This window comes from Pseudomonas cichorii, from assembly GCF_019719005.1.
In the GTDB taxonomy this organism is placed as follows: Bacteria; Pseudomonadota; Gammaproteobacteria; order Pseudomonadales; family Pseudomonadaceae; genus Aquipseudomonas; species Aquipseudomonas cichorii_E.
Window position 1 is genome coordinate 1 of the sequence record NZ_JAIGPJ010000006.1, and the last position, 115,343, is coordinate 115,343.

The 115,343-nt window shown below is 60.6% G+C and carries 56 protein-coding genes; 36 read left to right on the forward strand and 20 right to left on the reverse strand.

All coding sequences use genetic code 11. The features are described from left to right. Window positions 1–128: 128 nt before the first annotated feature. Entirely contained in the window at window positions 129–812 is a 684-nt protein-coding gene (locus K5D32_RS07175; RefSeq protein ID WP_409372861.1) for an LLM class flavin-dependent oxidoreductase, read from the forward strand. Then, complete coding sequence (locus K5D32_RS07180; RefSeq protein ID WP_221599599.1) at window positions 805–1,671, forward strand: alpha/beta fold hydrolase; 867 nt, start codon at window positions 805–807, stop codon at window positions 1,669–1,671. Before K5D32_RS07175 ends, K5D32_RS07180 begins: the two co-directional genes overlap by 8 nt. A 145-nt stretch (window positions 1,672–1,816) precedes the next feature. Here the strand turns inward: K5D32_RS07180 and K5D32_RS25905 are convergent, their stop codons facing one another. From K5D32_RS25905 to K5D32_RS07190, 3 genes are all read right to left on the reverse strand, one after another. Continuing rightward, on the reverse strand, window positions 1,817–1,942 hold the full coding sequence (locus tag K5D32_RS25905; RefSeq protein ID WP_260407281.1) for a hypothetical protein: 126 nt from the start codon (window positions 1,940–1,942) through the stop codon (window positions 1,817–1,819). 125 nt (window positions 1,943–2,067) lie between these two features. Beyond that, a complete protein-coding gene (locus tag K5D32_RS07185) occupies window positions 2,068–2,661 on the reverse strand; it encodes a DUF1349 domain-containing protein (protein ID WP_221576258.1) in 594 nt (197 codons plus the stop codon). Window positions 2,662–2,714: 53 nt separating this feature from the next. Further along, the gene (locus K5D32_RS07190) at window positions 2,715–3,626 is read right to left on the reverse strand and encodes an AraC family transcriptional regulator (protein ID WP_221595712.1); all 912 of its coding nucleotides are present in this window, start codon (window positions 3,624–3,626) and stop codon (window positions 2,715–2,717) included. 103 nt (window positions 3,627–3,729) lie between these two features. Here K5D32_RS07190 and K5D32_RS07195 point away from each other — a divergent pair, with 103 nt between their 5' ends. From K5D32_RS07195 to K5D32_RS07215, 5 genes are read left to right on the forward strand one after another with little or no spacing between them, the layout of a single operon-like run. Next, entirely contained in the window at window positions 3,730–4,290 is a 561-nt protein-coding gene (locus tag K5D32_RS07195) for a carboxymuconolactone decarboxylase family protein (protein WP_221599600.1), read from the forward strand. Between the two features lie 22 nt (window positions 4,291–4,312). Continuing rightward, window positions 4,313–5,383, forward strand: a complete 1,071-nt coding sequence (locus tag K5D32_RS07200; RefSeq protein ID WP_221599601.1) for an acyl-CoA dehydrogenase family protein — start codon at window positions 4,313–4,315, stop codon at window positions 5,381–5,383. Next, a complete protein-coding gene (locus tag K5D32_RS07205) occupies window positions 5,380–6,225 on the forward strand; it encodes an ABC transporter ATP-binding protein (protein WP_221576254.1) in 846 nt (281 codons plus the stop codon). Before K5D32_RS07200 ends, K5D32_RS07205 begins: the two co-directional genes overlap by 4 nt. Next, window positions 6,191–7,390, forward strand: coding sequence for an ABC transporter substrate-binding protein (locus tag K5D32_RS07210; protein ID WP_221599602.1), 1,200 nt, complete (start codon window positions 6,191–6,193; stop codon window positions 7,388–7,390). Before K5D32_RS07205 ends, K5D32_RS07210 begins: the two co-directional genes overlap by 35 nt. A 5-nt stretch (window positions 7,391–7,395) precedes the next feature. Beyond that, a complete protein-coding gene (locus K5D32_RS07215) occupies window positions 7,396–8,151 on the forward strand; it encodes an ABC transporter permease (RefSeq protein ID WP_221576365.1) in 756 nt (251 codons plus the stop codon). A gap of 39 nt (window positions 8,152–8,190) precedes the next feature. Here K5D32_RS07215 and K5D32_RS07220 read toward each other — a convergent pair whose 3' ends face one another. Beyond that, window positions 8,191–9,015, reverse strand: coding sequence for a class I SAM-dependent methyltransferase (locus K5D32_RS07220; protein WP_221599603.1), 825 nt, complete (start codon window positions 9,013–9,015; stop codon window positions 8,191–8,193). Between the two features lie 228 nt (window positions 9,016–9,243). Next, the gene (locus K5D32_RS07225; protein ID WP_260407282.1) at window positions 9,244–11,358 is read right to left on the reverse strand and encodes a TonB-dependent receptor domain-containing protein; all 2,115 of its coding nucleotides are present in this window, start codon (window positions 11,356–11,358) and stop codon (window positions 9,244–9,246) included. A gap of 508 nt (window positions 11,359–11,866) precedes the next feature. Between K5D32_RS07225 and K5D32_RS07230 the strand changes: the two genes are divergently transcribed. The 8 genes from K5D32_RS07230 to K5D32_RS07265 all read left to right on the forward strand — a co-directional run bounded on the left by K5D32_RS07230 (window position 11,867) and on the right by K5D32_RS07265 (window position 23,315). Further along, the gene (locus tag K5D32_RS07230) at window positions 11,867–13,978 is read left to right on the forward strand and encodes a TonB-dependent receptor domain-containing protein (protein WP_221599604.1); all 2,112 of its coding nucleotides are present in this window, start codon (window positions 11,867–11,869) and stop codon (window positions 13,976–13,978) included. Between the two features lie 31 nt (window positions 13,979–14,009). Continuing rightward, window positions 14,010–15,275, forward strand: a complete 1,266-nt coding sequence (locus K5D32_RS07235; protein ID WP_221599605.1) for an acyl-CoA dehydrogenase family protein — start codon at window positions 14,010–14,012, stop codon at window positions 15,273–15,275. A gap of 21 nt (window positions 15,276–15,296) precedes the next feature. Then, entirely contained in the window at window positions 15,297–16,709 is a 1,413-nt protein-coding gene (locus K5D32_RS07240) for an LLM class flavin-dependent oxidoreductase (protein ID WP_221593324.1), read from the forward strand. A 226-nt stretch (window positions 16,710–16,935) separates the two neighbouring features. Further along, window positions 16,936–18,534, forward strand: a complete 1,599-nt coding sequence (locus K5D32_RS07245; RefSeq protein WP_260407293.1) for an ABC transporter substrate-binding protein — start codon at window positions 16,936–16,938, stop codon at window positions 18,532–18,534. Continuing rightward, entirely contained in the window at window positions 18,531–19,523 is a 993-nt protein-coding gene (locus K5D32_RS07250) for an ABC transporter permease (protein ID WP_260407283.1), read from the forward strand. Before K5D32_RS07245 ends, K5D32_RS07250 begins: the two co-directional genes overlap by 4 nt. Next, window positions 19,520–20,383 (forward strand): ABC transporter permease, encoded by an 864-nt coding sequence (locus K5D32_RS07255; RefSeq protein WP_221599606.1) that lies wholly within the window; start codon window positions 19,520–19,522, stop codon window positions 20,381–20,383. The genes K5D32_RS07250 and K5D32_RS07255 overlap by 4 nt, the downstream gene beginning before the upstream one ends. After that, entirely contained in the window at window positions 20,380–22,089 is a 1,710-nt protein-coding gene (locus K5D32_RS07260) for an ABC transporter ATP-binding protein (protein WP_221599607.1), read from the forward strand. The genes K5D32_RS07255 and K5D32_RS07260 overlap by 4 nt, the downstream gene beginning before the upstream one ends. A gap of 14 nt (window positions 22,090–22,103) precedes the next feature. Continuing rightward, window positions 22,104–23,315: an acyl-CoA dehydrogenase family protein gene (locus K5D32_RS07265; RefSeq protein WP_221599608.1), complete on the forward strand. Its 1,212-nt coding sequence runs from the start codon at window positions 22,104–22,106 to the stop codon at window positions 23,313–23,315. A gap of 63 nt (window positions 23,316–23,378) precedes the next feature. Here K5D32_RS07265 and K5D32_RS07270 read toward each other — a convergent pair whose 3' ends face one another. The 5 genes from K5D32_RS07270 to K5D32_RS07290 form a co-directional block, all read right to left on the reverse strand. Further along, entirely contained in the window at window positions 23,379–24,119 is a 741-nt protein-coding gene (locus K5D32_RS07270; protein WP_221599609.1) for an ABC transporter ATP-binding protein, read from the reverse strand. Then, window positions 24,116–24,958, reverse strand: a complete 843-nt coding sequence (locus tag K5D32_RS07275) for an ABC transporter permease (protein ID WP_221599610.1) — start codon at window positions 24,956–24,958, stop codon at window positions 24,116–24,118. The genes K5D32_RS07270 and K5D32_RS07275 overlap by 4 nt, the downstream gene beginning before the upstream one ends. Further along, window positions 24,958–25,884, reverse strand: coding sequence for an aliphatic sulfonate ABC transporter substrate-binding protein (locus K5D32_RS07280; protein WP_221576363.1), 927 nt, complete (start codon window positions 25,882–25,884; stop codon window positions 24,958–24,960). The genes K5D32_RS07275 and K5D32_RS07280 overlap by 1 nt, the downstream gene beginning before the upstream one ends. A gap of 261 nt (window positions 25,885–26,145) precedes the next feature. Then, a complete protein-coding gene (locus tag K5D32_RS07285; protein ID WP_311775772.1) occupies window positions 26,146–27,333 on the reverse strand; it encodes an acyl-CoA dehydrogenase family protein in 1,188 nt (395 codons plus the stop codon). 339 nt (window positions 27,334–27,672) lie between these two features. Beyond that, window positions 27,673–28,347 carry a response regulator transcription factor gene (locus tag K5D32_RS07290; RefSeq protein ID WP_221576240.1) on the reverse strand — a complete coding sequence of 225 codons (675 nt, stop codon included), beginning with the start codon at window positions 28,345–28,347 and terminating at the stop codon, window positions 27,673–27,675. 276 nt (window positions 28,348–28,623) lie between these two features. On the opposite strand from K5D32_RS07290, the gene K5D32_RS07295 reads away from it, so the two are divergent. Continuing rightward, window positions 28,624–29,319 carry a histidine phosphatase family protein gene (locus K5D32_RS07295; protein WP_221599611.1) on the forward strand — a complete coding sequence of 232 codons (696 nt, stop codon included), beginning with the start codon at window positions 28,624–28,626 and terminating at the stop codon, window positions 29,317–29,319. 214 nt (window positions 29,320–29,533) lie between these two features. Here K5D32_RS07295 and K5D32_RS07300 read toward each other — a convergent pair whose 3' ends face one another. Beyond that, window positions 29,534–30,190 (reverse strand): HNH endonuclease, encoded by a 657-nt coding sequence (locus K5D32_RS07300; RefSeq protein WP_260407284.1) that lies wholly within the window; start codon window positions 30,188–30,190, stop codon window positions 29,534–29,536. A 94-nt stretch (window positions 30,191–30,284) separates the two neighbouring features. After that, window positions 30,285–31,079, reverse strand: coding sequence for a helix-turn-helix transcriptional regulator (locus K5D32_RS07305; protein ID WP_221576238.1), 795 nt, complete (start codon window positions 31,077–31,079; stop codon window positions 30,285–30,287). A 346-nt stretch (window positions 31,080–31,425) separates the two neighbouring features. Here K5D32_RS07305 and K5D32_RS07310 point away from each other — a divergent pair, with 346 nt between their 5' ends. From K5D32_RS07310 to K5D32_RS07325, 4 genes are all read left to right on the forward strand, one after another. Then, window positions 31,426–40,923, forward strand: coding sequence for a non-ribosomal peptide synthetase (locus K5D32_RS07310; RefSeq protein WP_221599612.1), 9,498 nt, complete (start codon window positions 31,426–31,428; stop codon window positions 40,921–40,923). Then, entirely contained in the window at window positions 40,920–58,658 is a 17,739-nt protein-coding gene (locus K5D32_RS07315) for a non-ribosomal peptide synthetase (protein ID WP_221599613.1), read from the forward strand. The genes K5D32_RS07310 and K5D32_RS07315 overlap by 4 nt, the downstream gene beginning before the upstream one ends. 118 nt (window positions 58,659–58,776) lie before the next feature. Beyond that, window positions 58,777–59,928, forward strand: coding sequence for a macrolide transporter subunit MacA (macA, locus tag K5D32_RS07320; RefSeq protein ID WP_025260214.1), 1,152 nt, complete (start codon window positions 58,777–58,779; stop codon window positions 59,926–59,928). Between the two features lie 2 nt (window positions 59,929–59,930). Beyond that, on the forward strand, window positions 59,931–61,937 hold the full coding sequence (locus tag K5D32_RS07325) for a MacB family efflux pump subunit (protein WP_221535955.1): 2,007 nt from the start codon (window positions 59,931–59,933) through the stop codon (window positions 61,935–61,937). Window positions 61,938–61,966: 29 nt separating this feature from the next. Here K5D32_RS07325 and K5D32_RS07330 read toward each other — a convergent pair whose 3' ends face one another. The 4 genes from K5D32_RS07330 to K5D32_RS07345 all read right to left on the reverse strand — a co-directional run bounded on the left by K5D32_RS07330 (window position 61,967) and on the right by K5D32_RS07345 (window position 66,969). Beyond that, on the reverse strand, window positions 61,967–62,635 hold the full coding sequence (locus tag K5D32_RS07330; RefSeq protein ID WP_221576233.1) for a LuxR C-terminal-related transcriptional regulator: 669 nt from the start codon (window positions 62,633–62,635) through the stop codon (window positions 61,967–61,969). Window positions 62,636–63,021: 386 nt separating this feature from the next. Continuing rightward, window positions 63,022–64,377: a glucarate dehydratase gene (gudD, locus tag K5D32_RS07335; RefSeq protein ID WP_221576232.1), complete on the reverse strand. Its 1,356-nt coding sequence runs from the start codon at window positions 64,375–64,377 to the stop codon at window positions 63,022–63,024. A gap of 26 nt (window positions 64,378–64,403) precedes the next feature. Continuing rightward, window positions 64,404–65,780 (reverse strand): MFS transporter, encoded by a 1,377-nt coding sequence (locus K5D32_RS07340; protein ID WP_221593317.1) that lies wholly within the window; start codon window positions 65,778–65,780, stop codon window positions 64,404–64,406. A 154-nt stretch (window positions 65,781–65,934) separates the two neighbouring features. After that, window positions 65,935–66,969: a LacI family DNA-binding transcriptional regulator gene (locus K5D32_RS07345; RefSeq protein WP_221599614.1), complete on the reverse strand. Its 1,035-nt coding sequence runs from the start codon at window positions 66,967–66,969 to the stop codon at window positions 65,935–65,937. Window positions 66,970–67,165: 196 nt separating this feature from the next. On the opposite strand from K5D32_RS07345, the gene K5D32_RS07350 reads away from it, so the two are divergent. Further along, window positions 67,166–68,344, forward strand: coding sequence for a carboxylesterase (locus tag K5D32_RS07350; protein ID WP_260407286.1), 1,179 nt, complete (start codon window positions 67,166–67,168; stop codon window positions 68,342–68,344). A 60-nt stretch (window positions 68,345–68,404) separates the two neighbouring features. On the opposite strand, the gene K5D32_RS07355 is transcribed toward K5D32_RS07350, so the two are convergent. Beyond that, complete coding sequence (locus K5D32_RS07355; RefSeq protein ID WP_221599615.1) at window positions 68,405–70,624, reverse strand: TonB-dependent siderophore receptor; 2,220 nt, start codon at window positions 70,622–70,624, stop codon at window positions 68,405–68,407. A 279-nt stretch (window positions 70,625–70,903) separates the two neighbouring features. Between K5D32_RS07355 and K5D32_RS07360 the strand changes: the two genes are divergently transcribed. The 10 genes from K5D32_RS07360 to K5D32_RS07405 all read left to right on the forward strand — a co-directional run bounded on the left by K5D32_RS07360 (window position 70,904) and on the right by K5D32_RS07405 (window position 104,657). Then, window positions 70,904–71,707: an ABC transporter ATP-binding protein gene (locus tag K5D32_RS07360; protein ID WP_221599616.1), complete on the forward strand. Its 804-nt coding sequence runs from the start codon at window positions 70,904–70,906 to the stop codon at window positions 71,705–71,707. Then, entirely contained in the window at window positions 71,704–72,687 is a 984-nt protein-coding gene (locus K5D32_RS07365) for an iron ABC transporter permease (protein WP_221599617.1), read from the forward strand. The genes K5D32_RS07360 and K5D32_RS07365 overlap by 4 nt, the downstream gene beginning before the upstream one ends. After that, a complete protein-coding gene (locus K5D32_RS07370) occupies window positions 72,684–73,733 on the forward strand; it encodes an iron ABC transporter permease (RefSeq protein WP_221576226.1) in 1,050 nt (349 codons plus the stop codon). The genes K5D32_RS07365 and K5D32_RS07370 overlap by 4 nt, the downstream gene beginning before the upstream one ends. A gap of 27 nt (window positions 73,734–73,760) precedes the next feature. Then, entirely contained in the window at window positions 73,761–74,699 is a 939-nt protein-coding gene (locus tag K5D32_RS07375; RefSeq protein ID WP_311775773.1) for an ABC transporter substrate-binding protein, read from the forward strand. Window positions 74,700–74,855: 156 nt separating this feature from the next. Further along, complete coding sequence (locus K5D32_RS07380) at window positions 74,856–75,809, forward strand: TauD/TfdA family dioxygenase (RefSeq protein WP_221576225.1); 954 nt, start codon at window positions 74,856–74,858, stop codon at window positions 75,807–75,809. Between the two features lie 66 nt (window positions 75,810–75,875). Further along, on the forward strand, window positions 75,876–80,684 hold the full coding sequence (locus tag K5D32_RS07385; RefSeq protein WP_221599618.1) for a non-ribosomal peptide synthetase: 4,809 nt from the start codon (window positions 75,876–75,878) through the stop codon (window positions 80,682–80,684). A 42-nt stretch (window positions 80,685–80,726) separates the two neighbouring features. Then, complete coding sequence (locus K5D32_RS07390) at window positions 80,727–90,191, forward strand: non-ribosomal peptide synthetase (protein ID WP_221599619.1); 9,465 nt, start codon at window positions 80,727–80,729, stop codon at window positions 90,189–90,191. A gap of 2 nt (window positions 90,192–90,193) precedes the next feature. After that, complete coding sequence (locus K5D32_RS07395) at window positions 90,194–99,223, forward strand: non-ribosomal peptide synthetase (RefSeq protein WP_221599620.1); 9,030 nt, start codon at window positions 90,194–90,196, stop codon at window positions 99,221–99,223. Next, a complete protein-coding gene (locus tag K5D32_RS07400) occupies window positions 99,220–103,017 on the forward strand; it encodes a non-ribosomal peptide synthetase (protein ID WP_221599621.1) in 3,798 nt (1,265 codons plus the stop codon). Before K5D32_RS07395 ends, K5D32_RS07400 begins: the two co-directional genes overlap by 4 nt. Next, on the forward strand, window positions 103,014–104,657 hold the full coding sequence (locus K5D32_RS07405) for a cyclic peptide export ABC transporter (RefSeq protein WP_221599622.1): 1,644 nt from the start codon (window positions 103,014–103,016) through the stop codon (window positions 104,655–104,657). Before K5D32_RS07400 ends, K5D32_RS07405 begins: the two co-directional genes overlap by 4 nt. Here the strand turns inward: K5D32_RS07405 and fhuF are convergent, their stop codons facing one another. Continuing rightward, the gene (fhuF, locus tag K5D32_RS07410) at window positions 104,658–105,386 is read right to left on the reverse strand and encodes a siderophore-iron reductase FhuF (RefSeq protein ID WP_221599623.1); all 729 of its coding nucleotides are present in this window, start codon (window positions 105,384–105,386) and stop codon (window positions 104,658–104,660) included. Window positions 105,387–105,589: 203 nt separating this feature from the next. On the opposite strand from fhuF, the gene K5D32_RS07415 reads away from it, so the two are divergent. Both K5D32_RS07415 and K5D32_RS07420 read left to right on the forward strand, forming a co-directional pair. Further along, entirely contained in the window at window positions 105,590–105,805 is a 216-nt protein-coding gene (locus K5D32_RS07415) for an MbtH family NRPS accessory protein (RefSeq protein WP_221593310.1), read from the forward strand. 37 nt (window positions 105,806–105,842) lie between these two features. After that, window positions 105,843–107,264: a diaminobutyrate--2-oxoglutarate transaminase gene (locus K5D32_RS07420; protein WP_221599624.1), complete on the forward strand. Its 1,422-nt coding sequence runs from the start codon at window positions 105,843–105,845 to the stop codon at window positions 107,262–107,264. A 12-nt stretch (window positions 107,265–107,276) separates the two neighbouring features. Here K5D32_RS07420 and K5D32_RS07425 read toward each other — a convergent pair whose 3' ends face one another. Further along, on the reverse strand, window positions 107,277–108,584 hold the full coding sequence (locus K5D32_RS07425) for an ATP-binding protein (RefSeq protein ID WP_221599627.1): 1,308 nt from the start codon (window positions 108,582–108,584) through the stop codon (window positions 107,277–107,279). 38 nt (window positions 108,585–108,622) lie between these two features. After that, window positions 108,623–109,324, reverse strand: coding sequence for a response regulator (locus tag K5D32_RS07430; protein WP_221576215.1), 702 nt, complete (start codon window positions 109,322–109,324; stop codon window positions 108,623–108,625). Window positions 109,325–109,476: 152 nt separating this feature from the next. On the opposite strand from K5D32_RS07430, the gene K5D32_RS07435 reads away from it, so the two are divergent. From K5D32_RS07435 to K5D32_RS07445, 3 genes are read left to right on the forward strand one after another with little or no spacing between them, the layout of a single operon-like run. Next, a complete protein-coding gene (locus K5D32_RS07435) occupies window positions 109,477–110,631 on the forward strand; it encodes an efflux RND transporter periplasmic adaptor subunit (protein WP_221599629.1) in 1,155 nt (384 codons plus the stop codon). Next, window positions 110,631–113,741 carry an efflux RND transporter permease subunit gene (locus K5D32_RS07440; RefSeq protein ID WP_221599631.1) on the forward strand — a complete coding sequence of 1,037 codons (3,111 nt, stop codon included), beginning with the start codon at window positions 110,631–110,633 and terminating at the stop codon, window positions 113,739–113,741. The genes K5D32_RS07435 and K5D32_RS07440 overlap by 1 nt, the downstream gene beginning before the upstream one ends. Window positions 113,742–113,791: 50 nt before the next feature. Then, window positions 113,792–115,288, forward strand: a complete 1,497-nt coding sequence (locus K5D32_RS07445) for an MFS transporter (protein WP_311775774.1) — start codon at window positions 113,792–113,794, stop codon at window positions 115,286–115,288. Window positions 115,289–115,343: the final 55 nt, after the last annotated feature.

Consider the following 115,343-nt stretch of genomic DNA (forward strand, 5'->3'; position numbering starts at 1 on the left):
ATACAAAACGCCCGATGCGGTGCATCGAGCGTTAGGGTGAAATAGGTGTAAACCTATTTCAGGACTAGACAGCGGCGCAGTTCCTTGAGGCGGTTCACAGCCAATGGCAGCAACAGGGCATTGCCCCGGTGCAGGTGCTGGCCGGCGCGTCCGAGGTGGGCCGCGAATTTGCGGCGGCCCATGCCGAAGTGGTATTTACCGCCCAACCGGATTTGCAATCCGCGCAAGGCTTCTATGCCGATATCAAGCGCCGCATGAGCAGGCTGGGGCGTCAGCCTGAGAGCCTGAAAGTCATGCCCGGAATCCTGCCGGTGATTGGCTCCAGTCAGGCGGAGGCCGAGGAGCGTTATCAGCAGTTACAAGCGCTGGTAGAGCCGGAAGTAGGTTTGTCGCTGCTTTCGGATATCGCGGGTGGCTCTGACCTGTCCGGCCTGCCGCTGGACGGGCCGCTGCCGGAACTGCCGCCGACCAACTCCGGGGTCAGCCGTCAGCACCTGCTGCGCGATGTGGCGCAAAAGGAAGGGCTGAGCATTCGCCAGCTTTACTTGCGCATGGCCGGGGCGCGGGGGCATAGGGTCCTGATCGGCACGGCGGCCTCCATCGCCGATGAGCTTGAATACTGGTTTGTCGAGCGCGGGGCGGATGGTTTCAACATCATGCCGGCGTTTCTGCCCGGCGGGCTGGAGGATTTCGTCGATGGCGTGATTCCCGAATTGCAGCGCCGGGGATTGTTTCGCCGCCAGTACAGCGGTCACGGCTTGCGTGATCATCTCAATTTGCGCCATCCCAGGGGAGAGAAAAACCATGCCTGAAGCTGCCAGAAATGTCGTTCAACCCACGGTGGTCGGTGAACGAATTGAAATCCGTCCGGGACGCTTCATCAATATTGCCCGGCACACCGGAGCGCCGGAGGAAAAGCGCGTCTTGTTTTTCTGCCACGGCAGCGGCGGCAACAAGGACCAGTGGCGTGAGCAATGGCAAGTGCTGGCCGCCCAGGGCTTCCATCTGGTGGCCTGGGACATGCTCGGCCATGGCGTCAGCGACAAGCCAAAGCAAGCCGAGGCCTATGCCTGGAACGAACTGGTGGACGATTACCTTGAAGTACTGCGTCGCTATCAGGGCGCACGCAATACGCTCATTGCTCACTCGTTCGGCACCGGCCTGACCCTCAGCGCATTGGCAAAACTTCAGCAGACCGGCAGCACCGCAAACATTGAAAGCGTATTGCTGCTCGGCTCGCTGCTGAGCCGTCCGCAAGGCAGAAACCCGATCCTGTCCTTGCCCGCCTGGCTGCTGGAACGACTACGTCCCTGGCTGGCAAAAGGCTTCAAGGACCGCGCCTGGCACCCGACAGCCGATCCGGCACTGATTGCCTACGAACAGCAACTCACCGAGCGCAATCCGCTGTATGTGTTCAAGTCCCTGATGACCCAGGCAAGCTGGCCGACCTTGAGCGAGCTGGACAGCATCACGATCAGAACCCACGTCATGGCCGGAGAAACCGACGGCCTGACTCCGGCCGCCAGCGGCGAGGCACTGGCGCAGAGATTGCCGAATGCCAGTTTTGAGCTGCTGGAGGCGTGTGGGCATCAGTTGATGCTTGAGAAGCCGCAGGCGGTGCTGTTGGCGTTGGGGCGGCTATTGGAGGGGGCGGTGCGTCCAGTGGGGTGACTGGATGCGATGAAAACGGTACAGGCTGTGTGAAAACTACTGCGCTCGGTCATTCTGCGTTGAAAACAGGCTCGTGCGCGAGTCTGATCGGAATGCTCATTTACAGCCAGTAAAGTCGAGCGCGAATCCGACCGTTCCTCGCCAGTTATTGAACGTCCCATGTCAGAAATTCCTCCAGTTCTTCGTCAAGGCTGTCTGCAACGTAGTCGCCAAGGATACCGCCCGCAATACTGCCAGCGACATCGTCTTTGAAATAAACTCGGTCTTGCATTGGCGCATTCTGACCCTGAGTATATTTTTGTTCGGTGAGTCATCAAGTTTACACGCCAGTGCAAACTTAATGAGGGTAGCAACCTGTGCGCAGCGAGAATGACTGGTACCTCGGCGGAATAAAATTTACGTAAGATCGTGTAAATCCTTTCCAAGGGGTGGGCCGATTTGCCAGTCTGAAAAGAGCACCTTTAATCCTCCTCTTTTTGGGCTGCACGCCATAGGACCAACGAGATAGCTTGATGAGGCGGGGAACGGGCATAGTCTGACCAGAGGCCAATAGGCACCATCAGAAGAAACCTGAAGACGCAGAACATTATCAATTAGCGTAGCCCGCATCCAAAAGTCGGTTGGATCTGCTGAATATTTCCCTGTCGCCCAATCTGACTTTCCATCCGTGAGAACGCTGCCTAGCATGGGGTGGCCATCGCTTAACTCTATGCCGGCTTTTATCCATTGGCGTTCGTTTACTCTGATCATGATGCCTGCTTGATCATAAAGTGTTTCAAACTCACCCCGAATACGCATCTGGCAAGTGAAACTGGACGGTGCTCTGATCCCAAGAAAATGCCCGTTGTCGTGAATGAAGCCGTAGTGGGTCTCACGCCAAAAGTCTGTATTGTCATCAGTCAGAATTTCTAAAGAGCCGTCAGAGCGACCGTTGTAGATTTTTGGCGCGTTAAGCCAACTGCCTTTGAGCAGCTCATTACCTGTGTCCATACTGCATTTCCTCAGCTGAATTTTTCTCTAAAACCCGTTTTGGAGCTGCTCCCTCAACCCCCTTCATGCTGCCTGCGATAAGCCCCCGGCTGCACCCCGATCGCCTTATTGAACGCCCGGGTAAACGCCGCAGTCGATTGATACCCCACGGCAGTCGCCACTTGCTCAACCGTCCTGTTTGCCTTGAGAAACTGGCAGGCGTGGCGCATGCGCAGGGCGAGCAGGACCTGACCCGGTGACTGGCCGGCCAGTTCGTTGAAGCGTTTGAAAAAGGCCGAGCGTGAGAGGCCGGTGCAGGCGGCCATGCTTTCCAGGCCCCAGGGTTGTTCCGGGTGTTCGATCATTTTTGCCAGCAGGCCTGCAAACGCCGGGTTTCTGGCCAGGGCAACCATGCCGCCCAGTGCCGGGTTGTCGGCAACGTGCTGGCGCAGTACGTACAGAAACAACAGGTGGCTGAGGCGTTCGAGGATTGACGAGGAGGGTGCCGGTAGCCGCTGGCATTCCTGCAGGATCAACTGGAACAGGCTGCGAGCGGCATCGGAGGAAGGTTCGTCGGCGCGCAGTATCAGCCAGTCGGGCAGGGCTTCGATCAGCAGTGACGACAGGCCTGACTGGAAATGGAAAAAACCACAGACCAGCCCGACGCCATCGGTGGCGCTGCTGTTCAGTGCCTGCATCTCGATGCGTGGCTGGCTGCGGGCGTCTTCGGGTTGTGCCTCGTTCGACAGCCGATAATCCAGGTCGCGCAGCAGGAATACCGCATCGCCGGTATCGAGCCGTTTCGGTTGGTCATGCCCTTCGATATGCAGCCAGCAATTGCCCTGAACCACCAGATGGAAACTGGCCCGCGCCAGGCCATGGGTGCTGGCGTGCCAGCCGCCACAGTAGCGGCCCACGTGGAACAGGTTGGCATCCAGCTCTAGGCTTTCTAATAACCAATCGATAACAGGACTTGACGAAATCATCTAAGGGAAACACTCAGGAGCAAGTAATTGCGACTTTAGAATATGGATCGAAATTCTTATAACCAACAGACTGGGACCCATCTTGTATCAAGGAGTCCACTCCATGTCTCGTGTCACTGTTCACTCCGTGCAAAGCGCTCCCGAAGCGGCAAGGCCCTTTCTGGAAAAGGCTCAGGCGACTTCAGGGTTCATCCCCAACCTGCTGGGCGTGCTGGCCAATGCCCCAGCGGCGCTGGAAACCTACCTCACCGTTTCGGGGCTCAACGCCAAGGCTGAGCTAAGTCTGGCCGAAAGGGAAGTCGTACAACTGATTGCCGCCACTACCCATGAATGCAGTTTCTGTGTGGCAGGTCATACCGCGGTGGCCCTCAACAAGGCTAAATTGCCGAAGGAAGTCGTCGATGCCTTGCGTGAGCGCGGCGAGTTGCCCGAGGAAAAGCTCGAAACACTGGCTGATTTTACCCGCGCCGTCATCGCGACTCGCGGTAATGTCAGCGACAGCACTTATGAAGCGTTCCTGGCCGCCGGTTACAGCCAGGGCCATGCGCTGGAAGTGATTCTGGGTGTCAGCCTGGCGACCTTGTGCAATTTTGCCAATGTCTTTGCCAGAACACCGCTCAACCCTGAACTGGCCCAGTACCAGTGGCAAGGTCCTGAACATTAATACGTGGCACGGGAGAAACATCATGCTCGACTCCGAATCAGGCCGATGGCTGGACACACATGCCAATGCGCTTGACCTTGGCAGCCAGGACCCTGAGCAGGTGCTTGCGCAACTGGTAGCGGGGGATGTGCTGGGTGTGGGGATCGACGCGGCCCAGGGCGGCAGCGGCGGTGATCTGAGCGATGCCGTGGAAGCGGTTGCAGAAGTCGCCGGTCATTCCTTGGCCGCAGCTTTCGTGTTGTGGGGCCAGCGGGCTTTTATCGAGTATCTGCTGCACAGCCCCAATGCGGCATTGCGTCAACGTCTGCTGCCGGATTTGCTCAGTGGTGATCTTGCGGGAGCAACCGGCCTTTCCAATGCCATGAAGTTTCTGTCGGGCATCGAGACGCTGCAGGTCAGCGCCCGTGAGCAGGAAGGCCACTGGCAACTGAACGGCCGCCTGCACTGGGTCACCAACCTGCGCAAAAGCGGTTTCGTGGTAGCGGCTGCCATCGAGCATGAACAGGGCGGCAAGCCCTTTATCCTGGCGATTCCGCAATCGGTCAGCGGTTTGCAACGCACGGACGATCTGCAATTGATGGGGCTGCAATCCACCAATACGGCGGCTCTGGATTTCCAGGATGTCCAGTTGAGCAACGACTGGCTGCTGCATGACGATGCCCGGCAATTTCTGCCCGCGGTGCGTCCGGCGTTTCTGGGATTGCAATGCGGGATGTCCATTGGTCTGGCTCGACGAGCCTTGAAGGAAGTCGACAGTCACTTGCAAGGTTCACGTTCGGTGCTGCGTGGCGAGCTGGATGAATACCGGCTCCAACTGGAAAACGCCGTGAGTGATCTCAAGCGTGGTCTGCTCGACGGGCGTTTCCTGACGCAACCCGCGGCACTGTTTCGTTTGCGCATTGCCCTGGCCGAATCGGCTGCCAGTGCCGTGCAACTGGAGCTTCAGGCCAGCGGCGGCAAGGCCTTTCTGTGTGAGTACGGCAGCGCTTTTGCGCGGCGTTGGCGCGAGTCGGCCTTTTTGCCGATCGTTACGCCGAGCCTGGTGCAACTGCGTGCCGAGCTGCGCCGACACGCCGGGGAAAACGCCGCATGAGCCGACTCCTGTTGCAGGCATCGTCCATCGTCCTGGGGTACGAGCGGGACAATGGCTGGGAAAACGTGCTGGAGAACTTCGACCTGCAACTGGCCAAGGGCGAAGTCGTGTCCATTCTTGGCCCGAGCGGTGTGGGCAAATCGAGTCTGCTGCGCGTACTGGCCGGTTTGCAGACGCCTCGCGAAGGCACGGTGAGCCTGCTGGGCGAGCCGCTGCAAGGTCCTCATCCGCGAGTGGCGGTGGCTTTTCAGGACCCAAGCCTGTTGCCGTGGCTGACCCTGGAAAAGAACGTCGCCTTCGGTCTGGACTTTGCCCGTCAGCCGCAACTGAGCGACGTCGAGCGCCAGGGACGTATCGATCAGGCCATTGGTGAAGTCGGCCTGGAGCACGCCCGCAGCTATTACCCGGCGCAGCTTTCCGGTGGCATGGCGCAACGTACCGCACTGGCCCGCTGCCTGGCCCGTCAGCCGCAAGTGTTGCTGCTGGACGAGCCGTTCGGTGCGCTGGATGAAGTCACCCGTGCCGACATGCAACACCTGTTGCTCAAGGTCATCGCCCGGCATGGCACCGCGGCGTTGCTGATTACCCATGACATAGATGAAGCGCTGCTGCTTTCCGACCGTATCCTGCTACTGGGCAACACCCCGGCGCGGGTGCTCGGCGAGTGGCGTATCCAGTTGCCTCAGCCTCGTGCCGAGCTGGTGGATGAACTGGGCGCACTGCGTATCGAGATCCTTAAAACCCTTCGGCGGGCGAGCCGCAATCCGCAACGTAACCCTCAATCGCTGGATCTGCCGGAGAATGGCCATGTGCCTGGACGATTTCACTCACACACGTCGTGACTTTCTGAAACTCAGCGCCATGCTTACCGCAGCCGGTGCCTTGCCGTTGCTCAACAGCCTGGAGGCGAGGGCGGCTGCCGAGCCGGATGCGCCTGTGCGAATCGGCTACCTGCCGATTACCGACGCCACGCCGCTGCTGGTGGCGCACAACAACGGCCTGTTCGAGGCCCAGGGCATCAAGGCCGAACGTCCCGTGCTGCTGCGCAGTTGGGCGCAGGTCATCGAGGCCTTCATTTCCGGGCAGGTCAACGTCATTCACCTGTTATCACCGATGACCGTCTGGGCGCGTTATGGCAGCAAGGTCCCGGCCAAGGTGGTTGCCTGGAACCATGTGGGCGGTTCGGGCCTGACCGTCGCGCCGCAGATCAACGAAGTCCGGCAACTGGGCGGGCAGACCGTGGCCATTCCGTTCTGGTACTCGGTGCATAACGTGGTGTTGCAGAACCTGCTGCGCGACAACGGCCTGGTGCCGGTGAGCAAAGCGGCCACTGCCACACTCGCAGCCAACGAAGTGAACCTGATCGTGCTGCCGCCTTCCGATATGCCGCCAGCCCTGGCGAGCAAGCGGATTGCCGGTTACATCGTCGCCGAACCGTTCAATGCTCTGGCCGAAGACCTCAAGGTCGGACGTATCCAGAGGTTTACCGGCGACCTGTGGCGCAATCACGCCTGTTGCGTGGTGTTCATGCACGAGCATGATTTGAACAACCGCCCCGAGTGGTCGCAGAAAGTGGTCAACGCCATCGTTCAGGCTCAGGCCTGGACCCGAGATAATCGTGCCGAAGCAGCAAAACTGCTTTCCAAGGACGGCACCAACCGTTACACGCCCCATGCGCAATCGGTGCTGGATCGGGTGCTGTCGCCACAGGCCAGCGAGCGGCAAGGTTATCTGGCCAGCGGTGCCATTCAGCACAGCCAATGGGACGAGCATCGCATCGACTTCCAGCCTTATCCGTTCCCCAGCTACACGGAAGAGCTGGTGCGCCGCCTCAAGGACACCCTGATCGAAGGCGACAAGGGCTTTCTCGCCAATCTCGATCCAGAGTTTGCAGCGCGGGACCTGGTGGACGACCGCTTTGTGCGCAACAGCATTCAAGCCAGTGGTGGCCTGAAAACCTTCGGGCTTGCGGATAACTTCGAGCGTACCGAGGAGTTCGGCTTTTGAGCGAGGTGAAACGTTCAACTACCGGGCACGCACTTTTGGGCGTGGCCGGCCTGTTATGCCTGCTCGCCCTCTGGTGGCTGGGCGTCAGCTTTTTTGGCGAAACGGGCGGCCTGTCGGAGCGCTTTTCGCCGGAGTCGACCTTTGCCAGCCTGTGGGAGCTGCTCGGACGGCCTGAGCTGTACGAGCACATAGGCGTGAGCCTCAAACGGATTTTCGTCGGCCTGCTGCTGGCGCTGTTGATCGGTGTCCCGCTGGGCTTGCTGATCGGCGGCTCCCGGACGCTGGAGGCGGCAACCAATCCGGCCTTTCAACTGCTGCGCATGATTTCGCCGCTGTCGTGGATGCCAGTGGTGGTGATGCTCATGGGAGTTGGTGACCAGCCGATCTACTTCCTGCTGACCTTTGCCGCCGTCTGGCCGATCCTGCTCAATACCGTGGCAGGTGTACGCCAGCTTGATCCACGCTGGCTGCAACTGAGCCGCAGCCTGAGCGCCACGCGATGGGAAACCCTGCGCAGGATCATCATTCCGGGCATCCTCGGCCACGTGCTGACCGGCACCCGACTGTCCATCGGCATCCTGTGGATCGTGCTCGTGCCTTGCGAAATGCTCGGTGTCAGCGCCGGGCTGGGTTACTTCATCCTCGATACCCGTGATCGACTGGCCTACTCGGAGCTGATGGCCATGGTGCTGGTGATCGGCGTGCTGGGGTTCATGCTGGATGCGGCGGCGCGTGGGCTGCATCGGCGGTGGGCGCATTGAGGGGCAGCCCACCTCGTAGGAGGGGGCTTGCCCGCGACGCTATTTTTCCGGCTTCACAAACCGCAACGTAAACCTGTCCGACTCGCCAATTGCCACATACTTGGCCTTGTCCTGCTCACCCAGTTTCAGCGCCGGTGGCAGTGTCCAGACGCCCGCCGGGTAATCCTTGGTGTCTTTCGGGTTGGCGTTGACCTCGCTTTGCGCTTCCAGTTTGAAGCCTGCATCGGTGGCCAGTTTCACCACGTAATCGGTGGGCAGGTAGCCGCTTTTCTTGATGCTTTCCAGATCGGTGCCGTCTTTGGCGCGGTGGTCGACCACACCCAGCACTCCGCCCGGTTTCAGCACCTTGAAGAAGGCTGCGAATGTTTGCGGCGCATCATCGGCAAGTACCCAGTTATGCACGTTGCGGAATGTCAGGACCCGGTCGGCCGAGGCGGGTTTGCCGAAGACGGGTGTCTTTGGATCGAATTCGATGAGTTCAGCCTTGCCGTAGCGCTCCGGATCGGCCTTGAATTTCTGCTTCAGACCATCGGCGGCTTTCTTGTAGTAGTCGCCTGAGGAGGGCGCTTGCAGAGCTGCTATGTAATGCCCGTGATCCTTGAGCAAGGGCGCAAGAATCTCGCTGTACCAACCGCCACCGGGCGTGATCTCGATGACTGTCTGGTTGCTCTGCAAACCGAAGAACTTCAAGGTTTCCTGCGGATGGCGATAGTTGTCGCGCACGCTGTTTTCCTTGGCTCGCCATGAGCCCTCCAGCACGTTCTTGTACTGCGCATCGCTGATCGAGGTAACGGGTGCAGCCGCCTGGCTGAAGGATGAAGCGAGAAGGGTGGAAAAGCCTAAAGCAAGAATCCTGGCGTTCATGATCGTCCTTAGAATGTGTCTAGTACCGGTATTGACTGTACTGGCAGATCGGTCTGGCAAATTAGACTTTGTGGCGCTAAGGATAGAACCGGGCAGGTTGTACGACTGTGGTTTACACAGTGCTGTAGGACCGGATTCATCCGGGAAGACATTCTTCCTGATCCATTAGATGCAGTGGATATACAGGCCTCTTCCCGGATAAATCCGGTCCTGCAGGTGCTATCAGTCTTAATACCTCACTTCAACCCCCACATAAGCCCCGATCCCGTCTCCCGGATACAACGACGCCGTATCCGCCCCCGCCGCGTTGTACTGCGGCGTGACTGCCGAGACATACGCCTTGTTCGCCAGGTTCTTGAGGTCCAGTGAAACCTTCCAGTCGCCCTTGGGGGCTTCGTAGCCGATGTTGGCTCCCCAGATGGTGTACGACGGCGCATAGAAAGTGTTGGCGTAATCCACGGCGGTTCGGGATGCCGATTGCACGTTGATGCCGGTGTAGACGCCGCCGTGATGCCGGTATTGCAACTCGCCCTGATAGACGTGGCTGGGAATACCGGGTAACTGGTTGTCGCCGAACGTTTCGTCGTTGCGGTAGTGGAAGTCGTTCCAGGTGTACACCTGACGCCAGCGTAACTGGTCGCCCTGCGGATTTTCCCAGAGGCGGGTGGTCAGGCCGGCTTCCACGCCCTGGTGAATGGTGGGCGAGGCATTGAAGGCACCGGTCACGGCTGCGGAGGTCGAGGTCGCGGCAATGAACTGCACGTTAAGCAGTTCGTCATGAATCCATGAGCGATACAACGCCAGGCTGCCGTCGAAGATCCCGGACGAGCCCTTGATGCCCACCTCGAAGGTATTGGCTTTCTGTTCTACCAACGGGCGGATGTAGGGCGTGGTAGGGCCGGAGCCTGAGTATTCCCAGGACGCGGGTGGATCGATGGAGCGGCTGAAGTTGGCGAACACTTGCAGTTGCGGGTTGAGTTCATAGCGCAGGCCGATACGCGGGGCGATGCTCCAGTTGTCGTAGTCCTCGTGAGTGGCGAAAGTCGTGGTGTTGGGGTTGACCGCCTGATCGATATTGATCTTGCGCTGCACATTGATGAACGACACGCCGCTGGTGAGCCATAGCCGGTCTATCAGGTTGAAGTCATTGCCCAGCGAGATGACCCGGTCGGCGGAGTTCTTGTAGTTGACCTGCTTGAGCGGGACCTTTGAGGCCGTCGCTGAATTGACCTCGCCACGCAGGTGCTGGGTGGAGGTGAAGGCAATGGAGCTGCGGCTTTCATGGCCAAACCAGTTATCGATGCGCTCGTAGCCCGCGAGCAGGTTCAGGTCATGCCAGTCCCAGTAACTGGGGTTACTCGGGCTGTCGGGATTATTGTTGTGGGCATAGTCGTGATAGGCGAAGCCCAGGGTCAGGCGTGCATCGTCATCGAAGGTGTAGATGGTTTTGCTGCCCAGCCACAGGCTGCCGGGTCGACGGCTGCCCGCACCACTGGACTCGGCCGTGGCGCTGGCGCGTCGGGGATTGTTTTTGATTGCACCCAAAGTGGTTGCGCTGGGGTCGTCATGAAACTCGTCGCGGTAGCGCAGCATCAGGCGGGTTTCCAGTTTGGGGCTGAAGCGGTAACCCAGGTTAGCGACCACGCCAGAGCTCTTGGACAGGCTGTAGTCGCGATAACCTTCGTTGCGGTAATTGTCGACGTTCAGGTAGTAGTCCAGCGGGCCTTCCACACCCCCGACACTCAACGCCTGCTTCTGGTAGCCGTAGCTACCGGCCTCGGCGCGCAAGCGCAGGCCCGGCGCGGTATAGCCACTGTGGTTGACGAAGTTCACCGCGCCACCCAGGGTCAATGCGCCGTACTGAAAAGCGTTGGCACCGCGCAATATCTCGGTGTAATTCACGCCCGAGGCATTGAGGAATTCATAGGGCGTGCCGCCGGGCCCGGTGATCGGCAGGCCGTCGAACAGGAACTTGATGCCTTCGCGAAAGTAGCCGGGCGAAGTGTTGGCGCCTGAGCCTCGAATGGAAATTTTTGCCGCATCGTTGCCGCCCGTGGACTGCACGAAAACGCCGGGCTGATAGCCAAGGGTGTCCTGCAGGTTGGCGGTGCGGCCTCTTGCTACTTCTTCGCTGTCGACCACGCTGGTGCCGCCGGGTACTTCGGCCAGCTGGCTCCTGGCGTTTTCAGCTTCAGACTGGCGGGTTCCCTGGACAGTGACGGTGCTCAGCGTTGAGTCTGCGGCACAAGTCATGGTCGGAATCAGCAAGGCGCATCCCAGCCCCATCGTGAAAGAGGCATGGCGGATGGCCAGGCGCAATCGGTCCTGTTGTATGGCGTGCAATGTATGTCTCCCAAGTTCGTCGTTAAAAGGTATCGGCGTTCTATGGGCATAGTCAGGCCAGTCTTGGACCTTGAGCAGGTTTTGTGCCAGATGTTAGATGCCCGGAAAGTGGCTGTTCGGGCGTAGGTCTTGCTAAAGAAGTGATTGAAAATCGTAAAGTTTGTCGGTGGGCTGTTGCAGGGTAAACAGTAGTGGTTATATGCATATTACGGATTGGTAGTGTGTATGAATTGCATCTGTTTACAGCGAAAACCCCGCTATATCTTTTGATCCAGAGCCTTTGCAGGGTTTTTCATGCTTCAGGGTCGATCAACTGTTTGCAGCGCAACATCAATTGGTCAGTTTGTACGATTGTTCAACTTGTTAAAGGTATCTATATAGAGAAAAACCACTAATAAATCGCTGGCACGACATCTGCACTGTGAACTTTCATAACTGTTGGCGCTGTTCAAGATCGGTCAAGTAGTGGCCATTTGAATATCGGCCTGTCAATTAAGGAGTACTTGCCGTGCAGGCGATAAAACGACAAAGCGGACGTTATTTACCCCATCTGAGCAGTGCCGCCAGCGTGCCGATTCTGCTGGCCTTGCTCGGCCCGTTTGCCCAGGCGGCCGATGAGTCGGGTAGTACGACGCTGGGCAAGGTGACGGTTACCGGCACCGCTGCAAGCGAAGCGCAGAAGGACCGCAAGCGTTTGCAGAAGGTGGCGGGCAATACCGCAGTGGTGGACAACCGTCAGGTCGAGCAGGGCAAGGCGTCCAGTGCCGAAGATGTGCTTGCCCTGCAACCGGGGGTATTTGCCCAGGCCACAAGCGGCAGTGGTGCCAACAAGATTTCCATCCGCGGCTCAGGCCTGAACACCTTCTATCAAGGCTATGTGCTGGGGACAAAGTTTCTCTTCGACGGCCTGCCGATCACCGGCCCTGGTGGAACCCAGGAAGACTTCCTGGACATGCAGGCCGTGGATCACACCGAAGTGCTGTATGGCGCCAACGCCTCGGAATATGCGGCCCTGTCGCTGGGCGGTGCTATCAATTTCGTCAGCAAGACCGGCCGTACCGATCCGGGCAATTACGCCCGTTTCGAGGTCGGCAGCTACGGTTATCGCAAGCAGCAGTTGAGCACTGGCGGCGTGGTCGGTGACAGCGATTACTACATCAATATCCAGCACAACGAGCGTGACGGCTATCAGGATCATGCCTCCAACGAGGCCCGTGGTCTGGCGGCCAACTTCGGGCATGTGTTCAGCCCGAAACTGGAGACGCGCTTTTTCCTCAAGTACCGGGAAGAAGACCTAATCAACGGCAATACCCTGACTCGCCAGCAACTCAAACACGACCCGCGCAGCAACCTTGTGCCTACCGGACGCCGCAAGGATGGCACCACGTTCCTGGCCAACAAGACCACTTACACCTTCGATGATGGCGGCAAGCTTGAAGTGGGTGCCGCTTACAACAACTATCCATTGCTCAATGGCTGGCGCTACGCCGTTGCGCCGCAGGACTGGCGCTCCAAGGATATAAACCTGACCCTGCGCTACTTCCGCACCGGCGACAGCTTTTTCGGCCTGCCCAGCGACAGCAGCATCATCTTCAGCAACACCCGGGCCTATCTGGCCGACGTCAAATCCCACAGCGCCAGCACTGGCGCCAAATTGCAGGAAACCAACTACACCGGCTCCCGTGACACGGTGCTGAGTTTTGGCAACGAGCTGCAACTGACGGACCGGCTATGGCTGTCTTCGGGGCTTTCGTTCATCAATATCAAACGCAAGGCCGAGATCGAGTACACCACCGGCACCAATACCAGCGACTTTCCCGACAGCGTCGCCTACACCGAGAACGACATCGCGCCGCGCATCGGCCTGCGCTATCAGTTGACGCCGGATTTCCAGGTGTTCAGCAATGTCAGCCGCAGCATCGATCCGCCGGTGACCTGGCAACTGGGCAGCACCGGCAACCCTTATCTGTTCGATGCCAGGCCACAGAAGGCGACCACCTTCGAGGTGGGTATTCGTGGCAGCAAGGGGATTTTCGATGGCAGCCTGACGCTCTATCGATCCTGGGTTCAGAAAGAGCTGCTGACTGTGGTGGTACAGCAAGCCACCGCGACTCAGGATCAGATCACCGCCACGTCCAATGCCAGCCCGACCATTCACCAGGGCATCGAGGCCGGTCTTAGCGCGCTCCTGTGGTCAGGTGACAATGGCGACACCCTGGACCTGCGTCAGGCCTACACCCTCAACGATTTCCACTACCGCCACGACGACACCTTTGGCGACAACGAACTGCCCAGTCTGCCACGTCATGTCTATCAGGCCGAACTTGCCTATCGCCAGCAAAGCGGTTTTTACGCCTCGCTCAACCTGCGCGCGGCGTCGAGTTACTACATCGATTACGCCAACAGTTGGCAGGCACCGTCCTACGTGCTCTGGGGAGCCAAGGTCGGCTATCAGGCACCGAGCAAGAAGTGGGAGGTCTTCGCCGACTTGCGCAACCTCACTGACGAGAGCTACGCCACAGCCGCCAATACGGCCTACAACGCCAATGGCCAGGACTCGGCGAATTTCTATCCGGGTGACGCCTTTTCGGTGACCACCGGTGTGGCGTTCAGGTTTTGAGCGCCGCTATCCACGCATACAAGGAGTTGCCATGAGTCACGAGTTTGAACAACCTGTTACTGATGCCGAGCTTGAGTCGCGTTTCGCGCCGATCATTGCGCGGATTGCCGCAGGTGCCGTAGAGCGCGAGCAGCAACGCCAGTTGGCCCACGAGCCGGTTGCCTGGCTGAAGGAAGCCGGTTTTGGTGCCTTGCGGGTCCCGCGTCACTATGGCGGGCTGGGCGCGAGCTTGCCACAACTGTTGCACTGGCTGGTGCGTCTGGGGGAAGCCGACTCCAACCTGCCGCAAATCCTGCGTGCGCATCTGGGGTTTGTCGAAGGACGGCTTGCATCCCGTGACACAGCCTCCCAGGCCTACTGGTTCGCCAGGGTCGCCGCAGGCGAGCTATGGGGCGCGGCGATGGCGGAACGCAGCGACAGCTCCAGCAACACCGTGGCCTTGACGGCGCGGGTTCCCGGAGATGCCAGCGCCGGTTACCGACTGGACGGGCAAAAGTACTACTGCACCGGCACGCTCTATGCCAACTGGGTGGCCGCCATCGCCAATGACGGCGACGACTTTGTCAGCCTGTCGGTGCCGACCCGTGCAAAGGGTGTTGACGTGCTGGATGACTGGGACGGTTTCGGCCAGCGCCTGACCGGCAGCGGCACCACGCGATTCACGGCTGTTGAGGTGCCGGCAGAGCATATTCTGCGCCGCTTCAAGAAAGGCGAACTGCGCGCCGAGTCCTACCTGACGGCCTTTTATCAGGCTGTGCATCTGGCAACCCTGGCAGGTATCGCCCGTGGGGTATTGGCCGATGCCGTGGATTTCGTTCAGGGCCGTACACGCGCCTTCGGCATTCCCGGCCAGACGCGCCCGGCAGACGATCCGCTGGTGCAGCGGGTGATCGGTCGTCTGTCGAGCCTGGCCTTTTCGGCTCAGGCACAGGTCACGGCCATCGGTCACAGCCTGCAAGCCGTACACGAGGCGGAACAGTCTGGAGTGGTTTCCGAGCCGCTTTATACCGAAGCCGAAGTGCAGACCTATCAGGCCCAGCAGATTGTCCTGGCCCAGGTGCTGGAAGCCAGCACTTTGCTGTTTGAAGTCGGTGGTGCTTCGGCCATCAGCACCCGGCGCAATTTCGACCGGCACTGGCGCAACGCCCGCACCTTGGCGTCCCACAACCCGGCGATCTATCGCGAGCAGGCGCTGGGCAATTACTACCTCAACGGCATCAGCCCCACAGCGGCCTGGCGTGCATTGCATGCCGAGGCCGAGGGGCAGGGCGCTGTCGATGAAGCCAGCGCGGTCTGAACGCCATTCAAGGAGAGCGCTATGCCCAAACAATTGCACGTCAACCTGTTCGAGATGAACTGCGTCAGCCATATCACCCATGGCATGTGGGTTCACCCGGACAATAACCGCCACCGTTTCAATGATCTGGATTACTGGACCGAACTGGCTCAACTGCTGGAGTACGGCACGTTTGACGGGGTGTTTCTGGCCGATGTAGTGGGCGTTTACGACCGCTTCCGCAATGGCCCGGAAACCGCTTTGCGCGAAGGCTTGCAGGTGCCCAGCAACGATCCGATGCTGCTGGTCCCTGCCATGGCGGCGGTGACCCGTGAACTGGGTTTCGGCGTGACCTTTTCCACCACCTACGAGCCGCCGTTCAGTTTTGCCCGGCGCATGAGCACCCTGGATCACCTGACCAAGGGCCGGGTTGGCTGGAATATCGTCACCTCCTATCTGCCCAACGCCGCCCGCAACTTCGGGCTGGATCAGGAAGTACCTCACGACCATCGCTACGAGATCGCCGACGAATACCTCGACGTGCTCTACAAGTTGTGGGAAGGCTCATGGGATGACGATGCGGTGATTCAGGATCGCGAACAGCGCATCTATACCGATCCGTCCAAGGTTCGCTATATCAATCATGTCGGTGAACACTTCAAGGTCGCTGGCCCGCACCTTTGCCAGCCGTCGCGTCAGCGTACGCCGGTGCTGTTCCAGGCCACGGGTTCCCCGGCAGGTTCGGCTTTCGCGGGGCGTCATGCGGAAGTGGTGTTTACCGGCGGCATCACCCACGAAGACGTGCGGCGCAATATCACCACCATGCGCCGCAACACCGAAGAGCAGGGCCGCGACCCGGCAGGTATCAAGTTCATTGTTCAGGCGGGCGTGATTGTCGGGCGCACCGATGCAGAGGTGTCGGCCAAGCTCGACAGCTATCGACGCCTGATCAGCGTCGATGGCGGGATGGCCCACGCCCAGATGGGTATTGATCTGAAGGCGTATCCAGCCCATGAGCGACTGTCCAGCATCATCAAGCGCGGCGACATCGGCTGGGGTTCGCTCAACCGTTTCGATCCGGATACCACCGTGGGCGAAATGCTCGGCAGCTTTGCCGGGTTGCAGGAGGATCGCTACTTCGTCGCTGGAACACCGACGGTGGTCGCCGACGCGATCGAGCGCTGGCTGGATGTGGACGGTATCGATGGCATCAACCTGCGCCAGTACCTGTCGTTCGAGACGGCCCGGGATTTCATCGACCTGGTGGTGCCTGAGTTGCGCCGACGCGGCCGTTTTCGCGAGCGCTACACCCCCGGCGAAACCCTGCGCGAGCGATTGTTCGGAGCCGGGCAGGCGCGTCTGCCCGGCAATCACCCGGCAACGCGCTACCGCGATCCTGCCGCACTGAGCCAGCCCTTGCAGCCGTTGCGCTTTGCGGCACCAGAACTGTCATGAATCAACCGTTAGCGGCTGTTGCAGCAGCAACAGCCCGTGGGCAGTTTGTTGGTCATCCACCACTGGCCTTTACCTTTAAGTCAATTAATTCAATGGTTTGAGAGTCGGCACGGGACCTGCAATACCTCTGGTATCAGCCTGTGCAAAGCCATCGGACATGTCATCCCAGGGAGCGATCTTGAAATTCGATATCCGTCCTTTTATCCCTTTATTTGCCGCCTCGACATTGGCCCTGGCGTTGACCGGCTGCGAGCGCGCCGAGAAAGTCGCGACCCAGAGTGATCAGCCGGTGCATGGCGGTACGTTGGTATACGCCACCGACCGTGAGCCTACCTGCCTTGATCCCCATGTGGCGGGCGACATGCCCCAGGTGTTTGTCGCCCAGCAGTATCTGGACTCGCTGGTGTCCATGGACAGCGAAGGCCGGATCGGTCCCTGGCTGGCCAAGAGCTGGGAAGTCTCGCCCGATGGCCTGAGCTACACCTTCCATCTGCGCAATGACGTGCACTTCACTGACGGTACGCCATTCAATGCAGCCGCCCTGAAGGCCAACCTCGACCACATTTCCAACCCCAAGACCCAGTCCAGCACAGCCGGTGGTTACATTCGCCAATACCGACGCACCGAGGTCGTGGATGACTACACCGCCATCGTGCATCTGGCTACGCCTTATGCGGCGTTTCTGGAAGTGCTGGCTCAGGGTTTCCTGGGCATCCAGTCGCCTACGGCCCTGGCCCGCAGTCGCGATGCCAACTGCGAAAGCCCGGTGGGCAGCGGCCCGTTCAAGGTGGTCAAGTGGGAGCGTCAGAGCCATGTCCAGCTTGCGCGCAACCCCGACTACAACTGGGCACCGCCCACGGCCCGCCATCAGGGGCCGGCTTATCTGGAGGGCATTGTCTGGAAATTCATTCAGGAGCCTTCGGTGCGCTTTGCCTCCCTGCAAGCCGGTGAGGTGGACGTGATCGAGGCGCTGCCGCCGGAGTCCCATGAAGCGGCGCGGCGCAATCCTGATTTGAAACTGATCATTTCCCAGCGTCCGGGCAACCCCACCAATGGCACCTTCAATATTCGTCGTGCGCCCTTTGACGATCTGCGAGTGCGGGAAGCCTTTGTGCGCAGCGCCGATGTCGAGGGTGCGCTCAAGAGTGTCTATTTCGGCGAATTTCAACGAGCGGGCGGCCCGCTGAGCGTGGCGACGCCGTTCTACAGCCCGGACTTCGAGCGGGTTCAGGACTATGACCCGGCACGCGCCGCTCAACTGCTCGATGAGGCAGGCTGGACCGGCCGTGACGCCGAGGGTTATCGCACCAAGGACGGCAAGCGTCTGCGGGCCGTCGTGCTGATCGGCTCACGCACGCCACCTTCGGAAGTGACCTTGTGGGAGCAGGTTCAGGCCACGACCCGGCAGGTGGGCATCGATCTGGTGATGGATCAGATGAGCGATGTGCAATCCACTGCACGCCAGGCCGCCTGGGATTACGACATCCGCATCGGCTACTGGAACACCAATACCCCCGATGTGCTGCGGATCATCTTCAGCTCTGCATTTGTCCAGCCTGCGGGCGTCGGCGGTTATCACCAGAACACTGCCGGTTATGCCGATGCCGGGTTCGATGCGCTGATCGAAAGTGCCCTGGCCACTCAGGACCCCGAGCAGCGTCGCAAGATCTATTACGAAGCCCAGAAGCAGATCGCCGGGCAATATCTGGAGCTGACCACTTACCCGCAAAGCACCCGGCTGGGCATCTACAAGACCGCCCATGGCGTGCGCCTGGAGCCGTCTCTGGCGGTGACTTATCTCTATGACTCATGGGTGACGAAATGAGTACAAGCACAACGCCTCTGGAAGTGGTTGATCCCCGTCGCCAACGCCTGACTGCCCTGGGCCGTCGTGCCGCCATTCGCGTGGCGGGCGGGGTGCTGGTGTTGTGGGCCGTGGCAACCCTGACCTTTTTTGCCCTGCGCCTGATGCCGGGTGATCCGGTACTGGCGATTCTCGGCGGCCCAAGCGGCAACCCCACAGCTGAAACCATCGAAGCCACGCGCCAGGAATACGGCCTCGACAAGCCGCTGGCGGTGCAATATGTGGTCTATCTGGGCCGGTTGCTTCAGGGGGATCTGGGCAACTCCTATTCCCAGCATCAACCGGTAACCCGTGTACTGGCCGAGCAGGGCGGTGCAACGCTTGAACTGACCCTGGCTTCACTGGCGCTGGCCTGGGTGCTGGTCCTGCTGTTGACGGTCATCACGTCCGGGCGCGGCAGGTTGATTGGCGGCGCAGCGTCATTCGTTGAAACCCTGAGTGCCGCCTTGCCGCATTTCTGGCTGGGGGTGGTGCTGCTTGCGGTATTCGCCTTCGGCCTGCGCTGGTTTCCGCCTGCGGGTAGCGACAGCCTTGCAAGCCTGGTGCTGCCCGCATTCTCGCTGGCGATTCCGCTGGCGGGTTTCATTGCCCAGGTCACCCGTGAATCCCTCGAACTGACGCTGGATCAACCCTTCGTCCTGACCGCCCGTACCCGAGGCTTGAGTGATCTGGCGGTGCGTTTCAAACATGCCTTGCGCCATGCGCTGCTGCCGGGCGTGTCGCTTTCCGGCTGGGCCATTGGTGCGCTGATCAGTGGTGCGGTGGTCTGCGAGGTGATCTTTTCCCGCAAGGGCGTTGGTCGTCAGTTGTATCAGGCGGTACAGGCTCAGGATCTGCCTTTGGTGATCGGCATCAGTCTGGTGGTGGCTGCCAGCTATGTGCTGGCCAATATTCTGGTGGACCTGCTTTATCAATGGATTGACCCACGGCAACAGGAGCCGAACTCATGAGCGACCTGACCCTTGACCAGACCTTCAGCCCGTTGCGCCGTCAACGGCGTCTGCATCTGCCACCTCTGGGCGCGAGCTTGGCGCTGTTGTTTCTTGCTGCATTGCTACTGGCGGCGCTGGCTCCGCAACTGTTCACGAGTATCGACCCGCTGGCCATCGTGCCTCGCGAGGCGTTCCAGGCACCGGGCTTGGCGCACTGGCTGGGTACCGATCAGTCAGGCCGCGACATCTTTGCCCGGATTGTCTACGGCACTCGCGAAAGCCTGTTCATCGGTGTGGCCGCCACGGCATTGGCGATGAGCATTGCCATTACTCTCGGGCTGCTTGGCGGTCTGGGTGGGGCGCGGGTTGATCGCTGGGTGGGCTGGCTGCTGGAAGTCCTGTTTGCCTTTCCGAGCCTGGTGCTTGCCCTGTTGTTCGTGACGGTCTTTGGCAGCGGCATCGGCCCTTTGATTGTGGCCACCGGGCTGGGGGCTGCACCCGGTTATGCGCGGATGGTTCGCGGTCAGGTGCTGGCGGTGCGCAATGCCGGCTATATCGAAGCGGCGCGGGCGTTGGGGCATCCGGTTTCACGCATTGTGCTGCGCCAATTACTGCCCAATGCCATGCGCCCGCTGGTGGTTACGCTGACCATGGGCGTCGGTCAGGCGATTGTCTGGGCTTCGGCCCTGAGTTTTCTCGGCATGGGCGCACAGCCGCCAGCGCCCGAGTGGGGAACCATGCTGTCCATGGGCCGTGACTTTATCGCCAATGCCTGGTGGCTCACGTTCTTTCCGGGCCTGTTCATTGTGCTGACCACGCTGTCCACCACCGTGACCGGTCGCTATATCCAACAACGTCTGGAGGGACGCCTGCCATGAGTTACAAGACCTTGATTGTCGAAGGCCTGAACATCGCCTTTGAAGGCCGCAGCGTGGTGCGGGACTTGTCCTTTACGCTGGCACCCGGACGTTGCGTGGCGCTGGTGGGCGAGTCCGGCTCGGGCAAGAGCGTCAGTGCCCGCAGTCTGGTGGGCCTGGCGGGCAGTCGCGCCGAAGTGGCGGCCCGACGGTTGAGTTTTGGTGATCACGATCTGCTGGCTCTCAGCGAACGTCAGTGGCGTGGCGTGCGTGGCAAGGACATCGGTTTTGTCCTGCAGGACGCGCTGGTATCTCTCGACCCGTTGCGTCCGGTGGGCAAGGAAATCCTCGAAGTGCTGGAAACCCATGGTTTCGGCAATCGGCAGCAGCGTGGCGCACGGGTGCTTGAGTTGCTGGAGCGGGTTGGCGTGCCGGATGTGGCATTACGCGCCCGCCAACGTTCCGGGCAGCTGTCCGGTGGTTTGCGCCAGCGGGCGTTGATTGCCAGTGCTCTGGCCATGGACCCGGCGCTGGTGATTGCCGACGAACCGACGACCGCACTGGACGCCACGGTGCAGGCGCAGATTCTTGAAGTCTTCCAGCAGATCAAGGCCCGTGGCGCCTCGCTGCTGATCATCAGTCATGACCTGGCGGTGGTGGCGCAACTGGCGGATGACGTGGTTGTGTTACGCCATGGGGAGGTGGTCGAGCAAGGGCCGATGCAGCAAGTCCTGAGCAAGCCGCAGCATCCTTATACCCGTGAGTTGCTGGCCGCCGTGCCGTCCGAACACCCTCGCGGGAGTCGTTTGTCTGGAACAGCGCGCCCGACACCGCTCGTCAAAAGTAACGACGCGGGGCAAGTGCTGTTGCAGGCGCAAGGTTTGGGTAAGCGCTATCTGGGGCCGGATGGCCAGCTTCGTCAAGTGGTGCAGGACGTCGGTTTCGAACTGCGCGCCGGGCAAACCATGGGCATTGTCGGCGAGTCCGGTTCGGGAAAGACCACGGTAGCCCGCATTGCCCTTGGCCTGTTGCAACCCGATGCCGGTCAGGTGCTGTATCGCGGTCAGCCCTGGAACCTGCCCGGTAATGCTGTCGATGAAAAACGGCGCAGACCGCTGCGGCGGGAAATCAGCGTGATCTATCAGGACCCCCTCGGCTCCTTCGACCCACGCTGGAACGTGATGCAGATTCTCGATGATGCGTTGCATGTCGCGGGCATCGAAGCCAGCCAACGCCCGGCACGAATCAGCCATTTGCTGGGTCAGGTGCGATTGCCGCCCGAGCTGGCCCTGCGACGTCCTCTGCAGTTGTCCGGTGGCCAACGTCAGCGGGTCGCCATTGCCCGGGCGATTGCCAGTGAGCCGAAGCTGATTATCTGCGACGAGCCGGTGTCGGCGCTGGATGTTTCGGTGCAGGCACAAGTGCTGGATCTGCTGGCCGACCTGCAACAGGAGCTCGGGCTGGCCTATCTGTTCATCTCCCACGATTTGGGGGTGATTCGTCACGTCAGCGACAACGTGCTGGTGATGCGCCACGGCCAGGTCGTCGAACTGGCTCCGGCAGAGCAGCTTTTCACCCGGCCCGCCCATGAATACACCCAACGTCTGCTCGGTTCGGTGCCGCGCCTGCCCGGTAGCGGCGCAGAGCTGGTGGTGCCGCCGCTGGACCCGGAACACGAAGCTTTTGACGTGTTCGATGAATCACGTCTCTGGAAAATCGCCATCTAGGCTGAGGACTGCCCATGACCACCTTTCAACGTTTTACTCCGAAGCCGCCTGCTGCCAGCGTCAGCGAACTGCAAGCCCGCATCACTGCGCTGCTGCCAGCCATCGGCGCAGGCGCGGCCCAGCGTGAACGCGAGCGGCAATTGCCTTTTGAGGCCATCGCCCAGCTTGCTGCTGCCGGTGTGTACACCGTGCGTATCCCGAAAAGCCATGGCGGCCCTGGCGGCAGCGTGCGGGATGTCATCGAGTTGCTGCTGCGCATTGCTTCGGTGGACTCCAACGTTGCTCAGGCCTTGCGTCCCGGTCTTGCCTTTGTCGAGGGGCTGCTGGTTTCCACGACTGAAGATGCCGAGGCCGAGCGCCAACGCTGGTTTGCCCGCTACCTTGAAGGCGCGGTCATCGGCAATGCCGGTTGGGAGCTGGGCGGGGTCAATGGATCGATTGCTGCGCGGCTGGTTCGTGAGGGCGATCATTATCGGGCCAATGGCAGCAAGTTCTACAGCACTGGCGCACTGTTTGCCGATTGGGTCAGCGCGGTTGCACTGGACGAGGATGAGCAGCCAGTGTCCTTCGTTCTGCCTCGGGACCGCGAAGGTCTGGTGCTGCTCGACGACTTCGATGCCATGGGCCAGCGTCTGACGGCCAGTGGCACGACTCATCTGCAGAACGTGCGGGTCGAGGCCAGCGATATTCGTACCCGCACAGTGGAAGAGGGCAAGCGCACCATCGTCACGCCGTTCCTGCAACTGTTCCTGGGAACAGTGCAGGCTGGCATCGCCCGCAATGCACTGGACGACGCGATCCGTTTTGCCAGGGAACATGCACGGCCAATCAAGCACAGCAGCGCCAGTCGTTCGGTGGACGATCCTTATGTAGAGCTGGCCGTGGGCGATATTTCCGCTCGGGCCTACGCTGCCGAAGCACTGGTGCTCAAGGCCGCGGAAGCCATCGATCGTGCCTGGAGCGCGCAGCAGGCGCATGCAGAAGTCGAACAGGCAGCAGTCGAGGTGGCCCAGGCGCAGTATCTGGTCGCAGAGCTTGCGCTCAAGGCTGCTGAAACGGTATTTGATGTGGGTGGTGCTTCGACCACAGGCCGCAGCCATAACCTCGATCGCCACTGGCGCAATGCACGCACCGTGGCCAACCATAATCCGCGACACTGGAAAGCAGCAGTGGTGGGAGCCTGGCAGCTCAAGGGCACCGAGCCACCGACATCAGGGCTGTTTTAAAAAACGCCAAGGAGCGAATTCATTCGCGAAGGGGCCTCTCGCGAATGAATTCGCTCCTGCTTTTTAAATCACACGAGCATCATGCAGTGACTCAAGCGCCTGACTGCGCAGCTTTGCCAGGGTTTCGTCGCGGCGGTCGCGGGGGTAGGCAAGCGGTACTGCCAGTTCCCTGATGACGGTGCCGGGCCGGTTGCCGATCACCAGGACCCGATGGCTCAGGTACAGTGCCTCATCGACATCGTGGGTCACGACCAGCAAGCCGATATGGTGATGCTGTGCCAGTTCCAGCAGCAGGTCCTGAAGCTTGAAGCGGGTAAAGGCATCGACCGCGCTGAAGGGCTCGTCCAGCAACAAGAGCTGCGGCTGGCCGTAAAGCCCGCGAGCAATCGCCACACGCTGGGCCATGCCGCCCGATAACGCCTTGGGCAGCGCGTCGGCAAAACCGGTCAGGCCGACTTCGTCGATCAGACTGGTGACCCGGGCGCGGTCGTAATGCTTGTCCTGACTGAAGCCGATATTCTCGGCAACCGTCAGCCAGGGCATCAGCCGTGGTTCCTGAAACACGAAACCTACCTCGTCGGGACGCTTGCGCAACTGGCCGCGAAAATCCTGATCCAGTTGAGCCACCAGACGCAACAGCGTGCTTTTGCCACAGCCGCTTGGGCCGAGCAGGCTGACGATTTCCCCCGGTTGCAGTTGCAGGTCGAGCTGGCCCAGCACGGGTGTATCACCAAAAGCCTTGTGCTCGACATGCAGGTCCAGCAGTGGCGGCAGGTCTGGCGTGTCGTGATGAAGTCGAGTCATGGTCTGGCTCCGGAGTCTGCGCCGTCGAAGGTGTCGCGCCAGGCCAGCCAGCGTTTTTCAAGACCGGCCAGCAGGCCGTCGCTGATTTTTCCCAGCAGCGCCAGAACAATGATGGCTGCCAGCACCAGGTCCGGCCGCGAGGTTTCACGGCCATCGCTGAGCAGATAGCCCAGGCCACGAGTGGCGGCGATCAGCTCGGCGGCGACCAGGAACATCCAGCTCAGGCTCAGGGCGCTGCGCAGGCCGGTGAATACGCCGGGAAAGGCAGCCGGCAAGAGAATCCGCCGGGCCAGACGCGTACGGCTGAAGCCATACATGCGCCCGACTTCCACCAGCTTGCGGTCGATATTGCGGATGGCCGCCACCCCGTTGAGGTACACCGGGAAGAACGCACCGATGGCAATCAGTGTGATCTTGGACGTTTCGCCAATCCCCAGCCACAACAGCAGCAGCGGAACCCAGGCCAGACTGGGGATGGCCCGCAGACTGGCAAAGGTCGGTTCCAGCCAGGCCTCGGCCTCGCGGCTGAGGCCTACCCAGGCGGCGAACAGCAAGCCGAGTGCAGAGCCGATAAAGAAGCCGGCCAGCACCCGGGACAGGCTCGCCCCGATGTGTTTCCACAACGCGCCATCGGCGAGCTGGAACAGGGTCTGCGCCACCTCACTGGGAGCGGGCATCTGGTAGGAAGCGATCCAGCCCAGACGCACCACGGTTTCAAGCAGCAGGATGATCGCCAGCGGCAAGGCCAGGCCTTTGGCTCGACGTCGCCACTGGCGCGCACGGCTGGCCGGGCGCTCTGCCGGACTTGCCCCGGCCAGGGCTTTGCTGGAAGTGCTCATCACTCAATACTGGCCTTGCCGAAAGACGGATCGATCAGTTGATCGATGACCTGATTGACATCGACACCGCGTTTGACCAGTTCCTCGGACACCAGAATCGGAGCCGCAGCCTTGGAGGCGGTTACATCCTTGTCGGTCAGTTGAGGCGCAGACAGATCGGTACGGGTCAGTTGCAGTTTGGCGACGTCCAGCGGCAGCTTGGACTCGTCAGCCAGCAGCTTGGCGAACGCTTCAGGGTTGGCAATGGCCCAGTGACGCGCCTGCTCGTAGGCCTTGATCACTGTGCTGATGGTTTGCGGATGGGCTTTGGCGAAGGCTTCGGTAACGCTGATTACGCCATAGCTGTTGAAGTCCTTGTTGCGGTACAGCAAGCGCGAACCGGCCTGCAATTCGCTGGCGGCCATGTGCGGGTCAAGACCGGCCCAGGCGTCGACATCGCCTTTCTCCAGTGCGGTGCGTCCATCCGGATGCTGGAGGTGCAGGAGTTCCACGTCATTTTTTTCCAGGCCGGCCTTGGCCAGTGAGCGCAGGGTGAACAGATACGGGTCTGTGCCCTTGGTCGCGGCGATCTTCTTCCCTTTAAGATCGTTCACGCTCTTGAGTGGCGAGTCCTTGCGCACCACCAACGCTGTCCATTCGGCGCGGCTGTAGACATACACCGACTTGATCGGGCTGCCATTGGCCCGCGCCAGTACCGCCGACAGGCTGGCCGACGAACCGAAGTCGGCACCGCCGCTGTTCAGGTATTCCAGCGAGCGGTTGCTGCCCTGGCTGAACACCCAGCTGACTTTCGAGTTCGGCAAAGCCTTTTCGACCCAGCCGAAGTGCTTGAGCACCAGGCTGACAGGCGAATAGTAGGCGTAATCCAGACGCACTTCCTCTGGCGCATTTTCGGCGCGAGCGGACGGGTTCAGGGCCAGTGCCATCAGGCCTGAGCAGGCCAGAAGCTTCAGAGAGCGAGGGAGGCGGGGCAAGGCCAGATCAATCAGACGCATCGCGTGGTATCCAGTCAGGGTTGGGAAGTCATGACGCGATTGCAGGTGTCATGCCATATGCTGCAGGCCACGGCCCGTGGACGTTACACGCAATCGGCGCTGAAACGGGGCTGTGCAGCCGAAGGCATAATGCTGAACAACTGTTGCCTGGCGGACAGTTGCGGCTTTCGCCACCACTCGCAGAATTCTCGCTCAGGAATAGAAGGTCGGTATCGGACGCTTGCCGTTCAAGGCCCAGTCGCCCAGCTCGTGCAGCTTGTAATCCAGCGGATCGTGCAGGGTCTGGGTGCGCAGGTTGCGCCAGAAACGGTCCAGTCGCAGAGCAGCATGTGTAGCCCTGGCACCGGTCACTTCAAACAGTCGGCTGCACAGATCCAGACCTGTGCGAGTGGCTGCGACCTTGGCGCTGCTGATGGACAGTGCCAGGCGCGCACGTTCTTCGCTGCTCAGGTCCGGTCCCTTGTTCCAGGCTTCGTCCAGTTGTATGCAGGCACGCTCCACCAAGGCACGCACACCTTCAAGAGCTGCCCAGAATTCGCCGTAATGGCGCAAGACATAAGGATCTTCGCTGATGTCCCGGGCCAGGGAGCTGAACCACGGGCGACTTTCCTTGAGGGTGTACTGCCGGGCTTCCTCGAAGGCGCCTTCGCTGATGCCCAGGAAAAGGTTGGTGAAGTGCAACTGGGCAATCAGCGGACGCAGGCAGGCAAACGGGGTACTCAGCGGGCCCGGATCGAGCAGCAGTTCCGATTCTTCGATACGCACCCGCTCGAAGGTTGCGCTGCCGCTGTCGGTCTGGCGCTGGCCCATGTTGTCCCAGTCGTCGTGCAGGGTAATACCGGTGCGACCGCTGGGAATCGCGGCAATCACCAGCTTGCCACCGGCATTCTCATCCACCGCCGACGCGATGAGCATTTCCGAGTCGCTGGCCCCGGAGCAGAAACTCTTGCGCCCGGAAAACTCACGCCAGCCGTCAAAGGTCTTCATCACGGTTCGGGTGTCCAGAGGGTTCAGCGCGTTGCCCCAGAACCAGTTCTGCCGGGCCGTCTGCTCGAACCACGGGTGCCATTGCTCGGGTCTGGCAAACAACCGGACCGTGGCCAGCATCAGGTGGTGGAAGCCGAAGACATGGGCAATGGAACTGTCGACCCTGGCGAACTCACGCACCACGTCGAAGGTTTCCTGCCAGTTGGCACCCAGGCCACCAAAGCGGGTCGGGATACTCAGGGCCAGTAGCCCGCTGCGGCGCAGGGCCTCGCGCTCGGCCAGTGGTGTTCCACCGTTCTTGTCGCGTTCGGCAGCGTTACTGGCAAAATCCGTCGCCAGATTGCGGGCCAGTAGCAGAGGTGAAGCGAAGGACGCGGACAGAGGAGAGGTCACAGGCATCCTCCTGCGCAGACAGACTCAAGCCAGTTGTCTGGCAGCATCGCGTGGGCAGTCGGGATAAAAGGGCGAGAGGCCCCACCTGAAACAGCGATGACCTTCAATAGTCCACTCATGTTCGATTCCTTTGTGATGAGGCTCTGTGATCAGAGCTGCATCGCTCGGGTGGCAAGTCCTGTGCCAGAGTGTAATGGGCTGATTTATATGGATTTTATCCTTACGGGTAGAGTGATGATGTTGCTTGAGGGCGTGCTCTGTTGCTCAGGTGTTGGTGGGGCAACAGTAGTGAGAGTGTGTGGGGGCGGGCAGGCAGGCACTGGGGAAAAGTGGCCTTTCCTATCTTGGGCCTTGCAGCTTGTAACCCATGCCATGAACGGTGTGCAGCAGAGGGATATCAAAAGACTTATCAATGACTTTGCGCAGTGTGTAAATACTGGTCCGCAAGCTGTCCGAGTCGGGTGTATTGCTACCCCAGAGCGCCTGCTCAAAATCCTGCCGCTTCACGATGGCCGGGCTTTTACGCATGAGCAGTTCAAGAAGTACCATGCTGGTAGGGTTGAGCTTGAGCAAGCTTCCTGCACGCCTGACTTCCAGGGTGTCCAGATCGTAGGTCAGGTCATGTATCTGCAACATGCGTTTTTTCATACCGGTAAAGCGTCGTGCGACGGATTCAACCCGGGCAAGTAACTCCGACAGTGCAAAGGGTTTGACGATGTAGTCGTCTGCACCCACATTGAACCCTGATATACGATCATCCAGTGCGTCACGAGCCGTCAGCATCAAGATGGGAACATGCTGCACGGTGTTTTCCCGCAAGGTTTTACACAGGAGAATACCGTCCATGCCTGGCAGCATAAGGTCCAGAATAATAGCGTCATAATTACCGGTGACGGCATGATGTAATCCGGTCAGCCCGTCCGGCGCACCAGTCACTTCAAAACCTTTAAGAGTGAAGTACTCGGTAATGTTGGCGAGGATGTCTTTGTGGTCTTCAATAACAAGTATGCGCATTACGCAGCTCTTTATCTTTATGGCGTCAGGCCTGTAGCAGTTGGAGAAAAAGGTACTCAGGTAAACGTCAATTTAAAGTGAAATCGTTGTCAAAAGTCTCTTTTCATTCCCTTTCATCAGGTCGCTGTGGCCTGGCGCGTCGATTTTTCCTACGAAAATTTGACAACTCATTGACCTCGCGGTGACAGCGTCTTGAATAGCCTTTAGGCCTGAGGTCGGGGATGCGAATACAGCACTTATAAAAAACCGACAAAACTCTGGTCAAGGAATCATGGCGTGGCTTTTACTCGGCTTTATAGTGCGGTGTCCGAAAAGCAACTTCTTCATAAACAACATACCCACAAGTCTGGCATAAAGAATGTCGCGCTCTTTCTTGCACTATCAGCGCTCTTGGCAGTCTTTGTCTGGTTATGGACAGCGACTCGTATCGTTGATTTGAGCGTGGGTGACAATATGAGCCGGTCGGGGCTTTATGGTCAGTGGGCGAAGGGCGATGTTGTCGTCATGATCCGGCATGCCGAGCGTTGTGATCGTTCTCATAATGCCTGTATGGGAGACGCTGATGGCATCACCATTATTGGCAGCCAGGCGGCCATGAAAGTCGGAGCCGGTTTGCAGCAGTTGGGTCTGGAAAAGGCAAGCATCATCACCAGCCCGTTGACTCGAACCAGGCAAACGGCTGATCTGATCTCGGGTGGCACCGCGCTGACCCAGCGCTGGGTTGAAGATTGCGACAGTGGTTTCAAGGAGGCGGTGCTGGCGCACAAGAAACCAAACGAGAATCTGGTGTTAATCACTCACAGTGGTTGTATCGATCACTTCGAGCGCAAGATGGGCGTTCGTGGAGGACAGCGCAGTAGCGCTTACACGCAGGCTTTCTTTGTGAAGGTAGATGGCAGGCATGCACCGAAGATGCTTGGAGCGTTGGAGGCAGAGCATTGGGACGGTGTGAGTAACGTTCAGTTGAATTGAGGTTTCGCCGCGAGCGCTCTTGCCAACGGAGTAATGCCGATCAGTTAAGGCGTACACATTACTAATGTGGGAGGGGCCTTGGCCGCGACGACTTGAGTGAAGGCAACACATTTTTGAGCACTCACTGAAACTGTCGCGGCCAAGGCCCCTCTCACGGTTTGTTATCCTGGCCACCCGTTTTTTTGAAGCCCGCCTCTTTGCTCTTGCAGCAAGCTCACGAAAGAGGGCTATTCAGAAGTCGCTCCAGTCCATCCCACATGCTTTTCACGGGCTCTCGTTTTCTGGGGTCAATAAGATTGAGCTCTTCGACGGTATGGTTCATTTTGCCGAAGTTGCAGGGCGCGCAGGTCAGCACGGTATTGTCTAGGCTGTTGTAACCACCGCGAGCATGGGCCAGAACGTGATCGTATTGGGCCCAAAGTGCTTGAAAGGCCGCATGCTGACCAGCGTTGGTTATCCCCCAAGGCAAGGCGTCTGGGTAGTTTTTGGCCAGCACAGTACGTATTTCTGCTCGTATCACAGGTACACCACAGAACCTGCAGTGAAAGCCGTCGCGCTGATGAACCATTTTCTTCTCGGTCGCACTCGGCATCCTGACCGGAATTCGGTTGTTCTTGAGCAACTTTGGTGGCGCTCCCGGAACCGTTCGCGGTTTAACATACTGGCTGGCTTTACCCCACAATGACTCTGTCCATTCCCGGACCTCATCCATGTTGGCAGCGCGTATCAGATGTTCGGCAAGCTCAGTATTTTTCGCCAGGTGGGCAGACACTGCAGCGTCAAGGTAGCGGGCTGCATCCAGCACTTGAGGTACGGGGTTTCTGAAGCAGAGCCTGGGCATGTCATCAGTAACACAGTCTGTGCTTGGCATTGCAGTTCTTCTGCTCCTGCTCTTTGTCCAAATGGCCAGTAGCGCAGGAAAGTGTTTGGATAGTGAACGAAGCGAAGACCTTCACACAGCCTCTTCAGGCCCCCGCCATCCACCTTGCCAAACCATGCCGCCCACTGATGCCAAGCTTCACTGTGGCTCGCTTGAGGTAGGTTTCTACCGAGCTGGCCTTGACTCGCAGTCGTTGCGCCATCTCCGGTACGGTGCCCCCGGTCAGCAGGCCGAGGCAGACTTCCTGTTCGCGTGCGGACAAAATGATGGCATCCTGTGCCAGGCGGCCGCTGAAAGCCTGATGCATGGAGGCGGCTTCTGCTTCCTGCTCGGGTTCGACACGTGCCGTGCTTGCTACACGAGTGACGGGTTGCGCGAGAAGTTGTGCATGATGCTCGACCAGCGGCAGCAGTGTGTCGGACAGGCTCTTGAGCAGTGACAACTCGCTCAGTGAGAACGGTCGCAAGGTCGGCAGGCGATAGAAACAGATGATCCAGCGCTGCTCACCACGGCTCGAAACCAGATTGCACTGGTGAATCGTGTACTGCGGATTCTGCGTGTTCGAGGGGACCTTGAGCTGGATCAGCAGTGGTGCGTCCATCTGCATGACACTCTGCAGGAGGGGTGGACGCTGAGTGTTGGCCGCCGGGAAGTCGTATTGCAGGCCGGCATTACCGAGGCTGTTGGTCTGGCTGATGCAGGCCTGTGGGACATCCAGGACCCACTCATTGAGATCAAGGCCGTGAACCGGGACCAATGCATCGACAAGTTGCAGCATCTGTCTGGCAAAGGCGTTGCTGCCGGTGCTGGAAATAAGCTGACCCAGATGCTGATAAAAACGCGGGTCGTGACTGTGCTCGAGAGAGGTTGCCAGTTTCATACTTCTATCTTCCCTGATTCTGACCGTACTGATTGATAGTGGCCGATTCCTTATGTTGACGCCTGAATAATGACGCTGACGATGGTCTTATTCAATCCCAAGGGTTTGTTCTGTGTCTGTAGTGGAAAACCGGGACAGGCGCATTATTGGATATGAACTTTATCTGACAAAGATAATCTCTTCGCTCGGTGACGAGCGGTCGAAACAGCTAACTGCGTGGGCCAGAGCGGCTGTCAAGATTTTTTTGAGTGGTGGCTATACGCCATTGTAGGGGTTTTCTGGGACATACAGGTTCGGCAGGGCGGTGCTTGAATCCGCGGCTTAACTGCCTAGAAGGACCTGGACCATGTCAGCCGCCGATGTCTTCCCCCTAACCGCCGCTCAGCGTGATGTCTGGCTCGATCAGATCAGTCGTGGCGATTCTCCCCTCTACAACATCGGCGGCTACCTGAACCTCACGGGCCCTCTGGATCCGGTCCTGTATCAGCGTGCGCTGGAAAATCTGGTGGCATCCCACGAAGGGTTGCGCACAGTGTTGCTGCCGGGAGCTTCGGCAGACGGCTTGCCGTTGCAGACCTACGCCGCATCGATGCCTGTGCCGATGCCGTTACATGATCTGAGCGATCAGCCAGACCCGCTCGTCGCTGCCCAGGCGCTGGCCCTTGAGTATATGCGACGTCCTTGCACGCTGGATGGCAGTCCACTGTTCACGTTCTGTCTGATCCGGCTGGATGCGGAACACCACTGGATGATCAGCGTCGTTCACCACCTGATCATTGACGGGTGGGGCTTCGGGCAGATGATCAAGTCCCTGGGCGAGCACTACACGGCACTGGCTGAAGGCAGCAGCCTGGATTTTCAGGGGCCGGATTACCGCGATTTCATTCAGGAAGATGCGCGTTACCACGAATCGCCACGCTACGAGCGTGACAAGGCTTACTGGCTGGAGAAGTACAGCAACCTGCCAGAGCCGCTGCTTGTATCGCGCTACCACAACCGCCGTGCAACCGACCCGGCACCGTCCCATACATGGGTACAGAACTTCCCGGAAGCGCTGCACACGCGCATGAAGCAGTTCGCTGAAAGCAACGGTTCTACGGCGTTTCATGTACTGCTGGCAGCCTTGCACGTTTACTTCACCCGTACCGCACAGCGCGAAGACTGGGTGGTCGGCCTGCCATTGCTCAACCGTATCGGTGCGCGTTTCAAGGCGACCATGGGCCACTTCGCTCAGGTCAGTGCAGTGTGCATGAATTTTGAGGGGCAACTGAACTTTGGCTCGCTGGTCAAGGAGGTGCGCGACACACTCAAGCGCGACTTCCGTCATCAACGCTTTCCACTGAGCGAGTTGAATCGCAACCTGGGGGTGGCCCGTGAGGAGCGTGGCCAATTGTTCGAGGTTTCGGTTTCCTACGAGCAGGAAGACCACGAATATCGCTATGGCGAGGCTCAGGCACAGACGGTAAAAGTCTCGAACGGCTACGAAACGACGCCTCTTGCCATACATTTGCGTACCAACAGCTTCAATGACAACGCCTGGCTGCACCTGGTCTATCACCGCGCCTGGTTCGAGGCCGAGGAGGCCGAGGCTATCGCCGCTCGCCTGTTGCAGGTGCTGGAACAGGCCCTGGAAAATCCGGAGCTGCGGGTCGAGGACTTTGACCTGTTGACGCCTGTCGAGCACCAGCAATTGCAGCGCTGGAATGCGACCGACGCGGCTTCTGCCAGTGAACAACTGATCCACAAGCGCATCGAAAATCAGGCTCAGACTCGCCCGGATGCCGTGGCGGCGGTCCATCAGAGACAACACCTGACCTACGCACAGCTCAACCGCAAGGCCAATGGCCTGGCCCAGCGCCTGATCGAACTGGGCGTGCGCCCGGACGACCGCGTCGCAATCGTTGCCCGTCGCGGCCTGGAAACCCTGGTAGGGATGCTGGCGATTCTCAAGGCCGGTGCAGCTTATGTGCCGGTCGACCCTGCGCATCCGCGTGAGCGTCTGTCCTACCTGTTGAGCGACAGCCAGCCGGTGGCGGTGCTGACCCAGTCGAATCTGCATGACCGTCTGCCAGAACTGAGCCTGCCGCTGATCGATCTGGATGGTAGCGACTGGGGGCAGGGCGCTCATGCCAACCCGCGGATCGCCAGCCTGAGCAGTGACAATCTGGTTTACGTGATCTACACCTCGGGTTCCACCGGCCAGCCGAAAGGCGTCATGGTGGAGCATCGCACGCTGTCTCATCTTGTGGACTGGCACTGCGAGGCTTTCTCGCTGGGTGCGGGTGGACACGCCTCCAGCCTGGCCGGTTTTGGTTTCGATGCCATGGCCTGGGAAGTCTGGCCGACGCTGTGCTCCGGTGCGACCCTGCATGTCGCCCCCACTCAGGAAGGCGGCGAAGACATCGACGCCTTGCTGCAATGGTGGCGCGCTCAGCCCCTGGACGTCAGCTTTCTGCCGACGCCGGTGGCCGAGTACGCCTTCAGCCAGGAAGAAGACCATCCGACCCTGCGCACCTTGCTGATCGGCGGTGATCGCCTGCGTCAGCTCAATCGTGATCCGGGCTTTGCCGTGATCAATAACTATGGCCCGACCGAAACCACAGTGGTTGCGACTTCCGGGCAAGTGTTGGTGGGCGGCGCGCTGCATATCGGCGGCCCGATTGCCAATACCCGCACCTATGTTCTGGATGCGCGGTTGCAGCCGGTGCCCGTGGGCGTGACCGGTGAGTTGTATATCGGCGGCGCGGGTGTTGCCCGTGGCTATCTGAACCGTCCGGACCTGACCGAAGAGCGCTTTGTCACCGATCCGTTCAGTGGCGTTGCCCATGCGCGCATGTACCGCAGCGGTGACCTCGTACGCTGGAACAGCGACGGCACCCTGGACTATCAAGGCCGTAACGACGATCAGGTGAAGATTCGCGGCATGCGCATCGAGCTTGGCGAGATCGAAGCGGTGCTGGCCAGTCAGCCTGGCGTGAAAGACGCCGTGGTGCTGGTGCGCGATCAGCAACTGCTGGCCTGGTTCACCGAAACGTCGCCAGTGGACCCCGAAGCCTTGCGTCAGGCCCTGCGTGCCCGTCTGCCGGGTTACATGGTGCCGCGCGCTTTCACTTACCTGGCAGCCTTGCCGCTGACCAACAATGGCAAACTCGACCGCCGTGCCTTGCCGGACCCCGATCCTGCGTCATTGCTTGGCCAGGCCTATGAGGCACCTCAAGGTGCTGTGGAAGTCGCCATGGCCGACATCTGGGCTCAGGTGCTGGATGTGGAGCGGGTCGGGCGTCATGACAACTTCTTCGAGCTGGGCGGTCATTCGCTGCTGGCCATCAACCTGGTGGATCGCCTGCGCAAGGCCGGGCTCAAGGCCGATGTTCATGTATTGCTGTCCCAGCCGACCGTAGCGGCCCTGGCGGCTTTCGACGGCAGCGAGTCGCAAACGATTGCGGTGCCGGACAACCGTGTGCCGGCAGGCTGCACGCAGATCACCCCAGAGCTGTTGAGCCTGACCGATCTTGACCAGTCTGCCATTGACCGCATTGTCGCCACCGTGCCCGGCGGTGCAGCCAACGTGCAGGAAATCTACCCGCTGGCACCTTTGCAGGAAGGCATTCTTTACCACCACATCACGGCCGAACAGGGCGACCCGTACCTGCTGCAATGGCGCCTGGCTTTCGACAGCCTGGATCGTCTGCAGGCCTGGGCCGGTGCGTTGCAGCAAGTCATTGATCGTCACGATATCCTGCGCACTTCCGTGGTTTGGGAAGGACTGGAAAGCCCGCAGCAAGTGGTCTGGCGCAAAGCCGAGCTGACCGTGCAACCGGTCAGTTTCAATACCCCGGATGCAGGCACCAGCGTCATCGAGCGTTTGCAGCAGCAATTCGACGCCCGTCATCATCGTCTGGAACTGTCCCAGGCACCGCTGATGCGTCTGGTCCATGCCCAGGACCCGGTCAACAGCCAGGTCGTGGCGATTCTGTTGTTCCACCATCTGGTGCTGGATAACGCGGCCATGGAAGTGGTCAGCAACGAAATGCAGGCCCTGCTGGCTGGCCAGTTGGCGGATCTGGCGCCACCCGTGCCTTACCGTAACTATGTGGCCCAGGTACGCATCGGCAGTGACGACGCCCGTCACGAAACCTTTTTCAGCGAAATGCTCGGCGATGTCGACGAGCCGACGCTGCCTTTCGGCCTGCAGGATGTGCGCACCGACGGCAGCGGTATCGAAGAATCCCGTCTGGTACTAGACAATACGCTTTCCCGCCGCCTGCGTGAGCAGGCTCGCCAGCAGGGTGTCAGCGCCGCCAGCTTGATGCACCTGGCCTGGGCACGTGTACTGAGCGTGCTGGCCAACCGTCGTGATGTGGTGTTCGGCACTGTACTGCTGGGCCGCATGCAGAGCGGTGAGGGTGCTGATCGGGCGCTGGGTGTCTTCATCAATACCTTGCCGCTGCGGGTCGATACGGCGACTGGCGCGGGCGAAGCCGTGAAGAACGTGCATTCGCGCCTGTCTGCCTTGCTCGCCCATGAACACGCCTCGCTGGTGCTTGCCCAGCGCTGCAGTGGCGTCGCGGCGGGTTCTCCGCTGTTCAGCGCCTTGCTCAATTACCGCCACAGCGCCAATGTGAAGCCCCTTGACGGTGAAGGTGCGTGGCAGGGTGTGCGCGTGCTGGGTGGCGACGTGCGCAGCAACTACCCGCTGACCTTGAGCGTCGACGACATGGGCGACAGTTTCGACCTGCATGTGCTGGCGCTGGAAGGTATCGGTGCCGAGCGTGTGGTCGGCTGGATGCATAACACTGTGACGCAACTGGTGGAGTCCCTGGAGCAGGGATCCCTGGCACCGCTGAATGCGCTGCCGATTCTGCAGGTCGAAGAGCGTCGTCATGTGCTGGTGGACTTCAATGCCAGCGCGCAAGCCTTCCCCCAAGGCCAGACCGTGCATGCACTGGTCGAAGCCCAGGCCTTCAACAGGCCGGACGCGCCTGCCGTAGTGCAGGGCGATGAAGTCTTGAGCTACGCCGAACTCAACCGCCGCGCCAACAGTCTGGCCCATCATCTGATCGGGCTTGGCGTGCAGCCGGACGAGCGGGTCGCTCTGTGCCTGCGCCGTAGCCCTGACCGCCTGGTCGGTCTGCTGGCGATTCTCAAGGCCGGTGCCGCTTATGTGCCGGTTGATCCGGCTTACCCTGCCGATCGCATCAGCTACCTGCTGGAAGACAGCGCGCCGCGAGTGGTACTGGTCGATGCTTCGACACGGGATCTGGTCGGCGATGTGGCGCAAGTGGATCTGGGGCGTGGCGCGTGGGATCAGGAGTTCCGCAGCAACCCGCAAGTCGCGGGCCTGAGCCACGAGAATCTGGCTTATGTCATCTATACCTCCGGTTCGACTGGGCAACCCAAAGGCGTGATGGTCGAACACCGCACCCTGAACAACCTCGTTCACTGGCACTGCCAGGCCTTCAACCTGAGCGCCGGCAGCCACACCGCCAGCGTCGCCGGTTTCGGTTTCGACGCCATGGTCTGGGAAATCTGGCCGGCGCTCTGTGTCGGTGCCGTGCTGCACCTGCCACCGGCCCATGTCGGCAACGAGCACGTGGATGAATTGCTCGACTGGTGGCTGGAGCAGCCGCTGCAAGTGGGCTTCCTGCCGACTCCGGTGGCCGAGCAGGCTTTCCGTCGTCCGCGTCAGCACCAGACCCTGCGCACCTTGCTGATCGGCGGCGACCGTCTGCGTCAGTTCGACCGCGATCCGGGCTTTGCCGTGATCAACAACTATGGCCCGACCGAAACCACAGTGGTTGCCACCTCGGGTCAGGTGAGGGTAGGCGAATCGCTGCATATCGGCGGCCCGATCTCCAACACCAGCATTTATGTGCTGGATGAGCAGTTGCACCCTGTGCCAGTAGGCGTGAGCGGCGAGCTGTACATCGGTGGTTCGGGCGTTGCCCGTGGCTACCTGAACCGACCGGACCTGACCGAAGAGCGCTTTATCGCCGACCCGTTCAGCGAAGCTGCACATGCATGCATGTACCGCAGCGGCGACCTGGTGCGCTGGAATGCCAACGGCACGCTGGACTATCTGGGCCGCAACGACGATCAGGTGAAGATTCGCGGCATGCGTATCGAACTGGGCGAAATTGAAGCGGCCCTTGCCAGCCAGCCAGGCGTGAACGACGCCGTGGTGCTGGTGCGCGGCGAACGCCTGCTGGCGTGGTTCACCGAGACCGCACCGGTCGACGCGGACGCACTGCGTCAGGCCTTGCAGGCCAGCCTGCCGGGCTACATGGTGCCGCTGGCCTTTATCCGTCTGGAATCCTTGCCGCTCACCAGCCACGGCAAGCTCGACCGCCGTGCTCTGCCGGACCCGGATCAGTCTGATCTGGCCGCTCAGGTCTATGAAGCGCCGCAAGGCGAAGTGGAAGTCGCCATTGCCGAACTCTGGGCTCAGGTGCTGGGGCTGGACCGGGTAGGGCGTCACGATAATTTCTTTGAACTGGGCGGCCATTCGTTGCTGGCGGTCAGTCTGGTAGAACGCATGCGCAACGCTGGCCTGAGTGCTGATGTGCGCGTATTGCTGGGCCAGCCGACGGTGGCGGCGCTGGCCGCTTCGGTGGGCAACGGTCGCGAAATCACCGTGCCGGCCAATCTGGTACCGGCAGGCGCTACACGCATCACGCCGGACATGCTGAGCCTGTCGCGTCTCGACCAGTCGACCATCGACCGCATTGTCGAAACCGTCCCCGGCGGTGCGGCCAATGTGCAGGAAATCTACCCGCTGGCGCCGTTGCAGGAAGGCATTCTCTATCACTACCTGACCGCCGGGCAGGGCGATCCGTATCTGCTGCAATTGCGCATCAGCTTTGACAGCCTGGAGCGTCTGCACACGGTTGCCGATGGCCTGCGCAAAGTCATTGCCCGTCACGACAGCCTGCGTACCGCGATTGTCTGGGAAGGGCTGGAGGTTCCACAGCAGGTGGTCTGGCGTCATGCCGAGTTGCCGGTGGACGAAGTACCTCTGGCGCAGATCGAAACCCAGGATACATCGGCACGGATCGACCTCAGCCAGGCACCGCTGATCCGTCTGGTCTACAGCCATGATCCGGCCAGCTCGCGCTTGCAGGCCACGCTGTTGTTCCATCACATCGTGGTCGATGCCACGGCCCTGCAAGTGATGCGCGAGGAAATCCTTGCTCACCTGCGCGGCGAGCCACAACCCGCCGAGCCTTCGGTGCCTTACCGCAACTATGTGGCCCAGGCGCGCCTGGGTGTCAGTGAGGCGGAGCACGAAGCGTATTTCCGCGGGCAACTGGGCGATATCGACGAGCCGACCCTGCCGTTCGGCCTGCACGATGTTCAGGGTGATGGCAGCTCTATCGAAGAAGCCCAACTGACACTGCCCGATGACCTGACCTTGCGCCTGCGCAATCAGGCCCGGCAGATGGGCGTCAGCGTCGCCAGCCTGTTCCACCTGGCCTGGGGCCGGGTGCTGGCCAGCGCAACCGGCAAGGACCGTGTGGTATTCGGCACGGTATTGCTCGGTCGCCTGCAAGGCGGCGCCGGTGCCGACCGTGGCATGGGCATGTTCATCAATACCCTGCCGCTGCGCATTGATCTGGCCGATATCGGCGTGCGTGAAGGCGCGCGTGAGACTCACGCCCGTCTTGCTGCACTGCTGGGTCACGAACATGCTTCTCTGGCTCAGGCCCAGCGCTGGAGCGGGGTGGCTGCGCCATTGCCGCTGTTCAGCGCCATGCTCAACTTCCGTCACAGCGCCGGTCAGGCTAAACAGGATGCCCAGCGCGAAGCGTGGCGCGGCCTGGAAATCCTGGCCAGCGAGAAAAACACCAACTACCCGTTGAGCCTCAACGTCGACGACCTGGGCGACAGCCTGCGTCTGTCGGTCACGGTTACGCCTGACGTGGGTGCCCGCCGTATCTGCGGCTACGTGCAACAGGCATTGACCGGCGTGGTCGAGGCCCTTGAGTCCCAGCCCGATCTGCCGCTGCAACACCTGTCGGTGCTGGACGCCGAAGAGCGCCAGCGTCTGGTGGTCGACTTCAACCGGACCGAGGTGGATTACGATCTGGAACACACCCTTCACGGTCTGTTCGAGAGTCAGGCTGCCCGCAAGCCACAGGCCGTGGCGCTGCGTGGCGAAGGCGTACAACTGAGCTATCAGGCCCTTAACGAACAGGCCAACCGCCTGGCCCATCACCTGATCGGTCTGGGTGTGAAAACCGATGATCGGGTCGCTATCTGTGTCGAACGTGGCGTGTCCATGGTGGTTGGCCTGCTGGCCATCCTCAAGACCGGTGCTGCCTATGTGCCGCTGGACCCGAGCTATCCGCGTGAACGCATTCACTACATGCTCGAGGACAGCGCGCCAGCCGTGGTGCTGGTCCAGGCCGCCACCCGCAAGTTGCTGGACGAAGAGCGTACGCTGCGCGTCGATCTCGACGACAACACCTGGAGCAGCCAGAGCATCGACAATCCGCAGATTGTCGGTATGAGCCCGGATCACCTGGCTTATGTGATCTACACCTCGGGTTCCACCGGCACCCCGAAAGGCGTGATGGTCGAGCACCGTAGCGTGGGCAACCTGGTGCACTGGAGTTCGCAGGTTATTCCGTTGAAACCGGAAACAGCGCTGCTGCACAAAACGCCCATCAGCTTCGATGCCTCGGTATGGGAACTGTTCTGGCCGCTGTGCGCTGGCCTGCCGCTGGTACTGGCACGTCCTGACGGCCATCGCGATCCGGCTTACCTGATGCGCTTGATTCGCGACCAGAAGGCCAGTGTGGTGCAGTTCGTGCCTGCCTTGCTTCAGCAATTCCTTGAGCTGGAAGAAATCAGCCAGTGCACCTCACTGACCGATATCGTCTGTGGCGGCGGTGAATTGACCACTGCTCTGGCTGAACAGGTACGTCAACGCCTGCCTTGGGCACGCTTGCACAACGTCTATGGCCCGACCGAAACCACGGTGGATTCCAGCGCCTGGACCCTTGAGCCGCACGAGCCGGTGCCGATCAGTGCGCTGCCGATCGGGCGGCCGATCAGCAACACCCGCATGTATGTATTGGACGAATACGACCAACTGGTTCCACAGGGTGTGATCGGTCAGTTGCACATTGGCGGCTCGGGAGTCACACGTGGTTACCTGAACCTGCCGCAATTCCAGGCCGAGCGTTTTATCGACAGCCCGTTCGTTTCGGGCGACCGCCTGTATCGCACTGGCGACCTGGTCGCTCAGCGTGCGGACGGCAACCTCGAGTTCCTGGGTCGTAACGACGATCAGGTCAAGCTGTATGGCCTGCGCATCGAACTGGGTGAAATCCAGGCCTGCCTGACCCGTTATCCGGGCATTCAACAGGCCGTGGTACTGGCCCGCGACGAGCAACCGGGCGGTCAGCGACTGGTGGCTTATTACACCGGCACTCTGCTGCCGGTGGAAACCCTGCGCGAAGTGCTGCGGGCGCAACTGCCGGACTACATGGTGCCTGCGCTTTATGTACACCTCGACGCATTCCCGCTGACCCCCAACGGCAAGGTGGACCAGAAGGCGCTGCCTGCGCCGGGTGCCGATGCGGTATTGACCCGTCCGTACGAAGCGCCGGAGGGCGAAACCGAAGTCCTGCTGGCCGAACTCTGGGCCGAACTGCTTGGCGTCGAGCGGGTGGGGCGACACGACAACTTCTTTGAACTGGGCGGTCATTCGCTCCTGGCGGTCAGTCTGACCGCGCGTCTGCGGCAGGAAGGCATTGAAGCCGATGTCCGGGCGCTGTTCGAACAACCTACGCTGGCCGGCTATGCAGCCATCACAGAGAGCATGGAGATTATCCTGTGAGCATCAACGAACTCCTGGCGACACTGAAGGCCAATGACATCAATCTGTCGGTCAAGGATGGACAACTGGTGGTGCAGGGCAATCGCCGTGCGCTGACCGACAAGGGCCTGGTGGAGCACCTGCGCGAGCATAAGCCGGCATTGATCGAGCTGATCGAACAGGGCGAGTATCTGGCAACAAAACGCGGTGCTCCGAGCTTGCCGGAAAACGGCATTCCAGCCGGTTGCACCCGTATCACACCTGAAATGCTGACCCTGGTGTCACTGGATCAGGACGCTATCGACAGTCTGGTCGCGCACGTCCCTGGCGGCGCGGCCAATGTGCAGGACATCTACCCGCTGGCACCCTTGCAGCAGGGCATTCTTTACCACCACGTCACGGCCAGCCACGGCGACCCCTATGTGATGCACGTGGAATTCGCCTTTGCCGACCGCGCTCGTCTGGACGCATTCGCTCTGGCGCTGCAAACAGTGATCGAACGGCACGACATCCTTCGTACGTCGGTCCATTGGGACGGGCTGGAAACCCCGGTGCAGGTTGTCTGGCGCAGTGCCCAACTCAAGGTCGGTGCCTTGTCGGCGCAAGCCCAGGCCATCATGGATCTTGGCCAGGCGCCGTTGATTCGTCTGGTCTACGACGAAGCCGACCACGCTCAGGGCGTGAAGGCCGCCTTGCAGTTCCACCATATCGCCATGGACCACAGCGCCCTGGAAGTGGTGCGCCATGAAATCCAGGCCTGCCTCAGTGGCCAGGCCGGTCTGCTGGGTACGCCGGTTCCGTTTCGCAACTACGTGGGTCAGGCCCTGTTGGGCGTCAGCGAGAAAGAGCATGAAACGTTCTTCCGCGAAATGCTGGGCGACCTCGATGAGCCGACCCTGGCCTACGACCTGCAGGACCTCAGCGGTGACGGTGGCGACATTACCGAATACACCCTGTCTCTGGACCTGGAGCTCTGCCGCCGCCTGCGCAATCAGGCGCGGACTCTCGGCATCAGCGTCGCCAGCCTGTTCCACCTGGGCTGGGCGCGGGTGCTGTCAGGCCTGACCGGCCGCCAGCGCGTGGTATTCGGCACGGTACTGATGGGCCGTCTGCTGGGAGCCGAGGCGACCGAACGTGCCTTGGGTATCTTCATTAATACCTTGCCGATCCGCATCAATCTGGATGCGCAGGACGTGCGCACCGCAGTCAAGGCCACCCATCAGCGCCTGACCACTCTGATGCGCCACGAACATGCGCCGCTGGCTCTGGCCCAGCGTTGCAGCGGTGTGGCCGCGCCGACGCCACTGTTCAACGCCTTGCTCAACTACCGCCACAGCTCTGCCCAGACCACAGGTGAAACCTGGCAGGGCATCGAAGTGCTGCACGCCGAAGAACGCAGTAACTACCCGCTGGTGGTGAGCGTCGACGATCTGGGCGAAGCCTTCAGCTTCACCGCACAAACCACAGACGGCATCGACCCGCAGCGCACCTGTGCCTATTTTGAACGAGCCATGGAGCATTTGCTGGAGGCCCTGGAACAGGCCCCGCAAATGCTCGTCGAGCGGGTTGAAATCCTGCCTGCCGATGAGCGCAAGCGGCTGCTGGAAAATTTCAATGCCTACCATCTCGATCAGGAAACCGTGCTGACCATCCATCAGCGCATCGAGCGTCAGGCCCTCGACCAGCCAGACGCCATCGCCTCGCAAGTGGGCGATCAGCACCTGAGCTACAGCGAACTGAACAGCAAGGCCAATGCCTTGGCCCATCACCTGATCGGCCTGGGCGTGCGCCCTGATGATCGCGTGGCCGTGGTGGCCCGTCGCGGGCTGGAAACCCTGGTCGGCCTGCTGGCCGTGCTCAAGGCGGGCGCGGGTTATGTGCCGGTGGACCCGGCGCATCCGGATGAGCGTATTGCGTACCTGCTGAGCGACAGCGCACCGGTGGCCGTCTTGACTCAGCACACACTGCTGGCCGGTCTGCCGCCCTTGTCGGTGCCGGTGATTGCTCTGGATCGCCCGGACTGGGCTGATCAGCAGGACAATCCGCTGGTACAAGGCCTGAGCGCCGCCAATCTGGCCTACGTGATCTACACCTCAGGTTCCACTGGCCAGCCAAAAGGCGTGATGGTCGAGCACCGCACCCTGAGCAATCTGGTGCACTGGCATTGCGAAGCCTTTGATCTGCACGCCGGCAGCCACACCGCCAGCGTCGCCGGTTTCGGTTTTGACGCCATGGCCTGGGAAGTCTGGCCAGCCTTGTGTACCGGTGCGACCTTGCACGTGCCGCCTGCGGATGTGAGCAACGAGCAACTGGATTCGCTGCTGGACTGGTGGCTGGCTCAGCCGCTGCAAGTGTCCTTCCTGTCGACACCAGTGGCCGAATACGCTTTCAGCCGCGATTTGCGTCACCCGACGCTGCGCACCCTGTTGATCGGTGGCGACCGTCTGCGTCAGTTCCACCGTGATCCGGGCTTTGCCGTGATCAACAACTACGGCCCGACTGAAGCCACCGTTGTTGCCACTTCAGGTCAGCTGTTTCCCGATGGCAGCCTGGATATCGGCAAGCCGATTGCCAACACCCAGGTTTACCTGCTGGACGAGCATCAGCAACTGGTGCCGTTTGGCGTAGCCGGTGAGCTGTATGTGGCGGGCGATGGCGTGGCCCGTGGCTACCTGAACCGCCCGGAAATGACCGCCGAGCGTTTCCTCGACGATCCATTCAGCAAACAGCCGGGCGCACGGATGTACCGCACCGGCGACCTGGCACGCTGGAATGCCGATGGCACGCTGGAATACCTGGGCCGTAACGACGATCAGGTGAAAATCCGTGGCGTGCGTATCGAACTGGGGGAAATCGAAAGCCAGTTGGGTCAGTTGCCGGGTATCGAAGAAGCGCTGGTACTGGCGCGTGAAGATGAGCCAGGCCAGCCGCGACTGGTGGGTTATTTCACCGAGCGGGCCGACAGCACGCCGCTGGTGGTGAATGATTTGCGCGCTGCCTTGCTGGAGCAGTTGCCAGCCTACATGGTGCCCAGTGCGCTGGTGCGTCTGGATGCCTGGCCGCTGACCGCCAACGGCAAGGTCGACCGTCGTGCCTTGCCGGTGCCGGATCGTGATGCGTTGTTCACTGGCGAATACCAGGCGCCGGAAGGCGAGCTGGAAATCGCGCTGGCGCAGATCTGGAGCGAGTTGCTGCAAGTCGAGCGAGTAGGGCGTCATGACCGTTTCTTCGAGTTGGGCGGTCATTCCCTGCTGGCCATGCGCATGGTTTCCCAGGTGCGTCATCGTCTGTCGCTGGAATTGTCCCTGGGCGACCTGTTCGCCGACAGCGCTCTGGCTGCCGTGGCGCAATGCCTGGGCAATGCTGGCAAGAATGAGCTGCCACCCATAGAAGTGCTGCCGCGCAGCGGGGCGGTTCCGCTGTCTTTCGCCCAGCAGCGCATCTGGTTTCTGGCGCAGATGGAAGACGCCAACAGTGCCTACAACATTCCATTGGGCCTGCAACTGACTGGCCAACTGGACACCCGCGCATTGAGACGCGCACTGGAACGCATTGTTGCGCGTCACGACAGCCTGCGCAGCCGCTTCACTCAGGAAGACGGTGAAGCCTCGGTACAGGCCGCACCCGAAAACGTGGTTCCGGAGCTGACCTGGCAGGACTTGCGCGATCAGGACGAGCAGGCCTTGCAGGCCGTGGTCAAGGAAGAAGCGGAGCAGGCGTTCGACCTGAACCATCAATTGCCGATTCGTGGTCGTCTGCTGTGCCTGGCCGAAGATCGTCATGTGCTGTTGCTCACCGTGCATCACATTGTTGCCGACGGCTGGTCTCTGGGTGTTCTGACCCGCGAACTCACCGCGCTGTACAAGGCATTCAGTCAGGGCCTCGATGATCCGCTGCCGCCATTGGCCCTGCAATACGCCGACTACGCCGTATGGCAGCGCAACTGGCTGGACAGCGAAAGGCTGAGCAGTCAGGGCGACTACTGGTATCAGGCGCTTTCCGGCGCACCAGTCTTGCTGACTCTGCCTACCGACCGGCCGCGTCCGGCACGTCAGGACTACACCGGCGTCAGCCTGCCGGTGCGCTTCGATGCGCGCCTGAGCACTGAGATCAAAGCTTTCTGCCAGCGCCATGCCGTGACGCCGTTCATGCTGTTCATGGGGGCCTGGTCCGTGTTGCTGGCGCGTCTGTCCGGTCAGGACGAAGTGGTCGTTGGTACGCCGGTGGCCAACCGTCGCCGTGCCGAAGTCGAAGGGCTGATCGGCCTGTTCGTCAACACCCTGGCTGTGCGTATCGACACCTCGGGCGAGCCGGATGTCACCGAACTGCTGTCACGCATCAAGACTCGTGTGCTGGAAGCCCAGGAACATCAGGACCTGCCATTCGAGCAGGTTGTAGAACGCTTGCGTCCACCACGCAGCCTGGCCCACAGCCCGCTGTTCCAGACTTCTCTGGCCTGGGACGGTAGTCAGGGTCTGGAACTGCACCTGGGTGACTTGCGTCTGGAACCGCTGGGCGATCAACCGACTTTCGCCAAGTTCGACCTGACCCTGAGCATGGGCGAAACCGAAGAAGGTTTTGCCGGTGCCCTGGATTACGCAACGGCATTGCTCGATGCCGCTACCGCCGAACGTTATGTGTCTTACCTGGAGCCTTTGCTGTGGAGTATGGTCGGCAGCGATCAGGCCGTTCCGGCACAGGCCGAACTGCTCAAACCCCAGGAACGTCAGCGTTTGCTGGTGGATTTCAATGCCAGCGAGCAGAACTTTGTACTCGACCAGCCTGTGCAGGTGCTGTTCGAGGCTCAGGTGGCGAATACGCCGGATGCCATCGCCCTGCAAAGCGAAGGCGTTCAACTGAGCTATCGCCAGCTCAACGAGGCCGCCAACCGTCTGGCCCATCACCTGATCGGTCAAGGCGTACAGGCTGACAGCCGGGTTGCGGTGTGCCTGGAACGTGGCCCGAACCTGCTTGTCGGTCTGTTGGCGGTGCTCAAGGCCGGTGGTGCCTACGTGCCGCTTGATCCGGGTTACCCGACCGAGCGTCTGGCCTACATGCTGGCGGACAGCGGAGCCCTGACCCTGCTGGTCGATGCCAAAACCCAAGAGCGTTTTGCCGATAACACGCTGCAACTGGTGAATCTGGATACCAGCACCTGGGCGGCGCAATCTTCCGAGAACCCAGTGGTGCCAGGCCTGAGCGCCGACCATCTGGCTTACGTGATCTACACCTCTGGTTCCACTGGCACGCCGAAAGGCGTGATGGTCGAGCATCGTGGCCTGTGCAACCTGGTGCAATGGAGTTCGCAGTTGATTCTGCCAACGCCTGAAGGCGCCTTGCTGCACAAGACGCCGGTCAGTTTCGATGCGTCGGTATGGGAACTGTTCTGGCCACTGTGCGCGGGTCTGCGACTGGTGCTGGCGCGCCCGGACGGGCATCGCGACCCGGCTTATCTGGCGCAGTTGATCATCGAGCGACAGGTCAGCGTGGTGCAATTCGTACCGGCTTTGCTGCAACAGTTCCTGGAGCTGGAAGAAAGCAGCCAGTGCGACTCCCTGACCGATATCGTCTGCGGCGGCGGCGAACTGACCGAGGCGCTGGCCCGTCAGGTGCGTCAGCGCTTGCCAGGCGCACGTCTGCATAACGTCTATGGCCCGACCGAAACTACGGTGGATTGCAGTGTCTGGACCCTGGAGCCTCAGGACTCCGTGCCAGACAGCGCATTGCCTATCGGCCGCCCCATCAGCAATACCCGCCTGTATGTACTGGATGCCTACGACCAGCCCGTGCCCCAAGGCGTGGTGGGCCAGTTGCACATCGGCGGTGCCGGTGTCGCTCGTGGCTACCTGAACCTGCCGCACATGCAGGCCGAGCGCTTTATCGACAGCCCGTTCGTGGCAGGCGACCGCCTGTACCGCAGCGGCGACCTGGTGCGTCAGCGTGCCGATGGCACTCTGGAGTTCCTGGGTCGTAATGACTTCCAGGTCAAGTTGCATGGCCTGCGTATCGAACTGGGCGAGATCGAAGCACGCCTGGCCACCCATCCGGCCATTCGTGAAGCGGCAGTCCTGCTGCATAACGAGCGTCTGGTGGCCTGGTTCAGTTGCCATGAAGGCCAGGAAACCCCGGGCATCGAAGCCTTGCGTGAATATGTACTGGCCGGGTTGCCGGACTATATGGTGCCTTCGGCCTATGTCGCGCTGCCAACCTTGCCACTGAGCCCCAACGGCAAGCTCGACCGCGCAGCCTTGCCGGAGCCAGGCGCGCAAGCGGTGCTGAGCCGTAACTACGAAGCCCCTCAAGGCGAGACAGAAACTCAACTGGCGGCACTCTGGGCCGAGCTGCTGCACGTGGAAACCGTCGGTCGTCAGGACAACTTCTTTGAACTGGGCGGGCATTCGTTACTGGCCGTGACTCTGATCGCCCGCATGCGCCGCCTGGGCATGACCGCCGATATCCGCGTGCTGTTTGCCCAGCCGACCCTGGCGGCGCTGGCCAACTCCGCCGACAACAGCATCGGCAGCGAATTGCAGGTTCCGGCCAACCGGATCAGTACAGATTGCCAACACATCACCCCGGATCTGCTGCCACTGGTCGCGCTGGAACAGAGCGCTATCGACCGTATCGTCGCCAGCGTTCCCGGCGGCGCGGCCAACGTGCAGGACATTTACCCGCTCGGGCCGTTGCAGGCGGGTATTCTTTACCATCACCTGGCAGCGGGCGATAACGATCCGTACTTGCTGCAACCGCAGTTTGCCTTTGCGGATGAATCTCGTCTCGAAGCGTTCAGCAATGCATTGCAGCGTGTCATCGAGCGCAACGACATCCTGCGCACCGCGCTGCTCTGGGAAGGTTTGCAGGCACCGGTGCAAGTGGTCTGGCGTGAGGCTCGTCTGAAAGTCGACGAGATCCCGCTGCAAGACCTGGCCAGCGCGCCACGCATGGACCTGACCCAGGCTCCGCTGCTGCATCTGGTGCATGCCCGTGACCCGGCTACCCAGCGTATCTCCGCTGTGCTGCGCTTCCACCACGTGGTCATGGACCACGTAGCCCTTGAAGTGCTGGGACACGAGTTGCAGGCCATGCTCCTCAATGAAGAAGCACAGTTGGCGGCACCGGTTCCGTATCGCAACTATGTTGCTCAGGTCCTGCAAGGTCCGGGCGATGAAGCCCATGAAACCTTCTTCCGCGAGCAACTGGGCGATATCGATGAGCCGACCCTGCCTTACGGCCTGCCTGTGGCGGCTGGCGAGGGTGAACTGAGCGAAGCGCGGCTGCCGCTGGATGTCGCCTTGTGCGGCAAGGTCCGCGAGCAGGCCCGACAGCTGGGCGTCAGCGCCGCGAGCCTGATGCACCTGGCCTGGGCTCAGGTTCTCGGCCAGTTGTCCGGCCGCGACAGCGTGGTGTTCGGCACGGTATTGCTCGGACGTCTGCAAGGTGGCGAAGGTGTGGAGCGTGCGCTGGGCGTGTTCATCAACACCTTGCCGCTGCGTATCGACTTGGGCGACCAGCCGGTACGTGACGCAGTGCTGGATACCCATCGCCGCCTGACCGGCCTGCTGGCTCACGAGCATGCACAACTGGCCCTTGCCCAGCGTTGCAGTGCCTTGCCGGCTGGTGCGCCGTTGTTCAGCACGCTGCTCAATTACCGCCACAGCGCGGCACCTCAGGCCAGGGACGAAGCCGCCAGTACCGCCTGGCAAGGCATCGACGTGCTGAATGCCGAAGAGCGCAGCAACTATCCGTTGACCCTGAGCATCGACGATCTGGGCGAAACCTTCAGCCTGACCGCCCAGGCGGCACAAGGCATCGATGCCCAGCGAGTCTGCGGTTATCTGCAGGAAGCCGTGGCCAATCTGGTCGAGGCGCTGGAGCAGCAGCCTGAAAACGGCCTGCAGCAGTTGTCGGTGCTGCCATCGGCAGAGCGTCAGCGCCTGCTGGTGGGCTTCAATATCACTCGTCGCGATTACCCTCGCGAGTTGCCGGTGCATCGCCTGTTCGAGCAGCGCGCAGCCGCGCATCCTCAGGCCGTGGCCGCCGTGCATGGCAGTCTCTCGCTGAGCTACGGCGAACTGAACGAGCGCGCCAACCGCCTGGCTCATTACCTGATCGGGCAGGGCGTCAAACCCAATGATCACGTGGCGATCCTGCTGCCGCGTTCCATTGACATGCTGGTCGGCCAACTGGCCATCGGTAAGTGCGCGGCGACCTATGTGCCGCTGGACATCAATGCACCCGCCGAGCGTCAGGTCTACATGATCGAAGACTGCAAGGCCGTGTTCGTACTGGCTCAGCGTGCCGCGTCGATTGACTCTGCCACCCCGCGCATCGACCTGGACCAACTGGTTCTGGACGATCAGACGGCCCATGATCCGGCTCTGGTGCAGAACTCCAACAGCGTGGCGTACGTCATGTACACCTCCGGTTCCACCGGCGCGCCGAAAGGCGTGTGCGTACTGCATCGCGGCATTGCCCGTCTGGTGCTGAACAATGGCTTCGCCGACTTCAACGAACAGGACCGTGTGGCCTTCGCCTCTAACCCTGCGTTCGATGCCAGCACCATGGAAGTCTGGGGTGCCTTGCTCAACGGCGGGCAACTGCTGATCATCGACCACCAGACCCTGATCGACCCGACGCGCCTGAGCGATGCCTTGCGCACGGTCAGCGTGCTGTTCCTCACCACCGCGCTGTTCAACCAGTACGTGCAACTGATTCCCGACGCACTCAAGGGCCTGCGCTACCTGATGTCCGGTGGCGAACGCGCTGATCCGGCCAGTTTCCGCGCCATGCTGGAACATGCGCCGGGACCACGTCTGGTAAACGGCTATGGCCCGACCGAAACCACCACCTTTGCCACCACCAACGAAGTGCGGGAAGTGGCCGAAGGTGCCGAGTCGGTTTCCATTGGCCGTCCAATCGGCAATACCAGCATCTATGTGCTGGATGCCCATCAGCGTCTGGTGCCGCAGGGTGTTATAGGCGAGCTGTACATTGGCGGCGACGGCGTGGCTCAGGGTTATCTGAACCGTCCGGACCTGACGGCCGAGAAATTCCTCACCGACCCGTTCAGCGATGAGCCGGGTGCCACGATGTACCGTACCGGCGACCTGGGTCGCTGGCTGGAAGATGGCCAGCTGGAATGCCTGGGCCGTAACGACGATCAGGTCAAGATCCGTGGCTTCCGTATCGAGCTGGGCGAAATCGTCAGCCGTCTCCACGAACTGCCCAGTGTCCGTGACGCCGTGGTACTGGCCCGTGAAGACGAGCCGGGGCGTGTGCGTCTGGTTGCCTACTTCACCCAGCATCAGGACGTCGAAGCCCTCACATCCGAGCAGATGCGTGCGGCCTTGCAGGCCAACCTGCCGGAATACATGGTTCCCGCCGCGTTCGTCGAGCTGGAAACCCTGCCGTTGACCGCCAACGGCAAGCTCGATAGCCGTGCGCTGCCCAAGCCGGATCGTTCGGCGCTGTTCGGCCAGACCTACGAAGCGCCGCAAGGCGAGATCGAAATCGCTCTGGCACAGATCTGGGCCGAAGTGCTGCAGGTTGAGCAAGTGGGTCGCCACGATCACTTCTTTGATCTGGGCGGGCATTCCCTGCTGGCCATGCGCATGGTTTCCCAGGTACGCCAGCAATTGGGCGTCGAGTTGCCATTGGGTGAACTCTTTGCTCTGGGCGAACTGGCTGCCGTGGCAGCGGCTGTGTCCGGCATCGGGCGTAGCGAGCAAATGCAGATTCTGCCGGCGGCTCGTGACCAGTCATTGCCGTTGTCCTTCGCCCAGCAGCGCCTGTGGTTCCTGGCGCAGATGGAAGGTGGCAACGAGGCGTACAACATCCCGATGGCCCTGAGCCTGCAAGGCGCTCTTGATGTGCCAGCGCTGTCCCGTGCCCTGGCTCGTGTCATCGAGCGTCACGAAACCTTGCGCAGCCGCTTTATCGCTCTGGAAGACGGTGCAGAAGTGCTGTTTGCGCCAGTGTCCGGTGAAGTCGTGCTGCCGCTGGAAGACCTGCGCCATAACCCTGAAGCTTTGGCTGAGCGGGTTCGCACAGAAGCTGCGGCACCTTTCGACCTGACCCGTGGCCCGGTGATCCGTGGTCGCCTGTTGCAGGTGGCCGACGATAATCACGTGTTGTTGCTGACCGTGCACCACATCGTCGCTGACGGTTGGTCCATGGGCGTGCTGACCCGCGAACTGCTGGCTCTGTACCCGGCTTTGCGTCTGGGTGAGGCTGATCCTTTGCCAGCACTGGCTATCCAGTACGCCGACTATGCCGTCTGGCAGCGTCAATGGCTGACGGGCGAGCGTCTGCAACAGCAGTCCACCTACTGGCGTGAAGCGCTGGGCGGTGCACCGACGCTGCTGATGCTGCCCACTGACCGGCCACGTCCGGCGCAGCAGGATTTCACGGGCGGTAGCCTTGCGGTGCATCTGGATGCAAACCTGAGCAGCGGCCTGCGGAATCTGGCTCAACGTCAGGGCGTAACGTTGTACATGACGCTGATGACAGCCTGGGCGACGCTGCTGGCGCGCCTGTCCGGACAGAACGACGTAGTGATCGGCAGCCCGATGGCAGGCCGTGGTCGCACCGAACTGGAAGGGCTGGTCGGCTTGTTCGTCAACACCCTGGCGGTGCGTATCGACACCTCGGGCGCACCGACCGGCAAAGCCTTGCTGGCGCAGGTCAAGAAGCGTGTTCTGGAAGCTCAGGATCATCAGGACCTGCCATTCGAGCAGGTGGTGGAAATCGTGCGTCCGGAGCGCAGCCTGGCTCACGCGCCACTGTTCCAGACCACCTTGAACTGGCTGGCAGGCGAAGGTTCGGTTCCGGCAATGGACGGGCTGATCGTCTCGCCGGTCGAACAGGCCAGTCAGGTGTCCAAGTTCGACCTGTCGCTGAACCTGGGCGAGCAGGGCGAAACACTGGTCGGCACGCTGGACTACGCGCTGGCACTGTTCGACGAAGCCACTGTGGGTCGTTACGTTCATTACTTCGAGCAACTGTTGCAAGCGCTGGTGAGCAACGAACAGACCGTGCTGGATCAGGTCGCGCTGGTGGGCGAGCAAGAGCGTCAGTACCTGCTGGAAGCACTCAACGCTACAGGTCTGGAAGTCCCGCAAGGTCAGACCATTCATGGCTTGATCGAAGCCCAGGCTGTTCAGCAACCCGATGCCATCGCCTCGCAAGTGGGCGATCAGCACCTGAGCTACAGCGAACTGAACCGCAAGGCCAATGCCTTGGCCCATCACCTGATCAGCCTGGGCGTGCGTCCTGATGATCGTGTGGCCGTGGTGGCCCGTCGCGGGCTGGAAACACTGGTCGGCCTGCTGGCCGTGCTCAAGGCGGGCGCGGGTTACGTGCCGGTGGACCCGGCGCATCCGGATGAGCGCATTGCTTATCTGCTGAGCGATAGCGCACCGGTGGCCGTCTTGACTCAGCACACACTGCTGGCCGGTCTGCCGCCATTGTCCGTGCCGGTGATTGCTCTGGATCGTCCGGACTGGGTCGATCAGCAAAGCAATCCTCTGGTGCCAGGCCTGACGGACGCCAATCTGGCTTATGTGATCTACACCTCGGGCTCGACCGGCCAGCCGAAAGGCGTGATGGTCGAACACCGCACCCTGAGCAATCTGGTGCACTGGCATTGCGAAGCCTTTGATCTGCACGCTGGCAGCCACACCGCCAGCGTCGCCGGTTTTGGTTTCGACGCCATGGCCTGGGAAGTCTGGCCAGCCTTGTGTACCGGTGCGACCTTGCACGTGCCGCCTGCGGATGTGAGCAACGAGCAACTGGATTCGCTGCTGGACTGGTGGCTGGCTCAGCCGCTGCAAGTGTCCTTCCTGTCGACACCAGTGGCCGAATACGCTTTCAGCCGCGATTTGCGTCACCCGACGCTGCGCACCCTGTTGATCGGTGGCGACCGTCTGCGTCAGTTCCACCGTGATCCGGGCTTTGCCGTGATCAACAACTACGGCCCGACTGAAGCCACCGTTGTTGCCACTTCAGGTCAGCTGTTTCCCGATGGCAGCCTGGATATCGGCAAGCCGATTGCCAACACCCAGGTTTACCTGCTGGACGAGCATCAGCAACTGGTGCCGTTTGGCGTAGCCGGTGAGCTGTATGTGGCGGGCGATGGCGTGGCCCGTGGCTACCTGAACCGTCCGGAAATGACCGCCGAGCGTTTCCTCGACGATCCATTCAGCAAACAGCCGGGGGCGCGGATGTACCGCACCGGCGACCTGGCGCGCTGGAACGCCGATGGCACGCTGGAATACCTGGGTCGTAACGACGATCAGGTGAAGATCCGTGGTGTGCGGATCGAATTGGGCGAGATCGAAAGCCAGTTGGGTCAGTTGCCGGGGATCGAAGAAGCGCTGGTACTGGCGCGTGAAGATGAGCCAGGCCAGCCGAGACTGGTGGCCTATTTCATTCAGCAGGCCAATACAGCGCCGACGTCTGTCACCGAACTGCGTGCCGAGCTGTTGACGGTCTTGCCGGGCTATATGGTGCCCAGCGCCTTTGTGCGTCTGGATGCCTGGCCGCTGACCGCCAATGGCAAGGTCGACCGCCGTGCCTTGCCTGCTCCGGATCGCGATGCATTGCCGGGTCGCGACTACGAGGCGCCGCAAGGTCAACTGGAAACCGATCTGGCCGAAATCTGGAGCGAGCTGCTGCAGGTTGACCGGGTAGGGCGTCACGACAACTTCTTTGAACTGGGCGGGCATTCGTTGCTGGCGGTTACCCTGGTGGCGCGCATTCGTCGTCTCGGCCTGGAAGCCGATATCCGCGTGCTGTTCGCCCAGCCAACCCTGGCCGCCCTGGCCAGCGGCATCGGCAGCAGCCATGGCGTGCAAGTACCGGCCAACCTGATCACGGCGGATTGCTCGCGCATCACGCCGGATCTGTTGCCGCTGGTGACGCTGGATCAGCCTGCCATCGACCGTATCGTCGCCAGCATTCCTGGCGGTGCTGCGAACGTGCAGGACATTTACCCGCTGGGGCCGTTGCAGGCCGGTATTTTCTACCATTACCTGACGTCGGTTGAGGACGATCCTTACCGCTTGCAGGCGCGCTTTGCCTTTGCCAATCGCGAACGTCTGGACGCGTTCTGCTCGGCCTTGCAGCGTGTCATCGCCCGTAACGATGTGTTGCGCACTTCGCTGAGCTGGGAAGGTCTGGAAACGCCGGTGCAGGTGGTCTGGCGCAATGCCGAACTGCCGGTGGTGGAAGTGCCGCTGGCCGCCTTGAGCGACGCCGAGCCGCTGAATCTGGACGCGGCACCGCTGTTGCGTCTGGTGCATGCCGATGATCCGGACAACCAGCGCATCGTCGCCGTGCTGCTGTTCCATCACCTGATCATGGACCACATGGCGCTGGAGCTGCTGAGCCACGAGTTGCAAGCCGTATTGCTGGGCCTTGAGGCGCAATTGCCTGAGCCGGTGCCGTATCGCAACTACATCGCTCAGGCTCTGCTGGGGCCTGGCGATGAAGCCCATGAAGCGTTCTTCCGCGAGCAACTGGGCGACCTGGACGAACCAACCTTGCCTTACGGTCAGGCGACGTTGCCGGGCGCGGATGTGCCAGGCGAAGCCCGTCAGCGTCTGGATGGCGCCTTGTCCCGTCGGGTCCGCGATCAGTCCCGTCAGTTGGGCGTCAGTGCCGCAAGCCTGATGCATCTGGCCTGGGCTCAAGTGCTGGGCCACTTGTCCGGTCGTGAAAAAGTGGTGTTCGGCACCGTGTTGCTCGGACGCTTGCAGGGCGGTGAAGGGGTTGAGCGCACCCTGGGTGTGTTCATCAACACCTTGCCGCTGCGTATCGACCTGGGTAACCAGCCGGTGCGCGACGTGGTTCTGCAAACCCATCGCCGCCTGACCGGGCTGTTTGCCCACGAGCATGCGCCGCTGGCACTGGCCCAGCGTTGCAGCGCCTTGCCAGCGGGTGCGCCTTTGTTCAGCGCGCTGTTCAACTATCGCCATAGCGCGGCACCGCAAGCTGCCGACGAAGCGGCCAGCACGGCCTGGCAGGGGATCGAGTTGTTGCAGGCGCAAGAGCGCAGCAACTATCCGCTGACCTTGAGCGTCGACGATCTTGGCGAGGATTTCGAGCTGAGCGCGCTGACCTCGGCGGGTATCGATGCACGGCGTATCTGCGCGTACCTGATCAACGCCGTGGAAGGTTTGATGGCGGCTCTGGAGCAGGCACCGCAGACACCGGTCGAGGCGCTGGGCATCCTGCCGGTGGCCGAGCGGGTCGAATTGCTGGAAGGCTTCAACGATCACCTGGCCGAGCATGAAACGGCACTGACCGTTCACCAGCGCATCGAGCAGCAGGCGGTTGTGCAGCCTGATGCCATTGCCGCGCAAGTGGGCGGTCATCACTTGAGCTACAGCGAGTTGAATCGCCGTGCCAATGCGCTGGCCCATCACCTGATCGGCCAAGGCGTACGCCCGGATGATCGGGTGGCGGTGGTAGCCCGTCGCGGGCTGGAAACCCTGGTCGGCCTGCTGGCTGTGCTCAAGGCGGGCGCGGGTTATGTGCCGGTCGACCCAGGCCATCCGGACGACCGCATCAGCTACCTGCTGGAAAACAGCGAGCCGGTGGTGGTGCTGACTCAGCTCGACCTGCTGGCGCGTCTGCCTGAACTGCCGGTGCCGGTGATTGCCCTTGATCGTGCGGACTGGGCGGCCAGTCCAGAGAACCCGCTGGTTCCGGGCCTGACCTCGGCCAACCTGGCCTATGTGATCTACACCTCGGGCTCTACCGGCCTGCCCAAGGGCGTGATGGTCGAACACTACACCCTGAACAATCTGGTGGACTGGCATTGCCAGGCCTTCGACTTGAAAGCTGGCAGCCACACCGCCAGCGTGGCCGGTTTTGGCTTCGATGCCACGGCCTGGGAAATCTGGCCAGCCCTGTGCGCGGGTGCCGTGCTGCACATTCCTCCAGCCGAGGTGGAAAACGAACAGCTCGATACGCTGCTGGACTGGTGGCTGGCTCAGCCGCTGCAAGTGTCTTTCCTGCCGACGCCGGTGGCCGAGTACGCTTTCAGCCGCGAGCTGCGTCATCCGACCCTGCGCACCTTGCTGATCGGTGGCGACCGCCTGCGTAACTTCAACCGCGATCCGGGCTTTGCCGTAGTGAACAACTACGGTCCGACCGAAGCCACAGTCGTGGCCAGTTCCGGGACCATGGAAGTGGGCGGCGTGCTGCACATCGGCAAGCCGGTGACCAATGCCCGTCTCTATGTGCTGAACGAGCGTCAGCAGCCGGTGCCGCTGGGCGTGCCGGGCGAGTTGTACATCGGCGGTGCCGGTGTTGCTCGTGGCTACCTGAACCGTCCGGACCTGACCGCCGAGCGCTTCCTCGACGATCCGTTCACTGCGCAGCCACAAGCACGGATGTATCGCACCGGCGACCTGGTGCGCTGGCTGGCCGACGGAACCCTGGAATACCTGGGCCGCAACGACGATCAGGTGAAGATCCGTGGCGTGCGTATCGAACTGGGGGAAATCGAGCAGCAACTGGCTCTGTGCCCAGGCATCGGCGAAGTGGTGGTCACGACTCAGCGTCTGGAGCAGGGTGCGTTGCGTCTGGTGGCGTACTTCACCCGTCTGGAACCTGAACTCGACGGCAGCACCTTGCGCACTCATTTGTTGGGCCGCTTGCCGGAATACATGGTGCCAGCCGCTTATGTCGGCCTCGATGCACTGCCGCTGACCCAGAACGGCAAGGTCGACCGCCGTGCGCTGCCGGTTCCGAGCCTGGATGCCATGGCGACTGCCACCTATCAGGCACCTGAAACGCCGCTGGAAGAGCGTCTGGCCGAGTTGTGGGCCGAGGTGCTGGAAGTCGAGCGAGTAGGGCGCCATGACAGCTTCTTCGAGCTGGGCGGTCATTCCCTGTCGGCGATCCGTCTGGTCAGCCTGATCCAGAAGTCCGGCGTGCCGCTGACCCTGGCCGAGTTGTTCCAGCATTCCAGCATCGCTGCGCTGGCCGGTCTGCTCGATCAGCGTCCGGCCGGGCCGACAGAGGCCGAAGACGTTATTACCGTGCGGGCGGACGGCAAACAGCCGCCGTTGTTCCTGGTTCATGACTTTACCGGCCTGGATGCCTACTTCCCGGTACTGGGCCGTCATCTGCAAGGCGACTTCCCGATCTACGGATTGCCGGGCATTGGCCTGGGTCAACCGCAACTGCGCACCATGGAATGCCTGGCGGCGCGTCTGGTCGGGCTGATTCGCGACGTGCAGCCACAGGGACCGTACCGTCTGGCTGGCTGGTCGTTCGGCGGGGTACTGGCTTATGAAGTTGCCACGCAACTGCTGGGCATGGACGAGAAGGTCGACTTCCTCGGCCTGATCGACACCTACGTGCCGCGTCTGACCGATCAGGGCAAGGCGCGCTGGCAAGGGCCGAACCTGCTGGAGCGGCAACTGCTGTCTCACTGCACCGCGCACTGGAAGGCTCAGGGCGAAGCGGGTGTTGCGCCACTGGCGCGTCTGGCTTCAATCCTGGAGCAGCCGGCCATGCCGGGCTTTGAGGCGCTGCTATTGTTGTGCCGCGATGAACAACTGCTGCATCCGGAACTGGCTCAGGCCAGCGATCAGCAACTGCAGCACTTCCTTGAGCGGGAAGTGGCCCACGGTCACGCTCTGGCCCATTACCGACTGGAGCCCATCAGCCTGGCGGTGCATCAGTTCCGTGCCGAGGAGCGTCCGATGGCGCCGGCCGGAACCAGCGCGACCCTGGGCTGGGCCGAGGCCTTGCAACCCGGTCAACTGCACAGCATCGATGTACCGGGCGATCACCAGACCATGATGCAGGCACCTCATGTGCAGGTACTCGGTCAGGCCATCGCTCAGGTGCTGGCGGCGGAACCGGCCAAGGCTCCGGCAGTGCCGGGCTATCAGGCCTTGCTGGCGATTCAGAGCGGCAAGAACGGCAAGACGCCGCTGTTCTGCGTGCCGGGTGCCGGTGACAGCGTCACCAGCTTTATCGGCCTGGTGGAGGCCTTCGGGCCGGACTGGCCGATTTATGGCCTGCAACCGCGTGGTCTGGACGGACGCAGCGTGCCCCATAGCCAGGTCGAGGCCGCGGCAGACCGTTACGTGCAGGAAATCGAGGATTTCTACCCGCAAGGTCCCCTGCATCTGGTCGGCCATTCCTTTGGCGGCTGGGCGGCTCATGCCATGGCTGTGAAGCTTCAGGCACGTGGCCGGGAAGTGGCTTCCCTGACCCTGATCGACAGCGAAGCGCCCGGCGGCGAAGGCGTGCTCAGCAAGCCTTACACCACCACGGCGGCGCTGAAGGAACTGATCGAGGCGCTGCAGATTTCCAGCGGCAAACGTCTGGACCTTGACCAGCAAGGCTTCGCCGAGAGTGATGACGCCACCCAGTTGCGCCTGCTGCAGGAAGCCATGGTTCGTGTCGGCCTGTTGCCGCCACGCCTGGCGCCACAAGCTCTGCACGGGATCTTCCGCACCTTCGCCACGGCCTTGCGCACCGTTTACCTGCCAGGCCAGGGCTACACAGGGCCGGCCAGTCTGGTGCGGGTGACGGACACGCGCCTGGACGCCGAAGCCAACCTGATCGAGCAGGCCGCCATGGCCGTTGGCTGGCAGCATCTGTTGCCACAACTGGCGGTCTGGGATGGTCCGGGTAACCACTTCAGCATCCTCAAGGCGCCAGACGTCTACAGCCTCGCTGCATGGTGGTACGACAGGCTGACAGTCGGGGTCGAGGAAACGCTGTCATGAGGCCATGAAGAAAGGAGCTTCCCGCCAATGAGCGCGGGAAGCTCTGCTGCACAGAACACCGAAAAGTCAGTTATCGCCCCGTTTGATGGGCGCGATCTTCAAGTATCAGTGGGCATCTATGAACAAGTCGAAATTGCGTAAGGTTGGATTGGGTACTGCCCTGGTATTGGTGGCCGGTGCCGTGTTGTATGCCATCGAAGCCCCGGCCAAGCCGCCGACCTACATCACCGCCAGGGTCGAGCGAAGCGACATCGAGAACGCCGTATTGGCCACGGGCGTGCTGGAAGGCATCAAGCAGGTTGACGTCGGTGCCCAGGTTTCCGGGCAGATGAAGTCGCTCAAGGTCAAGCTGGGAGACAAGGTCAAGAAGGGCCAGTGGCTGGCTGAAATCGACCCCCTGGTACTGCGCAACACCTTGCGTCAGGCCGAAGTGGACGAGGAAAAGCTGCAGGCCGACCGGCTCTCGGCCAGAGCCCAGATGAAACAGGCCAAGCGCCTTTATGATCGCTACAAGGAATTACAGACCGATCAGTCTATTTCCCGTCAGGACTTCGAGAATGCCGAGTCCGACTATGAAGTGCAGCAAGCCAACGTCAGCGCCCTGGATGCTCAGATCAAAAGCGCCCAGGTGCAGATCGACACGGCCAAGGTCAATCTGGGCTACACCCGCATCGTCGCGCCCATCGACGGCGACGTGGTAGGTATCGTGACCCAGGAAGGCCAGACCGTTATCGCCCAGCAACTTGCGCCGGTACTGCTCAAGCTGGCGGACCTGGACACCATGACCATCAAGGCTCAGGTTTCAGAGGCTGACGTGATTCATATCAGCACGGGTCAGGAGGTCTACTTCACGATTCTGGGTGAAGAGAAACGCTACTACGCCACGCTGCGCGGCACCGAGCCAGCGCCACAGGACTACCTGGAAACCGAAGGCAGCGGTTCGTCATCCAAGCAGAACTCGGCAGTGTTCTATAACGCGTTGTTTGAAGTGCCGAACCTCGATCATCGCCTGCGCATCTCCATGACCGCTCAGGTGCGTATCGTTCTCGACACCGCCAAGAATGCCCTGAGCATGCCGGTGGCAGCGCTGGGCAATCGCGATGCAGAAGGTGTCTACACCGTTCGTGTCCTGGACAAGAGCGGTTTCGCCCAGGAGCGCAAGGTTCAGACCGGGATCAACAATAACGTTCAGGTGGAGATCAAGAACGGGCTCGCCGAAGGTGATCAGGTGGTCATCGCCGATCCGTCAGCGACCGTGGCGGGGTCCTGAGCATGAACCAGAAGGTAGAGGTTGCAGCTCTCCACGAGACGACGATCGATACAGGCAGCCCGATCCTGCACCTGCAAGGTGTCAGCCGCAGTTTCATGGCCGGAGACCGCGAGTTTCTGGCACTCAAGCACATCGATCTGGCGATTCATGCAGGCGAGCTGGTGGCGATCATCGGTGCCTCGGGCTCGGGCAAGTCGACGCTGATGAACATCCTCGGGTGTCTGGACCATGCCAGCGGCGGCAGCTACAAGGTCAACGGCCAGGAAACCCGTGACCTCGACGACGAGGAACTGGCGGCGCTGCGTCGTGACCATTTCGGCTTCATTTTCCAGCGCTATCACTTGCTGCCGCACCTGGATGCCGTGCGCAACGTCGAGATCCCGGCTGTGTATGCCGGCAAATCCCAGGCGCAGCGGCATCAGCGTGCGTCAGAGTTGCTGACGCGCCTGGGGCTCAGTGGGCACCTGTCGCACAGGCCGAGCCAGATGTCCGGTGGGCAGCAGCAACGGGTGAGTATTGCCCGTGCCTTGATGAACGGCGGCCAGGTGATTCTGGCCGACGAACCCACCGGTGCCCTGGACACCGCCAGCGGCAAGGAAGTGATGAACATCCTTCTTGAGCTGCATGGCCTCGGCCATACGGTGATTCTGGTCACCCACGACCCCAAGGTCGCGGCCCACGCCGAGCGCATCATCGAAGTCAGTGATGGCGAGATCATCAGTGACCAGCGCACGGTGCAGAAGGCACAGGCTGCGCCCGAACCCGAGCCGCAGTTGCAGCATCAGGGCGCGGCCCGGCGCCTGGGTGTCAGCCTCGGCCTGTTTCGCGAAGCCTTCAACATGGCCTGGATCGCCCTGATTTCGCACCGCATGCGCACCTTGCTGACCATGCTCGGGATCATCATCGGTATCACCTCGGTAGTGTCCATCTCGGCCATTGGCGAAGGGGCCAAGCGCTACGTGCTCAAGGACATCCAGGCCATCGGCAGCAACACCATCGATATCTACGCCGGCAGCAACTTCGGTGACAGCCGGGCCAAGTCCATCGAAACCCTGTTGCCGTCCGACGTCGCGGCGCTCAACCGGATGTATTACATCGACAGCGCTACGCCGGTGGTTGGTCGCAGCATGCTGGTTCGCTATCGCAACATTGACGTCGATGCCCAGCTTAACGGCGTCAGCAACCGGTACTTCCAGGTACGCAACATCCAGCTGGCGGCCGGCATCACCTTCAACGAGCAGGATGCACGGCGTCAGGCCCAGGTGGTGGTGCTCGATCACAATACCGCGCAGCGGCTGTTCGGGCCGGGTGTGAATCCGTTGGGGAAGGTGATCCTGATCGGCAATCTGCCGTGTACGGTGATTGGTGTTACCAGCGATCACAAGAACCTGTTCATCGCTGGCAATACCCTCAATATCTGGATGCCTTACGAGACGGCAGCCGGTCGTGTGCTGGGCCAGCGCCATCTGGACAGCATCAGCGTGCGGGTCAAGGACGGCATGCCGAGCAAGCAGGTGGAGGAAGAGATCAAGGCCCTCATGCTGCAGCGCCACGGCACCAAGGACTTCTTCACCAATAACCTCGACAGCGTCATGCAGACAGTGCAGAAAACCAGTCGCTCGCTGACCTTGCTGCTGTCGCTGATCGCGGTGATTTCCCTGGTGGTCGGTGGTATCGGGGTGATGAACATCATGCTGGTGTCGGTGACCGAGCGCACCCGTGAAATCGGTATCCGCATGGCCGTCGGCGCTCGCCAGTCGGATATCCGCCAGCAGTTTCTGGTGGAGGCTGTGATGGTCTGCCTGATAGGCGGGGTTATCGGTATCGCGTTGTCGTACGGGATCGGCTACCTGTTTACGCTGTTCGTCAAACAGTGGGAGATGGTGTTCTCACCGGCTTCGATCGTCACCGCCTTCGCCTGTTCGACATTGATTGGCGTGCTGTTCGGTTTTGTACCGGCACGCAATGCGGCAAGGCTTGATCCTATCGAGGCGCTGGCGCGGGATTGATACCCGCGCCCCAGGGTGTTTCCAGGGCCTCAGTTGGCCATGGAAACGCCCTCGGCTGACGCATACATCCAGCGCATCAACGAGTTGCGCCCGCTGATCCCCAGCTTGACGGCGGCGCGGCGCTGATAACTGCCCACGGTATTGACCTTCAGCGTCAAACGCTCGGCCTGTTCCAGGGCCGTATGCCCGGCCAGCAGCCCGAGACAGACCTGTGTTTCCCGCTCGGAAAGCGTCAGGCCGGTTTCGCGAAGGCGCTCGTGGAAGCGGTCTTCAAGGCTTTCAGTTTTGTTGGCCTCGGCTCTGGACAAGACAGCCTGTAAGGCTTCCACATGTTTTTCGAGTATCGAAAACAGAAACGGAGAGATGTCTTTCAACCGACGACGCTCGCCAGCGGAGAAACAGAGCGAAGGAGGCGCACGGAAAACCGTGATTCGGCAGCAGTAGCCATCGGACTCCTGCAATGGGTAAAGGTGAACCGAATCCGTGAACATACTGAGGGCGCGTGGTGAGGTGACGGTTTCGTCAAACATCGCCCGAGCGCTGGAGTGCTCGGATTGCAGGGGCTGTGGCAGCGCATGAAGATGTGCGGCATCGATTCCAAGCTGCGTATTGATCAGCTCCTGAAACGCACGTGAGAAATTCCGACTACCAATACTGGCGATGACTGGGCCAATTTGCGGAAACAGATTATGGGGCATTTTTTCATCCATGATGATGTAGCGGGACCCATTTTCGACGTCAATAAAGAGATCTCGGTCACGAATGTGAATGTGCGTGATTGCTTGTATATACATTTTGATGTAGCAAAAAGCCAGGGTTTGAAAGGCTTCAGACGAGCTGAGAGGTGAAGTTTTATGGGGCTATATTGCCTTCAAATCAACATCTTGCCGTTGATATCTAAAGCGATAAGGAGGATAGGACAGCCGAGTTGTGTACTGGATTCTGTACGCATTCTGTTACATGTTTGCGACTTTGGCAGGGTATACATCAGGGTTTTTCGAGGACGATAAAAAACGGCGCACAAGGGGGTTGTGCGCCGGCTGCCAACGGAGTGGCCAGTTTCGGGTCTACAGCTGGGAATCGATCAGCGCACCAGGCAAGGCTGCTTGTTGTTGAACGTCCAGTCCGGAATCAGGTACTGCATGGCGGTGGCGTCGTCACGGGCACCCAGCCCCATGCCCTTGTAGACTTCATGGGCCTTTTGCAGGGCGTCCATATCCAGTTCGATCCCAAGGCCCGGCTTTTTCGGCACGGCCACAAGGCCTCCCTCGATTTTCAGCGGCTCTTTGGTCAGGCGCTGTCCGTCCTGCCAGATCCAGTGGGTGTCGATGGCGGTGATCTGGCCAGGAGCGGCAGCCGCAACCTGGGTGAACATCGCCAGGGAAATATCGAAGTGGTTATTGGAATGTGAACCCCAGGTCAGCCCCCACTCATTACACATCTGCGCGACACGCACCGAACCCTGCATGGTCCAGAAGTGCGGATCGGCCAGCGGAATATCCACCGACTGCAATTGAATGGCGTGGCCCATCTGACGCCAGTCGGTCGCGATCATGTTGGTTGCGGTGCGCAAGCCGGTGGCGCGACGGAACTCGGCCATGACTTCACGCCCGGAGAAACCGTTTTCCGCACCGCACGGGTCTTCGGCATACGCCAGCACATGATGCTGGTCGCGGCACAGGCGGATGGCTTCTTTCAATGACCAGGCGCCGTTCGGGTCCAGTGTGATGCGCGCGTCCGGGAAGCGCTCGGCCAGGGCCGTGACCGCTTCGATCTCTTCATCACCGCGCAACACGCCGCCTTTGAGCTTGAAATCCTTGAAGCCATAACGCTCATAGGCCGCTTCAGCCAGGCTGACGATCTTTTCCGGGGTCAGGGCTTCTTCGTTGCGCAAGCGGAACCAGGCGTTATCGGCATCGGCCTCCGAGCGATAGGCCAGGTCGGTACGGGTGCGATCGCCGACATAGAACAGATAGCCCAGCATTTCCACTGCATCCCGTTGCTGACCTTCACCGAGCAGGGCGCATACCGGCACTTCCAGGTGCTGGCCAAGCAGATCCAGCAGGGCGGATTCCACGGCCGTGACGGCATGGATGGTGATACGCAGATCGAAGGTTTGCAGGCCACGGCCGCCGACGTCGCGATCGGCAAAGGCGGTTCGGACCTGTTTCAGCAGATGCTGGTAATTGCCGATGGACTGGCCGATCAGCAGGTCCCTGGCGTCTTCCAGGGTTTTGCGAATACCTTCGCCGCCCGGGACTTCGCCGACGCCGATATGGCCGGCGTTGTCCTTGAGGATCAGCACGTTTCGAGTGAAGTACGGGCTGTGGGCGCCGCTGAGGTTGAGCAGCATGCTGTCGTGGCCCGCAACGGGAACGACCTGCAGTTCAGTGATGACCGGAGCGCCGCGTGTTACCTGGCTGGAAGTCTGAGCAGTCATGAATCAAAGTCCTTTCTTGTTGTGAGTCAGCGAGGAGTGTGAGGAGCGGCTGGCGAATCAGCCTGTAGCGGCTTGTCTTCCAGCGGATCACTGATCCCCTTGAGGTGAATGCGCTTGATATCGCCCACGATGAACAGGTAGCTGATGGCGGCGATCAAGGCGTTGGCGCCGACAAAGACCAGGGCCATCTTGAACGAGCCGGTGGCGGCGATGATGTAACCGATCACGATAGGTGTGCTGATCGAGGACAGGTTGCCGATGGTGTTGAACAGGCCGCCAGCCAGACCGGCGATCTGTTTCGGGGAGGTATCGGATACCACCGCCCAGCCCAGCGCCCCGACGCCCTTGCCGAAAAAGGCCAGCGCCATGAACGCGACAACCATCCAGTCGGCTTCGACGTAGTTGCAGATGATCATCGACATCGACAGCAGCATGCCGACGACGATAGGCGTTTTACGCGCCACGCTCAGGGAGTTGCCGCGTCGCAGCAGCATGTCCGAGAACACACCGCCCAGCACGCCACCCAGGAAACCGCAGATGGCAGGCAGTGAGGCGATGAGGCCAGCCTTGAGGATGGTCATGCCGCGCTCCTGGACCAGGTACACAGGGAACCAGGTCAGGAAGAAGTACGTCAGCGAGTTGATGCAGAACTGCCCGAGATAGACACCGGCCATCATGCGGTTGGTGAGCAGTTGACGGATGTAATCCCATTTCGGGCCGCCATCGGCTTTCTTTTTCCTGTCATCGAGATCTATCAGGCCGCCGTTTTCGGCGATGTAGCGGACTTCTTCAGCGTTGGCCAGCGGGTGATCCTTCGGGCTGTAGATGACCTTCATCCAGATCATCGAGAACACGATGCCTATGGCGCCCATGAAGATGAATACGTACTGCCAGCCGAAGCGGTAGACGATCCAGCCCATCAGCGGTGCGAACAGGGCTGTGGCGAAGTACTGGGCCGAGTTGAAAATCGCCGAAGCCGTACCGCGTTCCTTGGTCGGGAACCATGAAGCCACGATGCGCGCATTGCCCGGAAAGGAGGGCGCTTCGGCCAGACCGACCATCATGCGCAGCAGGATCAGCACCACCACCGCCGTGCCGACCCCGAACTCACCGATATAGCCTTGCAGCAGGGTGAACAGAGACCAGGTGAAGATGCTTGCCGCGTAGACCTTCTTGGAGCCGAAGCGGTCCAGCAGCCAGCCGCCGGGGATCTGGCCAAGCACATAGGCCCAGCCGAAAGCGGAAAAGATGTAGCCGAGGGTAATGGAGTCGATACCCAGGTCTTTCTGGATGCTGGACCCGGCAATGGAGATGGTTGCGCGGTCGGCAAAGTTGATCGTGGTCACCAGAAACAGCATGAGCAGGATCAGATACCGGGCGCGGGTTTTCTTCGGTTCTTGCATGGATGACGCTCCCACTAGTTGTTTTTATGCGGGTAGATAAGTGTGAGCAGGGCAAGCCGACTCATCCGTTGTCGTACAACGATAACGTTATCATTATTCAGATAACGTTATCATTCAAGCCCAGAACAGCAGATTTTTTGAAAACGAAGGGGGATCAGGTGCTGGCGCGTTCGATCAGCGAGAAGCCACTGTCGAAGTGGGTGACCGAGGTATCACCCTCAAAGCGGCGCAATAGAGCCTGTGCGACTTCATGGCCCATCAGTGTGGAGTTGACGCTGATGGTCGACAGCGCCGGTTGCGCGAACCGACTGTTGGTCGTATCGCCGAAGCCCAGCACGGCAATGTCCTGGGGAACCCGCAAACCCAACTCTGTGGCCTGGGCGAGTACGCCCATGGCGACGGTATCGGAACTGCAGAACACCAGTTGCGGGCGCTCGGGGCGCAGCAGCAGACGCTTGAGTCCTTCGCGGCCCACTTCCCAGGTCGCGGGCAAAGGCAGCACCTCGACTGGCACTTCAGACAGGCCATGTTGTTCCAGGCGTTGAATCAGGCTGTTGCAGCGGCGAATCCCGCGAGGATCGTCGACCGTGATCACCGAAAAGCGCTCATAGCCTTTGGCGACGAAGTGATCGGCCACAAATTCACCCACCTTTTCATGGGAGAAACCGACCTGCATATCCAGCGCCGTGTCGCTCAGGTCCCAGGCCTCGACCACCGGAATACCGGCGCTGGCCAGCCGGGCGCGGCTGCCTTCGGTGTGCAGCGTACCGGTCAGCACGATACCGTCGGGGCGACGACCAAGAATGGCTTCCAGCAGAGACTCTTCCTTTTCCGGGGAGTAGCCGGTGGGGCCAAGCAACGACTGATACCCGGCGTCCGTCAGGCGATCCATGATGGCTTGCACGGCAATGGCAAAAATCGAGTGGGCAATGGTGGGCAGCAGGATAGCTACCAGCTTGCTTTTGCTGCTGGCAAGGCTGCCAGCCAGAAGATTGGGCACATAACCCATGGCCTTGACCACTTCCAGCACCCGCTCACGGGTTGCATCGCTGACCAGCTCGGGACGATTGACCGCGCGAGAAACCGTGATGGGGGAAACCCCGGCTGCACGCGCTACATCGATGACCGTGACCGGTGCATCGCCTGTGCCCGTTGCATTGATGAGATCCCTTCTGGATTTTCTTGCCACGGATGTCCTGACTGCGCTGATCAATGAGTGGGAAGCTCGCTGTATCAAGGCTTTCCCGAGGGTGGCGGGCATTTTACGAAAGGATGCAGGGCAGGGCAAACCATGACGTGTGAAACCACCCGCTAAATAAAGTATCGCTGGTGTGGGCGGATGATTACGATGAACAACATTCAGCAAGGATCGGGGTTGGGAAACGATGCACCAGTCACTCATGGCCAGGGTAGCGGCCAGCATGGCATTCATGATTCTGGCCATGGGATGCACCCGTCAGCCAGAGGCTGAAAAAACCATTACACACCACGCGAGTTTTCAGGCGTATCTGCAGGATACACGGCAGGAAATTCGTGATCGGCGTCTTTTCCAGACTGAAAGCCGTGACAATGAGCTGGTGTGGAACGCCCCTTTCGAGATCCGTCCTGCAGCACCGTCCGGCAAGGCGCTGCTCTTGCTGCATGGGCTGGGAGATTCACCCTGGTCATTCGTTGACGTCGCTCAGGATTTCGCCGATCAGGGCTATGTCGTGCGTGTTGCATTGCTGCCAGGGCATGGCACCCGGCCTGAAGACCTGATCGACATCCACCTGGAAGAATGGCAGCAACTGGTGCAGGAGCAGGTTGCACTGCTACGACAGGAGTTCCCTGAGGTTTACCTGGGCGGGTTTTCGACCGGTGCCAATCTGGCGCTCGCCTATGCCATGAAGGATCCCGCCATCAATGGCCTTGTGCTGTTTTCACCGGCCATCCGCTCCAGTGCCACCTTCGATTGGGTCACGCCATGGCTGGCCCATGTCAGGACCTGGATCGTCCCGCCCAACGAGTCTCGTCCGCAGCAATCGCCCGTACGCTATTACAACGTGCCTACGAACGGTTTCGCCCAGTTCTACCGCAGCAGCGTGGCGGTTCGCAGCTTTATAGAACATGAAAACTTCGACCGGCCCGTGGCCATTGTTCTCAGTGAAAAGGACTCCGTGGTCGACGTGCAGTATGTGCGAGAACTGTTCAGCAGCCGCTTTACAAACCCTGCCAGCCGATTGATCTGGTATGGCCAGGAAAAGGCCGGCGCACCGGATTCATCACGCATCCTGACCCGCACAGATCGCCTGGCGGACGAGCGTATCAGCCAGTTTTCCCATATGGGCATCCTGTTTTCGCCGCAAAACGCTCTGTATGGTCGATCGGGGAAACTGCGTTTCTGCTGGAATGGCCTGAATGCCAAGGATGTTGCGCGTTGTGAGGCAGGGGAAGAGGTATGGTATTCCGAGTGGGGCTATCGTGAATCGGGCAAGGTGCATGCGCGCCTGACTTACAACCCGTACTTTGCGTGGCAATCGCAGGTTATCCGAGGGGTGCTGGAGGCTGCGAAACCGAAGGGGTGAGTCGTGGGAGCGAATTCATTCGCGAAAAGCTTCACGAATGAATTCGTTCCTACAGGGTTTTTACCACCTGAAATTGACGGAAGTCACCAGCTCGCGCTCATCGCCGTAACGGCAAATCGCAAATTCACAGTAGGTGTATTTCTTGTTCGTCACGTTGTTGGCGTTAAGGGCAATGTCCCAGTTCTTGTCGATCTGGTAGCTGGCCATGGCGTCAAACAGGAAGTAAGCCGGCATCTGCGACTCGATACCCGAAGCCTGGGTTGTGCCCTTGTAGCGCGCACCACCACCAATCTTCAGTTGCGGAATGCCGAACAGGGCGAAGTTGTAGTCGGTCCACAATGCGGCCTGATGATAAGGCGTATCTTCGCTGCGTTGGCCCACTTCGGCTTGGATCGCACTTTCGGTAATGCGTGCATCGGTGTAGGCATAGGTGGCAATGACGCTGAGTTGCGGCGTTACATCGGCCTTGGCTTCAAGTTCAAATCCACGGGAGCGCTGTTCGCCCACTTGTGAGACATTCCCGGCAAGGTCAGGCCTCAGAACGTTTTTCTGAGTCAGCTCATAAACAGCTGCACTCAACAGGATATTGCTGCCAGGGGGCTGGTAGCGAATACCCATTTCATACTGCTTGCCTTCGGTCGGTGCGAAGCTCTGGGTAGGCGCATCCGCCACCGATACCGGGAAGAAGGATTCGCTGTAGCTGATGTATGGAGCCAGGCCGTTATCTGCCTGGTACACCAGGCCTGCGCGCCAAGTGGTTGATTCGTCCGACTGGTGCCGTTTCTGGCCGTTGGCAAAAGCTCTCTGATCCTGGTTAGCCCAGTCGTGGCGACCACCGAGTAGCAGCAGCCAGTGATCGTCGAACTTGATCTGGTCTTGCAGATAGACTCCGGTCTGCAGGGTATCGATCTGAGAGCCACGTTCAAGGGCCAGCGCCTTGTTCACTACCACCGGCTGCCCATAGTTGTAGGTGGCGAGATTCAAAGAGGGCGCGTTGCCCCTGAAGTTATGCGAGTCATAGGATGCATCATAGGTGTCGGCACCGATCAGAAAAGTGTTTTCCACACCGCCGATGTTCCAGCGTGCTTCGACGTTTGTATCGCTGGCCAAGGCCCTGGAGCGCTCGTGACGGTCGCTGTACTGGCGAGTCAGCAAGCCATTTCTGGCAGCCGAATTGACAGCCGCTATTGCTGCGGCGTTATTGTTCGGGATCTGCAAGTACTTCCACTTCATCTCCGCTTCGTAATAACGCAGCTTGTTGCTGATGCGGATGTTGTCGTTGAAGTTATGCTCGAACTCATAACCGATGGCGGACATTTCGCCATTCATGTCGTCGTAGCCGGGCTCACCGATGAAGTCGTGACGGCCAATGGTAAAGGGGCCGTTGCCGAGGCCTTTGACGAGCTGATAAGGCAGTGGCGCCGAGAAGCGCGTGTCGCTTTTCTGGTGGAAAGCCAGCAAGGTCAGTGACGTGTCTTCATTGGGACGCCAGGTCAGGGCCGGAGCAATGTAGAGCTTGTCGTCATTGATATGGTCCTGCTGAGTGCCACTGTCGCGTTGCAACAGGGTCAGGCGATAGCTGAGGGTATCGCTGTCGCCCAGCGGGCCGCTGAAGTCGCCCGTCAGTTGCTTGCGATCATTGTTGCCGTATTGCAGACCCAGCTCATGAAGCGGGGTGTCGGTCGGACGCTTGCTGACGCCGTTGACGAATCCGCCAGGCGACAACTGGCCGTACAGGACCGAGGCCGCGCCACGGATCACTTCCACACGCTCAAGGCCGTAGGGTTCCTGAACGCCGTCGTAGGAGTTGTTCTGCAAGCGCAGGCCGTCACGCAGCGAACCACCGGTAGCAGACTCTACGTCGAAACCGCGGATACGGAAGCGGTCGGACGTGCGATTGAAGCTCGATGGCTGGCTGGTGAAGCCCGGCGTATAGCTCAGGGCATCGGCCAGGGTGTCGGACTTGCGGTCGTTGATTTCATCGGCAGTCACCACGGACAGCGACTGCGGTGTTTCGGTGATGGCCGCGTTGGTCTTGGTGGCACTGGTATTGCGCAGGGCAACCTTGCCGGCCAGCGGGGCAGTCGGGTTTTCCGGGGTGTCGGCGTTGATGTTGATATTGGTGAGTTGAACGGCATTCTTGTCGGATGCTTCGTCCGCCGCGATTGCCTGCGCCGAGATGACGCTGCTCAAAGCCAATGCCAGGGTGGTCAGGTGAAACACAGGAGGGCGTCGTGTGTAACGGTTTTCGGTGCTAACTGTTGTTTTTCTTTCAAGCATCGAGGGAGTCCTTGGATTTACATTTTGACTTTAGGAATAGCCATATGCCCTGCATCCTGTGCCATCAGCGGCTCAACCGGGCTGGTATCGACGGGCCGTACTTTATCTGTAAATGATAAGGTTTAGCATTAAGATTGTTGCGTAGGTACAGATTTATTTCATTTTCGATACATTCTGTGGCCCACTGATGCCCCTGATAGCCTGACGGGACGAAAAAACGATGCAGGGCATTGCTCGATGAGTGATTCGATTAGCCCTCTCCCGTGCGGAGGGAAGGCCATGCTGAAAGCCACCGGAGTGCGGTTGAGCTATGGCGAACAGCAGATTCTCAATGGTGTCAGCCTGGACATTCCCGAAGGCCGTTTCACGGCGCTGATCGGTGCCAATGGCTGCGGTAAGACCACCTTGCTCAATGTGCTTGCACATATGCTGCGCCCGAACGCAGGCGAGGTTCAGGTGGCCGGCAAGCCGCTGCGCCAGTATTCACGTCGGGCGCTGGCACAACAGATGGCATTGCTGCCTCAGCGTGCGACATCACCCGCTGGCATGAGCGTGCGTGAACTGGTGATGCAGGGGCGTTTCCCCTGGCAGAGCTGGTGGCGCCAATGGTCCGAGCAGGACCAGCAGGCCATCGACCGTGCCATCGAGCTGACCGGTATCCACTCTCTGCTCGATCGTTCGCTGGCAACCCTGTCGGGCGGGCAGTTGCAGCGCTGCTGGATTGCCATGACCCTCGCTCAGGATACGCCGGTGATTCTGCTGGACGAGCCCACCACCTTTCTTGATATCGCCCATCAAATCACGCTGCTCGAACTGCTGGTGGATCTTCGCGAGCAGGGCAAGACCATCGTGGCAGTCCTGCATGACCTGAACCAGGCCGCACGTTACGCCGATCATCTGGTGATGATGCGCGGCGGTCGTTTGCTGGCCCAGGGCGCGCCTGCCGAGGTGTTCACCCGGGAAAACCTCAAGGCAGTCTTCGATCTGGATGCACACATCATCACCGACCCTTATTCCGGCGACCCGTTATGCGTCCCGCAGTCGAACCGAAGCAAGTCGCTGCCCGTGCAGGAGGCGATGTGAGTCACGGTCTACGGTTGCCGGTCTGGCTGGGTCTGTTGATGGCAATCGCCCTGGCCGCACTGATTCATCTGGCGGTTGGCGCAAAAAGCATTCCCTGGCACGAAACCTGGCAGGCACTGGTTGCCTATGTGCCGGGCAATCCCGATCACAGTGTCATTCGTGGCAGTCGCCTGCCGCGCCTGCTGGTCGCGCTGCTGGTCGGTGCCAGCCTCGGGCTTGCCGGTACCATCATGCAGGCAGTCGGCGATAACCCGCTGGCCGATCCGGGGATTCTCGGTATCAACAGCGGCGCGGCACTGTTCGTGGTGTTCGGGCTGCTGGTGATGCCGGGCAACGATTTGTCGATGATTCCGTTATTTGCCTTTGCCGGTGCGCTGACGGCTGCCATCGGCGTCCTGCTGCTGGCGGGCAGGGGCCATAACCCGATTCGATTGACGCTGTCGGGTGCCATGATTGCGGCGCTGTTCAGTGCAATCACTTCAATTCTGTTGCTGCTCGATCAGCAAGGCCTCGACAGCCTGCGGCGCTGGCTGAGCGGCTCCATCGGCGTGACCGGCGGCACCATGCAGACCTGGGTCTGGCCTTATGTCTTGCTGGGCATGTTTCTGTGTCTGCTCAATGTGCGGGCCTTGAATGCTCACCGGCTGGGGCCGCAAGCGGCTGCCGGCATGGGGGTCAGCTTGTTGCGGATGCGCGTGTTCGGGCTGGCCTCGGTGGTCCTGTTGTCCGGGTGTGCGGTGGCGCTGGCAGGGCCTATCGGTTTTGTCGGGCTGGTGGTACCCCATGCGGCGCGCCTGCTGTTTGGCGATGATTATCGTCGTCTGCTGCTGGCCGCGCCCTTGCTTGGCGCGTTGCTGCTGATTCTGGCGGATATTGCGGCGCGCACCGTGGTCAGTCCGTTCGAGCTCAATACCGGTATCGTGACGGCCCTGATCGGCGGTCCCGTTTTTGTCATCCTGGTACTGAGGAAGGTCAAATGAGGCGCGCCGGACTGACCTTGCCCAGAGCCTTGCCGTTGCTGCCCTGGATTGCCCGGCCCATCGACCTGATTTCAGTGGTGGTGCTGACAGGAGCTGTGATCGGGCTGGCCCTTTATGCGCTGACCGTTGGCAGTTTTTCCCTGAGTGTTGCCCAGGCCTGGCAGGCAGTGCTGGCACCCGAACAAGCCAGCCCGACAGTCCGCAATCTGCTCTGGGAGCTGCGCTTGCCCCGTGTGGTGCTGGCGATCCTGGCGGGGGCGGCCATGTCCCTGGCCGGCCTGCTGATGCAGTCGTTGACCCGCAATCCGCTGGCGGCGCCCGGTCTGGTGGGTGTGGAGTCGGGCGCCAGCGTCACCATGCTGCTGATCATCGTGCTCTGGCCCGGGCTTCTGCCGCTGGAACTGTATCCATTGGCGGCGCTGGCCGGTGGCCTGGCGGTGGCGTTCTTTGTGGCGCTGTTGTCCTGGCGTCAGGGCATCTCGCCGCTGCGCCTGATTCTGGTGGGCGTCGGGCTTACTGCCATGCTGAGCGCGGTCGCCGATCTGTTGATCACTTACGGCAATATCGATCAGGTGGAGTCGGCACTGATGTGGCTGGGTGGCAGCCTGCATCGGGCCGGCTGGGCGCAGGTCCACAGCCTGGGGTTCTGGTTGGTGCTGGCGGGTGTGCCGCTGTTGTTCTGTCATCGGCAGTTGAACCTGCTGCAACTGGGGGAAAAGGTTGCGCTCAGCCGAGGCTTGAATGTCACGGGTGTCATGGTTTCCTTGTTGCTGTGCAGCGTCATGCTGACAGCGGCGGCTGTGGCGAATGTCGGCACCATGACTTTTGTCGGGCTGGTTGCTCCGCATCTGGCGCGGCAACTGGCGGGTGATCGCCATGGCGCCTTGATGCCCTTGTCGGCGCTGTTCGGGGCGCTGCTGGTTCTGGCTGGCGACACACTGGGAAGGGGCATCTTTCCGCCCTTGCAGCTACCGGCCGGGCTGGTGGTCGCCATTATCGGTGCGCCTTATCTGATGGTGTTATTGGCGCGACAGCGCAATCGCTGAAACAAAATTGTCTGGGGGTAAGTGCGGGTGAAAGGATTTTTCCGGGGTGTGGCGTGCATGTTGTGTGTGCCTCTGGCATTGCTGGCCGTAAAGGTGAACGCTGCAGAAACCAGGGTGTTCGAGAACAGCTTTGGCCGGGTCGAAGTGCCTGTGGCACCGCATTGCATCGTGTCGCTGCATGACTTCAGCCTGACCACGCAATTGCTGGAACTGGGCGTCAAGCCGTGCGGCTCCACCGGGCGCAAGAAGCTGTTTTCCGATGTGCTGATTCGCGGTACTCAGGAGCGCTTCGATGTGACGGGCATCCAATACATCGGCTCGCATCAGGCGCCCGATCTGGAAGCGATTGCGGCCTTGAAGCCCGACCTGATCATCGGATTGTCATATCACGCGGATATCAAGGAGAAGCTCAGCAAGATTGCGCCGGTGGTGCTCTTGCCTGCGCGGGAAAGCGATATCAAGACCTACGCCAGGGAACTGGCCGAGCTGGTGGGCAAGCAACAGCGTTACGCGGAAATGCTCGGTGAGTACCAATGGGTCGTCAAGGAGTTCAAGAAACGTGTCAAGGATCCTTCGCGAATCACCGTCACGACGCTTGAGGTCTACACCGATGGTTTCCAGTTGATCGGTCGTGGTGGCATGGATGATGTCATCGCCGATTTTGGCCTGGGACGTGTCCCGGCTTACAGCGCTGCACGGCAGAACGTGCCCTACAGCCTGGAGCGAATTGGCGACTTCAACAGTGATTTCATTATTGATACATATGAAGAGCTGCTAGATTCGGAGACCAGCACGGCGGCCTTCCGGCAGTCGCCGCAATGGCAGAATCTGTTTGCGGTCAAGAATCGTCAGTTCCTTTATCTGAACCGCAGCCGCTATGCCGATACGATGCAAGGCCTGTTAGGTTCAGCCTATTTGCTGATGTCGCATATCGGCGAGCGGGAGAGCGTGCTGCAAGCTCAATAAGTTGTGTCAATTTTGATACAAATGTCATAAATGACAATCATTCTCTATTGATGTTGGTACTCGTTTGTATTAGTTTGTGCTCTCCAAAAAATACGCTTATCGGGATGGCGAGGGGTTCAAATGGAAACGGGTGTGGCGCGTGCACAGGTTCAATCCATGGAGGTTTCTCAAGGGAGCGAACTGACCCTGCCGTTCATCTTTCAGGCGCCGGCTGCCGGCGATACCTGGCAAGCCCATCGCGAGCAGATCCAGCAGGTGGTCGAGGCTGAATTGCCCCGCGCCGGTGGTGTTCTGTTCCGAGGCTTTGCCTTCGAAGGCGAAGCCGACTTTGAAGCGTTTGCCTGTAGCTTCGGCCATGAACTGCTGACCTACGACTACGCTTCCACGCCACGCACCAAACTCAACAACCGCGTCTACACCTCCACCGAATACCCGGCCCATCAGGTCATTCCGCTGCACAATGAACAGTCCTATTCCCTGAACTGGCCGATGAAGATCTGGTTTCATTGCGTGCAGGCGTCCCAGGTCGGCGGAGAAACCCCGATTGCCGACAGTCGTGAGGTCTATCGACAGCTTGATCCGGTCATTCGCCAACGTTTTGCCGACAAGCGCCTGATGTATGTGCGCAATTACGGCAATGGTCTGGATCTGCCATGGCAACAGGCTTTCAACACCGAAGACCGGGCGCAGGTCGAGCAGTTCTGCAAGGCCAGCAATATCGAATTCGAGTGGGATGAAGAGGGCGAGCTTTCAACTCGTCAGGTCTGTCAGGCCGTTGCCCGGCATCCGGTGAGCGGCGAGTGGGTCTGGTTCAATCAGGCGCACCTGTTTCACATATCCAATCTTGCACCGGCGGTACGCGAGACGCTGATTTCCATCGTTGGCGAGGAAGGCGTGCCGCGTAACGTTTTTTACGGCGACGGTTCACCCATCGAGCTGGAAGCTCTTGAGCATGTACGCGCTGTTCTCCAGCGCTGCCAGGTCAGTTTCCCCTGGCAGGCAGGCGACGTACTGATGCTCGACAATATGCTGGTGGCCCACGGCCGCTCGACATTCCAGGGCGCACGCAAGGTCGTGGTCGCCATGGCGGAGCCTGCTTCGGCAAGCTGAGCACTCTCATCTGGAAAGCTGTCGCAATAGACGGCTTACTTCGAACAAGTAGAAAAAGGACAACAAATGGATCGCCTGATGCATCGCTGCTGGCTGCGCGGAATTCGCCTGTCTATAGCCGAAGGCCAGTTAGCCATTGCCCACGGATCACAGGGCGCCTTGAACGATGAGCTGGTAGCCGAACTGCAGGCCAAAAGTCCTGAGGTACTGCGCTGGTTGCAACAGCATCCCGATTATTTCGATGCCCGCCCATTGACGGATAACGAGCAGGCTCTCTGGTTTCTACAGCGTCTGGAGCCTGACAATTGCGCCTATAACATCGCTTATGCCGGGCGCATCAAGGCGCAATTTGTCACCGATGATCTGCCCAAGCGCCTTCAGGATGCCTGGGTCACGGTACAGCAGCGTTACCCGATGTTGTGCACGGCCTATGCAGAGCGTAATGGCGAACTGCTGCAATGGAGTCATCGCGAGCAGATCCAGCCCTTGCAGCGTGTGGCATTGCAGGCCGCAGATGCCGATACCTTGCAGCAACACATTACCGGGCTGGCCGACAAGCCGTTCAATCTGGAAGCCGCCGAGGTCAGCCGTGTTGTCCTGCTGAGCAACTCTCAGGGCGACGTTACCGAATACAGCGTGTTGCTGGTGATTCACCACATCGCTGCGGACCTGGCCACGTTCTACACCGTACTCAATGAGCTGTTCGCGTTGCTCGATGGTCAGTCGCTGGCTCCGGTAAATCCCGACGCGTATCGCGATTATTGCAGTGATCTGCATATTCGCAGCGAAGCGGCCGAACCTGCTGAACTGGCATGGTGGCAGGCGCAACTGGCCGAAGCTCCGCCCCTGGAGTTGCCGACGGATTTCCCTTATGGCAGCAATCAGGCATTCAAGGGCGGCGAGTTGTCGGTTCGTTTCGATCCGGTCGTCACAGCCAGAATCCGCTCAGTCGCCCGAGGCTTGGGTGTAACGCCTTATGTGTTCTGGTTCTCGCTGTTCCAGCAGTTTCTCGGCGTATTGTCCGGGCAGGACGACTTCGTGCTGGGCACTCCCAGTGGCTGGCGTTTGCGCCGTGAGCACCTGAACCTGCCGGGTTATCTGGTCAATCCATTGCCGATCCGCTGTCGTCTGCGCCGCGACGTGTCCAGTGGCGAATGGGCGAAGCAGGTAGACGCTACCGTCAAGCAAGCTCTTCAACACCGCCACTATCCGTTCTCGCGTCTGGTCAAACAGCTCGATTTGCCACGACAGATGGGCAGAGCGCCGCTGTTCCAGCATATGTTCACCCTCAACAAGGAGCGTATTGCGCCTTTCGAGCAGTATGTCGACCGTTTGCTATCGGAGCAGCGTGGCGCAGCCCACGAGCTGAACATGGTGGTCATCGACGAGGAAGAGGGTTTCCTGTGCCGGTGGCGCTACAGCAAGGCGTTGTACCTGCATGAGACTGTCGAGCGTTACCGTGACCAGTTCGTGGCACTGGTCCATGCCGTGCTCGAACAGCCCGAAGTACCCTTTGCCGAACTCGACTGGTTGCCAGCCGAGCAGCAATCGCTGCTCAAGGGTGAAGGCACTCCGCTGGTCCTCAGCAACGCCTGGCAGGCGTTCACTCAACAGTGCGTGCTGAAGCCTGAGTCGATTGCGTTGCAGGATGAAAAGGGCACGCTCAGCTATGCCGAACTGGGTCGTGCCGTGGTTGCCCGTGGCGAGCGCCTGGGTCTGGATCTGGCTGGCGAGCGGATTGCCTTGTGCCTGCCGCGTAGTCGCGAACTGGTAATGCACATGCTCGCCGCCTGGCAGAGTGGCGCGGCTTACCTGGCACTTGACCCGCAATGGCCAGAGTCGCGCCTGCAGGACATCTGCCAGGATGCTGCACCCAAAGTGCTGGTAGGCGAAGGCCCGCGCCCCGAGTGGCTGTCGGAGCAGGTGCGCTGGTTGCCAATCCCGACTGCGCCGTTATTCAGCGACGCGCCGCTACGTGCTGCACTGGCGGCAGATATGACGGCTTACGTGGTGTACACCTCGGGTTCCAGCGGCAAGCCAAAAGGGGTGAAGGTCAGCCATGGCAACCTGATCCATTACGTCACCGGCTGCCTTGAGCGCCTGAACCTCAGTGCCGATGCCAGTCTGGCCAGCCTCGCCAGCTGCGCCACCGACCTTGGGCATACGGCCTTGTTCGGTGCCTTGCTCAGCGGCCGCCGTCTGCGCCTGCTCGCCGAAGAGCTGGCGTTCGACGCGGAAGAACTGGCGGCCGTGCTGGAGCGCGAGCCTGTGGACCTGCTGAAAATCGTGCCGTCACACCTCAATGCCTTGCTGGTCGCCCGAGATTCGCAGCGCTTGCTGCCACGCCGGTGTCTGGTCACGGGCGGCGAAGCGCTGGGCCAGGATCTGGTCAGCCGTTTGCGTAGCCTGAAAACGGACTTGCGCATCGTCAACCACTATGGCCCCAGCGAAACCACGGTCGGTGTCCTGACCCATGAAGTGGATGACAGCGGTGCAGCGCCGCTAGGGCGGCCACTGGCCAATGTTCAGGTCAGCGTCCGTTCACCCGAAGGCGCACTGCTGCCCATTGGTGTCAGCGGCGAGTTGTACATTCAGGGCGCAACCGTCGCGCCGGGTTATCTCAGCGCTCCGCAGGCGGATCACGCCCGTTTTGGTGAGCACGGCTATCGCACCGGCGACCGGGTACGGATCAATCATCAGGGCCAGGTGGAATTTCTTGGCCGGCTCGATGAACAGGTCAAGATCCGCGGCTACAGGGTAGAACCGGCAGAGGTCGCGGCCCAGTTGCGCGCCATGGCGCAGGTCAGCGATGTCCGGGTGCTGAACATCCCGGCGGCCTTGACCGGCAACCGCCTGGTAGCCTTCCTGATTACTCCGCAAGACGCGCTGGCCGAAATCCAGAATGCGCTGCAAACCCAACTGCCGGACTATATGCAACCGGCCCAGTGGCATTGCCTTGAGCGCTTTGCCTTGCTGGCCAACGGCAAGGTCGATCGTCAGGCCTTGATCGCTCTTGCCCAACAGGCGCCGGCTCAGTCGTCGGCGTCAGAGTCGACAGACGATCAGCCCTTGAACGCCGTAGAAAGCACCTTGCTGGATATCTGGCGGACCTTGCTCGGCAAGCCGGAGCTTGGCCCTGACGATAACTTCTTCGCCAATGGCGGCGATTCCATTCTCGGCTTGCAAATCATTGCCCTGGCGCGTCAGCAACAGATTCTGATGACGCCCAAGCAACTGTTTGCCGAGCAAAGCGTGCGGGCCCTGGCGCGAGTGGCGCAGACGCCCCGGAGCAAGCTCGAAAAACGCCTGCTGGACATCGCTCGGGAGATTCTCGACAAGCCGCAACTGAGTGTCGACGATAACTTCTTCACGGCAGGTGGCGACTCGATTCTGAGCTTGCAGATCATCGCCAAGGCCAAGCAACAGCGTCTGCAACTCAAGCCCAAGCAGATCTTCGAATTCCCCACCGTGCGCGGCTGGGCAGAGCAGGTGGTTGATCTTGGCGCGGACAAGGCGGGCGCGGCCTCTGAAGCACTTGAGCCCACCACGGCTTTTGCCCTGACGCCTATTCAGGACTGGTTCTTTGCCCCGCAGCAAAGCCAGCCCGGCTACTGGAACCAGTCGCTCTTGCTGGCGCTGGACGAGCCGCTGGATCAGGCCCGCTTCACCCAGGCAGCGGGCGCGTTGCTCAACCGGCATGCCAGCTTGCGCCTGACTTTCGAGGCCTCGCAAGACGGCTGGCAGCAACGTTATCAGGCCTTTTCCGAGAAACAGGTCGAAGCGCTGCTGCAGGTTGAGGACGAGCCGTTGAGCGAAGCCTTGCTGCAACGCTGGCAGCAGGGTTTCAACCTGGATCAGGCCCCCTTGATCCGCTGGGTGTATTTCTCCCGGAGCCGGGAGTTGCTGTGCACGGCCCATCACCTGCTGGTGGATGCGGTGTCGTGGCAAGTGCTGCTGGAAGAACTGGAAAGCCTGTACCTGCAACCGGATCTGAAGCTGCCGGCCGTTTCGGCGGGTTTTCACGTGTGGAGCGAAGCCTTGCAGCGCCATCGCAACGAGCCAGAGCTCCTGGCTCAGGCGGACTACTGGCGCGAGCAACTGGTTGCTGAAGGCTTGGCCCTTGAGCAGAGCAATAAATACGGCGAGAGCCGCACGCTGGATACACAGCTTTCGGTTGAGCAGACACAACTGTTGCAGGGTGATTGCCACTCAGCCTACGGCACCCAGGTTCAGGACCTGCTGGTGGCCGCACTGGCCGGTGTCATCGGTCAGTGGCAAGGGCGTGACCGGGTCACTCTTGAGCTGGAAAGCCATGGTCGTAGCGGTTGGGAGCAGGCCCCCGATCTGTCCCGTTCCGTGGGCTGGCACACCAGTCGTTATCCATTGGCGGTCAACACGTCCTGGGACCTTGAGTCCTCGATCATCGGCGCCAAGGAAGCCCTGCGCCGTGTGCCCGAGCAAGGCATCGGCTACGGCCTGTTGCGCCAGGATCCGGCTCATGGCCTGGGCGCAGCCTCGCTGCTGACCTTCAACTACCTGGGCCGTGTCGATCAATGGCTGGGGGCGTCCCGTCTCTGGCGTCTATCCCGGCCGATCTGCCCTGGCATGCGCGCCGACGATACCCGCCGCACCCACTGGCTGGATGTGACAGCGCTGGAGAACGAAGGACGGCTGCATATCGAATGGCGCTATGCCCCGCACGTTCACGATCAGGCACTGGTAAACGGATTGGCGCAGCAGTTTGTGCAGCAGATCGGCGCCTTGCTGGAGCACTGCCTGTCTCCAGCGGCTGGCCGCGCCACAGCTTCGGACTTCGCTGACTCAGGCCTGTCCGACGATGAATTCCTGGGACTGCTCGAACAGCTTGAGCAGTGACAACCCTGCGTCCCCTACATTAAAGGTTCGGATACCGTCAGCATGAACGACAAGGTCAAAGCACTTTCGCGCAATATCGAGGCGATTTACCCGTTGGCTCCCATGCAGCAAGGATTGCTGTTCCACAGTCTGCTGCACCCCGGCAAGGGGATGTACCTGCTGCAATATCGTCATGTCATGGTCATGCCCAACCTCGACCTGGAAGCTTTTCGTCAGGCCTGGGCGCAGGTGGTGGAGCGTCACGAGCTGCTGCGCACGTCTTTCGTCTGGAAACAGCAAAAGCGCCCGATGCAGGTGGTGCACAAGCAGGTTGAACTGCCGGTGACCTATGAAGACTGGTCGCACCTGAGCGAAGGCGAGCAACAGGGCCGTCTCGAACAATTGCTGAGCGAAGAGCGTGCCCAGGGCCTGGACTTTACCAAGGCCCCCTTGATGCGGGTCAGGCTGTACAAGATTGCACCCGACACCTACCAGTTCGTGCGCAGCTATCACCACATCCTGATGGATGCCTGGTGTTTCTCGATCATCATGATGGACTTCCTCAACGGCTATCGCGCCGCGCAGGAAGGTCGTCGCCTGAACCTGCCGGCACCGCGCCCATACCGCGACTTCATCCGCTGGCTGGAAGCCCAGAAGCCCGAAGATCATCAAGCGTTCTGGCAGCAGCGTCTGGCCGGTTTCGACACCCCCAACGAGTTCGGTTTTGGCCATGCGGGCCGCATCCAGGATGCCGCCGAGCCGGTCGAAGATTGCGTCGAACACCTGACCCTGGAACAGACCCAGAGCCTGCAACATACCGCAGCTCGTCACGGCATCACCCTCAACACGCTGGTGCAGGGCGCCTGGGCTTTGCTGCTGGCGCGCTACAGCGGTGATCGCGATCTGGTGTTCGGCATCACCGTGGCCGGGCGTCCGGTTCACCTGCAAGGCATGGAAAGCATTGTCGGCCTGTTTATCAATAGCCTGCCGCTGCGCTGGAGCTGGCGTCCGGACGATGCGCTGGGTCCATGGCTCAAAGCCTTGCAGACCGAGAACCTGAGCCTGCGGGAACACGAAAGCGTTTCCCTAGCCGACATCCAGCGCTGGAGCGACGTGCAGCGTCAGGACCTGTTCCAGAGCCTGTTCGTGTTCGAGAACGCGCCGATTACTTCCGACCTGCGTCAGAGCCAGCTGGATTACCTGATCAGCGACATGGCCAACCGCACCCACACGAACTACCCCGTGACGGTGGTCATCGTTCCGGGCGAACGTCTGCATTTGCAACTGACCTACCAGACTGACTGGTTCCTGCGCGAAGAAATCGAGCAGATGCTGCGCCACTTCCGCACCTTGCTGCTGAATATGGGCGAAGCACTGAGCGCGAAGCCCGAAACGCCCCTGCATCATCTGGCCATGCTCGATGAGCGGGAAATCGCCATCCAGCATCAGGACTGGGCCGGTGGCGGTCTGGCCGCCGATGAGCAACTGCTGCAACCCTTGTATATCGAACGCTTACAGCAACAGGTTCGCCAGACGCCCGAGCGCGTGGCCATTGTGCATGGCGAACAGAGCCTGACGTTCGACCAGTTGAACCGTGCCGCCAACCGTCTGGCCCGGCACTTGCGGGCACAGGGCGTCCAGTCGGACGACCTGATCGCGGTGTTCGACGAACGTGGCCTGGACCTGGTGGTGATGATCGTCGCGACCCTCAAGGCCGGCGCAGGCTGGCTGCCGCTTGATCCCCGCAACCCGCCACAACGTCTGGCCCAGGTGCTGCGCCAGAGTCGCACGCCATTGCTGATTCACAGTGCAGGGCAGGGCGAACTGGCGATGGAGGCTGTGGAACTGCTGGAGCAGCCGCTCAAGTCGGTGCTTTACGATTCCTCCGCATTGGGCAGCTACAGCGATGATGACCTGAACATTCCGGTTCACGACAGCTCGCTGGCCTATTGCATCTTCACTTCCGGCTCCACCGGTACGCCTAAGGGCGCGATGGTTGCCCATGCGGGCATGCTCAACAATATTCTCGGCAAACTGCCGGGGCTCGGCCTCGATGCCAGTGACGTGATTGCCCAGACCGCGCCGCAGTGCTTCGACATTTCCGTGTGGCAAACCCTGGCCGGTATGGTGCTGGGGGCGCGCACCGTGATTCTGGGCGATTGCGTGGTGCAGAACCCCGATGATCTGGCAGCCGCCATAGAGCGTCATGGCATCAGCATTCTTGAAGCGGTGCCATCGCTGATGCAAAGCCTGCTGGATGCTGGCCTCGACCGTTCCCGTCTGCGCTGGGTCCTGGCGACCGGCGAAGCACTGCCGCCAGCTCTGGCGCGGCGCTGGTTCGAGCGCTATCCAGCCATTCCGCTGATGAACGCCTATGGTCCGGCGGAATGCTCCGATGACGTGGCGTTCCATCCGTTGCTCGAACGCTTGCCTGAGCAACGCATCAACGTGCCCATTGGCCGCGCGACACTGAATAACCGTCTGTACCTGCTCAATGCCGACCTGCAACCGATACCTGCCGGAGCAGTGGGGGAAATCTTCGTGGCGGGTGTGGGCGTCGGTCGTGGCTATATGGCCGACCCGGCACGTACGGCGGCGGTGTTTCTGCCGGACCCGATTGCCAACGATGGCAGCCGCATCTATCGCACGGGCGACCTGGCGCGTTTCCTGCCCAATGGTGATCTGGAATACGTCGGGCGCACCGACCATCAGGTCAAGATCCGTGGTCACCGTATCGAACTGGACGAAATCGAAGCCTGCCTGACCCGCTATCCGGGTGTCCGGGAAGCCGTGGTGGTGGCCCGTGATGACCAGCAACGCTCCAAGGTGCTGGTGGCGTATGTGGTGTCCGATGACCAGCCAGGCATCGAAGCCCTGCGCGAGCATGTGCTGGGCAACCTGCCGCCCTACATGATTCCGGGCGCGTTCATGTTCCTGGAGCGCTTTCCCCTCAATGGCAACGGCAAGATCGACCGCAAATCCTTGCCCGCGCCGGATTTTGCCGCGCAAAGCCAGGCCCGTTATGTGGCGCCCAGCAGCGAACTGCAAGGCCAGATGGTCGAAGCCTGGCAAAGCGTGCTGGGGCTCGATCAGGTAGGCGTCGAAGACAACTTCTTCGAGCTGGGCGGTCATTCGCTGCTGGCCACGCAACTGATCGGCCTGATCGGCAAGCTCAGCGGTAAAGACCTGCCACTGCGCATCGTGTTCGAGCGCCCGACCATTGCCGCCATGGCGGACTGGCTGGAAAACCGTACCGACACTGCCCAGTCAGCGCCCAAGCTCTTGCCTCGTCCTGAAAAGCTGCCGCTGTCCTTTGCCCAGCAACGACTGTGGTTCCTGCAACAACTTGACCCGCAAAGCCCGGCCTACAACCTGGCCGGTGCGGTACGCCTGACCGGCGCGCTGCATATTGCCGACCTGCACAGGGCCTTGCAGTCCGTGCTCGATCAGCATGAAGTGCTGCGCACCGGTTTTATCAGTGAGCCTGAAGGCCCGAGCCAGGTGATTCTGGCTCGCACCGAGCTTGAGCTGCCACTGATCGACGTGCCAAGCGAAGCAGCACTGCATGACCTGCTGCGCCAGGATGCAATGACGCCGTTCGATCTGCAGGCTGCGCCATTGCTGCGCGCCAGGCTCTATCGCCTGGCACCTGAGGCGTTTGTCCTGTCGCTGAATTGCCATCACATCGTTGCCGATGGCTGGTCCCTGCAACTGATCATCGATGGTTTGTGCAAGCAGTACCGTACTCTGCGCCAAGGTTTGAGCGCCGAGACTCCAGCCATATCGATGCAATATGCCGATTACGCCCTGTGGCAGCGCCAATGGATGAACAGCAAGGCCTGCGAGCAGGAACTGAGCTTCTGGCGCGAGCAACTGGCCGGTGAACTGCCGGTGCTGGAACTGGCTGCCGATTTCCCGCGCCCGGCCCAGGCCAGCCAGAACGGTGGTCGTGTCGAGCAGCGTTTGCCTGAAGCCCTGACTGCACGCTTGCGGGCCTTCAGCGCCCGTCACGGCTGGAGCAATTTCACCCCGATGCTGGCGGCATTCCAGTTGCTGCTGCGCAGCCGCAGCGGTGAAGACGACATCATTGTCGGTGTGCCTGCGGCCAACCGGCATCATGCCGCGTTGCAACCCTTGGTCGGTTGCTTCGTCAATACGCTGGTGTATCGCAAGAAATTGTCCGGCGAGCGCAGCCTGCTGCAATTGATGAGCGAGTTGCAGGCGTTGTCGGTGTCGGTGCAGTCCCATCAGGACTTGCCCTTCGATTACCTGATCGAACAGCTCGGCGTGACCCGGCAAGTCAGTTACAACCCACTGTTCCAGGTGATGTTCAACTACTTCCCCGGCAATGCCCTGGAGCGTTTCGAGCTGACCGACGTCATCGCCGAACCTCTGGATAATCGCCCGGACAGCGCCTTGTGCGACCTGCATCTGGACGTGCGCGACAGCGAACATGGCATCAGCCTGAGCCTGCAATACAGCAGTGATCTGTTCCGTGAGCAGACCGTGCAGACCATGGCCGAGCAGTATCTGGCGCTGCTGGATGCCTTGCTCGATCAACCGGAAAAGGCCCTGGGTGAACTGGTCTGGCAACCTGCCGAACGTGCTCTGGCAAGGCTAGACGGCCCTGAAGTCGATGGTCAGCAGGACATTCTCCAGGCCTTTGAGCTTCAGGTTGCCAGTCAGCCCGACGCCATTGCCGTACTGGCCGGCGATCAACGCCTGACTTACGCCGAACTGAATCAGGCTGCTGAACGACTGGCAGCAGCCTTGCAGGCTCAGGGCATCGGCATCGAAGATCGTGTGGCCTTCAGCTTGCCTCGCGATGCCCGCCTGCTCACGGCCATGCTGGCCATTCTCAAGGCGGGTGCGGCCTATGTGCCGCTGGCCGAAGACACGCCACCGGAACGTGGCCGCTACATTCTTGAAGCTGCGCAACCGCGGGTATGCCTGGGCACTGCCGCGAGCCTGGAAGCGCTGGCCGAGTGGAACAGCGGCGTTCCGTTGCTGGATATCGACGCACTGAACGCTAGCGACACACTGCGCACACCGGCATTGACGGCGAATCAACTCGCCTACGTGCTGTACACCTCCGGCTCCACCGGCAAGCCAAAAGGCGTGGCGATCAGCCGGGGCAATCTGATGAACCTGATGCTGGCGGTCGGGCAAGTCCTGCCGCTGACTGCTCAGGACCGAGTGCTGGCCTTGACCACCGCGACCTTCGACATTGCCATTGTCGAACTGCTGCTGCCTCTGGCCCATGGCGCAAGCATACTGCTGGCTGATCGCGAGCAGGCCCGTGACCCGCAGGCCATTGATCAACTGCTGCTGGCTTCGCAACCGACCGTCATGCAGGCCACACCCGCAACATGGCGGATGCTGGTGGCCCATACCTCACGCAACTGGCAAGGCGTGCGCGCCATTTCCGGTGGCGAGGCCTTGCCCGTTGCGCTGGCAGAAGCCATCGAGGGCAGGGGAGCCAGGGTCATCAACGGCTATGGCCCGACAGAAGCGTCGGTCTACAGCACCTTTGAAGTCCGCAACGGCAACGAAAGCGGCGTGGAAGTGCCCATCGGGCAGCCGGTGGCCAATACCGCGGCTTATATTCTGGATGCCGACCTGCAACCCGTGACTGAAGGGGTTCCCGGTGAGCTGTATCTGGCCGGTGCCAACCTGGGCCGTGGCTACTTCGCTGCACCACGACTGACCGCTGCGGCGTTCCTGCCCGACCCATTCGTGGCCGGTGCCCGCATGTACCGCACCGGTGACCGGGTACGCCGCAACAGCAATGGCAGCCTGGATTACCTGGGCCGTCTGGACTTCCAGGTCAAACTGCGCGGTTTCCGTATCGAACTGGGGGAAATCGAAGCATTACTGGCGCGTATCCCCGGCGTTCGCGAGGCGGCTGTCGTGCTGCTGGGCACCGGCGAAGCGGCGCGGCTGGTGGGCTATTACGCGGGGGATGCGCAGGATGAAACGCTGCTGCGCGACACCCTTGGCGCACAACTGCCGGACTACATGCTGCCAGGCCAGTTTGTGCATCTGGACACCTTGCCACTGAGCCCGAGCGGCAAGGTCGATCGCAAGGCGTTGCCGGAACCTATCCAGCGCGACGGTCAGCGCGGTGCGCTTTCCGGCGAGTGGGAGCAGGCACTGGCCGTGCTCTGGGAAGAACTGCTGGGCAGCAGCGATATCGGGGCCGAAGATAATTTTTTCGCATTGGGTGGCCATTCGTTGCTGGCGGCGCGTCTGGTGGCGCGCATTGCTGAACAACACAACCGACGCCTGCCGTTGCGCACACTGTTCGAGCACCCGGTCCTGCGGGATCTGGCGGCGCAACTGGCTGCAACAAGCGTTGAGTCCGAAGGCATTCTGCGCTCCTTCAAAGAACCTCTGGCACCGCTGCATTTCACTCAGCAACGCTTGTGGTTCCTGGATCGTCTGCAAGGCGATACTCAGGCTTATCACCTGTCCCTGGCCTTGAGTCTGGATGCGGTCCTGCAACCGGCCGTGCTGGAGCAGGCCCTGACTCAACTGATCAGCCGCCAGCACAGCCTGCGCACGGTATTCAGCGACACCGCCGAAGGCGCACGTCAGCGTGTCGAGGATCAGGCAGCGGTGCAGGTGAGCATCGAACCGCTGGAGATCGACGAACATTCCCCGGTTTTCGCACAGAAGCTCAGCCAGGAAGCACAGCGCGCCTTCGATCTCACGGCCTCGCCGCTATTCAGAGTGCGGGTGTATCAAGGGCAGAGCCGCAGCGTGTTGCAGGTCACCTTGCACCACATCATTGCCGACGCCCGTTCCCTGGAGATCTTCTTCAATGAGTTGCAACTGATCTATCAGGCAATTCTGGAAGGTCGCAACGCATCTCTGCCGCCACTGCCGTTGCAGTTCTCCGACATTGCCGCCAGTTGGCAAGGCCCGGCGGGGCAGGCGCTGATCGAGTCGCAGCTTGAATACTGGCGCAAGACCCTGGCCGGCGAGCCGCCGGTGCTGAACCTGCCCACCGACTTGCCTCGTCCTGCTGAGCAAGGCTACAACGGCCAGCGTCTGCGCTTCAGCCTGCCCGCCACCTTGGTCGGGCAATTGCGGGAAACCGCGCAACGTCATGGCCTGACAGCGTTCGCACCCTTGCTGGCGGCCTGGAAAACCTTGCTGGCCAGGCACTCGGGCCAGCGTGAAATCTGGATCGGCCTGCCGGTCGCCCATCGCCATCAGGCCCATACCGACAACCTGATCGGTTACTTCGCCACGACCCAGGTATTGCGCAGCAGCATCGATCCGCTGCAATCGGTCGAGCAGTTCTGGCAGCAACTGCAAGCCACGCATCTGGCCGCGCAGCAGCATGGCGACGTGCCGTTCGAGCGTTTGGTGGAAGCCCTGCAAGTGCGCCGCGACCTGAGCCATACTCCGCTGTTCCAGGCGTTGTTCAACCTGATCCAGCGCGATGTTGCCGCATCGGAGGAACACAGTTTTGCCGGCGTGCCGGTGCAGCGCCTGAATGTCGAAAGCGATAGCGCGCTGGTGGATATCGGCCTGCATATCGAGCAGCACGGTGACGACTGGCAGTGCGTGCTGGAATACAACACCGACCTGTTCCTGCCCCGCACCGCGCAACGTTATGTCGACGAATACCGCTATCTGCTTGAAGGGATGCTGAAACAACCTGAAGCACGCCTGTGGGATATCGATCTGGCCAATGCCGATCACGCGCTGGATGAGCGCCCATGGAACCTGCCAGCACAGGCCTTGCAGCGCGAAGTGGACCTGATTGCCCGTTTCGAGCGGCAAGTGGAACTGACACCCGAGGCCTTGGCCGTGGATTGTCAGGACCAGCAATGGACCTATGGGCAACTCAATGCCCGCAGCAATCGACTGGCCCATTGGTTGCGCGCCCAAGGCGTCGGCACCGATGACCTGATTGCTGTCTGCCTGACACGCGGCCCGTGGCTGTTGCCAACCTTGCTGGCCATTCACAAGGCCGGCGCGGCGTACCTGCCACTGGATCCGCAACATCCGACAGACCGCCTGCGTTTCATCATCGAGCATGCACGTCCGGCGCTGGTGCTTGGTGAGAGCTTGAGCAGCGATGCCTTGAGCGGCGTCGACAAGGTTCTGATCGACCAACTGTCGCTGGATGATTACAGCACCGAGAATCTGGTGTTGCCGGTCAACCCGCAACAACGGGCCTATGTCATCTACACCTCGGGCTCGACCGGCACACCGAAAGGCGTGCAGGTCACCCGCGATAACCTGAGCAACCTGCTGGCAGGGCTTGGCCAACAGTTGCCGCTCGGCTCTGACGATGTCTGGCTGGCCAGTACCACTTACGCCTTCGATATGTGCAAGCCGGAGCTGTTCCTGCCGCTGGTCAATGGTGCGGCCATATTGCTGGCCCGTCGCGAACAGGTGGTGGATGGTCATCAACTGTTCGCCTTGCTGCGCCGCGCCACGGTGTTCCAGGCAACGCCTGCGGGTTGGCAGATCCTGCTGGAAACCGGACATGCCGACTGGCCTGCCGTACGCGGCCTGATCGGTGGTGAAGCGGTGCCGGGTGAACTGGTGACCGAACTGCGCAGCCGTGGCGTGACCCTGATCAACGCCTATGGCCCGACGGAAACCACGGTCTGGTCGACGACTCAGGCGTTGCAGGAAGTGCCGAACGGTGTCGCCGATATCGGCTCGCCGTTGCTCAACACCCGCTGCTACGTGCTCGATGAAATGCTGCGCCCGGTACCGCTGGGCACGACCGGTGAGCTGTATATCGCCGGTTCCGGTGTGACCCGTGGCTATCAGCATGCGCCTGCCATCACGGCGTCAGCCTATTTGCCGGATCCTTATGCCAGCGAATCCGGCAGTCGTATGTATCGCACTGGCGACTTGGTGCGCCGCCGCAATGACGGTCGGCTGGCCTATGTGGGGCGCAGCGACTTCCAGGTCAAGGTACGGGGCTTCCGTATCGAGCCGGGCGAAATCGAGTCGCTGTTGCGCCGTTACCCAGGCGTGGAAGAAGCCGTGGTGATGATCGACGCCCGCAGCCAGAGCCTGTTCGCCTGGCTGCAAACGCCGAACCCGGTGGATCAGGCGGCATTGCGTCGTCATCTGGAAGGCGTCTTGCCGGGCTACATGATTCCTGCCGGTTTCATCGAACAGCCACGTTTTGCCCTGAATGCCAACGGCAAGATCGACCGCAAGAGTCTGCCAGCGCCGCAGCCGGTCGCGACTCAGGGCGTGGCACCGCGCAACGAACTGGAGCAGCAACTGGCCGACATCTGGCAGGAGTTGCTTGAAGTGCCGCAGGTCGGGGTGTTCAACAGCTTCTTCGAGCTGGGCGGCCATTCGTTGCTGGCGATGCGCTTGATGACCCGGGTCGAGAACCGTTTCGGCATCAAGATCGAGCTGCGCAGTCTGTTCCACAACCCGACGATTGCCGCGCTTGCCGAGCAGATCGAAAAACCCCAAGGGCCTTCCACGGATGAAGCCCTGGACGAAATGCAGCGTCTGCTATCAGAGATGGAAGAATAAGAATGAGTGGGATGACGCAACAAGCGTTCCTGGAGATTGCCCAGCGACTGGCTTCCTTGCCAGCGGACAAGAAAAAGCTGTTCCGTCAGCGTCTGGCCGAGAAGGGCATCGACAGCTGGCGGCTGCCGATCGTGCCTGCCGTACCCGGCGAAGGCCAGAGTCTGCCGCTGGCTCAGGCACAACGGCGCTTTCTGTCGGCCGAAGCCCTGAGCAGCCGTGCGCTCTACAACTTGTGCTCGGTGCTGCGTTTCGACCGCGACCTGGATGGCCAGCGTCTGCAACAGGCCATGCAGCAATTGACCGACCGCCACCAGATCCTGCGCACGCGCTACACCAGCGATGCTGAGGGCCAGTTGCAGCCTCATTGCGAGCCTTTACAGGTTTCCCTGCCAAAGGTCGAGCGCTTGAACCTGGCTGCCGGTGAGTACGAGCAATGGTGCGCCGACGAGTATGCCCGTCAGCTTGCCGAACCCTTCGATCTGGCCCAATCGGCACCCTGGCGCTGGCAGGCTTTCAGCGATGCCCAAGGGCAGTCGACCTGGCTGTTTTTCACCATTCATCACGTGGCCTACGACGCCTGGTCGGCTCAGCAGCTCACCCTGGAACTGGCCGAGGCTTATCGGGCGCTTGCCCTGAATGAGCCCGCACGGCAACCTGAGCTGAGCATTCAGTACGCCGATTACGCGGCCTGGGAACAGGAATGGCTGGACAGTGACAGTTGCCAGCAGCACATCGAGTTCTGGCGTGCCCAACTGGCGGATGCGCCAGCACCACTGGCCTTGCCTCTGGACCGAGCACGCCCTGCGGCCAGCCAGCGTCGACATAGCGGCGCGGTGCTTGCCCGTGAGCTTTCGCCTGAACTGACAGCCTCGGTCGAAGCATCCATTCGCAAGCAAGGCGTGACGCTGTATATCTACGGCCTGACGGCTTTCAGTTGCCTGTTGTCCCGCTACAGCGGCGAAACCGATCTCTGCCTCGGTACTTCCGCAGCCCAGCGTGACCGGCCAGAGCTGGTGCCCTTGATCGGCCCGTTGCTCAACACCCTGGTGATCCGTCAGCAGTTGCAGGACAACCCGGATTTCACCAGCGCGTTGCTGCGCACCCGTGACAGCGTGGCAGCCGCCTTCGATCATCAATTGCTGCCGTTCGAGAATGTGCTGGAAAGCCTTGAGCGCCCGCGCTCCAGCCCGCTGTTCCAGGTCATGTTCGTGCAGGTCGACTTGCCCGCCAGCCGTACCCTGGAATTGCCCGGTGTCGCGGTCGAAGTGCTTGACCCGCCACAGCGCCATGCCCGTTTCGACCTCACGCTGCGCATGGTGCGCACCGCCGACTCGCGCCTGCGCTGCGAGCTGGAATACAGCGACGAATTGTTCGAGGCTGCAACAGTCGAGCAGATGCTGGACGATCTGCTGGCGATTCTCGGACAGGCTGCAAGCCATCCCCAGCGTCGCCTGGCCGAACTGCAACTGGTTTCGCCGCCAAGCAAACTGAGTGGCCCGGCACTGGGTTCGACGCCGTTGCCGCTGGACCGGCAAGTCCAGCACTGGGCAACCCAGACGCCGAATGCTCCGGCCTTGTGCAGCCTTGAGCAGAGCATTGATTACGCAACCTTGAGTGCTGCCAGCCGTTCGCTGGCTACAAAACTGGCCGGGCAGGGCGTCGGGCCGGGGAGTGTGGTTGCGCTGTGCATGCCTCGCTGCGCCGAGCAATTGCTGGCGACCCTGGCCTGCTGGCAGCGGGGTGCGGTCTGCCTGTTTCTTGACCCTGCCCAGCCGTCGCAACGACTTGCACAACTGTTGCAGGACAGCGGCGCAAGCCTGTGGCTGACCCTGGCTGATGCGCCTGAAACCGGTGTGGATATTGCGCATCGGGTGCTGACTTCAGCCGACTGGTCTGCTGATGCTGCTCCGGATTTAAGTGAAAGCCTGAGCCAGCCGCAACTGCCTGCCTACCTCATCTACACCTCGGGCTCGACCGGCCAGCCCAAGGGCGTGCTGGTCACTCATGCCAATCTGGCGCACTACGCGACGGCTGTTGGCCAACGCTTGCAGGCCAAATCGGGCAGTCGTTGGGCGACTCTGGCCACCGTGGCTGCGGATCTGGGCCTGACGTGCGTATTCGCGGCCCTGAATGCCGGTGCTCCGCTGGTGCTGCCGCCTGCATCCCTGACCTTCGACCCACCGGGCTGGGCTGATTTCCTCGACGCACAGCCAGTGGACTGCCTGAAAATCGCGCCTTCGCATTTGCGCGGTTTGCTGGCACTGGATGATGCCCGGCGCGTTCTGCCGAGAGATGTGCTGATTCTGGGCGGCGAAGGTTTCGATCAGGCCTTGTTCGCACAGGTGCGCGAGCTGGCACCGCAACTGCGCATCTTCAACCACTACGGGCCTTCGGAAACCACGGTCGGCGTGATCTGTGGCGAAATTCAGTCCATCGACTCACTGGAACCGGGGCAATACCTGCCATTGGGCCAACCGCTGGCGGACTGCGAGTTGCGCATTGTCGATGGCAATGACATTCCGGTGCCTGTTGGCGTCGCCGGTGAGCTGTTGATTGCAGGCCCGCAGGTTGCTCAAGGCTATCTCGGTCAGCCTGAGCTGACTGCGCGGGCCTTCGGTTCTACGGCTCAGGGCCAGCGTTTTTACCGCAGCGGCGACCGGGTTCGTCTGGACCGCAACGGTCGTCTGGTGTTTCTTGGTCGTCAGGACGATCAGGTCAAGATTCGTGGTTTCCGGGTCGAGCCCGGTGAAGTCAGTGCCTGGCTCAATGCCCGGCCACAGGTTCGCGAAGGCGCGGTACTGGCGCTGGACATCAAGGGCCGGACGCAACTGGTGGCTTATATCAGCCCTGCGCTGAGCGCCGAAGAACTGGCTGATGTGCAGACCGAAGCCCGGCGTCAATTGCCGGAGCATATGCTGCCTGCCCATTGGCTGACGCTGGAGACACTGCCGCTGACCGCCAATGGCAAGCTGGATCGTCGCGCCTTGCCTGAGCCGACTGAGGGTGAAGCCGCCAACGCTGCCGTTCAGCCACCGACGGGCGAAACGGAGCAGCAACTGGCGCAGTTGTGGTGTCAGGTGCTGGGTTGTACTCAGGTCGGACGCGAGGACGATTTCTTCGCCCTCGGCGGTGATTCGATTCTCAGTCTGCAACTGATCGGCCTGGCTTCCCGGGCCGGACTCAAGCTCAAGCCACGTGACGTTTTGCAGCATTCCACACTGGCCGACATGGCCCTGTGCATCGATTGCCGCCAGCAGCCTGCCTTGCTTGCAGTGATTGAAGCTTTCCGTGAACTGCTTGAGCAACCGGGGCTTGGACCTGATGCCGATTTCTTTGCCGAAGGTGGCGACTCGATCCTCAGCCTGCAATTGATTGCCCGTTTGCGTAAGGCCGAATTGCGCCTGATGCCTCGGCAACTGCTGGAGAACCCGACGCCTCGGCAACTGGCCGGGGTTTTGAAACCTGTTGCGGCAAAGGTTGTTACGCCGCCAGCAGCCATTCAGGCCGCAGATCAACCGCAACCCTTGTCCCACGCCCAGCAGCGGGTGTGGTTCATGCAGCAGCTGGATCCGGCGCAAACCGCTTATAACGTCACCCAGTTGCTGGCCTTGCGCGGTGATCTGGATATTCAGCGCCTGCAAAGCACCTGCCAGGCCCTGGTCCAGCGCCATGAAGCGTTGCGCTGCCGGTTCTTTGAAGAGCAGGGACAGGTCTGGCAGCGTCTGGACGAGACAGGTTCGTCGATCTTCAATCTGCATGACCTCAGCGGCCTGAGCGAATCGGAGCAGCAGGCAAGCATCGCCCAGGCGGCGCGGCGTGTCTTCGATCTGGTCAGCGGGCCGTTGCTGGCCATCGATGTCTTCAGCATTGCGCCCGGCGATTACCGCCTGCTGTTCAATGTGCATCACATTGCCGTGGACGGCTGGTCCATGGGCTTGCTGGTGCAGGACTTCGCGCTGATCTATCAGGACCAGCCAGCGCCTGCGACAACCGGCCTGCTGCCTTTCATCAAGGATCAACGCGAGCGCCTGGACGGCGAGCAGGGCCAGCAATTGCTGGGTTATTGGCAGCAACGGCTGCAAGGTCTGGGCAATGAACCTCTGGAACTGCCCGATCACTGCCTGCGGCCAGCGGTGCAGGATTATGCCGGTGCCCGTGAAGAATTTGCCTTGCCGGGTACGCTGAGTGCGGCAGTGGATGCTCAGGCCAGAGCGCTGGGTGTCACGCCGTTCGTGCTGTACTTTGCCGCTTACCAGCTCCTGTTGTGGCGGCATGCCGGGCGCACTGATTTCGCCATCGGCTTGCCGGTGGCCGGACGTGCGTCGGCAGCGGGTCAGGCCTTGGTCGGCCTGTTCGTCAACACCCTGGCTCACCGGGTACAGATCGATGCCCGGCAAAGCCTGCAAGCCTTCATCAAGACCCTGAACGGGCAACTGGCCGATGACATGGCTCACCAGGAATTGCCGTTCGAGCAATTGCTGGACAAGCTGGATTTCGAGCGCCACCTGGATCGCACGCCGGTGTTCCAGAACCTGTTCAATTACCAGATCGACCATGGCGACGCCCGCAGCCTCAGCCTGCCAGGTGTCAGCGTGGAGTCGCTGGCGCTGCCGGACGGCGTGGTCAGTGCCAAGTTCGACCTGACGTTCAACCTGTTCACCTATGGACGCGGCGCTGATGCCAGTACTCGCCTGATTGTCGAGTACGCCACCGCAATATTGCGCCCTGAAACCGCGCAACGGCTGGTTGAGGATTACCAAGGCTTGCTGGGCAGCCTGACGAGTCTTGATCTTCAGCAGAACCTGCTGGAAGTGCCGCTGGGTTCGGTTGCAAGGCTGGCCACAGCAGGCGCGTCCATGGACGTGCACTGCGAAGGGGACTTTGTGACACGCTTTGAAGTCCAGGCCGCTCTCTATCCCGAGCGTGTGGCGGTGTACAGCGCAGATCGGCGTTTGAGCTACGCGGCGCTGGATGCCCAGGCCAATCGACTGGCCAACTGGCTGCTGGAGCAGGGCGTCGGGCACGAATCGACCGTTGCCTTCTGTCTGCCGCGAGACGAAAGGCTGCTGGTGTGCATGCTGGGCATCCAGAAGGCCGGTGCTTCCTACCTGCCGCTCGATCCCGGTCATCCGGCAGCCCGTCAGGCGCAGATTCTCAATCGGGCGCAGCCACACTTGCTGCTCTGCGATGCGCGGGCTGCAGATTTGCCCGAGCAACTGCGCAGCCATATCTGGGCGGATCTGGACTTGGCGCAATTCCCGGCACAGGCTCCGGCGATTGACAGAAACCTCCAGCAACTGGCTTACACCCTCTACACCTCGGGTTCCACCGGGCAGCCAAAAGGCGTGCAGATCAGTCGCGGCAACTTTGCCAACTTCCTGCTGGCCATGGAGCAGGCGCTGCCTTTGGAAAACGTGCAGCGTTACCTGGCCCTGACGACCATCACCTTCGATATCTGTGGCCTGGAGCTGTGCCTGCCCCTGGTGCGCGGCGGTTCCGTGGTGCTGGCCGACGATGACGAGCGTCAGGACCCTGTGTTGCTCGCCAGTCTGATCAAGAACCAGTCCGTGGACCTGATTCAGGCCACACCGGCCACCTGGGCCATGCTGTTGCAGGGTGACCGTCAGGTGCTGGCCGGACGTGTGGCGCTGGCAGGCGGTGAAGCCTTGTCGGCAGAGATGGCCACCGAGCTGCGGCAATCGGTGGCTCATCTGGTCAACGTCTATGGCCCGACAGAAACCACGGTCTGGTCGACGCAAACCCCGATCGATGCGTTGCAATTACCGGTCGCGCCTATTGGCCGGCCACTGCTCAACACCCGTTGCCATGTACTCGACGAGCATTTGTGCGAAGTGCCGACTGGTTGCGTGGGTGAGCTGTATATCGCCGGTGAGGGCCTGGCCCGTGGCTATGCAGGCCAGCCTGGCTTGACTGCTGAACGCTTCATTGCCGACCCGTTCAGCACCGATGGCAGCCGCCTGTATCGCACCGGCGATCTGGCGCGCTGGCAGCCCGATGGGCAGTTGTATTACCTGGGGCGCACCGACGATCAGATCAAACTGCGCGGTTTCCGCATCGAACTGGGAGAGATCGAAGCGGTTCTGCTCAGTCACCCGAAACTGGTTCAGGCGGTCGTGGCCGTGCAGGGTGAGCATCTGGCTGCGTTCTGGGTGGCAGAAGCTGGCAGCTCGCCTGACGAAACCAAGATCCGCGATTATTTGCAGGCGCGCTTGCCGGTTTACATGCTGCCGACGCACCTTCAGGCGCTGGAACAGTTACCGCTCAACACCAACGGCAAAGTGGATCGCAAGCAACTGCCGCGCTTGCAACTGGAAGTCGCTGCAACCAGCTCCGTGCAACGACCGCTGTCAGCAAGCGAAACCTTGCTGGCCGACATCTGGGGCGCAGTGCTGAAGCGGCAGCAGATTCCTGCCGACGGTCATTTCTTCCAGTTGGGCGGGCATTCGCTGATGGCGGCCCAGGTGCGTGGGCGCTTGCGCGAGCAGGGCTTTGAAGTGCCGCTGCGCTGGCTGTTTGAAACCCCGGTACTGGCCGAACTGGCTGCACGGATCGAAGCTTTGGCCCGTGATCTGGATATCGGCTCGCTGGCGATTCTTCATGTCGACCGGCAAATCGAACAGCCGCTGTCTTCGGCGCAGCAGCGGGTCTGGCTGATGCAACAACTGGATCTGGCCGACAGCAGTTTCAATATGAGCAGCAATGTACGCTTGCGCGGTGAGCTGGACGGCCAGTCGCTGCAACGCTCATTGCAGCGGCTGGTCAGCCGGCATGCCATCTTGCGCACCACTTATCACCAGCAGGGCGGCGAGTTGCGTCAGAAGGTTCACAAGGATCTGTCGGTAGAACTGCAAGTGACGGCATCCAGCGAAACCCAATGGCCAGCCGAGGCCCGGGAAGTTGCGCTGCGGCCTTTCGACCTGGGCAACGAGGCTCCGTTGCGGGCCGTGTTGTATCGCATTGACCAGCAGGAACATGTGCTGCAACTGGTCATGCACCATATAGCTTCCGATGGCTGGTCCGGCGCGGTGCTGGTGGATGAGCTGATTCAGGGCTACGAAGCCTATAGCGCCGGGCTGCAACCTGCGCAGGAAGAGTTGCCGATCCAGTACGTCGATTATGCGGTGTGGCAGGGCTCGCCTGCGGTTCAGTTGCGTCAGCGTGAAGGCCTGGATTTCTGGCGACGCACCCTGGCCGGGATTCCCGCGCACGTGCCTTTGCCGTTCGACTTCCCGCGCCCCGAGCGTGACAGCGGCATCGGCGCAGCCCTTGACTTTCAGTTGTCAGCCACCACGGTTGAGCGCCTTAAAGCCTTTGCCCAGGACAGCGGTACTTCGCCGTTCATGCTGTTGCTGACCTGCTATGCCGCCGTGTTGCAACGCGAGACGCAAGGCCGCGATCTGGTGATCGGCACCGATGTGGCTAACCGCGACCATCCCGCCACCGAGTCGCTGATCGGCTTCTTCGTCAACCTGCTGGCCTTGCGTATTCGCCTGCAACCGGAGCTGAGTTTCCGTGAGCAGGCGCAGCAGGTCCGGGAGCTTTGCCTGCAAGCATTCGCCTGGCAGGACACGCCGTTCGAGCGCGTCGTCGAGAGTCTGGAACTGCCTCGGGTGGCCAATCTGCATCCGCTGCTGCAAACGCTGTTCGTCCTGGACAACACGCCGCGTCAGCAACGCCAGTTGGGCAATCTGCAGGTCGAGCCACTGACCGGCGAGCAGCATCATTCCAAGTTCGACATGGCGCTGTTTGCCAGTGAAGACGGTGACGCGATCAGCCTGCGCTGGGTATATCGCACCAGCCTGTTCCGCCCGGCGACCATTGAACGCCTGCGCGATGCCTTTTCCTCGCTGCTGGAGATGGCCCTCGTCGCGCCTGAAAACCCTATTGATACCTTGATTCCGACAGTAAAGGGAGCTGCTGCAATGTCCACGGACAACCCGGTGCAACGCAAGATGAGCAAATTGGGCAAGATGCGCCAGAGCGCTTCTCCCGCAGCCCGCGAGCCCATCGAAGCCCGACCGTTGCGCGAAGGCTCGAAATTTCCCTTGCTGGTAACCCTGCGCGACCGCGAACTGGCACCGGCCATCTGGGCCGAGGCCAACCGTGACAAGGTCGAGAACTGGTTGCGCGAGCATGGCGGCATTCTGTTCCGTGGTTTCGACCTGCCGACCCCGGTGGATTTCGAGAGTTTCTGCCAGGCCCTGTGCCCGCAGCTCTACGGCCAGTACGGCGACTTGCCCAAGAAAGAGGGCGGCAAGAACATCTACAAGTCCACGCCATACCCCAAGGACCGGATGATCCTGTTCCACAACGAGAGCGCGCATCAGCATCGCTGGCCGCGTCGTCAGTGGTTCTACTGCGAGATTCCGGCCACTACCGGTGGTGCTACGCCGATTGTCGACAGCCGCGAGGTCTATCGCGAGCTGCCGGCCTGGCTGCAAGCGAAGCTGCGCAGCAAACAATTGATGTACGTGCGCAATTTCAGCACCAGCCTGGACGTCAGTTGGCAGCACTTCTTCCAGACCGAGGAGCGTGCCGACGTCGAGCGGATCTGCCGTGAAAGCAATATCGAGTTCCAGTGGCGCGGTGCCAACGACCTGCACACTCGTCAGGTCTGCCCGGCGGTGATTCTGCATCCGCTGACCGGCGAAGAGAGCTTCTTCAACCAGATCCAGCTCTACCATCCGGCTTTCCTTGATGCCGATATCCGCGAGCAGTTCCTGCGCGATGGCGAAGCGACCATGCCGCGACAGGTGTTCTACGGTGACGGCTCGGAGCTTGAAGACAGCGCCATCGAAGCCATCAATGCCGCTTACGACCGTTGCGCCGTGCGCTTCGACTGGCAGCAGGGCGATGTGGTGATGCTAGATAACATGCTGGCGGCCCATGCCCGGGACCCGTTCGATGGCGAGCGAAAGATTGTGGTGGCCATGGGCGAGATCTATGGCCGTGATCAGGTAATGGCTGCCCCGGCGCAGACCGAAGCGCCCCACGCAGAGTTGAACCCATGATGGATCTTGGACTGACGCTTTCCCCGCAACAGAAACAACTGGCCCAGGCCAATCCTCAGGCCTGGCGCTGGGTTCGGATGCAACTGGCGGGCGTGACCGCAGGCAGCATCGAACAACGTTTGCGTGCCTGCCTGGAGCAACACGAGGCCCTGCGCCTGCGCTATCAGCGCCCGGTCGGTGCCACAGCGCTGCGCCAGCGGGTTGCCGAACACCACGAGCTGCGCCTGGACTGGCGTCAGGCTCGGGCCAGTGATGGCCATGATGCACAAGGCTGGCTGGACGAAGCTCAGCGCCATTGTCAGGCTGAGCAGCCGGATGTGCTGGCCTGGCTGCTGGACGATAGTTTGCTGCTGGCGGTCCCGGTTTACTCGCTGGATCAGCGCAGCCTGCTCCAGTTGCAGGAGCACTTGCTGGGCCGCAGTGCCGCGCTGGAAGCCGAGCCCATGCAGTACGGCGAATATGTCGAGTGGATCAACGGCCTGCAACTGGACGAAGACGCCGAACAGGGCGCGCAGTTCTGGCGCAATCTGGCGTTGCAGGATGTGCCGGGGATGCGCCTGATCGAGCGTTATGGCATTGCCAGTGGCCGCCATGGGCTGGTTCAGTTGGAGCTTGCCCAGGCATTGCCGACAGCGTTGAGTGCGTTGGCCGAACGCGAAGGCGTGGACGTCGAGCAACTCGTGCTGGCGGCCTGGGGTTCGCTGCTGGGCAGGCTCAATGGTCAGCAGCATGGCCAGCTTGGCGTGCAACACGACCCTCGGGATGACTATGAAGAGCTGCAGGGCGCTTATGGTGTTTTCGAGCAGACCTTGCCGATGGTGGTGCAGCTCTCCGAACACAGCACCCTGGTCAATCTGGCCCGGCAACTGAGCCGCCAACTGGAAAACGCTGTCGAGTGGCAGGAATATGTGGGGCAGGCCCAACTGCTGCCGGAGTGGCGTGCCAGTTTCCAGACCGGCCTGCGGGTTCTGCACACGCCGAAGCTGCAAGACCTGCAAGTGCTGTCTTTCGACACACCAGTGGAACTGCACCTGCAATTGACCCTGGATGCACAAGGCGGTGGACAGCTTGCACTGGCCTATGACGATGGCCTGTACCGTGGCGAGCAGGCAAAGGTGTTGCTGCAACGTTTTGTCCATTGGCTGGAACAACTGGTGCAGTCGCCCAACGGCCTGATCAATGGGTTTGACCTTCATCTGCCTGAAGAGCTGCAGGCCGCAGCGACGCGCCCTGAGCTGGAGGCTGATCTCGATATCGTCGCCACCTTGCGCGAGCACGCTCGCACGCAACCGGCTCGCGCTGCGCTGCGCTATGGGGACCAGATATTCACCTACGCCGAACTCGATGCACTGAGCGACCGGGTGGCTGGCAGCCTGCATCAGGCCGGTGTCGGCCGCGAGAAACTGGTCGGTCTTTACTTGCCACGGGGCGCAGAAATGCTGGTGGCGATGCTGGCCTGCTTCAAGGTCGGTGCCGCGTACCTGCCGCTGGACCCGAAGCAGCCACCGTTGCGTCTGGCCGGTATTCTCGACGACGCACGCCCGGCGCTGTTGTTGCACGCAGAAGGTCTGTTGCCCGAAACCTCGCTTGCAACCCTGAACTGGTCAGACGCCAGCAACGGGCCGGTATTCGATACGCCGGTGTCCGCTGCTGCGCAGGATCTGGCTTATGTGCTCTATACCTCGGGCACCAGCGGCAAGCCTAAAGGCGTACAGATCGAACAGGCTCAGTTGCGCCATTACGCCACGCAAGTGACCCGGGCACTGCAATTGCCCGAAGGCGGGCATTATGGACTGGTGTCGTCGCTGCTCGCGGATCTGGGCAATACCGTGCTGTTCCCGGCCTGGCTGCAAGGCGGGTGCGTGCATGTGCTGGAGCAATCCACCGTGACCGATGCCCAGGCTTTTGCCGAAGAACTCAAGCGCCATCCGCTGGATGTTCTCAAGATCGTGCCTTCGCACCTTGAAGCCCTGATGGGTGAGCACGCCACTGACGTGCTTCCGCGTCAGGTGCTGGTGTTGGGCGGGGAACCCATCGGTGAACCGTTGCTGAGCCGTCTGGCCGAGGCGAAACCGGCCTGTCGCCTGTACAACCACTACGGCCCTACCGAAACCACGGTCGGCGTGCTATGGCGGGCGATTGATCTCGATCAGGGCGTGGCAGGCAGTGCGTTGAATCAGGTGCTGGGAGATAACAGCATCCATTTGCTGGACGAGCAGCAGCGTCCGGTGCCACCGGGGCAGGCGGGCGAGTTGTGCATCAGTGGTGCCAGTGTCGGTCGCGGCTATGTGGGCGGCTATGTGGGAAATGCGGGCAGCAATGCCTTTGGTGTCGACCCGCTCAGCAGCAGACGCCTGTATCGCACCGGCGACCTGGCCTTGCGTCAGGCCAATGGCGCACTGCGCATTCTAGGGCGTAACGATCAGCAAGTGAAAATTCGCGGTTTCCGCCTGGAACTGGCGGAAGTCGAGCAGGCACTGCTTGCACAGCCGGGCGTATCGCAGGCTGCGGTGCTGCTGGATGGCGAAGGCGATCATGCGCGTCTGCTGGCTTTTATCGTCAAGGATGAAGCCGGTTTGCAAAGCGCCGAACAACTGCGCGACAGCCTGGCTCGCCAGTTACCGGACTACATGCTGCCCAGCGGCATTCTGGAACTCAAGGCTCTGCCACTGAACAGCAACGGCAAGCTGGACCGCAAGAACCTGTTGGAGCGTGCCCGGCAGCGTTTGCAAAATACTCGCGTGGCACCCGTTGGGGAGCTGGAAACCGCCATTCTGGCCATCTGGTGCGAAGTGCTGGGTGTCGAGGATCTGGGCGTTACCGACAACTTCTTTACCGTCGGCGGGCACTCGCTGGCGGCGATCAAGGTGATCTCTCTGCTGCGTGAACGCTTGGCACTCAATCTGCCGACCAATCTGTTGTTCGAGCGCCATACCGTGCGCGATCTGGTGAGTGGCTTGGGCGACGGCGAGAGTAGCGGCCCCTGGAAGGTCCTCAATGAAGCGCACGAGCAGTCACCGACCGTGTTGCTGGTTCACGGAGCCCAGGGGCATCTGCATGCCTATCAGCCGCTGGTGGACAATCTGGGTGCTCAAGTCTCGGTCTTTGGCCTGGCGGCATTGGAAGAGGGCTGGGATGAAAGCACCATGGATGCGCTATTGCAGCGCTATGTGACGAGCATTCCCGTCGAATTGAAAAAGCGGCCGCTGGTGCTGCTGGGCTGGAGCCTGGCTTCGCGACTGGCCTTGTTGCTGGTGCCGCACTTGCAGGCAAGTGGTTTTAACATCGCCGGGCTTGCAGTGCTCGATCACGATGCCCAGCGCAGTCTGGCGGGCGAGGGCGATGAAGCAGGGCAGTTGATTGCCGACTTTGCCTTTTATTGCCGCAGCCACGCGCAGCCGATTGGCGAATCGCTGCGCGAGCGCTTGACGAGCCTGCTGGCCAGTCATGACTATGCCGAAGGCGTTACCCTGTTGCTCAACGATCCTCAGGTGCGTTCGCATCTGCAATGGGAAGCGGCTGACGCCGAACTGCTTGCACTGTTGAAGCAGTATCGCTCGATCAAGACGCGCCTGTATGAGCAGGCCTTGCCTGTCGTCGATGTGCCGGTCTGGGTGTGGCGTGGCAATGTCCATGCCGATCTGCGTGCCCAATGGCAAGCGCATGCGCAGCAGGCCGTTCGCCAATGGACGCTGGACGTAGGCCATCACGAAATACCTGGCGAACCTCGACTGGCCGAAAGCCTGTTGCCTCTACTGTTGGAAACTTCTGCCAAGGTGGTATCGGCGTCATGATTCTATTGAAAGAACTGCTGCATAACGCTCGGTGGCGCATCTTTCTTGCGGTGCTGAGCAGTGCCTTGAGTGCAGCGGCGAGTATCGGCCTGATCGGCTACATCAACCGCAGTCTGGAACAAGGCCCTGGCGATATCGGCCAGGCCTTGCTGATATTCGGCGGCTTGTTGATCCTGTTGTTTATCAGCGGCATCACTTCGCAATGGTTGTTGGTGCAGATCGGCCATCGTCTGGTTTACCAGTTGCGTCTGCGACTGGTGGGCAAGGTGCTGGGCACTGCGCTGGAGCGCATCGAGCGACTGGGCAGCCCGCGTATCTATAACGCACTGACCAAGGACGTGACCACTGTTGCCACGGCGTTCAAGCAACTGCCGATTTCGTTGTACAACGGCCTGTTGTTGTTGACGGGGCTGGCGTACATGGCCTGGCTGAGCCTGCCGTTCTTCTTCCTGACGCTGGTAGTCATTGCCTTCGGGGTCGGCCTTGATGTGCTGCTCGGGCGCAAGGTCAAGACCCTGATGCAAGCCGTACGACGCCAGGATGACCAGTTGACCGAGCAGTTCGAGGCCGCCATTCATGGCCGTTGCGAACTGGGCCTGAGCCGCCAGCGTCGTCACCAGCTCTATCAGCACAAGCTGGAGCCCATCGCCCGCGCCTCGCTGGATGCCTCGGTGCGCGCCGATACCTTGTGGGCCATCAACCTCAACTGGACGACTCTGCTGGTATTCGTACTGATCGGCACGCTGTTCTTTCTCGGCCAAGGGCTCGGCTGGCTGAATCAGCAGGTGGTGGTGGGTTACGTACTGGCAATCATGTTCTTGCGCACGCCGATCTCGATGATTCTGGATGCCATTCCCGCCGTCATTCGTGGCCATGTAGCCTTGCAGGCCATCGATGCCCTGGCCCTTGGCGAAACGGTGCAGTTCACGACACCGGCACAGGGGTCGCAGCCCTTTGAAGAGCTGCGTCTGTCGAACGTGAGTTATCGCTACCCCGGCCAGAGTGACGAATTTGCCTTTGAGCTGGGGCCGGTGGATCTGTCGATCCGTCGTGGCGAGCTGATTTTCATTGTCGGTGGCAATGGCAGCGGCAAGTCGACCCTGGCCAAGTTGCTGACTGGGCTCTATGTGCCTACTTCAGGGCAGGTTTCGCTCAATGGCGTGGTGCTCGATGCCAGTACCAGCGAGTGGCATCGCGAACATTTCGCCGCCATCTTTGCCGACTTCTATCTGTTCGCCGATGTGCTGGGCGAAGCCGGGAATCATGAAGGGCTGGAGGCGCGGGTGGATCATTATCTGGAGCGTCTGGGGCTGGCCCACAAGGTCGAGTTCGCGGCCGGACGTCTGTCCACCACATCCTTGTCCATGGGCCAGCGCAAGCGTCTGGCGCTGTTGATGCTGATGATGGAAGGCCGGGAAGTCTTCCTGCTGGACGAATGGGCGGCGGATCAGGACCCGGTATTCCGTCATGTGTTCTACAACGATCTGCTGCCCGAGCTGAAAGCCGCTGGCAAGACGGTGATCGCCATCACTCACGACGACCGTTATTTCGATGTGGCCGACCGGGTCTATCGCCTGGATTACGGCCATCTGGTGGATTACGACCGGGAAACCGAAAACCCATTCCAGTTGGTGAAATAGTCAGTCCTGCTGCCTGCATTCATCCAGAGGACAACTGCTGCAATAGCCGACACCGGGAAGCCGGTAGCGGATGCAGCAGATGCGCCTCAGGCGCAGGGGCTCGCTTGCACCAGTGTCGTGATAACGCACGGGGGCGAACAGCGGATTGCGTCGGCCATCAGGACGCAGGCGGGCAGTGAGGATTTCTTTGGCGGGCGCGGTGCTTTGCGGGCTGGCCAGCGGGTGCAGATCGAGACGGCTGGTGACGAACTCGAAGGTATTGCCGGCATTGCTCCAGAACAACCGGGGCGATGCGCGGGTAACTTTGACCAGGGCGTCGATGACAGGTGTCAGGTGATTGTCGATCAGGTCATGAAAGCGCTCGAAGGCCGAGCAGGCTGGCAGAGGTTTGCCGACATGGGCCAGATGCAGTGCCTTGGGTCTGGAATCGGCGCCCAGTTGCAGGCCTGTATCGGCCAGGGCAAGGGGCAGTGCGGATTGTTGCAGCAGGCTGGCGGCCATTACCGGAGCCATGAAAGTGCTGAAGTACCACTTGGACCACAGCGATACCAGGGCCAGACGCTCATCGGTCTTGTAGTGCAGCAACAGGCCATCGATGAATGCACTGAAATGTTCGTGCTCAAAGAACAGGTCGCCCGACACGTCGGCCCGTGGAAGGCTGCGCAGTTGCAGTTTCTCACCGTAGTCGGCGAGAGGACCGGTGAACAGCGGGGCAAGGCTGGGAATCATCGACTCATCCGTGGACCGCTGATTGAGAGCAGTTATCGTTCAGAGGGGCTGGAAGTATAAACAGGGCGCCAGCGTCTTGCGACTGTTCATCTTCGCCATCGGCGGTCGAGAGGGATGTAAAGGTAATAAAATATTAATGAGAATTGCTACCATTCGTAGTAATGTATCGAGAATGTATCAACAACCCATCAAGGAGAATAACAATGAGTCTGGACAGTCCGGATACGCGCTTTCTGGTTGTAGTCAATGCTGAGGAACAGTACTCGATCTGGCCGGACTATCGCAGTGTGCCCGAAGGCTGGCGCACTCTCGATGTTCAGGGCAGCAAGGAAGAATGCCTGAGCTATATCGAGAAAGTCTGGACCGACATGCGCCCGCTGAGCCTGCGTCAGGCCATGCAGGTACAAGGGCAGGGCTGATCGCCTGCGACCGTGTTTTCAATTTCAGGGATTCAATATGGAAAGCGTCCAGGCATCCAGTGCAACCTTCACACTGGAGCAGTTTCGTCAGCAAGCACCCCGTGAACTGAATAGCAACGAGTACCTGCAACGTCAGGCTGCCCGTGAATCGAATGCCCGTTCTTATCCGCGCCGCATTCCACTGGCCCTGCAAGAAGCTCATGGCCTTTATGTACGCGATACTCAAGGCCAGTTGTTCATGGACTGCCTGGCGGGAGCGGGAACCCTGGCCCTTGGGCACAATCACCCGGTCGCCATCGAAGCCATGCGCCAGACGCTGGACTCCGGTTTGCCCCTGCATACCCTGGACCTGACGACGCCGGTCAAGGATCGTTTTGTCGAAGACCTGTTTGCTGCGCTGCCAGAAAATTTTGCCCGTCATGCACGTATCCAGTTCTGTGGTCCTACCGGTGCCGATGGCATTGAGGCGGCATTGAAGCTGGCGCGTATTGCCACCGGACGCAAACCCATCCTGTCGTTCTCCGGCGGTTATCACGGCATGACCCTGGGCACCTTGAGCCTGATGGGCAACCTGGGGCCGAAACAGGCGCTGGGTTCGCTGATGGCCGACGTGCAGTTTCTGCCGTATCCCTACGACTACCGCTGCCCGTTCGGCATCGGCGGTGAAGCGGGTATCGATGCCGGGCTGCATTTCATCGAGCAGTTTCTGGGCGATCCGGAATCAGGCGTGTTGCCTCCGGCAGCCATCGTGGTCGAAGTCGTGCAGGGCGAGGGCGGCGTGATTCCTGCGCCGGTACGCTGGCTTCAGGGCTTGCGCCAGTTGACCCGCAAACATGGCGTTGCACTGATCATCGACGAAGTACAGACCGGCATCGGTCGTACCGGCAAACTCTTCGCTTTCGAGCATGCGGGCATCGAGCCGGACATTCTCGTACTGTCCAAAGCCATTGGCGGCGGCTTGCCGTTGTCCGTGGTGGTTTACCGGGAAGAACTGGACACCTGGAAGCCCGGTTCCCACGCTGGCACATTCCGCGGCAATCAGATGGCCATGGCCGCAGGCGCTGCAACCCTGCGCCATATCATCAGCGAAAACCTGCCGGGACATGCCGACGTCATGGGCCAACGCCTGATGAGTTCGCTGCGCCAGTTGCAGAGTGATTATCCATGCCTGGGTCAGGTTCGCGGTCGCGGCCTGATGGTCGGTGTGGAAATCGTCAGCGATACGCCGGGCGACAGCCGTGTGCCAGCAGCAGATACAGCGCTGGCCCAAGCCATTCAGCGCCAATGCCTGCATCTGGGTGTCATTCTGGAGCTTGGCGGGCGCCACGGAGCGGTCGTGCGTTTCCTGCCGCCGTTGATTATTCAGGCCGAAGAAATCGATGTGCTGGTCGGGGTGTTTCAGGTTGCTCTGGAGAAGGCGATTGCGCAGGTTAAAGGCAAGGCCTTGCACAGCGCGTAAGTCGCAAGTTATTTAGCAAGCCTTTGGGGCTGGCAAGAATATCTCAAACCTTGCGCCTCCCAATGGCGATGAGTCGACGGTTATCCTGCCACCCTGGCATTCAATAGCCTGTCGACTGATCGCCAGCCCCAGGCCGAATCCACCGGTGACCCGGTCGCGACTTCGATCCAGACGATAGAACGGCTCGAAGATGTGCTCCTGCTCGGCAACAGGGATGCCAATCCCGTCATCCTCGACACTGATGACAAGGCCTTGCTCCGTCAGACCGGCACTGACCCGCACCACCTTCTCACAGTATCGAATGGCATTGCCGACCAGATTCTGCAGGGCGCGTGCAGTCAGGCGAGGATCAAGGGCAAAGTATCCTGCGGCATCCTCAAGGCACAGCAGTAACGTGAATCCCTTGTTTTCCTGTTCATCGATGAAGCCACCCAGCACGCTGTCCAGATACGTTTGCAGTGGCATTGCCTCGGGCAATGGACGCTGGTTCGGTGATTTCAGGCGAGTGTAGGAAAGCAGTTCGTCGATCAGGGAATCCAGCTCCCTGATGTGGCCCACCATCTGTTCAAGACGCAGCCTTGTCGGTGCCTCCAGGGGATCGGCCATGACCAGCGCCATGCCGAACTCCAGCCTCGACAAGGGGGTACGCAACTCATGGGATACCGCATTCAAGAGCTCCTGCTGCTGATTGAGCAGGCCTTCGATATCCTGAGCCATCTTGTCGAACACCTGGGCCAGATCACCAATGTTCGAGCGTGGTGAGATTTGCGTTCGCTCGGCCAGATTGCCGCTGCCCAGGGTCATCGCCGTACGCTTGAGCCGTTGCAGATCGCGCCAGTGAGGCCAGATCCATATCAGCAGGCAGGCCAGCAATGCGGCACCGATCAGAATATTGATCAGCCAGTACATGATGTTGATATCGACAGGCGCATCGGGCGCGACCAGTTCGACAACCGTGTCCGGTGCAATAAGCGTGAGCGCGGTGCCCAGTTCACCATAATTGTCCGAACGCACGGCATTCAGGCCTTGCTTGAGTGCCTTGCGTTCAGGCGCTGTCAGGCCGGGATCGTCTATCGAGACAAGCCTCAACCGAGACGGCGCAAAATCTGCCTTGAGTTCGTTTTCAAGGGCTGGCCAGTCTGCTTGTGGTGTCTGATTGAAGCGTTTCCTGATCTGGCTCAGCGTACCCTTGGCCTGATCCTGGTTGTAGGTGATGGTTTGCTGGTTGAACCACTTCAGTACCACTTCAGGAATCGCAAACAGCGCGACGCCATAGGTCACCAGCATGATCAGGTAAAGCCGGGCGAGCATCTTGAACATGGCGATCCATTATTTTTTCAGGGAAGTGACCGGGGCTGCTACTCGTCCCACTCCGAGCGGCTAAGCAGGTAACCCTTGCCCCAGACTGTCTTTATTCTGCGAGGCTCGGCTGGATTGTCTTCAAACTTGCGACGCAACTTGGAAATGGCGACATCGACCGAGCGGTCGATACCGTTGAATTCGATGCCACGCAACTGCTGGATCAACTGATCGCGACTCAATACTTCCCCCGCATGGTTGGCAAGCACCAGCAACAGGTTGTACTCCCCGGAGGAAAGCTCGACATCCTGATCGCGCCATTTCACCTGACGCTCAGCCAGATCGATCAAGAGCCGCCCCAGGACAATCTGCCGGGCATCGTGGCGAGCTTCTGTAGAAAGACTGCGCCGCAACAGTGTGCGTATTCGCGCCAGAAGCACGCGAGGGTCACAGGGTTTTGCGACGTAGTCATCGGCGCCTGTTTCCAGGCCGAGAATCTGATCGTCGTTCTTGTCCCGGGCCGTGAGCATGATGATGGGAAGAACAGGACTTTCGTCACGCAGTTGTCGGCAGACATGCAAACCGTCGAGCCCCGGCAGCATGAGATCGAGGATGACCAGGTCGGGACGCACACGGTGCATGCCTTCAAGCGCACGATCACCCCGGTTGACGACCGTGACGTCGTACTCGAAGCGCTGGAGATAGCTGGCAATCAGCTCCGCCAATGCGCTGTCGTCTTCGACCAGCATAATCCTGGGCATTGTTCAGGCCATTTGTGCAAAGGGGAACAGCATAACCAAGGCCTGCCGGATGCGAGCAAAGCCTTAACACTTATTAACATCTTCCCAACACTTGTTTACATGCGTTCCAGAAGCAGTCTCTAGCATGGCGTGATCTTCAGGGGAACGCCACAATGCCGTCTTTATTCCGTCTCGATCCACGTCGTTTTCTGTTGTGCGCCTGCCTTGCCGCACTGACTGCCTGTGGCAAGCCAACGGCTGAGCCAGACATGCCGGCTCAAGTGAAGGTGGAGACAGTCAAGCCGCATCCCCTGATTATCACCACTGAACTCAATGGCCGCCTGGTTTCGCCACGGGTCGCCGAGGTCCGTGCCCGGGTCGCCGGGATCGTGTTGCAGCGGGTTTACCGTGAAGGCTCCGATGTCAGGCAGGGCGATGTGCTTTTTCGCATTGATCCTGCCCCCTTTCAGGCCGATCTCGAAAGTGCCGAAGCGGCTTTGCGCAAGGCTCAGGCGACGGAGTATCAGACTCGTCTGCAGGCCGAGCGTTATGCCGAGCTGACAAAGATCAGCGCCGTCAGCCGTCAGGACGCCGAAAACGCTCGCGCCAGCTTCCTGCAGGCCCAGGCCGATGTCGCCTCGACCCGTGCTGCGCTCAAGCGCGCCCGGCTCAACCTCGATTATGCAACCGTCACTGCGCCCATCTCGGGGCGAATCGGCAAGGCGCTGGTTACCGAAGGCGCACTGGTCGGGCAGGGCGATGCAACTGCTCTGGCAACCATCCAGCAGTTACAGCCGATCTATGCCGACATCAATCAGTCCACCCGTCAGATAAGCGAACTGCGTCGCTCGTTGCAGCAGGGCGAGTTGCAGCAACTTGAGCCGGGGCAGATCACCGCGACACTCATTCAGGAAGATGGCAGCCCGTATCCGCACAAGGGGACGTTGCTGTTTTCCGACCTGACGGTTGATCAAGGCACCGGTCAGGTCACGCTGCGCAGTGAATTTCCCAACTCCAAAAATGAGCTGCTGCCCGGCAGCTTCATCCGCGTACAGCTTGATCAGGCTCGCACGGCACAAGGCATTACCGTTATCCAGCGCGCCGTACAACGGGATGCGGCAGGCAAGGCTCTGGTTCTTATTGTGGATGAGGGCAAGGTTCTGGAGCGGGGCGTTGAGCTGGGAGGCGTACAAGGCAATCGCTGGATCGTGAGGAAAGGTCTGAACGCCGGTGACCAGGTCATTGTTTCCGGGCTGCAACATGTGCAACCGGGTATTGCCGTGACCGTAGAAGAGGGTACCCAAGCCCTGGCTCAGGAGCAGAAGTAATGGCGCAGTTTTTTATCGACCGGCCGGTGTTTGCCTGGGTCATTGCGTTGTTCATTGTGCTGGCTGGCTTGTTGGCGATACCCAAGTTGCCTGTGGCCCAGTACCCCAGCGTTGCGCCGCCTCAACTCGAATTGACGGCCACTTACCCTGGCGCGTCCGCCAATAGCATCGATGAGAGCGTGGTGAGCCTGATCGAACAGGAACTGAACGGCGTCAACAATTTGCTGTATTTCAGCTCCAGCAGCAGCCAGGGCACGGCGACCATGACCATTACCTTTCAGCCGGGCACCAACCCCGAGTTGGCCAAGGTCGATGTGCAGAACCGTCTGAAAGTCATCGAGCCGCGCTTGCCTCGTGCGGTCAGCCAGCAGGGCCTCCAACTGGAAGAAATCTCCGCGGGGTTCCTGATGATCGCGACGCTGACTTCCACTGACGGTCGTCTGGACGAGATTGCGCTGAGCGACTATTTGACGCGCAACGTGATCAACGAACTCAAGCGCCTGAAAGGCGTGGGCAAGGCCCAGTTATTCGGCTCGGAACGTGCCATGCGCATCTGGATCGATCCGCAGAAACTGGTGGCTTTCAATCTGACTCCGGCTGATGTCAGCCAGGCTATTGCCGAGCAAAACATACAGGTTGCGGCGGGCAGCATTGGTGATTTGCCGTCCTCCACGGATCAGGAGTTGACCGCTACCGTCATGGTCAAGGGGCAGTTGAGCACGCCTCAGGAGTTTGCCGCCATTGTGCTCAAGTCGAACACTAACGGTTCAACCGTCATCATCGGAGATGTGGCCCGGGTTGAAGTCGGCGCCCAGAACTACAATTTCGCCACCCGTCTGGATGGGAAAGCATCGGTGGCCGTCGGTGTACAACTGGCGCCGGCAGCCAACGCAATGAGCACCGCGACCCTGGTGCAGCAAAAGCTCGATGAACTCTCGCGCTACTTTCCTGCGGGTGTGAAATACGACATTCCTTACGATACGTCTCCTTTTGTGAAGGTATCGATCACCAAAGTCATTCACACCCTGATCGAAGCCATGGTGCTGGTGTTCATCGTGATGTTCGTGTTCCTGCAGAATATCCGCTACACCCTGATCCCGGCCCTTGTGGTGCCTGTCGCCCTGATGGGCACCTTTGCCGTGATGTATGTGCTCGGCTTCTCGATCAACGTGCTGACACTGTTCGGCATGGTGCTGGCAATCGGCATCCTGGTAGACGATGCCATTGTGGTGGTGGAAAACGTCGAAAGACTGATGGCCCAGGAAGGGCTTTCACCCAGAGAAGCGACGTGCAAAGCCATGGAGGAAATCAGCAGCGCCATCATCGGTATAACCCTGGTGCTGACAGCGGTCGTCATTCCAATGGCCTTCATGTCGGGCTCGGTGGGGGTGATCTATCAGCAGTTTTCGATTTCCATGGCCGTTGCCATTGTGTTTTCGGCGTTTCTGGCCCTGAGCCTGACACCGGCTCTGTGTGCCACCATGCTCAAGCCGATACCTGCAAACGCGCATCACGAAAAGAAAGGATTTTTCGGCTGGTTCAACCGGCGCTTCGAGCAAGCCAGTCAGGGCTACGAAAATCTGGTGAGCAAGGCAGTAGGGCGCATTGGACTCTACATGGGCATCTTTCTATTGCTGACAGGCATCATGGGGCTGCTGTTTGCCCGTCTGCCGTCATCGTTCCTGCCAATGGAGGATCAGGGTTATACCATCACCGATATTCAATTGCCGCCAGGTGCCAGCCAGCAACGCACCATTGAAGTGGCCAGGCAGATCGAAGCACACAACACCCGGGAGCCCGGTATTACCAATACCGTGATGATTCTCGGCTTCAGCTTTTCCGGTAGCGGGCAGAATGCTGCGCTTGCCTTTACCACGCTGAAAGACTGGTCCGAGCGAACGGCTCAGGAGTCCGCGCAATCCATTGCCGACCGGGCAACCGCCGTGTTTTCAGGTCTCAAGGACGCCATGGTCTTCAGCCTGTTGCCTCCACCCGTTGAAGGTCTTGGAACATCGGGCGGCTTCGAGGTCTGGTTGCAGGATCGCAGTTCACAAGGGTATGACGCGATGCGACAGGCTCGTGACGAGTTGTTGCGTCGAGCAGGCGACAGCCCGATCCTGCAAAACGTACGCGAAGCCTCTCTGGCGCAAACCCCGCAAATCAATATTGACGTGGATCGCTTGCAGGCCCACGCCATGGGTGTTTCGTTCTCGGATATCGCCAGCGTGCTGTCGACCTCACTGGGTTCAGCTTACGTCAATGACTTCCCGAATCTTGGCCGCATGCAGCAGGTGATCGTGCAAAGCGAGGGAGATCGTCGGCAGCAGGTTGAAGACCTGTTGCGCCTGGAAGTCAAAAACCGTCAGGGTCGCATGGTGCCTGTTTCCGCATTCGCCACTATCAAGTGGACGAAAGGGCCAGCACAACTGACGCGTTACAACGGTTACTCGGCGATCAGTCTGTCCGGCGAGCCCGCGCAGGGGCACAGCACCGGTGATGCGATGGAGGAAATGGAGCGTCTGGCTTCGGGGCTGCCATCAGGGTTTGCCCTACAGTGGACGGGGCTTTCCTTGCAGGAACGCATATCCGGCGGCCAGGTGCCGCTGCTGCTAGGGCTGTCGATGCTGGTGGTGTTTCTGTGTCTGGCGGCGCTCTATGAAAGCTGGGCGATTCCTGCGGCAGTCTTGATGGTGGTGCCTCTCGGGATTATCGGCGCGGTGCTGGCTGTTACCTTGCGCGGCATGCCCAATGATGTGTTCTTCAAGGTCGGGCTGATCACCATCATCGGACTCTCGGCAAAGAATGCCATCCTGATCATTGAGTTCGCGACGAGTCTTCATGCTCAAGGTATGGGCAGGGTCGAGGCCAGTATCCAGGCGGCTCGTCTGCGTCTGCGGCCCATCGTGATGACATCACTGGCGTTCATTTTCGGGGTTGTGCCACTGGCGTTTGCCTCGGGGGCCAGCTCGGCCGGCCAGCAGGCCATCGGGACCGGCGTCATGGGCGGCATGTTCACGGCAACGCTGGCCGTGCTTTTCGTGCCGGTGTTTTTCGTCCTGATCATGGGGCTGCGTGAAAGAGCACAGCGTGTCTCGGCTGGTGAAGAATAAAGGGTTGCCCAAGTGCTTTCGTGGTGCTGCATTGAAAAGGATGAGCTGTCTTGTCAGGTAGAACTTTAAACCGCTGGCTGGTATTGCTGGCGGTCATGATGGCTTTTCTGCCGATCGTACTGGATCTGACCATTCTTCACGTGGCGGTCCCCTCGCTTTCCATTGCCTTGCAGGCAACCGGCACCGAGGTCCTGTGGATCATCGATATCTATCCGCTGCTGATGGCCAGCCTGTTGATCCCCATGGGGACACTCGCCGACAGAGTCGGTCATCGGCGCATGTTGCTGCTGGGGCTTGGCATCTTTTGTACGGGGTCGGTTCTTGCGGCATTTGCTCCGAGTGCCGAGGCCCTGATCGGGGCGCGTGCGTTCATGGCTTTTGGTGCTGCCATGGTCATGCCATGCACCCTGGCCATCGTTCGCCAGACGTTCGATGATGAAGGCGAGCGGGCTATGGCGCTGGGCATCTGGGGTGCAGTCGCTTCCGCAGGAGCTGCCCTGGGGCCGCTTGCTGGCGGGGCGCTGCTCGAACATTTCTGGTGGGGCGCGGTATTCCTGATAAACGTGCCGGTGATGCTTGTTGTCATGCCTCTGGTGAGGGCCTATATCCCGATGCGTCTGCTATCGGCAGGCAGTAACGGAAAGTGGCCCATAGGCCAGGCCCTGATTCTTATCCTCGGCATCATGGCAACGGTATATGGCCTGAAATCCGGCTTCAGGACAGGCAGTTCCCTGTTGATGACGATTCTCTTCCTAGCATTCGGCATCCTGATGCTGTGCTGGTTTGCACGCAAGCAACTGCGCTCGCCCGACCCGATGCTCGACTTGAGCCTGTTTTCTGTTCCGGCGATCAGCGCAGGTGTTGTCATGTCGCTGGTGGTCATGGGAGCGCTTGCCGGGGTTGAGTTGATGCTCGCTCAGGAGCTGCAATTCGTGCTCGGGCAAACGCCTCTGGAGGCTGGTATTTTCATGTTGCCTCTGATGATCGGCTCCGCTGTCGGCGGGCCACTGGCAGGCATGATTCTTCAGGTGACCGGGTTGAGACGGGTGGCGAGCTTTTCTCTATTGGTTTCTGCCGCATCGTTGTTGGGGCTGGCGCTTGCAGACCTGGGCAGCAACGGTGTGATGGTCATTTTCATCCTGGCGACACTCGGACTGGCACTCAGCGTTGGTATGACCGCTTCTTCAGTCGCCATCATGAGCAATACGCCAGTCGAGAAAGCCGGCTCGGCCGGGGCTCTGGAGGCGACAAGTTATGATCTTGGCTCAGGGCTGGGTATTACGGTGTTCGGAATCATTCTGACGTCCAGCTATGAAAGATCGATCCGTCTGCCCGGTGACCTGCCCTTGAATATCGCCGAAACAGCAGGGCGCTCGATCGGCGAAACGATGATGGCTGCCAGGGCGCTGGGCGGGCATCAGGCGCAGCAACTCGTTCTGGCCGGTCAGCAGGCTTTCAGCTCATCACACAGCCTGGTTCTGCTCGCGGCTTGCGCCTTGATCGGTCTGGTGAGCATCGCCGTCTGGAAGCTGTTACGAAGCCAATAGACATCGGGAATAAACTTCGGCCGCCGATTACCGTCAAACCAGCTTCGTACGTATC

What these genes read in the sequence shown, in the direction of transcription:
- K5D32_RS07195 (WP_221599600.1), top strand. Translation starts at nt 3,730, where the DNA reads ATGTCTCGTGTCACTGTTCACTCCGTGCAAAGCGCTCCCGAAGCGGCA.
- K5D32_RS07305 (WP_221576238.1), bottom strand. Translation starts at nt 31,079, where the DNA reads ATGAAACTGGCAACCTCTCTCGAGCACAGTCACGACCCGCGTTTTTAT.
- K5D32_RS07220 (WP_221599603.1), bottom strand. Translation starts at nt 9,015, where the DNA reads ATGAACGCCAGGATTCTTGCTTTAGGCTTTTCCACCCTTCTCGCTTCA.
- K5D32_RS07430 (WP_221576215.1), bottom strand. Translation starts at nt 109,324, where the DNA reads ATGCCCAGGATTATGCTGGTCGAAGACGACAGCGCATTGGCGGAGCTG.
- K5D32_RS07235 (WP_221599605.1), top strand. Translation starts at nt 14,010, where the DNA reads ATGAGTCACGAGTTTGAACAACCTGTTACTGATGCCGAGCTTGAGTCG.
- K5D32_RS07200 (WP_221599601.1), top strand. Translation starts at nt 4,313, where the DNA reads ATGCTCGACTCCGAATCAGGCCGATGGCTGGACACACATGCCAATGCG.
- K5D32_RS07265 (WP_221599608.1), top strand. Translation starts at nt 22,104, where the DNA reads ATGACCACCTTTCAACGTTTTACTCCGAAGCCGCCTGCTGCCAGCGTC.
- K5D32_RS07190 (WP_221595712.1), bottom strand. Translation starts at nt 3,626, where the DNA reads ATGATTTCGTCAAGTCCTGTTATCGATTGGTTATTAGAAAGCCTAGAG.
- K5D32_RS07360 (WP_221599616.1), top strand. Translation starts at nt 70,904, where the DNA reads ATGCTGAAAGCCACCGGAGTGCGGTTGAGCTATGGCGAACAGCAGATT.
- fhuF (WP_221599623.1), bottom strand. Translation starts at nt 105,386, where the DNA reads ATGATTCCCAGCCTTGCCCCGCTGTTCACCGGTCCTCTCGCCGACTAC.
- K5D32_RS07280 (WP_221576363.1), bottom strand. Translation starts at nt 25,884, where the DNA reads ATGGCACTGGCCCTGAACCCGTCCGCTCGCGCCGAAAATGCGCCAGAG.
- K5D32_RS07340 (WP_221593317.1), bottom strand. Translation starts at nt 65,780, where the DNA reads ATGCAAGAACCGAAGAAAACCCGCGCCCGGTATCTGATCCTGCTCATG.
- K5D32_RS07395 (WP_221599620.1), top strand. Translation starts at nt 90,194, where the DNA reads ATGAGTGGGATGACGCAACAAGCGTTCCTGGAGATTGCCCAGCGACTG.
- K5D32_RS07355 (WP_221599615.1), bottom strand. Translation starts at nt 70,624, where the DNA reads ATGCTTGAAAGAAAAACAACAGTTAGCACCGAAAACCGTTACACACGA.
- K5D32_RS07185 (WP_221576258.1), bottom strand. Translation starts at nt 2,661, where the DNA reads ATGGACACAGGTAATGAGCTGCTCAAAGGCAGTTGGCTTAACGCGCCA.
- K5D32_RS07275 (WP_221599610.1), bottom strand. Translation starts at nt 24,958, where the DNA reads ATGAGCACTTCCAGCAAAGCCCTGGCCGGGGCAAGTCCGGCAGAGCGC.
- K5D32_RS07440 (WP_221599631.1), top strand. Translation starts at nt 110,631, where the DNA reads ATGGCGCAGTTTTTTATCGACCGGCCGGTGTTTGCCTGGGTCATTGCG.
- K5D32_RS07260 (WP_221599607.1), top strand. Translation starts at nt 20,380, where the DNA reads ATGAGTTACAAGACCTTGATTGTCGAAGGCCTGAACATCGCCTTTGAA.
- K5D32_RS07370 (WP_221576226.1), top strand. Translation starts at nt 72,684, where the DNA reads ATGAGGCGCGCCGGACTGACCTTGCCCAGAGCCTTGCCGTTGCTGCCC.
- K5D32_RS07240 (WP_221593324.1), top strand. Translation starts at nt 15,297, where the DNA reads ATGCCCAAACAATTGCACGTCAACCTGTTCGAGATGAACTGCGTCAGC.
- K5D32_RS07310 (WP_221599612.1), top strand. Translation starts at nt 31,426, where the DNA reads ATGTCAGCCGCCGATGTCTTCCCCCTAACCGCCGCTCAGCGTGATGTC.
- K5D32_RS07290 (WP_221576240.1), bottom strand. Translation starts at nt 28,347, where the DNA reads ATGCGCATACTTGTTATTGAAGACCACAAAGACATCCTCGCCAACATT.
- K5D32_RS07385 (WP_221599618.1), top strand. Translation starts at nt 75,876, where the DNA reads ATGGATCGCCTGATGCATCGCTGCTGGCTGCGCGGAATTCGCCTGTCT.
- gudD (WP_221576232.1), bottom strand. Translation starts at nt 64,377, where the DNA reads ATGACTGCTCAGACTTCCAGCCAGGTAACACGCGGCGCTCCGGTCATC.
- K5D32_RS07435 (WP_221599629.1), top strand. Translation starts at nt 109,477, where the DNA reads ATGCCGTCTTTATTCCGTCTCGATCCACGTCGTTTTCTGTTGTGCGCC.
- K5D32_RS07390 (WP_221599619.1), top strand. Translation starts at nt 80,727, where the DNA reads ATGAACGACAAGGTCAAAGCACTTTCGCGCAATATCGAGGCGATTTAC.
- K5D32_RS07205 (WP_221576254.1), top strand. Translation starts at nt 5,380, where the DNA reads ATGAGCCGACTCCTGTTGCAGGCATCGTCCATCGTCCTGGGGTACGAG.
- K5D32_RS07415 (WP_221593310.1), top strand. Translation starts at nt 105,590, where the DNA reads ATGAGTCTGGACAGTCCGGATACGCGCTTTCTGGTTGTAGTCAATGCT.
- K5D32_RS07330 (WP_221576233.1), bottom strand. Translation starts at nt 62,635, where the DNA reads ATGCCCCATAATCTGTTTCCGCAAATTGGCCCAGTCATCGCCAGTATT.
- K5D32_RS07210 (WP_221599602.1), top strand. Translation starts at nt 6,191, where the DNA reads ATGTGCCTGGACGATTTCACTCACACACGTCGTGACTTTCTGAAACTC.
- K5D32_RS07300 (WP_260407284.1), bottom strand. Translation starts at nt 30,190, where the DNA reads ATGCCAAGCACAGACTGTGTTACTGATGACATGCCCAGGCTCTGCTTC.
- K5D32_RS07400 (WP_221599621.1), top strand. Translation starts at nt 99,220, where the DNA reads ATGATGGATCTTGGACTGACGCTTTCCCCGCAACAGAAACAACTGGCC.
- K5D32_RS07270 (WP_221599609.1), bottom strand. Translation starts at nt 24,119, where the DNA reads ATGACTCGACTTCATCACGACACGCCAGACCTGCCGCCACTGCTGGAC.
- K5D32_RS07180 (WP_221599599.1), top strand. Translation starts at nt 805, where the DNA reads ATGCCTGAAGCTGCCAGAAATGTCGTTCAACCCACGGTGGTCGGTGAA.
- K5D32_RS07380 (WP_221576225.1), top strand. Translation starts at nt 74,856, where the DNA reads ATGGAGGTTTCTCAAGGGAGCGAACTGACCCTGCCGTTCATCTTTCAG.
- macA (WP_025260214.1), top strand. Translation starts at nt 58,777, where the DNA reads ATGAACAAGTCGAAATTGCGTAAGGTTGGATTGGGTACTGCCCTGGTA.
- K5D32_RS07425 (WP_221599627.1), bottom strand. Translation starts at nt 108,584, where the DNA reads ATGTTCAAGATGCTCGCCCGGCTTTACCTGATCATGCTGGTGACCTAT.
- K5D32_RS25905 (WP_260407281.1), bottom strand. Translation starts at nt 1,942, where the DNA reads ATGCAAGACCGAGTTTATTTCAAAGACGATGTCGCTGGCAGTATTGCG.
- K5D32_RS07405 (WP_221599622.1), top strand. Translation starts at nt 103,014, where the DNA reads ATGATTCTATTGAAAGAACTGCTGCATAACGCTCGGTGGCGCATCTTT.
- K5D32_RS07420 (WP_221599624.1), top strand. Translation starts at nt 105,843, where the DNA reads ATGGAAAGCGTCCAGGCATCCAGTGCAACCTTCACACTGGAGCAGTTT.
- K5D32_RS07350 (WP_260407286.1), top strand. Translation starts at nt 67,166, where the DNA reads ATGCACCAGTCACTCATGGCCAGGGTAGCGGCCAGCATGGCATTCATG.
- K5D32_RS07250 (WP_260407283.1), top strand. Translation starts at nt 18,531, where the DNA reads ATGAGTACAAGCACAACGCCTCTGGAAGTGGTTGATCCCCGTCGCCAA.
- K5D32_RS07255 (WP_221599606.1), top strand. Translation starts at nt 19,520, where the DNA reads ATGAGCGACCTGACCCTTGACCAGACCTTCAGCCCGTTGCGCCGTCAA.
- K5D32_RS07325 (WP_221535955.1), top strand. Translation starts at nt 59,931, where the DNA reads ATGAACCAGAAGGTAGAGGTTGCAGCTCTCCACGAGACGACGATCGAT.